The 102,853-nt window shown below is 39.8% G+C and carries 77 protein-coding genes and 1 pseudogene; 47 read left to right on the top strand and 31 right to left on the bottom strand.

What is annotated here, in order from left to right:
• Positions 1 to 531: two-component system response regulator (locus H6G69_RS22170; protein WP_190691288.1), on the bottom strand; the 531-nt coding region annotated here is incomplete at its 3' end.
• 1,277 nt (positions 532 to 1,808) lie between these two features.
• On the opposite strand from H6G69_RS22170, the gene H6G69_RS22175 reads away from it, so the two are divergent.
• The 4 genes from H6G69_RS22175 (at position 1,809) to H6G69_RS22190 (ending at position 9,612) form a co-directional block, all read left to right on the top strand.
• Positions 1,809 to 2,258 (top strand): hypothetical protein, encoded by a 450-nt coding sequence (locus H6G69_RS22175; protein WP_190691289.1) that lies wholly within the window; start codon positions 1,809 to 1,811, stop codon positions 2,256 to 2,258.
• A gap of 76 nt (positions 2,259 to 2,334) precedes the next feature.
• Positions 2,335 to 7,539, top strand: a complete 5,205-nt coding sequence (locus H6G69_RS22180) for a PAS domain S-box protein (protein WP_190691290.1) — start codon at positions 2,335 to 2,337, stop codon at positions 7,537 to 7,539.
• Positions 7,540 to 7,683: 144 nt separating this feature from the next.
• Complete coding sequence (locus H6G69_RS22185) at positions 7,684 to 8,418, top strand: response regulator transcription factor (RefSeq protein ID WP_190691291.1); 735 nt, start codon at positions 7,684 to 7,686, stop codon at positions 8,416 to 8,418.
• A gap of 102 nt (positions 8,419 to 8,520) precedes the next feature.
• The gene (locus H6G69_RS22190) at positions 8,521 to 9,612 is read left to right on the top strand and encodes a hybrid sensor histidine kinase/response regulator (RefSeq protein ID WP_190691292.1); all 1,092 of its coding nucleotides are present in this window, start codon (positions 8,521 to 8,523) and stop codon (positions 9,610 to 9,612) included.
• Positions 9,613 to 11,010: 1,398 nt separating this feature from the next.
• Here H6G69_RS22190 and H6G69_RS22195 read toward each other — a convergent pair.
• From H6G69_RS22195 to H6G69_RS22205, 3 genes are read right to left on the bottom strand one after another with little or no spacing between them, the layout of a single operon-like run.
• The gene (locus tag H6G69_RS22195) at positions 11,011 to 12,621 is read right to left on the bottom strand and encodes an ATP-binding protein (protein ID WP_190691293.1); all 1,611 of its coding nucleotides are present in this window, start codon (positions 12,619 to 12,621) and stop codon (positions 11,011 to 11,013) included.
• A gap of 36 nt (positions 12,622 to 12,657) precedes the next feature.
• The gene (locus tag H6G69_RS22200; protein WP_190691294.1) at positions 12,658 to 13,278 is read right to left on the bottom strand and encodes a chemotaxis protein CheC; all 621 of its coding nucleotides are present in this window, start codon (positions 13,276 to 13,278) and stop codon (positions 12,658 to 12,660) included.
• A gap of 7 nt (positions 13,279 to 13,285) precedes the next feature.
• The gene (locus H6G69_RS22205; protein WP_190691295.1) at positions 13,286 to 13,651 is read right to left on the bottom strand and encodes a response regulator; all 366 of its coding nucleotides are present in this window, start codon (positions 13,649 to 13,651) and stop codon (positions 13,286 to 13,288) included.
• 597 nt (positions 13,652 to 14,248) lie between these two features.
• Here H6G69_RS22205 and H6G69_RS22210 point away from each other — a divergent pair.
• From H6G69_RS22210 to H6G69_RS22240, 7 genes are all read left to right on the top strand, one after another.
• Positions 14,249 to 16,513, top strand: a complete 2,265-nt coding sequence (locus H6G69_RS22210) for a chemotaxis protein CheA (protein ID WP_190691296.1) — start codon at positions 14,249 to 14,251, stop codon at positions 16,511 to 16,513.
• Complete coding sequence (locus tag H6G69_RS22215) at positions 16,506 to 16,955, top strand: chemotaxis protein CheW (RefSeq protein WP_190691297.1); 450 nt, start codon at positions 16,506 to 16,508, stop codon at positions 16,953 to 16,955. The genes H6G69_RS22210 and H6G69_RS22215 overlap by 8 nt, the downstream gene beginning before the upstream one ends.
• Before the next feature lie 12 nt (positions 16,956 to 16,967).
• Positions 16,968 to 18,272, top strand: coding sequence for a methyl-accepting chemotaxis protein (locus H6G69_RS22220; protein ID WP_190691298.1), 1,305 nt, complete (start codon positions 16,968 to 16,970; stop codon positions 18,270 to 18,272).
• Positions 18,273 to 18,363: 91 nt separating this feature from the next.
• Positions 18,364 to 19,428 carry a chemotaxis response regulator protein-glutamate methylesterase gene (locus H6G69_RS22225; RefSeq protein ID WP_190691299.1) on the top strand — a complete coding sequence of 355 codons (1,065 nt, stop codon included), beginning with the start codon at positions 18,364 to 18,366 and terminating at the stop codon, positions 19,426 to 19,428.
• Complete coding sequence (locus H6G69_RS22230; RefSeq protein WP_190691300.1) at positions 19,428 to 20,279, top strand: protein-glutamate O-methyltransferase CheR; 852 nt, start codon at positions 19,428 to 19,430, stop codon at positions 20,277 to 20,279. Before H6G69_RS22225 ends, H6G69_RS22230 begins: the two co-directional genes overlap by 1 nt.
• 182 nt (positions 20,280 to 20,461) lie before the next feature.
• Positions 20,462 to 22,219, top strand: a complete 1,758-nt coding sequence (locus H6G69_RS22235; RefSeq protein WP_190691301.1) for a serine/threonine-protein kinase — start codon at positions 20,462 to 20,464, stop codon at positions 22,217 to 22,219.
• A 955-nt stretch (positions 22,220 to 23,174) separates the two neighbouring features.
• The gene (locus tag H6G69_RS22240) at positions 23,175 to 24,620 is read left to right on the top strand and encodes a sensor histidine kinase (RefSeq protein ID WP_190691302.1); all 1,446 of its coding nucleotides are present in this window, start codon (positions 23,175 to 23,177) and stop codon (positions 24,618 to 24,620) included.
• A 54-nt stretch (positions 24,621 to 24,674) separates the two neighbouring features.
• Here the strand turns inward: H6G69_RS22240 and H6G69_RS22245 are convergent, their stop codons facing one another.
• On the bottom strand, positions 24,675 to 26,795 hold the full coding sequence (locus H6G69_RS22245) for a serine/threonine-protein kinase (protein ID WP_190691303.1): 2,121 nt from the start codon (positions 26,793 to 26,795) through the stop codon (positions 24,675 to 24,677).
• Positions 26,796 to 27,285: 490 nt separating this feature from the next.
• On the opposite strand from H6G69_RS22245, the gene H6G69_RS22250 reads away from it, so the two are divergent.
• Together H6G69_RS22250 and H6G69_RS22255 are read left to right on the top strand one after the other, a co-directional pair.
• Positions 27,286 to 28,356, top strand: a complete 1,071-nt coding sequence (locus H6G69_RS22250; RefSeq protein ID WP_190691304.1) for a DMT family transporter — start codon at positions 27,286 to 27,288, stop codon at positions 28,354 to 28,356.
• A gap of 173 nt (positions 28,357 to 28,529) precedes the next feature.
• Positions 28,530 to 29,705: a HEAT repeat domain-containing protein gene (locus H6G69_RS22255; protein WP_190691305.1), complete on the top strand. Its 1,176-nt coding sequence runs from the start codon at positions 28,530 to 28,532 to the stop codon at positions 29,703 to 29,705.
• Here H6G69_RS22255 and H6G69_RS22260 read toward each other — a convergent pair.
• Entirely contained in the window at positions 29,700 to 30,155 is a 456-nt protein-coding gene (locus H6G69_RS22260; RefSeq protein WP_190691306.1) for a DUF2141 domain-containing protein, read from the bottom strand. The two genes, H6G69_RS22255 and H6G69_RS22260, sit on opposite strands and share 6 nt — an antisense overlap.
• A 275-nt stretch (positions 30,156 to 30,430) precedes the next feature.
• Complete coding sequence (locus H6G69_RS22265) at positions 30,431 to 31,813, bottom strand: sensor histidine kinase (RefSeq protein ID WP_242072147.1); 1,383 nt, start codon at positions 31,811 to 31,813, stop codon at positions 30,431 to 30,433.
• A gap of 384 nt (positions 31,814 to 32,197) precedes the next feature.
• Between H6G69_RS22265 and H6G69_RS22270 the strand changes: the two genes are divergently transcribed.
• Positions 32,198 to 33,106, top strand: a complete 909-nt coding sequence (locus H6G69_RS22270) for an LD-carboxypeptidase (protein ID WP_190691308.1) — start codon at positions 32,198 to 32,200, stop codon at positions 33,104 to 33,106.
• 32 nt (positions 33,107 to 33,138) lie between these two features.
• Here H6G69_RS22270 and H6G69_RS22275 read toward each other — a convergent pair whose 3' ends face one another.
• Complete coding sequence (locus tag H6G69_RS22275; protein ID WP_190691309.1) at positions 33,139 to 33,753, bottom strand: Uma2 family endonuclease; 615 nt, start codon at positions 33,751 to 33,753, stop codon at positions 33,139 to 33,141.
• Between the two features lie 162 nt (positions 33,754 to 33,915).
• Positions 33,916 to 34,890, bottom strand: coding sequence for a DUF1517 domain-containing protein (locus H6G69_RS22280; protein ID WP_190691310.1), 975 nt, complete (start codon positions 34,888 to 34,890; stop codon positions 33,916 to 33,918).
• A 1,495-nt stretch (positions 34,891 to 36,385) separates the two neighbouring features.
• On the opposite strand from H6G69_RS22280, the gene H6G69_RS22285 reads away from it, so the two are divergent.
• Positions 36,386 to 37,597, top strand: a complete 1,212-nt coding sequence (locus H6G69_RS22285; RefSeq protein WP_190691311.1) for a glycosyltransferase family 4 protein — start codon at positions 36,386 to 36,388, stop codon at positions 37,595 to 37,597.
• Here H6G69_RS22285 and thiS read toward each other — a convergent pair.
• Positions 37,594 to 37,806: a sulfur carrier protein ThiS gene (thiS, locus tag H6G69_RS22290; RefSeq protein WP_190691312.1), complete on the bottom strand. Its 213-nt coding sequence runs from the start codon at positions 37,804 to 37,806 to the stop codon at positions 37,594 to 37,596. The two genes, H6G69_RS22285 and thiS, sit on opposite strands and share 4 nt — an antisense overlap.
• 101 nt (positions 37,807 to 37,907) lie before the next feature.
• A complete protein-coding gene (locus H6G69_RS22295) occupies positions 37,908 to 39,026 on the bottom strand; it encodes a thiamine phosphate synthase (protein ID WP_190691313.1) in 1,119 nt (372 codons plus the stop codon).
• Positions 39,027 to 39,305: 279 nt separating this feature from the next.
• Here H6G69_RS22295 and H6G69_RS22300 point away from each other — a divergent pair, with 279 nt between their 5' ends.
• On the top strand, positions 39,306 to 41,165 hold the full coding sequence (locus H6G69_RS22300) for a DUF1565 domain-containing protein (RefSeq protein WP_190691314.1): 1,860 nt from the start codon (positions 39,306 to 39,308) through the stop codon (positions 41,163 to 41,165).
• Between the two features lie 240 nt (positions 41,166 to 41,405).
• Here H6G69_RS22300 and H6G69_RS22305 read toward each other — a convergent pair whose 3' ends face one another.
• Positions 41,406 to 41,615: a hypothetical protein gene (locus H6G69_RS22305; protein ID WP_190691315.1), complete on the bottom strand. Its 210-nt coding sequence runs from the start codon at positions 41,613 to 41,615 to the stop codon at positions 41,406 to 41,408.
• Positions 41,616 to 41,873: 258 nt separating this feature from the next.
• Between H6G69_RS22305 and H6G69_RS22310 the strand changes: the two genes are divergently transcribed.
• The 8 genes from H6G69_RS22310 (at position 41,874) to H6G69_RS22345 (ending at position 53,232) form a co-directional block, all read left to right on the top strand.
• The gene (locus H6G69_RS22310; RefSeq protein WP_190691316.1) at positions 41,874 to 42,056 is read left to right on the top strand and encodes a hypothetical protein; all 183 of its coding nucleotides are present in this window, start codon (positions 41,874 to 41,876) and stop codon (positions 42,054 to 42,056) included.
• Positions 42,057 to 42,453: 397 nt separating this feature from the next.
• Positions 42,454 to 43,107: a MotA/TolQ/ExbB proton channel family protein gene (locus H6G69_RS22315; RefSeq protein ID WP_190691317.1), complete on the top strand. Its 654-nt coding sequence runs from the start codon at positions 42,454 to 42,456 to the stop codon at positions 43,105 to 43,107.
• Positions 43,091 to 43,489 (top strand): biopolymer transporter ExbD, encoded by a 399-nt coding sequence (locus H6G69_RS22320; protein ID WP_190691318.1) that lies wholly within the window; start codon positions 43,091 to 43,093, stop codon positions 43,487 to 43,489. The genes H6G69_RS22315 and H6G69_RS22320 overlap by 17 nt, the downstream gene beginning before the upstream one ends.
• Before the next feature lie 296 nt (positions 43,490 to 43,785).
• Positions 43,786 to 44,247, top strand: coding sequence for an urease accessory protein UreE (gene ureE / locus H6G69_RS22325; protein ID WP_190691319.1), 462 nt, complete (start codon positions 43,786 to 43,788; stop codon positions 44,245 to 44,247).
• Positions 44,225 to 44,911, top strand: coding sequence for an urease accessory protein UreF (locus tag H6G69_RS22330; RefSeq protein WP_190691320.1), 687 nt, complete (start codon positions 44,225 to 44,227; stop codon positions 44,909 to 44,911). The genes ureE and H6G69_RS22330 overlap by 23 nt, the downstream gene beginning before the upstream one ends.
• Before the next feature lie 81 nt (positions 44,912 to 44,992).
• Complete coding sequence (locus H6G69_RS22335) at positions 44,993 to 45,187, top strand: DUF6887 family protein (RefSeq protein ID WP_190691321.1); 195 nt, start codon at positions 44,993 to 44,995, stop codon at positions 45,185 to 45,187.
• Positions 45,188 to 45,433: 246 nt separating this feature from the next.
• Complete coding sequence (gene ureG / locus H6G69_RS22340) at positions 45,434 to 46,030, top strand: urease accessory protein UreG (protein WP_190691361.1); 597 nt, start codon at positions 45,434 to 45,436, stop codon at positions 46,028 to 46,030.
• 500 nt (positions 46,031 to 46,530) lie between these two features.
• Positions 46,531 to 53,232: a HAMP domain-containing protein gene (locus H6G69_RS22345; protein WP_190691322.1), complete on the top strand. Its 6,702-nt coding sequence runs from the start codon at positions 46,531 to 46,533 to the stop codon at positions 53,230 to 53,232.
• Between the two features lie 91 nt (positions 53,233 to 53,323).
• Here the strand turns inward: H6G69_RS22345 and H6G69_RS22350 are convergent, their stop codons facing one another.
• Positions 53,324 to 53,731: a DUF5684 domain-containing protein gene (locus tag H6G69_RS22350; protein ID WP_190691323.1), complete on the bottom strand. Its 408-nt coding sequence runs from the start codon at positions 53,729 to 53,731 to the stop codon at positions 53,324 to 53,326.
• 104 nt (positions 53,732 to 53,835) lie between these two features.
• Between H6G69_RS22350 and H6G69_RS22355 the strand changes: the two genes are divergently transcribed.
• Positions 53,836 to 54,798 (top strand): acetamidase/formamidase family protein, encoded by a 963-nt coding sequence (locus H6G69_RS22355; protein ID WP_190691324.1) that lies wholly within the window; start codon positions 53,836 to 53,838, stop codon positions 54,796 to 54,798.
• 28 nt (positions 54,799 to 54,826) lie between these two features.
• Positions 54,827 to 55,198, top strand: a complete 372-nt coding sequence (locus H6G69_RS22360) for a sulfite exporter TauE/SafE family protein (RefSeq protein WP_190691325.1) — start codon at positions 54,827 to 54,829, stop codon at positions 55,196 to 55,198.
• Positions 55,199 to 55,403: 205 nt separating this feature from the next.
• Here the strand turns inward: H6G69_RS22360 and H6G69_RS22365 are convergent, their stop codons facing one another.
• Both H6G69_RS22365 and H6G69_RS22370 read right to left on the bottom strand, forming a co-directional pair.
• Positions 55,404 to 56,288: an alpha/beta fold hydrolase gene (locus H6G69_RS22365; RefSeq protein WP_190691326.1), complete on the bottom strand. Its 885-nt coding sequence runs from the start codon at positions 56,286 to 56,288 to the stop codon at positions 55,404 to 55,406.
• A gap of 114 nt (positions 56,289 to 56,402) precedes the next feature.
• Complete coding sequence (locus H6G69_RS22370) at positions 56,403 to 56,903, bottom strand: HugZ family protein (RefSeq protein ID WP_190691327.1); 501 nt, start codon at positions 56,901 to 56,903, stop codon at positions 56,403 to 56,405.
• A 146-nt stretch (positions 56,904 to 57,049) separates the two neighbouring features.
• Between H6G69_RS22370 and H6G69_RS22375 the strand changes: the two genes are divergently transcribed.
• The 4 genes from H6G69_RS22375 to H6G69_RS22390 all read left to right on the top strand — a co-directional run bounded on the left by H6G69_RS22375 (position 57,050) and on the right by H6G69_RS22390 (position 60,446).
• Positions 57,050 to 58,534: a CIA30 family protein gene (locus tag H6G69_RS22375; RefSeq protein WP_190691328.1), complete on the top strand. Its 1,485-nt coding sequence runs from the start codon at positions 57,050 to 57,052 to the stop codon at positions 58,532 to 58,534.
• Positions 58,531 to 58,884 carry a carbohydrate porin gene (locus tag H6G69_RS22380; RefSeq protein ID WP_190691329.1) on the top strand — a complete coding sequence of 118 codons (354 nt, stop codon included), beginning with the start codon at positions 58,531 to 58,533 and terminating at the stop codon, positions 58,882 to 58,884. Before H6G69_RS22375 ends, H6G69_RS22380 begins: the two co-directional genes overlap by 4 nt.
• A gap of 19 nt (positions 58,885 to 58,903) precedes the next feature.
• A complete protein-coding gene (locus tag H6G69_RS22385; RefSeq protein WP_190691330.1) occupies positions 58,904 to 59,296 on the top strand; it encodes a GFA family protein in 393 nt (130 codons plus the stop codon).
• A 775-nt stretch (positions 59,297 to 60,071) separates the two neighbouring features.
• Positions 60,072 to 60,446 carry a hypothetical protein gene (locus tag H6G69_RS22390; RefSeq protein WP_190691331.1) on the top strand — a complete coding sequence of 125 codons (375 nt, stop codon included), beginning with the start codon at positions 60,072 to 60,074 and terminating at the stop codon, positions 60,444 to 60,446.
• Positions 60,447 to 60,538: 92 nt separating this feature from the next.
• Here H6G69_RS22390 and asnS read toward each other — a convergent pair whose 3' ends face one another.
• Both asnS and H6G69_RS22400 read right to left on the bottom strand, forming a co-directional pair.
• A complete protein-coding gene (gene asnS, locus H6G69_RS22395) occupies positions 60,539 to 61,930 on the bottom strand; it encodes an asparagine--tRNA ligase (protein ID WP_190691332.1) in 1,392 nt (463 codons plus the stop codon).
• 89 nt (positions 61,931 to 62,019) lie between these two features.
• The gene (locus H6G69_RS22400; RefSeq protein WP_190691333.1) at positions 62,020 to 62,388 is read right to left on the bottom strand and encodes a hypothetical protein; all 369 of its coding nucleotides are present in this window, start codon (positions 62,386 to 62,388) and stop codon (positions 62,020 to 62,022) included.
• 73 nt (positions 62,389 to 62,461) lie between these two features.
• Here H6G69_RS22400 and H6G69_RS22405 point away from each other — a divergent pair, with 73 nt between their 5' ends.
• The 4 genes from H6G69_RS22405 to H6G69_RS22420 all read left to right on the top strand — a co-directional run bounded on the left by H6G69_RS22405 (position 62,462) and on the right by H6G69_RS22420 (position 66,250).
• Positions 62,462 to 62,779: a DUF6439 family protein gene (locus tag H6G69_RS22405; protein WP_242072144.1), complete on the top strand. Its 318-nt coding sequence runs from the start codon at positions 62,462 to 62,464 to the stop codon at positions 62,777 to 62,779.
• A 475-nt stretch (positions 62,780 to 63,254) separates the two neighbouring features.
• Complete coding sequence (locus H6G69_RS22410) at positions 63,255 to 64,391, top strand: DUF262 domain-containing protein (protein ID WP_190691334.1); 1,137 nt, start codon at positions 63,255 to 63,257, stop codon at positions 64,389 to 64,391.
• Entirely contained in the window at positions 64,388 to 65,482 is a 1,095-nt protein-coding gene (locus H6G69_RS22415; RefSeq protein ID WP_190691335.1) for a DUF3696 domain-containing protein, read from the top strand. Before H6G69_RS22410 ends, H6G69_RS22415 begins: the two co-directional genes overlap by 4 nt.
• On the top strand, positions 65,483 to 66,250 hold the full coding sequence (locus H6G69_RS22420) for a hypothetical protein (RefSeq protein WP_190691336.1): 768 nt from the start codon (positions 65,483 to 65,485) through the stop codon (positions 66,248 to 66,250).
• Positions 66,251 to 66,542: 292 nt separating this feature from the next.
• Here the strand turns inward: H6G69_RS22420 and H6G69_RS22425 are convergent, their stop codons facing one another.
• The 3 genes from H6G69_RS22425 to H6G69_RS22435 form a co-directional block, all read right to left on the bottom strand.
• Positions 66,543 to 66,842, bottom strand: a complete 300-nt coding sequence (locus tag H6G69_RS22425; RefSeq protein ID WP_397326971.1) for a hypothetical protein — start codon at positions 66,840 to 66,842, stop codon at positions 66,543 to 66,545.
• A gap of 627 nt (positions 66,843 to 67,469) precedes the next feature.
• Positions 67,470 to 68,927: a serine/threonine-protein kinase gene (locus H6G69_RS22430; protein WP_190691338.1), complete on the bottom strand. Its 1,458-nt coding sequence runs from the start codon at positions 68,925 to 68,927 to the stop codon at positions 67,470 to 67,472.
• A gap of 62 nt (positions 68,928 to 68,989) precedes the next feature.
• On the bottom strand, positions 68,990 to 69,994 hold the full coding sequence (locus H6G69_RS22435) for a serine/threonine-protein kinase (RefSeq protein ID WP_190691339.1): 1,005 nt from the start codon (positions 69,992 to 69,994) through the stop codon (positions 68,990 to 68,992).
• Between the two features lie 145 nt (positions 69,995 to 70,139).
• On the opposite strand from H6G69_RS22435, the gene H6G69_RS22440 reads away from it, so the two are divergent.
• The gene (locus H6G69_RS22440) at positions 70,140 to 70,889 is read left to right on the top strand and encodes a Uma2 family endonuclease (RefSeq protein ID WP_190691340.1); all 750 of its coding nucleotides are present in this window, start codon (positions 70,140 to 70,142) and stop codon (positions 70,887 to 70,889) included.
• A 4-nt stretch (positions 70,890 to 70,893) separates the two neighbouring features.
• Here the strand turns inward: H6G69_RS22440 and H6G69_RS22445 are convergent.
• A pseudogene (locus tag H6G69_RS22445) lies at positions 70,894 to 70,983 on the bottom strand (Uma2 family endonuclease); the annotation flags it as partial.
• Between the two features lie 401 nt (positions 70,984 to 71,384).
• Between H6G69_RS22445 and H6G69_RS22450 the strand changes: the two are divergent.
• The gene (locus H6G69_RS22450) at positions 71,385 to 72,083 is read left to right on the top strand and encodes a hypothetical protein (RefSeq protein WP_190691341.1); all 699 of its coding nucleotides are present in this window, start codon (positions 71,385 to 71,387) and stop codon (positions 72,081 to 72,083) included.
• Positions 72,084 to 72,213: 130 nt separating this feature from the next.
• On the opposite strand, the gene cobO is transcribed toward H6G69_RS22450, so the two are convergent.
• A complete protein-coding gene (gene cobO / locus H6G69_RS22455; protein WP_190691342.1) occupies positions 72,214 to 72,909 on the bottom strand; it encodes a cob(I)yrinic acid a,c-diamide adenosyltransferase in 696 nt (231 codons plus the stop codon).
• 508 nt (positions 72,910 to 73,417) lie between these two features.
• On the opposite strand from cobO, the gene H6G69_RS34445 reads away from it, so the two are divergent.
• From H6G69_RS34445 to H6G69_RS22470, 4 genes are all read left to right on the top strand, one after another.
• On the top strand, positions 73,418 to 73,546 hold the full coding sequence (locus H6G69_RS34445) for a hypothetical protein (protein WP_277883436.1): 129 nt from the start codon (positions 73,418 to 73,420) through the stop codon (positions 73,544 to 73,546).
• Positions 73,547 to 73,900: 354 nt separating this feature from the next.
• Positions 73,901 to 74,452 (top strand): HNH endonuclease, encoded by a 552-nt coding sequence (locus tag H6G69_RS22460; RefSeq protein ID WP_190691343.1) that lies wholly within the window; start codon positions 73,901 to 73,903, stop codon positions 74,450 to 74,452.
• A 226-nt stretch (positions 74,453 to 74,678) separates the two neighbouring features.
• Complete coding sequence (locus tag H6G69_RS22465; RefSeq protein ID WP_190691344.1) at positions 74,679 to 75,218, top strand: hypothetical protein; 540 nt, start codon at positions 74,679 to 74,681, stop codon at positions 75,216 to 75,218.
• Between the two features lie 28 nt (positions 75,219 to 75,246).
• The gene (locus H6G69_RS22470) at positions 75,247 to 75,429 is read left to right on the top strand and encodes a hypothetical protein (protein WP_190691345.1); all 183 of its coding nucleotides are present in this window, start codon (positions 75,247 to 75,249) and stop codon (positions 75,427 to 75,429) included.
• Positions 75,430 to 75,513: 84 nt separating this feature from the next.
• Here the strand turns inward: H6G69_RS22470 and H6G69_RS22475 are convergent, their stop codons facing one another.
• The gene (locus tag H6G69_RS22475; protein WP_190691346.1) at positions 75,514 to 76,674 is read right to left on the bottom strand and encodes an extracellular solute-binding protein; all 1,161 of its coding nucleotides are present in this window, start codon (positions 76,672 to 76,674) and stop codon (positions 75,514 to 75,516) included.
• Between the two features lie 828 nt (positions 76,675 to 77,502).
• Here H6G69_RS22475 and H6G69_RS22480 point away from each other — a divergent pair.
• The gene (locus tag H6G69_RS22480; RefSeq protein ID WP_190691347.1) at positions 77,503 to 77,877 is read left to right on the top strand and encodes a hypothetical protein; all 375 of its coding nucleotides are present in this window, start codon (positions 77,503 to 77,505) and stop codon (positions 77,875 to 77,877) included.
• Between the two features lie 61 nt (positions 77,878 to 77,938).
• On the opposite strand, the gene cobT is transcribed toward H6G69_RS22480, so the two are convergent.
• The 3 genes from cobT to H6G69_RS22495 are packed head-to-tail and all read right to left on the bottom strand — an operon-like array spanning position 77,939 to position 80,563.
• The gene (gene cobT / locus H6G69_RS22485; RefSeq protein ID WP_242072145.1) at positions 77,939 to 79,072 is read right to left on the bottom strand and encodes a nicotinate mononucleotide-dependent phosphoribosyltransferase CobT; all 1,134 of its coding nucleotides are present in this window, start codon (positions 79,070 to 79,072) and stop codon (positions 77,939 to 77,941) included.
• Positions 79,069 to 79,848 (bottom strand): DUF2232 domain-containing protein, encoded by a 780-nt coding sequence (locus tag H6G69_RS22490; RefSeq protein ID WP_190691348.1) that lies wholly within the window; start codon positions 79,846 to 79,848, stop codon positions 79,069 to 79,071. The genes cobT and H6G69_RS22490 overlap by 4 nt, the downstream gene beginning before the upstream one ends.
• Positions 79,849 to 79,861: 13 nt before the next feature.
• Complete coding sequence (locus H6G69_RS22495; protein WP_190691349.1) at positions 79,862 to 80,563, bottom strand: Crp/Fnr family transcriptional regulator; 702 nt, start codon at positions 80,561 to 80,563, stop codon at positions 79,862 to 79,864.
• A 937-nt stretch (positions 80,564 to 81,500) separates the two neighbouring features.
• Here H6G69_RS22495 and H6G69_RS22500 point away from each other — a divergent pair.
• Positions 81,501 to 85,658, top strand: coding sequence for a hypothetical protein (locus tag H6G69_RS22500; protein ID WP_190691350.1), 4,158 nt, complete (start codon positions 81,501 to 81,503; stop codon positions 85,656 to 85,658).
• A gap of 112 nt (positions 85,659 to 85,770) precedes the next feature.
• On the opposite strand, the gene H6G69_RS22505 is transcribed toward H6G69_RS22500, so the two are convergent.
• Positions 85,771 to 88,215 carry an ATP-dependent Clp protease ATP-binding subunit gene (locus H6G69_RS22505; protein WP_190691351.1) on the bottom strand — a complete coding sequence of 815 codons (2,445 nt, stop codon included), beginning with the start codon at positions 88,213 to 88,215 and terminating at the stop codon, positions 85,771 to 85,773.
• 232 nt (positions 88,216 to 88,447) lie between these two features.
• Here H6G69_RS22505 and H6G69_RS22510 point away from each other — a divergent pair, with 232 nt between their 5' ends.
• A complete protein-coding gene (locus tag H6G69_RS22510; protein WP_190691352.1) occupies positions 88,448 to 88,744 on the top strand; it encodes a DUF3288 family protein in 297 nt (98 codons plus the stop codon).
• A gap of 326 nt (positions 88,745 to 89,070) precedes the next feature.
• Here the strand turns inward: H6G69_RS22510 and hpnI are convergent, their stop codons facing one another.
• Positions 89,071 to 90,315 carry a bacteriohopanetetrol glucosamine biosynthesis glycosyltransferase HpnI gene (gene hpnI, locus H6G69_RS22515; RefSeq protein ID WP_242072146.1) on the bottom strand — a complete coding sequence of 415 codons (1,245 nt, stop codon included), beginning with the start codon at positions 90,313 to 90,315 and terminating at the stop codon, positions 89,071 to 89,073.
• Positions 90,316 to 90,614: 299 nt separating this feature from the next.
• On the opposite strand from hpnI, the gene H6G69_RS22520 reads away from it, so the two are divergent.
• Both H6G69_RS22520 and H6G69_RS22525 read left to right on the top strand, forming a co-directional pair.
• Positions 90,615 to 92,243, top strand: coding sequence for a cyclic peptide export ABC transporter (locus H6G69_RS22520; protein WP_190691354.1), 1,629 nt, complete (start codon positions 90,615 to 90,617; stop codon positions 92,241 to 92,243).
• On the top strand, positions 92,230 to 92,601 hold the full coding sequence (locus H6G69_RS22525) for a DUF2237 family protein (protein ID WP_190691355.1): 372 nt from the start codon (positions 92,230 to 92,232) through the stop codon (positions 92,599 to 92,601). The genes H6G69_RS22520 and H6G69_RS22525 overlap by 14 nt, the downstream gene beginning before the upstream one ends.
• On the opposite strand, the gene hpnK is transcribed toward H6G69_RS22525, so the two are convergent.
• From hpnK to H6G69_RS22540, 3 genes are all read right to left on the bottom strand, one after another.
• The gene (gene hpnK / locus H6G69_RS22530) at positions 92,572 to 93,483 is read right to left on the bottom strand and encodes a hopanoid biosynthesis-associated protein HpnK (RefSeq protein WP_190691356.1); all 912 of its coding nucleotides are present in this window, start codon (positions 93,481 to 93,483) and stop codon (positions 92,572 to 92,574) included. The genes H6G69_RS22525 and hpnK overlap by 30 nt on opposite strands.
• Positions 93,484 to 93,561: 78 nt before the next feature.
• Positions 93,562 to 95,007 (bottom strand): hopanoid biosynthesis associated radical SAM protein HpnJ, encoded by a 1,446-nt coding sequence (hpnJ, locus tag H6G69_RS22535; RefSeq protein ID WP_190691357.1) that lies wholly within the window; start codon positions 95,005 to 95,007, stop codon positions 93,562 to 93,564.
• A 322-nt stretch (positions 95,008 to 95,329) separates the two neighbouring features.
• Positions 95,330 to 96,160, bottom strand: a complete 831-nt coding sequence (locus H6G69_RS22540) for a squalene/phytoene synthase family protein (protein WP_190691358.1) — start codon at positions 96,158 to 96,160, stop codon at positions 95,330 to 95,332.
• Between the two features lie 1,329 nt (positions 96,161 to 97,489).
• On the opposite strand from H6G69_RS22540, the gene H6G69_RS22545 reads away from it, so the two are divergent.
• Both H6G69_RS22545 and H6G69_RS22550 read left to right on the top strand, forming a co-directional pair.
• Positions 97,490 to 99,844, top strand: coding sequence for a glycoside hydrolase family 31 protein (locus H6G69_RS22545; protein ID WP_190691359.1), 2,355 nt, complete (start codon positions 97,490 to 97,492; stop codon positions 99,842 to 99,844).
• Positions 99,845 to 100,191: 347 nt separating this feature from the next.
• Positions 100,192 to 102,768, top strand: coding sequence for a PAS domain S-box protein (locus tag H6G69_RS22550; RefSeq protein WP_190691360.1), 2,577 nt, complete (start codon positions 100,192 to 100,194; stop codon positions 102,766 to 102,768).
• Positions 102,769 to 102,853 lie beyond the last annotated feature (85 nt).

The following is a 102,853-nucleotide window of genomic DNA, read 5'->3' on the forward strand; positions in this document are numbered from 1 at the left end:
GACTAATACTCTATCGGCTTGGAGAAATTGGCGTACTTGTTGCGCTGTCTGGTGCAGTATTTCTTCTAGTTTGAGAGATTGACGAATTCTTAATGCGATTTGTGCTACTAGTTGTTGTTTTTCTTGGCTTTTTTCTAACTGTCGAGTTAAGTACATCCTTTCAATCGCATGATGAATTGCGCTTTGAAGAATTGCTGGGGTGAGTTTATCTTTTACTAGATAATCTTGCACACCGCTTTTCATCACCTGGACAGATGTAATTTCATCTTCTGGTTTTGTCAGCATAATCACAGCCGTTTGACTGTGAGGGTGAATTTCCCGAAATTGGTGAATAAACGTCAGTCCATCGCTGTCTAGCAAAATGACATCTGGAATCTGGTACTGACACCAAGCCATAGCCTGAATACTGGTATTAAATTCTAAAATGCGATAGGTATACAAACTGTCTTGGCGCAAAAAGCGACAATATGTTTCCCGCTCTTCAGCACAATCATCAATCAATAGAATTGTCAGATAAGAGGAATGTTTCATAAGTAGAAAACAAATATAATCGCGCTTAAAAATAAATTAATCTTTTATAATTCCTAAGTTAAAAGTCGCTTATGGGATAAGCGCACTCAAAGCAAGTTTGCAGATTCTTGTTTATGTTGCCCATCTTCAACACCTAAATTAATTTACCAATATATCTCGGAAATTGCTTGTTGGATTAATCTTAATTACCTACTCAAATCAGGACTTAACTAGGCTTAAAAAATCAGTAAATTTGAGCCAATTCATTAGTTAATCTACTTAATAACTAATGCTAATTTTCCGTAATTCTGCTATTAGTAAAGAGCAATTAAATAGCATTGCCGCAGCATAAATCCGTCATCAGCCATGAGTAAGGTAAAGGAAGACCGCCAGCAATGAAAATGACTAAATACTAGATTTAGTCAGGGGTTTCAGCATTTATTCATTCACCAGTCGTCAATAATTCCCAAGCTGAACTCTGTTTTGAAAAAAATCTATCATTTGCTGTCGAGGCTTGGTATGCAACCTTTCTAGATAACTTAGTGATTAAGTCCGCTCGGAGAATTGACCTTACCTAAAATGCAATGGCCTGTAACTAGTTAATTTTACGGAATTTTTCTGCGACTCTCTACGTATTTATTCTCAAGTATCCAATTATGATGCCGGGTAATTTACGCACAATAATTAGTCAAAAAAATCCTATTTTTCCTCGATTTTTTTTTGGGAAAAAACTTTAATAATAAACTTATGCCAATCAATGAGTTTTTGAACTAGATGGAGCGATCGCCAGAACAAATTGAGCTTTAGCTATCATCAACCAGTCTCAATCTGAAAATAACTCTGACATCCATCCTTTAAGACTAAAGAAACTTTTATTACCAGCGGTGACAACTACCAACAAAACTGGTGTTGGGAAAATATTTGTCAGAATTTTTCCACAATATCAGTTCAATTCAACTAAACAAGGAGTTTTCACCTATGTCATTAGCAGGTATAGAAAATCGGTCTAAAAAATTACAATCTCCAAAAGTTGTCAATTCTTTTTGGACTCCTACCAATAGGATATTTGTCTTAGGGGCTTTCATTATTCTTTCTAGTTCCAGCTTTGTAATCTTGTCTTCTTTAATTTCAGCAATTATTTCCTTTAGCGCAAATTATAGCGAAAATCCCACCTCTATCCCCTGGATTAGCAATCAATCACAATGTAGGCACAGTGGAAGACATTGGGACGGAAATAGATGCTGGGATGATGAACATAGCCCTATGTTCTAAAGTGTAATTACATCTTGTAGATAGATATGACTCGAAACCGTTTAACAAAAACTGCTTACCATCATGACCCTTTTATACATCAATTTTTTGCGAGTATTCCCCCACAAACAGCAGCCACATTCACTGAAATACAACTATGGAAAATCAAACAAGCATTTAAACATAAATTTGCTAATTCTCATAGTGTAGATATTAGATTTTTTATTCCGTTACCTAAAAAGCGTTTTTCCCTAGTTTTAGTTTTTGCTCAAGCAAAAAGATATAAAAAACGTTTGCAATATCCAATTTACAGACATATCAATCGAGTAGTTGTAACTAAGTCTGGTTTATTAGTCATTACATCTTTAATGGGTACACTTTGCATGGTAGAAATAGTGCCATCTATTAAAGACTGTTTAGGTATGGACAAAAGGTACGCACTTATGCAAGCCCTAAACGGCGAAGAAGAGATTACTTTTCATCATAGAAAACACTGAGGTTTTTTAATCATTGATGGGCAAAAATGTTGTTTATCCCTTTTCCTAAAATCACCTTGTTTCAGCCATCTCCAAAATGCTCCTGAACTCTCTCAGCCCTGATAATTTACACCTGACGATTATCCGTCATTTTCTCACGGTTAACTCCAAGACTTTGCTAGTTGATGTAATTTCATTAATCAATGAAGCACAAGTTAATTTTCATCGGTTTGCCGTTAAAGATGCTATTTGTGCAAATAAAGACATAGATAACATTACAGACAAAGTTGCTAGTTGTGTTTTAGTCATCGACAACTCACAATTGGTGGGTATAATTACACAACTAGATTTAATTAAGCTGACAGCAAAAGGGAAAAATTGGGATGGGATTAGTGTTGCGGAGGTAATGACGAGAGAGTTAGTAACACTAAACATAGAAGATTTTAAAGATGTTTTCACTGCCTTAAATTTGCTGCGTCAATATCGAATTTGTCATCTGCCAATTGTTGGGGAACAAGGTGAAATAATTGGATTAGTCACACCTACAAGCCTTTTGGCAGTGACAATTCAACAAGCAGGACTCTACAATTATGCACGAGTTAAACTTGCCGAACGCCAGCGTATTGAAGCCGAATTGCGCTTAGAGCGGAATTTTATTTCGGCAATTTTAAATTTAACAGATGCCTTAGTTGTCGTATTGGATAGTCAAGGCAAGATAGTTCGCTTTAATCAAACTTGCGAACAAGCTACAGGTCATGCTTTTGACGAAGCTAAAGGCAAATTTGTTTGGGATGTGTTGTGTTTACCTGACATCACAGAATGTCTCAAAGATATTTTTCAAAATTTAGGACAAAGAGAATTCCCTTCACGTTACGAAGCTGATTTAATTAATAAAGATAGCGATCGCCGTTTGATTGCTTGGTCAAGTAAAGTCTTACTCAATCGTGATGACCAAGTTCAATATATAGTCTGTACTGGTATTGACATCACAGAAAGCCGCAAAACCCAGCAAGAACTCCAGCAGACGCGCAACTTTCTTCAATCAATGATTAATAATTTGCCAGTCGCTGTCTTTGTCAAAGATGCCAAGCCAGAAAATTTAGGTAAATTCAAACTCTGGAATCATACTTGCGAGCGCCTGTTTGGTATCACAGCCGAGCAAGCAATTGGCAAAACTGATTATGAATTATTTCCCCAAGCACAAGCAGACTTTTTTCAGCAATCAGACAAAGCCGCTTTTACCACTGGTGTCACTCAAGATATTGCCGAAGAAGCTATCGAAACTCCAAAATTTGGCAGAAGAATTTTACACACCACCAAAATTCCGCTCTATGACAAAGACAAACAAGCAGAATATCTCTTGTGTATTTCTGAAGACATCACAGAATATAAACTAGCTGAAAAAAATCTCCAACAAGCTAAAGAACAATTACAAACTGTTTTGGATGCTGTACCTGGGTTTGTTTCTTGGGTGAGCGCTGATGGATATTATTTAGGCGTAAATCGGCATTTAGCTGAAAGTTTTAACTTAACTGCTGATGCTTTTATTGGTAAAGAACTGGGCTTTTTGCAAATTAGTCCACAATTTACAACTTTTATGCGTAATTTTCTAGATAGGCAAGATGTAGCCGATTCTGGATTAGTAGATACTCAAATCAACGGTATCACCCGCAAATACTTACTCATCGCCCAGAAATATCAACAAAATACAGCTGCTGTTGCCGTTGGCATAGATATCACAGAACGCAAACAAGCAGAAATGGCTTTAGCAGAATCAGAAGCGATGTTGCGCTCTGTTTTGGAAAGTACCCCTAGCAAGGTGACGGTGGTTAATGCACAAGGAACAATTGCTTTTATCAATCAACCAACACCGCACCTAGCGTTTCAAGATGTTGTTGGCACTAATATTGATGACTATGTATTGCCGGAGGACTGTCAAATTCAACGTTCGGCTTTAGAACGCGTTTTTACTCACGGAGAGGTTGTTAGTTACGAAATCCGAGCTTTATGTACTAATGCAACTATTAGACATTATCACTCTCAAATTGGCCCCATTTGGCACGACAATCAAGTGACAGAGGCGGTGATTATTTCCAACGATATCAGCGAACAGCAAGCCGCACTCCGAGAACGCAAAAAAGCGGAAACTGCTTTAAGAGAAAGCGAGCAGAAATTCCGATTATTAACAGAAAATATTAAAAGTACCTTTTGGATTTTAGAGACTAAAAACGATACTTATCAAATTGTTTACGTTAGTCCTGCTTTTGAAGAAATTTGGGGCAGGCGTACCGAAGAAGTTTATGCTTCATTTGATATATTTATCAATTCTATACATCCTAGCGATCGCCAACAGCTAATCGCCAATCAGCCTCACAGATTCCAAGGCCCCTATGATGAAGAATACCGGATTATCCGCCCAGATGGTTCCATCCGTTGGATTCGTAGCAGTGCCTTTCCTATTAAAAATGAGCAAGGAGAAGTCTACCGCTTTACTGGCATTGCAGAAGATATTACAGAGCGCAAACAAACTGAAAACGCTTTACAAAGTTTAATCGAAAGCACCGCATCCACAACCGGACAAGACTTTTTCCCAGCCTTAGTAGAGCATATTTCTTCTACATTAGATGTTCGTCATGCTTTAGTCACAGAGTTAGTTGATGGACAAGTCCAAACTTTAGGATTTTGGTCTGACGGCCAGTTACAACCGAATATTTGTTATGACCCTACATCAACTCCTTGTGAAATTTTGTACAAGCAAGGATATTACTACTGTGCATCTGGCATTCAGCAACTATTCCCCACCGCCGAAAGATGGGTGCAAATGCAAGCCGAAAGTTCAATGGGAGTGATTTTAAGTGATGATTTTGGCAACCCAATTGGCTCACTTTGCATCATAGATGAAAAGTTAATTCCTGATAGTCATAAATTTGAAGGAATTCTCAGAGTATTTGCAGCTAGAGCATCTGCTGAACTCCAAAGACAGCGCGCGCAAGAAGCCCTACAAAAACTTAACCGCGATTTAGAAGCGCGGGTAGAACAACGCACTTTAGAATTACAAGAAAGTGAAGCAGAACTGCGAGCAATTTTTAATCAAGCTGCTGTTGGGATTAAACTCGAAACTTTAGACGGGCGATTTATCAAAGTCAATCAAAAACTCTGTGATATTTTGGGTTACAGCCAAGCAGAATTGATGAATAAAACTTTTTGGGATGTGACACACCCAGAAGATGTTGACGATCATCAAAGTATTTTACAAAAACTGATCAATGGTGACATCAACACCTTTTCAATTGAAAAACGGTGTTTACATAAAAATGGTGATTTTATTTGGGTGAATCTCACTGTTTCGCTGATTCGAGATTTAACGGGTACACCAATTTATTCTGTAGGCATAGTTAAAGATATCCGTCATCAAAAACAAGCAGAAGAAGAGCTAAAACGGCAATTTGCTGCTGTAGAAGCTGCCATTGATGGAATCGCCATTTTACGTCAAGATACCTATACATATGTCAATCAAGCCCATGTAGAAATGTTTGGCTATCAGCATCCTGAAGAACTAATTGGTCAAAGTTGGCAAGAAATTTATAACCCGTTAGAAATTAATCGGTTCCAAACAGAGGTTTTTACTGCTTTAAACCATCAAAAACATTGGCGTGGTGAAACCATCGCTAGAAGGAAAGATGGCAGTCACTTTGAAGAAGAAGTGAGTTTAACTATTTCCGATCAAGGTGATTTAATTTGTGTCTGTCGTGATATTAGTCAACGCAAGGAAGCAGAACGGCTATTAGAAGAACAAAGGTCATTTTTACGTAGCATTATTGATAATAATCCTAATTATATTTTTGTTAAAGATACAACAGGGAAGTTTTTGTTAGTCAACCAAGCAATGGCTGACTTACACAACACGACAATTGAAGCTTTTGTCGGCAAAACAGATGCAGAATTTTACACAAATGCGGAAATTAGACAATTTCAAGATTGCGAACAATCTGTACTGGCGACACTCAAACCACTGCAAGTTTTAGAATCGACTACTAACAAAGCGACTGGAGAGCAATGTTATTTTCAATCTATCAAAGTTCCCTTAATTGCACCTAATGGTGTAGTTAGAGGTATTTTGGGAGTGGCGACAGATATTACCGAACGCAAACAAGCCGAAACAGAACTGCATCAAGTTAAAGAAAGACTGCAATTTTTGATTTCTTCTAGTCCAGCAGTTATTTTTAGTGCCAAGGTGACAAATAATTATTTTTGTCCGACTTACATTAGTGAAAATGTCACCAATTTAGTGGGTTATCCAGCAGAAAAGTTTTTAACTGACTATAGTTTTTGGCTAGAACGTATCCATCCTGAAGATGCGGCACAAAGTGTGAAAAACTTAGCCCAAATTATCGCAGCCGGAACGCAAAGCTACGAATATCGTTGGAAGCACCAAAATGGCGAATATTGCTGGATGTTTGAAGAGTTAAAGTTGATCCGCGATGAACAGGGTTATCCTTTAGAGATTATTGGATTATGGATGGATATTAGCGATCGCAAAAAAGCCGAAGAAGATATCTGTAAAGCTTTAGAAAAAGAAAAAGAACTCAGTGAGTTAAAATCGCGGTTTATTTCCATGACTTCTCATGAGTTTCGCACTCCTTTGGCGGTGATTGCTTCTTCTGCTGGCATTTTAAAAAGTTTTAGCCATAAACTCGATGAACAACAAAAGCAAAAACATCTCCAGTGCATTCAGACTTACGTGCAGCATACAACGCAGCTTTTGGATGATATTTTACTCATCAATAAAGCCGAAGCTGGCAAGTTAGCTTTTGACCCTCAGTCGCTAGATTTAGTTAGTTTTTGTCACACCTTAGTAGAAGAAATTCAACTGAGTTCTCCTCAACATAATTTAGTTTTTTGTCCGCAATCTACAGCTAATATTTCAGCCGACGAGTGCTGCATTGCCTGTATGGATAAAAAACTGTTACGACAAATTCTCAGTAACTTACTTTCTAACGCTGTTAAATACTCAGCAGATAAAAGTAATATTCAAATTGAGCTATTAATTCAAAATAAAAGTGCAGTGTTTCTGATTCACGATGAAGGGATTGGAATTTCGCCACAAGAACAACTGCATCTATTTGAACCATTTTACCGAGCTAGCAATGTTGGCAATATACCAGGCACAGGATTAGGCTTAGTCATCGTCAACAAATGTGTAGATTTACATAAAGGCAGAATTACTATTGCCAGCGAGGTTGGGGTTGGTACAGTCGTCAGGGTAGAACTACCACTTGTTGTCACAAATATCTGTGAATAAGAATATTCTCAATGTTACTCACAAATAATTTTTGGGAAAAATAAACATAGGGATATTACGTGGAAATATGTCTAGGTGGCTAACGGCTTTAACCTAGCTATTTTGCTAATGACTGTTAGCTGAAGTTTCTTTTTTAGTACAACAATGAGTCAAAAAATATTGGTAATTGAAGATGAAGTGCAAATCTGCTCAAATATCCAAGAGATTTTAAGTTTTTCTGATTTTAAAACTCTGACAGCGAATAATGGTGTAGATGGATTGCGGATTGCTAAGACAGAAAAACCAGATTTAATCTGTTGTGACATTATGATGCCTGATTTAGATGGTTATGGTGTCTTGAAGGCATTACGAGAAGACCCTGCAACTGAATTCATTCCCGTCATTTTGCTGACGGCTAGAGTAGAACGCGGTGACTTACGTCAAGGGATGGAATTAGGCGCAGATGATTACATCACTAAGCCTTTTTCCCCAGAAGAACTGCTCAAAGCAATTGAGATGAGATTAGCTCGCATTGCCAAGCCAATTTTGATTAAACAAAAGTACGAACAAGAACGGCAAAACAATGCCAAGCTCAAGCAAGAGATCCAGGTAAATTTACAAAAACTGCAAGAAAGTCAACAATTAGCAGATATGCGTAATGAAGTTTTAGAAAAACTCTTACAAGATTTAGGTAATCCTCTTTCTAATATTAATATGGCAGTACATATGCTCAAGCAGGCGCAATCAGATATTGAGCGCGATCGCTACTTAAATATTTTACAACACGAGTATGAACGAGAAATTACATTGTTGAATGAAATTAAAAATCTCCAAGCATTACTCACTCCGGAAAATGCCAAAATATTGCAAAAGTTTAATTTGCTTTACAACAATAAATAAAGCAAATTTATAGCTATTACTTTGCCAAATTATGAGTTATTCATGTTATCAGGTTTGTCATTCTATCCACCAAAATAATAACTTTATCTTTATAAACTGTAGATGAACACGATTTTGATTATAGAAGACGAACCCCAAGTTCGAGAAAACATTCAGGAAATTCTAGAACTTTCTGATTTTGAAACTTTGACAGCATCAAACGGTAAAATTGGTTTGGAAATTGCTCAAGCTAAATTACCAGATTTAATCATTTGTGACATTATGATGCCAGAGTTAGATGGCTATAGTGTGTTATCTGCTCTGCGTCAAAATGAAACAACTGTCAATATTCCGTTAATATTTGTCACCGCCAAAGCAGAACGTACAGATTTCCGTCAGGGTATGGATTTTGGTGCTGATGATTATTTAACCAAGCCATTTACACCAGAAGAATTGTTAAATGCGATCGCGGGTCGGCTGAAAAAACAAGCTGTGATTCAACGTCAATCTCAAGCTAAATTAGATGAGTTGCGGATGAATATCATTCACTCCTTGCCTCATGAAATTAATACGCCTTTAAATGGCATTTTAGGAATGTCTCAATTATTAATTGAAAATTCCGAGTTAATTAATGAGCCAGAAGAGATTGAAATTGTCGAAACGATTTACACATCTGCTAGTAGACTGCATAAATTAGCACAAAGATTTTTGCTATATAGCAATCTAGAACTAATTTCTCGAGATGCTCAAAAAATTCGGCAAATTCAAGAGGAATTTGAGAATTGTTTGAGTAAGACGGTGATTCATGATGTCTGTATCAATAAAGCTAGAGCAGTGAACCGAGAAAAGGATTTAAAGTTAGACTTAACTGAATCGCTTGTCCGAATGCCCCAGGAGAAATTAAGTATCTTAATTGAAGAATTGATAGATAATGCTCTGAAATTTTCTTTGCCCAACAGTGAAATTAAAGTCATCAGCAAAGTAAATGGGTACAAATATCAATTAGATGTGATTGATTTTGGCAAAGGAATGACTAGTGCAGAAATTGATAAAATTGGCGCATTTGTGCAATTTAATCGCAAGTTATACGAACAACAAGGTTCTGGTTTAGGACTAGCAATTGTTCAGCATCTAGTTAATTTATACCAAGGTGAATTTCAAGTTAGTAGTACTCCTGGTCAAGGTACAACTATTAGCATTTGTTTTCCCGGCTAATCAATCTTCCTGGTGTGGTTGAGCTATTTTAAGTTGAAATCAGGTGAAATCAGGGTGAATCTATCGGTTTTTTTCTAGGCGATCGCAAATTTTTATGTAATCACTACCTCGGTGTAAATGCTCCTAGTTGTTTGATTTTCCATACCCAAATGTATTGGATAAAAATTTACATCTACCTACATGGATTCCCACCAAAAAAAGAAAAAATCCTCTCACACCATTATTTGGGGTGCAGAGGATAGTTGATTTTGGCGGATCAAACTTTCAAGATTATCTGCCGCTAATGCCTAATTTGAAGTGATTGGTAGCAGATAACAAGATGATACTACTAGCACCCAAGAAAATTTATGCTTTTACTAGATTTGGCAATTTTAGAAAAAGAAAGCTGTAAAATCTCGTGTTACATTCATTTCTAAAATTTTGAATATATGCACGAGCGCGAATATGTTGATAGATGATAGTCTTGTTTCACAAGATAAACATGAACATTGGTAGATTAACTAAATGAGTTTTAGAGATAAAGGCCCCTAACAAATATGCTAGGAGCGTAAGCCCCTAAGGAATCTATAATAAGCTGCATTTAAACATAGTAATGAGAAGTGGTAGGGAAGAGATTTTACTATATCTAACTGCAACTTATAGCAATTCGCAATGACGCTCGCAGGCTCGCTAACGCTGCGCTAACGCAATTCGCAGTATGCTCGGATGTTAGGTTTCATTCCTCAACCCAAGCTTATTGCACCATAATTTACATCTTGCGGTAGCTAATTAAAGATAAAAAATCATATCTTGCTCCTCATAGTTAAATACTTATTATGTTTGTTTAGGCTAGAATCAAATTGAGGATTGAAAATATAGTGGCTATTATTTAACACTTGTTACCTCAATTATCATCTTGCTAAACTTAAGTTCAAGGCAATTAATCATTAAAGGTTTTTTGCTTGCAGTGAACTTTTTGCATATTGCTAATATAGCCATTTAAAAAAATCTAAAAAATAGCAAAAACACTAAATTTTTATGATTTAGTATTCCGGTAAAACTACTCTCAGAGTTTTAAGTAGTTAAATAAGTATTCACCCTCATACAGTTTCACTTTAAGGTTGATATATTCAGGCAAGCAAAGGAAACAGAGTTTGATGTATCCCATATTTAATAGCAAGTTGCAGTCAAAGATAGTAAGAAGAGAGTGGGAGTAGGTAGTAGGGTTGAGAAAGTAGTAATATTACTATTTCTGAAAGCAACTTAATATAAGTTGTGAAGCTTGCGTAAATTTCCCTGAGTGATATGGACAAGTCTCCGTGGTTATATCATGTTCGTTTGGTAGCTGACAATCAAGGCGCATCTGTGCAGCAAGAGCAAAGCTATCTCCTCTGTTGATGCCATATCTTCCAGCAAATTTTAATTCTGCAAGAGTCTGGTAATTGCTGCAATTAATTTTGCCGGATCGGCGGGTTTGGCAATATGCATTTGAAATCCCGCAGCAAAAACCTGCTGTTGTGTAGTTTCAGCCGCGTAAGCGGTAAGCGCGATCGCGGGGATTTGTCCTCCTTCGGTGGCTGATCGCGATCGCACTTCGCGGATTAATGCGTAGCCATCTACATCTGGCATTCCTAAGTCACTCAGCAACAAGTCTGGCGGGGATTGCGATATGGATAGAAGGGCTTCATAGGCTGATGAAGCTGTTGTGACGATTGCACCTTGCTGTTCTAAGAAAAATGCCAAAAATTCTCGTGTATCAACATCATCATCGACTATCAATAATTTTCTTCCTTCTAGGGGAGACTCAACGCTGGACAGCAGGGAACTAGCATAAGCTGTTGAATTGTTGTTAGCTGCATCTTGACTAGGCTGCGCTGGTAAACAAACTGTAAATGTTGCGCCTTGATTTTCGCCTAAGCTTTCTGCCCAAACTCTACCACCATGTAACTCGACTAGCTGACGCACAATTGCTAAACCTAGTCCTAGTCCTCCAGACCGCCTAGTAATACTGCTATCTGCTTGACGGAAAGACTCAAATACATAAGGTAAAAAGTCTGGACTAATACCTTTACCTGTATCTTGAACTTGAATTTGAACTTGAGAATCAATTTGTTTTAAGTAGACTGCAACTTGACCGCCAGAGGGGGTAAATTTGACGGCGTTAGTCAGCAAATTCCAGACGACTTGTTGCAAACGGCCGCTATCGCCTTTGACTTGTCCGATGTGGCTATCTAGATGCAGATTTATCTGAATTGACTTTGCTTCTGCGGCTAATCGCACTGTCTCTAATGCAGATTCAATAGTAGAAGCTAAATTTACGTTTTCTAAGTTTAGTGCTAATTTACCCCGCAAAATGCGAGAAATATCTAACAAATCATCTATTAATTGCACCTGGAGTTCGGCATTGCGTTCAATAGTTTCTAAGGCGCGCAGACTGGCGGCTTCGCCCAAGGTGCGTTTTTTTAAGAGTTTGGCCCAACCTAAAATAGGATTAAGTGGCGATCGCAGTTCGTGAGAAACTACAGCCAAGAATTCATCTTTAATGCGGTTGGCTGTTTCGGCTGCTTCTTGGGCTTTTTGCCGTTCTTCTGCTACGGCTAAGGCTCGATCGCGCAAATTTTTATATTCTTGTACTCTAAATGTTAAATCAGTCACATCTTGAATAGAAAACAGTGCATAAAATCCTTCACCATCTAATGCGGGTAAAGCTGTAACTGTGGTGTGTTGAATTCGGTATTTACCTTGCGGTAATGCGACAGGAATCACATATTTGTGCAACTGCGAAGAAAATATTGTTGGTGGCCCACCTTCAAATATTTGATCTAAGCGGCTGGCGTAGCGCGGTTGATTTAAATGGGGAAAATATGCGTAAATTGAGGTTCCTAAAATTTTTTGTTTAGGAATTTTTGTCCATTCTTCTAAACAGCAATTCCAAAATAGTACAGTGCGATCGGAATGTAAAACAAAAGCTCCCAAAGGAATTTGGTCTAAAAGGCAGAATTTTTCCTGGGCTTGTTCTATTTTGTTCATCTTCTCACACTATGTTTTGTCGTTCCGCCTATACAATTAACTGCTAATTTCCCCGTACACTGCTATTTCTTCGTCAATAGCATTGATTAACGCATCAAAAGCTCTGACTTCAAAAATTAAAATAATATCACCCATCAACTCTAATTGTTCAATCGTGAACTGGGCTTGAGCCAATAAAATTTTAGATTCACTCCCATGAGTAGATAACAATAAATTATTAATCGTATCTTCTAAATATACAGGTAATGTGTATTGTATATGCTGCTTTAACACATTACCAATCGACCCCATCACACCATTAATAACAATATTTCCAATTTCACTTAAAGTCCCGATTTTCACTGCATCTAAATCATCTGAACCTGGTTCTTCACCAGTCAAAATTGCCACTAAAGTTGATGCACTTTCTGTGGGAAAAACTAAGCCAGCCGTACCATAAAAAGCCCCAGTAAAATTTAATTTTACCGAAGCTAAACTATCATCTTGAAAGCGCGAACCTAATTCATGATAAGCTTCAGCAGCAGATAATACTTTGACTAAGGGAATTTCTAACCGAATGTGAGAATCTACCATTTCATTGAGTAGACTGGCCGCTCTACCAACCCCAATATTGATTAATTCTTGCAAAGCATCCAGTTCATCTGCTGTCACATCCATGTAAAATTCATTCCTTTACATCAATAACTTGCTTCACCACTTCTCGCAATTCTTTTTCTTTTGGTGGTTTATTAATAAAGTTAACTGCTCCCAAATTATAGCTTTGATTGCGTGCGCCTTCTTGAATATCCGCTGATATAATAATTGTCGGTATTTTTAAGCCTTCATTTTGTAAAGCTTGTAAAAATTCAAAACCATTGAGTTCGGGCATGAGTAAATCGGCTAACACACAGTTAGGCTGATGTTGATGTACCATTTCTAATCCCTCACGCCCATTAGTGGCTTCGATAATTTCATAACCATCTAATTGTAGAAACTTGCGGATCATTCTCCGGGAAAAGGCTGCGTCATCAATAATTAAAATTAAGGTCATCAGCTTTACCAATTGAATTCATACGCTTATCTCTATTTATTTTATGATGGTGATTTTTTTGATTAAAGCTATTCAAAAAAAACGTAAAACTCATCAACAAATTTTATTTTTATCAAAGTTTTTAGACTAACTTAAACATTAAGCAGTGCTGAAATTATAATGTTATTCGGATTCCTCATTTATTAAAAATTATTAAAATTATGAGACGGGATTCATTTTGACTGGGGTTGGTTTAACCAATGCAAAATGGTTGTATGGTGGATTTCTGTCACGCGTTCAATTTCGCGTAGACTCATACCATTGAGATACATTTTTAAACAAAGCCGCTTGACATCCTCTGAATAACGCCAAGGGTAATAAGACTCAAGGAATTGTCTTCCACACTGTTTACACTTGTAACATTGTCGGTTTTTGCGACGACCGTTCTTAAAAATCTCGGTAGAATGGCAACGAGGACATTTCATGTCTCTTTGTCATTAAGGTTAATCATTATCTTTTCAGCAAACAGAAGTGATAACATCTTTCTCAAGAGATATATTTGTTGGGTGAAGAAAAGATTAAGATGAAAACCAAAGGTATACGCAATCTATCAATGCAATGGGGATAGTAGATATTGACGATGATGATCTAGAAGCATTTTTAGTGGAAAGCTTTGAGAGTGTCGCTCAAATTGAAAGCAGCATTATTGCCCTAGAAAGCAACTTAGATAATCCAGTAGAATTAGAGCGAATATATCGTTCACTGCATACATTAAAAGGTAACTGCGGTTTTTTACCTTTTTCTAAGTTAGAATCTATAGCTCATGCCGGAGAAAGCTTACTGTCATATCTGCGCGATGGGTTTCGCTCAGACGAAGACATCCACAACTGGCAACTAACAGCGCAAATTATCAGCCTGTTGTTACAAACAGTAGATACAATTCGTCAGTTGTTATCTCAAATTCAAACTACTAAGCATGAGGGAAATGAGGATTATACACAACTGATTCAAGCGTTGACTCAACTTCCCCAAACCCAAAAATTATGGGTAGCATCATCATTACCCCAAGTACAACCAATGACTCTGGCTGCATCAGAATCAGCTTATGTCAGAGTGAATGTCAGCTTGCTAGATCAATTAATGAACTTGGTGGGTGAACTTGTGTTAGCGCGTAACCAAGTTATGGGGTTATCACACAAAATTCAGGATACAAGCTTGAGTGCCACTTGCCAACGCCTAAACTTGATTACAACCGAGTTGCAAGATGGAATCATGAAAACTCGGCTGCAACCTATCAGTACAATTTGGCAAAAATTCCCGCGTGTAATTCGAGATTTAGCGATCGCCAATGGTAAACAAGTACAAGTGCAAATGCAAGGAGAAGATACAGAACTAGATAAAAGTATCATTGAAGCGATTAAAGACCCACTGACTCATTTAGTTCGTAACTGTATTGATCATGGCATAGAATCACCCAGCGATCGCACTGCTCATGGTAAACCAAGCACAGGTAAGATATTTCTCAAAGCCTTGCATGAAAATGGTAAAGTGACGATTGAAATTGGCGATGATGGCCAAGGTTTATCTCCGATTAAAATCAAACACAAAGCCCAACAATTAGGTTTAATTAGCCCTGCACAAGCACAGACAATTAACGATACAGAAGCCATAAACTTAATTTTTTTACCTGGGTTTTCCACCACAGAACAAGTCACCAACCTTTCCGGGCGTGGCGTGGGGATGGCGATAGTCAAAAGTAATATTGAAAAAATTAATGGCAGTATTGAAATTTACAACCAACTGGGTAAAGGCACAACATTTAAACTCAAAATTCCCCTCACAGTCACAATTATTCCAGCATTAATTATTAGTAGTGATGGCGATCGCTATACAATTCCTCAATCTAACTTGCAAGAATTAGTCCGCTTAGAACCAGAGCAAGCATTAACTCAGATTGAAATATTTTATGACGTACCCGTGTACCGTTTACGCGAGCAACTCATCCCCCTAGTTTACCTCAATCAAATATTGCAACCTGCCACACCCCACACCCCACACCCCACACCCCACTCAGCACTCAGCACTCAGCACACCCCACTCAGCACACCCCACTCAGCACTCAGCACTCAGCACTCAGCACTCAGCACTCAGCACTCAGCACTCAGCACTCAGCACTCAGCACTCAATATAGTCATTATCCAAACCGAAAACTATCAATTTGGACTAGTTGTTGACACCATTGAAGACATTCAAGAAATTGTTGTCAAACCATTAGGAAACCAATTAAAATCGCTATCTTTATTTGCCGGAGCCACGATTATGGGAGATGGCAAAGTAGGATTAATTATTGATGTGGTGAATTTAGCCAAACAAGCACAACTTAACGACAAACAAAAACAATTGCCCAGTAGTACAAGTGCCAACATCAAGGCAGAAATTAGCGATCGCCAAATGATTTTACTATTTGAAGGGCCACAAAAGGCACTGATGGGAATTCCTGTGGCGAGAGCCTTGCGCTTAGAACGCGTTCCCCAAACGGCGGTAGAGCAAGTTGGGAATCAAGCCGTGGTGCGAATTCTCGACAAAATTCTGCCCATTATCGACTTGCAGAGCATCTTCCCCAGCCAGCAACCCAACTTAGAAGCCCAAACCGAGACACTGCAATTAGTCATTGTCTCTCTTAGCTCTGACTTGAGCGTGGCGTTAGTAGTTGAGCGCATTCTTGATATTGTAGAGGAATCACTGACAATTCAAGGTATTCCCAGTAGACCAGGAGTATTATTTTGCGCTGTTATCAAAGGCCAAATCACAGAAATTCTCGATATTGAAACCATTATTAAAATTGCTAACCCCTATTTATTGCAAGTGAGCGAGCGTGGCTGAACAACTTTGCACTTTTTGGCTAAATGAAATTTACTTTGGCATTGACGTGCAGCATGTTCAAGAAGTGATTCGTCCTCAAGTCATGACTCGCATACCGTTAGCACCGCCCGATATATGTGGATTAATTAACTTACGAGGAGAAATTATTACTGTAATTGATTTGCAACAACGATTAGGTATAGGTGAATTTAGCAAGCGATCGCAAAATTTGCAACTAGAATCTCAGGGGTTTAATATCGTTGTCAGTTATCACAATGAAGTCGTCAGCTTACTTGTTGATGATGTTGCCGATGTCTTAGAATTTGCCGAAAATACCTTGCAAACCCCACCCGCAACGTTACAAGGTAAAATGCGTCACATACTAGCAGGAGCCTACCCACTAGCAGCAGGGTTTTTGTTAGCGATCGATATTGAAAAACTTCTCAACGTTCAAGTAATTTAGGAGTAATGGGCAATGGCGACAAACCGGGCTGGGAAAACAGGGAACTCTAAATCTCCCGCAGAAAATGTTGCAGAGCCGATACAAACTACTCAAAGTCAAACAGACATCCAATTACAACCTTTATTAGCCGCCCTCAAAGCTGCCAGAGATGGTGATTTTACAGTCCGGTTAGTCGTGGATAACGATAACTTAAGCGAAATTGCCACAGTTTTCAATGAATTGGTCAGTTTAAACCAAAATGTCAACAAAGAAGTAGCCCGGGTAGCATCGGAAATTGGCCAAGAAGGAAAATTTGGTTCTCTAGCGGTTGTCAAACAAGCTAAAGGTTCTTGGCAAGAGTTACTAAATAACTTGAACCAAATGTCTGCAAATATCGCCGAACAGATAAAGAGTATTAAAGAAGTCACCTTAAAGGTGGCTCAAGGAAATTTAGCCCAACACATTCAAGCCGACAACGCCGGAGAATTTCAACAGCTGACCGATAATGCTAATCAGATGATTGACAGCTTGCGCTCTTCTATTAGACAAATGGCCGACGTAGCCACAGCCGTTGCATCTTCTTCAGAAGAACTCACCGCCGTTAGTAAAGAAATGACCGAAAATGCTAGACAAACCTCAGAACAAGCAACTTCCGCTTCAGCCTCAGCAGAACAAGTCAATCAAAATACCCTGACAGTTGTCACCGCCGTAGAAGAAATGGATGCTAGCATCCGCGAAATTGCCAAAACTGTTGTTGAAGGAGCCAAAGTCGCCAATGAAGCAGTCAAAACAGCCGATCGCACCAATGCGACAATAGATAAACTCGGCCAAAGCAGTATAGAAATTGGCAAAGTCATCAAAGTCATTACCTCCATTGCCCAACAAACAAACTTACTAGCTCTAAATGCCACAATTGAAGCAGCCAGAGCCGGAGATGCAGGTAGAGGATTTGCCGTTGTCGCCAACGAAGTTAAAGAACTTGCCAAACAAACAGCCACCGCCACCGAAGACATTAGCCAACGCATCGAAGCAATTCAAACCGATACCAAAAGTGCAATGGCAGCCATCACCCAGATAACTGATATTATTAGCCAAATTAACGACCTGCAAAGCAGCATTGCCAGTGCCGTAGAAGAACAAACCGCCACCACCAATGAAATCGCCCGCAATATAGCCGAAGCCGCCCAAGGCACATCAGATATTGCCAAAAGCATCGGCATTGTTGCCATTAACGCTCAAACAACTACCATTGGCGCGAGTAATACCTCAGACGCAGCCAAAGAATTAGCTCGTATGGCTGTAGATTTGCAAAAAGTAGTTATGCAGTTTAAGTATTGAAGAGGCTAGGGGCTAGTATTTTTACTCAGCACTCCCCACTCAGCACTCAGCACTCCCCACTCCCCACTCAGCACTCAACACTTCCCATACCATGCCAAAAATTCGGGTACTAGTTGTGGATGACGCGGTAATCGTTCGCAGCCGCGTCAGTAAAATTTTATCGAGTGATCCGCAGCTAGAGGTTGTAGGAGTTGCTGCCAATGGGCGCATTGCCTTGGCGAAGATTCCGCAAGTCAATCCTGATGTTGTGATTCTGGATGTGGAAATGCCAGAAATGAATGGCTTAGAAACTTTAGCCAGCCTCCGCCAAATTTACCCACACTTGCCAGTCATCATGTTTAGTACCTCTACGCAAGATGGTGCAAGTGCTACTCTTGAAGCTCTCTCTTTAGGTGCTTCAGATTATGCTACTAAACCCAGTAACCTAGGAAGTGTGGAGGCAGCCAACCAACATATCCGCGAGGAGTTGATTCCTAAAATCAAGCTATTCGGTCAAGAAATTCCGGTATTTTCAGCCGCTTTAGCAACTAATCCCATCGTTGTACCAATTTCTGCAAAAACGCCACGAGTGGATGTTGTTGCTATTGGAGTTTCTACTGGTGGCCCCAATGCCTTAACTACGCTGCTTAGTGCTTTACCAGCAGATTTTCCGGTTCCTATCTTGATTGTCCAACATATGCCGCCGATGTTTACCCAGCTTTTGGCTGAAAGATTATCTTCTAAGTGTCAAATTCCCGTAGCCGAGGCGGTTCCTGGAGTGGTGTTAAAACCCGGTCAAGCTTGGATTGCACCAGGAGATTTTCATCTGATTGTTGAGCGTGATGCAGATGCAGTGCGGTTGGCTATTCATCAAGCACCCCCAGAGAATTCTTGTCGCCCTTCAGTAGATGTATTGTTGCGTTCGGTGGCTCAGGTGTATGGTGCAGCTGCGATCGCTGTTATTCTCACAGGTATGGGACAAGATGGTTTGCATGGCTGTCAATTTATCCGTGAGGCAGGCGGACAAGTATTGGCACAAGACCAAGCCAGTAGCGTTGTCTGGGGAATGCCGGGTTTTGTTGTCAATGCAGGCCTAGCAAATCAGATTGTTCCCCTGGAGCAAATGGCAAGTGTAATTATGCAGCGCATCTGTTTTGACAAAAGGTCAGGTCTGTAATGAAGCAGACGAAAATTATCACTCAGCTGGATTTTGAATATCTGCGGCAATTAGTTCAACAACATTCGGCAGTAGTGTTAGATGCTGATAAAACTTATCTAGCCGAGTTATATTTACAACCAATTGCTGAATCTGCTGGGTTCGCTTCCATTACCGAGTTAGTGACTTATCTGCGCCATCAACCATTGAGTAATCTGCATATTCAAGCAATTGAAGCGTTGGTGACTAATGAAACATCATTTTTCCGCGATACTTACCCTTTTGAAGCTTTAAAACAGTTTGTGCTGCCTGATTTGCTAAAAAAAAGGAGAATTGAGCGATCGCTTAACATTTGGTGTGCTGCTTGCTCTAGTGGTCAAGAACCTTACAGCATCGCTATGTTAATTCGAGAATATTATCCCATACTCAGTAACTGGTCTCTACAAATCATAGCCAGCGACTTTTCTAATAAAGTATTAGCTCGCGCTAGTCAAGGTTGCTATAACCAACTCGAAATCAAGCGCGGGCTAACTAAAAATCTCCGAGAAAAATACTTTCAAAAACAAGAAAATGAATGGCAAATTAATCACGAAGTCCGTCAAATGATTGACTTTCGTCAAATCAATTTGCTTCATACTTGGTCATCTCTACCTCAGTTTGACATTATTCTTTTACGCAATGTTTTAATTTACTTTGACATTCCGACGAAAAAAGCCTTACTCAAAAAAGCGCAACAACAACTTAATTCAGATGGCTACTTATTTCTTGGTAGTGGTGAAACAACTCTCAACTTAGATGAATCCTTTGAGCGAATCCAGTTTAACAAAAGTATTTGCTATCGCTTGCATAACAGGTATAATAAATACCCCTAAGCAAAAATGGCTATCAGGGTTTATCAGTAATCAAATTAATTCATTTTTTTTAGTAAAAATACGTAAAAATTAACAAGCCTGGATAAAGTAAATAAAAGCTATGGTGATTTATTTTCAAGACTTCCGGAAACAACTTAGTCACGTCCGAAATCTAATATAAGGACTTACTAAGTAACCAGCTTATGAGCCACTACATGATCGGTAAAGTACTACAATCGCGGTACCAAATCGTTGACAGTCTGGGTGCAGGGGTATTTGGACAGACGTATACTGCCATAGACATAAACTACCCAGAAAATCCTAGATGTGTTATTAAACAGCTAAAAGTTAGCAGTTCGCCAGCTAGTCATATAAGCACATTAAGGTTACATTTTCTTACAGAAACCGAAACTCTCAAACGTCTGGGTAGCCATCACCAAATTCCCAAACTCATCGCCTGTTTTGAAGAACATGAGCGGCTCTATCTGGTGCAAGAGTTTGTCGAAGGGCATGATTTGACAGCAGAACTGCCAATTAATCAACAATGGGGCTGTCTGTGGACAGAAAGCGAAGTTGTAGATTTTTTAGAGGATGTTTTAGAGATTTTAAACTTTGTGCATTCTCATGGTGTAATTCATTGTGATATTAAACCAGAAAATTTAATTAGACGCAGAACTGATGGCAAATTAGTGTTAATTGATTTTGGTTCTATCCAGTCAGTTAATTTTGGCATTGATGCAGAATTTCCGATAGATTGGATTCCGGTAACGTCTTTAGGTTACATTCCACCAGAGCAATTTATTGGTCAAACAAGACCAAATAGTGATATTTATGCTTTGGGGATGATTGCAATTCAAGCACTAACAGGTTTAGAACCATTACAATTCAAAGTCGATACTTTCACAAATGAAATTATTTGGCGGACTCCAGACACTCCAGTTAATGATTATTTAGCTGCGATTCTGAGCCGGATGATCCGTTATGATTTTCAAGAACGCTTTCAATCTGCGCTGGAAGTGTTGCGTGTCATCAAACACATGAAAGGCGAAACTCTACCAGAAATTTCGTCCACACAAGATAATGCTCCATTGGTAGCAGAAAGTCCCAGTGATGATGTAGTGCCAGAGTCTAATTGTGAAAAATTATCGCCGCTACTGACAACTATGAAAGTAGGGCTAGCGGCTAATTCTTTATTGATGGGATTTGGTGTTTATTCTTTAGTGAGTAATTCACCAGCTTACTCCGAAAACGAAACATTATATAGAGCGACAAAAAATTATCAAGCTGGAGATTTACAAGGTGCGATCGCCCTTGCTAAAACTATACCATCCTACAGCAATGTTTACCCAGAAGTGCAAGCCACCATTGAAGAATGGCAACAACAATGGTTAGAAGCTGCGGAAAAATATTTATTAGCAGAAGAAGCTTTAAATGAGAGTAGATGGTCAGATGTGATGAAGACAGCTGCCCAAGTACCAGATATTTTATATTGGCAATCGAAAACCAATCAATTAGTTGAGCAAGCACGAGTTCATATCGAAACTCAAACCCAAAGTTTATTGGCCAAAGCCTACGAAAGAGCCGAAGCCAGAGATTTTTCAACTGCATTAAATTACCTGCGCCAAATTCCTGAAGAAAGCTCGGCTGGTACTTTAGTGCAAAAGAAATTAGCTGAATATAGTCAAAAACGGCAAATTAGAGCAGCTTACTTTTTACAAAACGCTTATAAAAAAGCAGCCTTTGGTGATTTTGATGGTGCTGTTAAGTTTCTGCGCCAAATCCCCAAAGATACCACAGTTTATGCTCAAGCCCAAACCAAACTGCAAGAATACACTCAAAAGCAACGCTGGCAAACTCAAAGTCAGAATTTGGCTTTAAGTGTGGTATCTCCTAAACAAAACTCCAGTAGATTGATCAATTCTAATTTTGAAACTCAACTACAAGAAGTGAATATTCGCTAGTACATTCAGAAAAATTCCAGCCTAGTTACTACTAAGTAGGTCGGATGAAATAAATATTGTTGTGATACTGTAGTAGAAATCTCAACTTTTAGCTCAAAGCTTGCCTTTTTTATCAGGCATTATTATTAATCTTAAGCTATGAGAATGAATTATATTCCAATACAGTTCAGATAAGATAATTAGCCTAAACATAACCTTTGTAGAGACGTTGCATCGCAACGTCTCTACAGATTTGGATACATCACGACTAACCTTAACCCAAGCGTATTGAATTATAGCCTGAAACTATTGTCCCGTTGAGTTCAGGACTTACGTATGAAAACGGAAAAATCAAGGGTTTGGAGAAGGGTATAAGGGTGTAGGCAATACAGTTCAGTTAAGCAGAAAAGCAGAATAGTAGTAGAAAAGTAGGTTGGGTGGAGCGATAGCGTAACCCAACAAAGTTTTGAGGATGTTGGGTTTCGTTCCTCAAACGCCAGTTGCTTCATATCGGGGAACCCGCCCAACGCACTGGCTCCCCAACCTACACCAGAATTGGTTTTTAGTCTTAACCCAACCGTATTGAGGGTGTAGGGGTTATCCACAAACCTTACACCCGACACCCATTAACCCAGCCTCCACAGCCAATCTTTGTGCGTAAGTCCTAGAGTTGTTTTACGACTTGAAGGAACAAGTCAGAAGGTTAATAAAGCAAATGTAACTAGTCGTTAATATTTGATAGTAATTTGGGCAAAATGATCTCAGGCTCTTTCCATGACAGTAGATTTGGCTAAAGTATCTAACAATAACTTCTTCGCCAGCAAATTCATAGATATGAGCAAATTTACTCACACAAAATCGCTGCATAAATATCACATTTTCAAGTTACTTTACTCTGCTCATAGACAACTCAATTCACTGTATTGAGCCATATACTGCTTTCTCAACATCTAAAACTAAAAAATAGTGAATCAGTATGTCTATTGAAGAGTTAAATCAAGAGTTAACTAGCCTACGCCAATGCCTTCAGCAACTAAAAACAGATAATGCTGAACTACGTCAGACAGTTCTAGAATATACTAATCAATTACAGCAACACAACCGCGAACGGCAAGCTGCACTGTATGAGCGCCAACTAATAGAAGAACAACTGCAAACTGCTCAACAGTTTCTGCATTCTGTGATTCAAACAATGCCGATAGCAGTTTTTGTAAAAGATGCGACTGATTTGCGAATTGTTTTATGTAATCGAGCCGCAGAAAAGTTAGCTGGTGTAAGTGCTGATGAAATTTTAGGCAAGAATGACTACGACCTATTTCCTAAAGAAGAAGCCGATTTTTTTACCCAGCGAGATCACCAAGCACTTAATAGCAAAACATTGTTAGAAATTCCTGAAGAAGTAATTCGGACAAAAAGCGGCGAAACCCGTATTTTACAGATTAAAAAAGTTCCGATTCTTGATTCTCAAGGTCAGCCTAAATATTTACTAGTGGTTCGAGAAGACATTACAGAAAATAAACAAGCCGAAGCTCAACTTAAACAGCAAGCCATAGAACTAGAACAAACACTCAAAGAATTACAAAGTACTCAAGCTCAACTTATCCAAAGCGAGAAAATGTCTTCTCTGGGTCAATTAGTTGCTGGAGTCGCCCATGAAATTAATAATCCAGTTAATTTTATTTACGGCAATTTAACTTACGCTAACAAATATATCCAAGAACTACTAACTCTACTTCATCTTTACCGCAGAAACTATCCTCATCCTACACCGGAAATTCAAACGACAATTCAAGAGATGGATTTGGATTTTTTAGTCGAAGATTTGCCACAATTATTCTGTTCCATGAAAATCGGTGCTGAACGTATCCAGCAAATTGTACTTTCTCTTCGTACCTTTTCGCGGCTGGATGAAGCCGAGTTAAAAACAGCAGATATCCATCAAGGTATTGATAGTGCTTTGATGATTTTAGAACACCGATTGAAAGCAAAGGAAAATATTCCGCCAATTCAAGTAATTAAAGATTATGGCAAATTACCTTTAGTTGAATGCTATGCTGGACAGCTAAATCAAGTATTTATGAACATTTTGACTAATGCGGTTGATGCTTTAGAGGATTCATTAATTCTAGGTAAACTTTCACATCACCAACCACAAATTTGCATTTATACTCAACAATTGAATGCTCAACAAATTGTTATTCGGATCATTGATAATGGCCCTGGTATTCCCAAACCAATTAGACAGAAGTTATTTGATCCTTTTTTTACTACCAAAGATGTGGGGAAAGGTACTGGTTTAGGTTTATCGATTAGCTATCAAATTATTACCGAGCAGCATGGTGGTTCTTTAGAGTGTGTTTCTTCTGCTGAAGGGGGCGCAGAATTTATGATTACAATTCCTGTTACACAGCCCAAACTGTAATCAGGAATTTAGTCTTAATGACTTTGAGTACTGCCATAAATCTAGTTTCAGTTTTCAACGTTGACCTTGATTATTTTTGGGATTTGGGATGATTGGTACAATTATCGGCTTTGGTTTTTCTGCTTGTAATTGCCTTTCGGCTTGGTTACGCCCATCGATGGCTTGTTGATAATCTGATTTATATTTTAGAGCTTGATTATAAGATGCGATCGCCTCTTGATATCGCTTTAAATTTAACAAAGCATTGCCTCTGCTATACCAGCTTTCGTAATGGTCTGGTTGATAACGTACTGCCCGATTATAAGATGCGATCGCGTCTGCGTATTGCTGCAAATTGTATTGAGAATTGCCTAAGCTATACCACAGTTGATAATCGTTGCGTTTAATAGTTGCGGCTTTATTATAAGCTGTGATGGCGTTATCGTAGCGTTGTATTTGATGATATGCCCAACCCATATTATACCATGCTTGATAGTTACTATTATCATTTTTAATAACTTGATTAAATGATTCTATGGCTTCAGGATAACGGCGTAAAGTAATCAAGATATTACCTCTAGATAACCAAGCTAGAGAATAATTTGGTTGATATTGTACCGCTTTATCATAAGCTGTAAAAGCATCATCATAGCGGTTCAAATTTACTAGAGAGTTGCCGCGATTGTACCAAGCTTGATAGTAGTCAGATTTAATTTCTAGAGCTTTATCGTAAGCTGCGATCGCCTCATCGTAATTTTTTAAATTTTGCCAAGCCAAGCCCTTACTATACCAAGCTTCCACATAATCTGATTTAAGTTCTATGGCTTGATTATAGGCTTTGATAGCATTATCATATTGCTTTAACTGGCTGAAAACTTCGCCTTTGGCATTCCAAACTTCTGGGTAATCATCGTGTAGTTGTAACGCTTTATCAAAAGCTGCGATCGCTTCAGGATATCGCTGTAATTTTTGTAAAACAAAACCTCTACCACTCCAAGCTTCTACATAGTCTGGCTGAAGTTGAATCGCTTTTTCATAAGCTGCTAATGCTGCTGTATATTGCTGTAATTTAAATAGAGTTTTACCTTGTCCGTTCCAGCCTTGAGCATAATCTGGTCTAATTTCGACTGCTTGTTTATAGGCAGATAACGCATCTTGATAACGTTGCAATTCAAATAGCGTATTTCCCTGCTTTGATAATTCTGTGGCATTATTGGCATTGATATTATTGATCACAAGTAAAGATGCTACTCCAGCTAATCCTGAAAAAAATAATATCAATAACAATTTAATCAATAAACCTTTTTTAGGTTTTCTAACTTGGTGCTTTGGAGTAAATAATCCAGGGGAGATAGCTATAGTTTGAGATGGTGGTTGATTTAAACTTTTAATTGCTTGTAATGCTGCGGTGGCTGAAGCATAACGTTGGCGAAAATCATAACACACCATTTTATTTAAAAGTCTGGCAAATTCTGGCGTAATTTGGGCTTGATTTTCCCAAATAATTTCATTAGTTTCGCTATCTTTGGCTAATTGCTCCGGTGATATCCCGGTTAAAGCTTGAATGCCAATTATCCCGACTGCATAGATATCGCTGCTAAATTTTGGTGTACCATGAGCTTGTTCGCTGGGGATATATCCAGGTGTACCAATAGCAACGGTAGATTTAGTTTGTCCTTCGGGAGTAATCACTTGGGTAGTGATTTGTTTGACTGCACCAAAATCTATTAAGATTAACTTGTTATCTGCGTCCCGTCTGAGTAAATTACGCGGGTTAACATCGCGGTGAATGACGTTTTGTTGGTGAACAAACTCTAGAATCTCTAAAATTTCTTGTAACAGAGATATTACTTGTTGTTCACTCAATGTTTTTCCTAACACTAACTCTTTACTCAAGTCATGGCCAGGAATAAATTCTTGCACGAGATAAAATTCAGCCTTCTCTTCAAAATAAGCTAACAGTTGCGGAATGCGATCGTGAGTACCTAATTTATAAAGTACTTGCGCTTCTGTTTCAAATAAACGCCTGGCTATTTCTAAAGTTGCTGTATCGCTTGCTTGGGGTTTGAGTTGCTTGACGACACATTGCGGCGTTCCTGGCAATTGAGTGTCATAAGCAACAAAAGTCTCGCCAAATCCTCCTCCTCCCAAGTTGCTGATAATTTTGTATCTTCCAACAAGCGTGTTTCCCAGCATCTCGTTTGCCTAGTTAAATGCAATCTGTTTCCAATCTTGCCACAGAGATTAGGGAGGCAGGGGTGTAGGGGTGTAAGGGTGTAGGTTTTTTAAGTCTCCAAAAACATTGATTTCGGGTGTAAGGTCACTAAGAAAAATTGAAACCTATAGGACTTACGCAAAATATCTCTCAAACTCTCATTTCTCCGTGAACTCTGCGCCTCTGTGGTAGCCTGCGGCAAGCCGCTATCGCGTCTACGATTTTCCGTAGCTTGTGCGTAAGTCCTGACCTAGTCTGGGCAGGGTGTAGGGGGTAGTGTTGAAGACTATTAAACTTTAGTTGCTCAAGGAGTTCCACATCTTCTTGATTCCCCACCCCCTTACACCCCTATACCCACTTTTCTCAACTATCCCTTGAACGTAATTCCAATTTGAGTATTCTTTTCTTCACAAAAAGTCACAATTGGGTAGAATTGGTAAAAGTAATCTCTGCCCTTGTGTCAGTAAATCCATGCAGCTGAAACTCAGTGCATTTCGTCTACCCTTCGCACCTTTATTGTTAATTGCTCCCTTTTTCCTGTGGGGAACAGCAATGGTAGCTATGAAAGGTGTCATATCTCATACCACACCATTGTTTATGGCTGGTGTGCGCTTGCTACCGGCTGGAGTGTTAATTTTAGTCGCTGCTGCGCTGATGGGTAGACCCCAGCCGCAGGGTTGGAAAGCCTGGTTATGGATTAGTTTGTTTGGCTTGGTTGATGGGACACTATTTCAAGGCTTTTTAGCAGAAGGATTAGTCAGAACTAGTGCTGGCTTGGGGTCTGTGATGATTGACTCCCAACCTTTAGCGGTGGCTTTGCTATCGCTGTGGTTATTCCAAGAACATATCGGTTTTTGGGGATGGTTAGGATTAGGTTTAGGAGTCACAGGCATTAGTTTAATTGGTTTACCGGATGAGTGGATTTTCCATTTACTGGGTACACAGGCAAGTATTACCCTTGGTGGTTGGCAAGATTTGTTTGCTAGTGGTGAGTGGTTAATGCTGTTAGCGGCGTTGTCGATGGCAGTAGGAACAGTATTAATTAGGTTTGTGACACGTCATGCTGACCCTGTGAGCGCTACCGGATGGCACATGATTATAGGTGGGTTGCCACTATGGGGTGCTTCCGCATTTGCCGAATCTCAACAATGGCAAAACCTGATGCCATCGGATTTAGTAGCAATGGGATATGCCACAGTATTTGGTAGTGCGATCGCTTATGGTTTATTCTTCTATTTTGCGTCTAGTGGTAGTTTGACCAGCCTCAGTTCCCTCACCTTCCTCACGCCTGTATTTGCCTTACTCTTTGGTAATCTCTTCCTGTCAGAAATCCTCAGTCCCTTACAGTGGATAGGAGTTGGGCTAACATTAATCAGCATCTATCTCATCAACCAGCGTGATACCTTAGCTGCAAAAAACCAAAAAGTAAATATTCTCGAAACAACTGCCACACAGCACTCACCAGTTTTAGAAGCATCTGCGAAAAAGCTTAATTCTATACCTGTACAACTTAGAGAATCGGAAACTGAGACTTTATCCTAATTAATTCCTATTTCAGCTGAAGAAATGCCATGATAACTTACTATTGACCATTGACGATTGACCGTTGACAAACCACATAATTTTGTGTCACTCAGCAAGTTAACATTTAGACATATTAAAAGTTATTGTGGTATGAATAATTTCAAAAGCACATTCAGGCTGAAACTTGCAATATGAGGCTATGTCCTTCCTCCATCCTGATATTTCTCTGTTTTAGTTGTCTGGGTTTGTATCCATATAATCCAAGCACAGCCACACCTAGCCCTGCGTCTAGAAAAATTGCCCAAGTCAATTCTCAGCAAAGTGCAAAATCAGCTGTTCTGAAGCTCAATAGTCAAGGGCCAGATGTGCAGAGATTACAGTCTAATTTAAAAGATTTAGGGTTTTATCAAGGCACAATAGATGGACAATATAGTGCAACTACGCAGATTGCTGTAGCTAAATTTCAACAAGCCAAACGCTTAAGAAGAACAGATGGAGTTGCTGACAAAACAACCCAGGCAAGTTTACAAGCAGCCTTGTTATTAAAAAATCAGTTCACTGCCTCTCCTGTTGTTGCGGCTACGCCTAGTCTCACACTTCAATCAACTACTACACCTAAAACGACCCAACCCAAACAAAAAAGCTTTATTTGGTGGTCACTAATAGGTCTGGGGCTTCTAGGAGGAGTAGGCGCAGTTTTATTTTTATACAGAAGATTTCGTCCAGTCAATCAAATACAATACTCATCTACTTTAAACTTGCTCGCTGCGAGTGAAGCTGATGAAAACCCAGTTGAACTAACATCATCAGAATCAGAAAATACAGCATCGGAAACTAGTCCAGAAACAGCCAAATCATCATTGCCTGCAACTGTATTACCTGTAGAAAATACAGCTCGCTTGGCGAAACTAAATATTGTCGATGAGTTGATGAAAGACTTACATAGTACAGATCCCACAAAACGGCGCAAGGCTATTTGGGATTTAGGACAACAAGGTGATTCACGGGCAATTCAACCTTTAGTAGACTTACTGATTGATGCTGATTCGCAACAACGTAGCTTGATTTTAGCAGCTTTGTCAGAAATCAGTACTCGCGCCCTCAAGCCAATCAACCGAGCTTTGGCAATATCTCTGCAAGACGAAAGCCCCCAAGTCAGGCAAAATGCTATCCGTGACTTGACTCGTGTGTATGATACGATGGCGCAGATGAGCCAAATTTTAAGCCACGCATTAGAAGACCCAGATACAGAAGTGCAAGCAACAGCAAAGTACGCTTTAACACAAATGAGGAAAATGCGTGGCTTACCAATGCCACCAAATTTACCAGAAGATAATCATCAAGATTCAGGAAAATCCGCTTTATAAATATTTCAGATGAATTTTGATGGTAGTATTTGCACCGACCACTAAAAATGCGGCTTCGCCAAATTTAGGCGCTCTGGTGGTAATTTCTGGGTTTTGAGAAAATCCAAAGCCTTCTAAAGGCATACCCAAGTCATTAAGATTAACTGTGAAGTCTTTATTTTCATCGTGCATGACAGCGACAGCATAGTTACCTGCTTTGAGGTTATTAAAGGTAAGTTTTACAGGTTCGTCAGTAATTTCGGTACATTCTCTTTGTAAGATGCGATCGCTGTTGCTAGGAAATCCTTGACTGCTATTGTAGATACTGGCGCAAATTTGTCCCTGCTTATTTTTTAAGCCATCAACTTCTACCGTAAGATTACCATCGAAATTTGCCATCGCACTCAATGGCATGGTCAAACTTCCTAAACCTGCAAGTAGCAATATACTAACTGTAAATTTGTGACTCATAAAATTTTTACTGACAAATAAATATTCCTAAAACTCACTAGCAGAAAACATCAGATAGAGAACAGGGAACCAAGATAAATAATTTTATCTTGAGCTTTTACAGCATTGTTTATCTGGATGAGGTACATTTTGCTAGTCTCTAGCCTCTAGCCTCTCGCTTCTTGAAAGGTGTACTGCACCAAACTGAGGAACGCTGTCTCTGTAACTATCCAGCAAATGCTCTAACTAGGTAGTGCAGAGTTATACTGACATAATTTGGTAAAAATTTGCAAGTCTTACTTAAAAATTGGCAGTTGGATAGGAATTTTAATCATAAACTCCGTACCTTGACCAACGGTAGATAGACAGTTTAATTCCCCACCATGTTTTTCTACTACAATTTGATGACTGATAGATAATCCTAAACCAGTACCTTTGCCGACAGGTTTAGTAGTAAAAAATGGGTCAAACAAACGTTGTCTGACATCTTCAGCAATACCAATTCCATTGTCTATAATGCTAATACTTATGTATTTTTTAAATATATATTCTGTACGGATAATAATAGTTGGATTATTGACACAATTAGGTAATTCACTACTTAAATCTGAAGATTGGAACTTTTCACATAAAGCATCAATCGCATTAGCTAAAATATTCATAAAAACCTGGTTGAGTAAACCCGGAAAACATTCTATTTCGGGAATATTGCCATACTCTTTGACTAGCGAAATTCTTTTACCATTGATTTCTTCTTTTAGACGACTGTGTAAAATTAGCAAAGTACTATTAATCCCTGCGTGTATATCAACTATTTTTTTATCGGCTTCGTCTAGGCGCGAGAAATTACGTAAGGATTTAACAATTTGCTCAATGCGATCGCAGCCATATTTCATTGAGGTTAGTAAATTATGAAAATCTGTTACTACATAATCTAAATCAATATCTGCAATTTTATTTTTAATCTCGGGAACTGGATGAGGATAATGTTGTTGATATAAACTAATTACTTCTAGTAAACTCTGACTATAACCAATAGTGTGGACAAGATTACCTGAGATAAAATTAATCGGATTATTAATTTCGTGGGCAATACCAGCAACTAATTTCCCCAAAGCAGCCATTTTTTCATTCTGGAGTAAGCGAGTATAGTTGTTTTGCAAATCTTGAAAACCAGCTTTAGCAATTTGTGATTGCTCTTCAACCAATTGTAATTGACTTAAAGTCAAGGCATAAATTTGAGAATAAGCTAACAATAATTGATGAAAATCCACTAGCCCATAAGTACCTGAAGCCGTTAGTACCAAGATTGGCTCATACACTAAATTTAATGGTCGCTGCAAAGCTTTTTTTGTCGCCTCGACAACTGAAAATTCTCCAGGAAGCATTAATAAAGCAGGTTGCAAAAAATTATATAGATTCTCAATTGGCCGTCGAGAAAATAAGCCAAAGCTATAAGGGCGACTCATGTGTTCAAAAAACTTTTGCCGTGAAATCATCCCTAAAAAACACTGCTTTTTCGTAACGATAATGCCTGGTAGTAAAGGCTCTTGGGCAAATGCTGTCATTAAATCTTCACCTGGGCAATTTAGCTCAATCTGAACCTCCCACCTAGGTAACTCTTCTAAGGTTGATTCTAATTGTAGGTTCAGATCATTAGCATTGTTCATGCTATGCATCGCAAGCATAATATCAATCCTTTGCCCTATAGATAATTGTCTAGTTATGGCTTGGAATTATCAGTTCAAAGCCGAGAATGAAAAAAGCATAATTGCTATGTTTAGTTTTCCCAAAGTTTCATCATAAATCTTGAGTATGTTTGCGTAAAAATATAGATTTTTTCTGATGTTGTCAGCAAAACAAGTGTGTATAATAAAAAACCTATCTCAGTATATTTAATCTATGGTTAACTTATGCTTAACCTAACTATGGGTAAGAAAATTTTTCGCTTAACAGTAAATAAAAGCACATAAATACGCTCAACATGACAATCGTCTTTATTTATGCTTGGATAGTTGGAGTTCCAGAAATTTTTGAATTTTGACTAGAGAAAAACTTGATTGATGAAATCGAAAATTTTACCTGCACACTTAAAACCTGGAGATTTATTGCGAGTGATAGCACCTAGTGGTGCTTTGCGAGAATTTGATGCTTTTGAACGCAGTCTAGAAATTTGGCGATCGCGTGGTTATCGCGTCGAAATTAGTTCTAATATTGACCAAAGTTGGGGCTACTTAGCTGATAAAGATGAAATGCGCCGCTATCAGCTAGCTGCTGCTTGGCAAGACCCCGATTGTCGCGCTATTCTCTGCGCTAGAGGTGGTTTTGGGAGTACACGCATTTTAGAAAGTTGGAATTGGCAAAGCAACTCCACACCACCCAAATGGTTGATTGGCTTTTCTGATATCACAGGTTTATTATGGAGCCTTTATAATCTAGGTATTTCTAGCGTTCACGGGCCTGTACTGACAACATTTGCCAATGAACCAGACTGGTCAATTACCCGATTATTCAATTGGGTAGAAGGAAGACCGATAGAGCCTCTCAAAGGTTCTGGCTGGGGGGGAGGTGTTGCTAGAGGAATTTTGCTTCCTGGGAATTTGACTGTCGCTACTCACCTATTAAGCACACCGCTACAACCTGATTTTGAAGATGTGATTTTGGCTTTTGAAGATGTGACAGAAGCACCTTACCGCATCGACCGAATGTTAACGCAATGGCGGTTAAGTGGACTGTTATCAAAAGTGCGGGGAATTGCTTTAGGTGGTTTTACTCGTTGCGAACCACCGCCAAATGTACCTAGCTTTAGTGTAGAGGAAGTTTTGCGCGATCGCTTGGGTGACTTAGGTATTCCCGTTATCTCTGATTTACCCTTTGGTCACGGCGAACAAAATGCTGTATTACCCGTAGGTGTACCAGTAATTTTAGATGGCGATCGAGGAATATTGGATATAGTAGTTAATCATAGTTAATTTGTTGCTATCTGAATTGTCATAAAGATAAGTCAATTAGCCGCATCAAAAATCTGTTGTGCAGTTAAATTTAATTGAGGAAAAGTAGGCGATACTATTGGGTTATTACCTTGAAAAGGTGTCATTTGATATTCACCCTCAATTAATGCACATACAAAAACAGTAGATTGTTTAGGATTACCGATAAACTTTCTTGCACCTAAAGCAGCATAATCAGCAATCCAATATTCAGGAATACCCATTTCCTCATAATCTCTAAGCTTATTGTAGTAATCATCTCTCCAGTTAGTTGAAACAACTTCAACTACTAGAGGAACTGATGCTGCTTGAGTAACTGTTGACTGTTTTTGAAAAAGTGGTTCATGATCGAGATTATCAAGATTCAACAGCAACACATCAGGCGAATAAGCAGATTCAGCAGAAGGAGTTTTAACGAATGCAGTTTTGGGTATAGTGTAGCGAAGGTTCAATCGGTCGAATTCAACAGTGAGCTTACGGGCTATAAATCCTACAACTTTTTCATGTTCTCCCGTTGGAGGCGCCATTTCAAAAATTACTCCTCTGTGCAATTCATAGCGTTTATTATCATTAGGATACCATTCGCTAAATTCATCAAATGTTATGGGTTTGGTTAAGGCTTGGCTCATAGTTGTTTGTTTGTGAGCAAGGCTGATGGTAATTTTTTATATTATAAAACCCGCTGACAGGAACAGTTTAATCTCCTGAGCGGGTTAGAAAAATCTAATTCTGAGAGTGAGCAATAACTAAGCTTTCTTTTGAATTTAGAAGTTATTACCCAAGCAACAGAGTTATACCACTTTCAAATCGGGATACTCTGCTAATAAATCATCAGAAGTTAAAGTATCGCCTTCAGCTTGAGGAGTCCACAGCACTTCAATTGCTAACAATTGTTCACTAGGAATACTACCAATTTGCCGCAAAGCTTGGCGTAAATCATCAGTGGTGTTGATAGCTGGAATTGCAAATTTGCCTAGGGTTGCTGCTAACAAAGTGACGATAATATATTCCCCAGGGCCTTCACTAATCAAACGAGTTGGGTTGTCAAGTTCACCACTAGCCGGCAATACGTCATTACGAGTTGCTTTGAGTTGGTTATTGACGTTAGAAAGAGTTTCTGAGCTAAATTTGCTGCGTTCTGCCAATGCTAAACGGTTGAATTGACCTTCAGCAGAGCTTAATTTTGCTTGTTGTGTGCCACCACCTGCGTATACCCAGTATTCTGGATGGCGGAGTAAAGCGAGGCTAGTTTCTTGGATAACTTCTGCTCTACCTTCGGGAGAGTTGGTATCAGCAAATTCGGCAATTTTGTTGAGTTCTGGTTGCAAATCACGGGCTTGAGCTAACAAACCAACTTGCAAGCGAGTTACCGAAACATTGGGGTTGCTACCATAACCAACTTCTTCAACTTCACCACTGTTGGCACGGCGGAAACTTTGAACTAAGAAGTTAGCGATCGCAATAAAAATTAAAATTGTAAACAGACCGCCAAAGCCGCCGCCTATACCCCAAAACGGCAATATGAAAGGAAAGCCAAAACCACCCCCAGGATAAGGTGCATAATATCCGCCACCACCAGGAGGCGCGTAAGTACGGGGTGTATAGGTGCGGCTAGAAGGCATTCTAAAAGAACCGCCGCCAATGCGACCACCACTGCGGGCCGCCAATGCACCATCAGCATGGCCTAGCGCTAAAGCTAAAACTAAGCTGAGGACAAAGAAAGTTTTTAACAGTGGTTTGATGGTTTGTTGTATTTTTTTACGCATAACACAGTCGCTTGAAAAAATTTATTTCTGATGATTGCATCCTAATGCTGGTAGGATTTTGCGGTATTTAGCTGATGCCAGCCCGCGACTAGTAAGCGAGTATTTTGTTGGCAGTAGCTTTTTGTGTAACATCATTAAATTGCTGCTACACCTTCAATTTACCGCGTCTTATCCTATCTATGCAGCAGACGCAGGAGGGATTTCTGTAGTAGATAACCGTACCTTAAAACCTATGCTTGACCATAGGAACTTTGGAATCAATTAATGATTGGCGTAAAATCAAGCCCAAGATGGAAGCAGTAATCCAAATCTCAGCAATAGACAAAAGATATTTGGAGAGTTTGCCAGAATTTTCTTTAGTAAGTTATTCCAAATTGAAGAATGATTGCGAGATTGGCTGATTAGAGCCAAATTTTCTATGCAGCTTGCCGACTTTAGATGGAAAAATTTTTCTCTTCGCAAATCTAAAATTAAAATTCAAAAATTGATTTAAGCAATACTCCAAAAATCTATACAATCTATTTGACAGTAAGCTTCTAATACCAATTTTATGAATAAATTCTGTAGAGATGTTGTATGCAACGTCTCTACTTTTTTAGTGTTCCCTGCTTCCCTGATAAATCAAACAGTATTGCTATATTTTTGCCATTTTGGCAGCATAGATTACATTATTTAAGTTAGGCTATGTTAAGTAAATAATTGGATTATTTTATATAACTGTTATTAATTTTATTAACGATATTCTCCAAGATATACTGATGAATTACTGTTATTGATTATGAGAATTGATGTAACAGTTACCAAAATATATAATTAACCAATACTTCATATAAATTATGAGCCAATCTATATATTTCATGTTCTAGAATATTTGTAAAGCTTGGCAATATATCCACTCAAACAAGGATGGAGAATTATGTTTCTCACAGCCCAATGCCACCGAGTGTTAATCATCGATGCAAAGATATTATCGCTGGCTCAACCAGTTAAATTTTGTAAAAAAAATTGACAAATAATATTTTTGCTTGTAATCAAAATAAAATTTACTCATCCAGCAAGCTAAAAATTTTTAGCTTAGAAAAAATTAAATTTACAAATTAGTCAGTATGAGATCCAGTCTGTTTTTTTACAAATTGTGTTGATCTTCATGCTCGAATAGAGGAAATTCGTTAAATGGGTAATAAATTTCCCCTGTGATTATAGCAATAACTTTTTGAGCAACATATAGTAGAAATAGATCAATATTAATTAGGATTTGAAGAGTTATTAACTAACTACAACTAGTCAAACTCAAAGTTATTTTATTTGTCAGACTAACTCCTGAACGACAATAAAGACGATTATCTTACTTTGTTGTTAATAAAAAAAATCACTAATTTGGGCTGGTAGCCGTGGTAAGAGCGATCGCTCAAAGCTAACCTCTTCATATCCACTTTTTCAACTGAGTTTGAGGATTGATAATTACATTTTTTTAGTGAAAGTTACCAAAATTAACATGGAACATATTTCTCAACTAGCAACAAATGTCAGAGAAAATAGTGCCTATCCAGATATTTTAGTAATATCGGGTTTGTTCTTACCCAAAGAAGCGGTGATTGGAGAATATCTGTATAATCGTTGTCTTCAAGACCCAGAGAGAATCATTGTTCTTGCTGCTAGTTGTGCCGGTGATGAAAAGTTTGATCGAGATCAGCAATTTCCTATCTATCGTTGGCCTAATTTTCAAGACTGGCTAGGTGATTTTTTGGCAAATTTATGCAAGCCACTGATTAATTTAGTATCTTCATTTGTGCTAGCAATCAAACTTTATTTTCGCTATCACTATCGTTATATTGAATGGGGACACGGCTATGACTTTCCTTCTTTGTTATTACTAAGCTATCTTTTACCTATCCAGTTTTTTATTTATTTACATGGGAATGATATCCGCAATGGATTAGGCAATCCAGTGTGGCGATCGCTATTCAAATTAACATTAAAACGCGCCACTGGCATTGTTTGTAATAGTTCCTTTACAAGAGATTATTTAAGAAGTACTTTCCGCCTACAAACTCCCACCCATGTGATTCATCCAGCCATGAGACCAGAGAAATTTGGTATTGCTACCAACTACAACAATCTGGAAGATTTGCGAATGCAGGTGCGGCAAACTTACAACATCCCCGAAACAGCAGTTGTCATCTTGTCTGTGGGACGATTGGTAAAACAAAAAAGTTTTGAGCGGGTAATTGAGAACTTACCACTATTACTAACTATTGGGGTAGATGTTCACTATATACTTTGTGGTGAAGGCCCTTGTCAATCAGAACTGCAAACTCTAGCACAACGCTTGCGTGTAGACCAACGCGTACACTTTGCTGGCTATGTAACAGAAGGTGAATTAGCAAGTTATTATGCTGCTTGTGACATCTTTGCGATGCTGACGGTGAATGATGCCAAAGCAAGGTTTATTGAAGGTTTTGGTTTGGCATATTTAGAAGCAAGCTACTTTGGTAAACCAGTCATTGCTTCGCGTGCTGGTTCTGTTATCGAAGTGATTCATCATGAAGAAAACGGCATCCTGGTGAATCCTAAATCTGGATACGAAGTTTTTCAAGCCTTTAAACGCTTGTGCCAAGACCAGCAGTTGCGAGAACAATTAGGTCATAAAGGTAAAGAATTAGCCAGGCGCAAAACTCTTCACCGGATGCTTTATCAAGAAAATTAACCACCGCCAACAATGGTAACTACTTCTAAGCGATCGCCTGGCTTGACGGTAGTTTCTGTCCAAAATTGGCGATGTAAAATTTCCCCGTTATACTCCACCGCCACTAAACGAGGGTTAAAACCCAATTCGTGGAGTAAATCAGGCAAAAGAGTTTGAGATGAACAGTTCCGGGTTTCCCCATTCACCTGAAGGCTAATTTGCTCGGACATAAAATAAAGTGTGAAGTGTGAAGTGTGAAGTATGAAGTATGAAGTATGAAGTGTGAAGTATGGTTATCCTACTTTTCAAAAAATGACAAATGACCAATGACTCAATTTTGAATGATCACAGGTTGTGGTTTGACCCGATTTAGCTGAGACATTAAATATTGAGTGACGAGAGTTGGTTGTTCTGCTTGCATGAGCGATCGCACCACTGCCACCCTTTCAGCGCCAGCATCAATCACATCATTGATATTATTGGCATCAATGCCGCCAATGGCAAACCAGGGAATTGGGCTATTTTGGGCGGCGTAGCGGACATATTCTAAGCCAGCCGCAGCTTTACCTAGTTTTGTCGGAGTTTCGTAAACTGGGCCGACTCCTATATAATCTGCACCTTCGGAGATGGCTTTTTGCATCTCTTCGGCATTAGTAGTGGAACGACCGATAATCCTCTGTGGCCCTAATAATTGCCGCGCTAGCGCGATGGGCATATCCTGTTGTCCTAGGTGTACACCATCGGCATCGACAGCTAAAGCTAAGTCTACGCGATCGTTCATAATAAACAACGCCCCGTAAGCATGACATAGCTGCCGCAATTTTGTGGCTTGTTCCAGACGCACAGTATCATCAGTATTTTTATCGCGGTACTGTACCAAGGTCAACCCACCTTTGAGTGCAGATTCTACTGTACCTAACAAAGTGTCTGATGGGGATGTTACTAGATATAAGTGCGATCGCCATAACAATTGATGACGCTGATAACCCATCAAATTACTTTCTAAGGTGTACACGCGATAGCGCATCTGTTTGAATGCTTTGCCCATATTAGAGCTATACAACTTTCCGTATTCTTCTAATACTCGCAATGCTTCTTGAACGCGACAAAAATTTGCTTGCAACAACGATGTAATTCCCGAGCGTTGTTCTTCCTGTGGGTGAGACAAATCCGTACCACTATCACCCACAGTATCTCGTGCTGCTCTGATTTCTGCTGTATGCCATTTAGCTAATTCTTGGCGTAGGTATTTGCATTCTCCTGCTAACTGGGCATTATTCAACCCAAAGCGACACCACTCCTCAATGATGCGTAAGCCTTCACGAGTGCGGTCTAAATTAGCATCTAATATGCGGTAAACAACTTGCTGTATTTGCTCTTTTTGGCTATACGGCTCGACCATTACCACAACTCCATTAGTGCTTTCATCGTAACAGCCAGCCTCTTTCATATGTGCAATGTTTTTAACTTCATTATATTTATTCAGTAAAACGTATTAGGGAAAGTATGAAGTATGAAGTATAAAGTATGAAGTATGTAGATACCCTTTGGGTAGCTTCCCGCAGGGTAATTTCATCCTTCAGTCTTCATCCTTAAAAGTTCTTACTCCCTATCTTTAATTACTTTGTCTTTAAAATAGCCAATCGGTCAATATTGTGGGTAACATTATCGACATATTAGTGTCTAAGGGTATAAGACTTTATTGTTATTTCTTAGGAGTCTTGTAAAAATGTTTTCCCCCATTATGTTGAGTCAACATCGGAGACTGGTACGCAAGCTCATTGCCTTTGATAAACCATATCCACCTCTAGACTTAGCTATACTTATAGCTGTTGGTTACTCAGTCTTTTTTTATACGGTTGGTATGGGAGTGGCAGGCTTAACGTTGCTGGCGATAAACGGCAGCGCCGTTGCTCAGATGCCATCTATACCAGATCGAATGCCCCTGGGTGAAAGAACACTTTCGCAGGTTAATGCGGTGTTTGTCAACCCAAGTATTGGAGATGACACAACAGGTAACGGTAGCGATCGCACCCCCTACAAAACAATTACCCAAGCTCTGCGGGTAGCTACAGGTAATACAACAATTATGCTAGCCCCCGGTAATTACAGTACCCAAACCGGAGAAGAGTTTCCATTGATGCTCAAAGCTGGTGTTTCTATTCAAGGAGATATCAGTAACAAAGGTAATGGAGTGACAATTCAAGGTGGTGGTACATACCTAAGTCGCAGCTATGGCGGACAGAATGTCACGATTGTTGGTGCAAATCAAGCTACGTTAACAGGGGTGACAGTCATTAATTCTCATCCCCGTGGTTATGGTTTGTGGATTGAATCTAGTAATCCCACAATTGCCGAAAATACATTTACAGGCAACACACAAGATGGTGTTGCAGTTAGTGGTAATGGTACACCGACAATTAGTAAAAATTATTTTTATCGCAATGGAGCTAACGGCATCACCCTTAGCGGTCATTCGCAAGCCAAAATCCAAGAAAATATATTTCAAGAAACAGGTTACGCAGTAAATATTACTCAAAATGCGGCTCCTATAGTCATAGGTAATCAAATTCAAAACAACCGTGCTGGAGTTTTAGTCCAAGGAAAGGCGCAGCCGATTTTAAGGAATAATTTAATTGCCGATAGTCAAGAAGACGGTTTGGTAGCGATCGCTCAAGCTATGCCAAACTTAGGTACAGTTACAGAACCAGGCGGTAACGAATTTCGTAACAATGCTCGCTATGATATTAACGCTAATGCTGCTAAACAAGCGATCGCTGCGGCGGGAAATACCCTAGCTAGTCAAAAAATTGTCGGCAACGTAGATTTTAACGCTCAAGTTGCTACTGTTGCGGATAATTCTCAACCTCATCCAGCAAGTAACATTCTTCCTGTCACTACAACCGCCACCGTTGCAGAGCAGCCCCAACCTGCTACCACAAATAACATCGTCCCTGTCACAAATTCGACAACAGAAATTACCTTCTCCGCCCCGCAAGTACCGAAAACGACTAACCAAGTTAGACCATTAGCCAAACCAATTGCGCGTAGACCTAACCCACAACCGCTTACGCCTCCCAAAGGTGGATTTCCTGTACCTAGCAGTGTAGCCGCACAACAACCAGCACCGAGAACTGAAGTTACGGCTTTACCAGTTCGACAATCAGCATCACCACAGCTGAATTACGTGCAGATTAATACTAACGCCATCGAATTTAGCGCGCCTGATGCTAACACCCAAACAACATCTAATCCTAGTGCCGCGCCTTTACCCGTTCCTGATGGTAATGTTCCTCTGGGTAACACTGCCAATATGCGAAAAGTATCAGTTCCCCAAACTAATACAACAGCTTATAATCCCAGCTATTTTCAGCCTGCTAGAGGGACACGTTACCGCATCATCGTAGAAGTAACCAACGACAAAGAACAACAATTAGTTAGATTTGTTGCCCCTGGTGCATTTTCGACAATTTGGCAAGGACGTAAAGTCATGCAAGCGGGAGTATTTAGCGATCGCGCCAATGCTGATGAAATGTTAAAAACACTCACAAGCAATGGGTTAAAAACCATTATGGAACCATTGAATTAAATTAACAATCCATCCTCATAACTCTGTAGAAAAATAGCTTCTGTTCAGCCTGTTTACACAGGCTGTTTTTTTCACCCTATTGAGTGCTGAGTGCTGAGTGCTGAGTGCTGAGTAAGAAAAAGAGTACTCAGTATTTTCTCACTCTTGGTTATGCCCCGCCCCTTGTGGGCAGTCTTTTAACTCAGCACTCTTCACCCTTCACGTTAATCAGCAATGCCAACTTTATCAGCACCAACTTAGTTAATCGTCTAATAAACTCATTAATGCGTCTAATTCAGGGTCTTGAGACTGAGATAACTTAAATCTTAATTCTAAAATTTGGCTTTCTAAGGCCGCAGAAGTATAGATCAAGTTGGATTCTTGAGCAATTTTTAACTGACTTTCTTTAATTCTGATTTTCCGCACTAAGTCGTTGACAATATCTACTGATTCACAATCTTGAGAAATCATAGTCTGACACCTATTAAATTTCTGAGAGTAAAGTGAAATTTATTGTTTGTTTTGTCTATAGCAATCCTATTTGATTTATAAATTACTCAAGGAGCCTAAGAATAGGGTTAAGGAAGTGAATTTATTTACGTTTCATTTAGGACTGTTATAGATAAGGTTGGATTTTAATTTTGAGTAGAAATTTTACATTGTTCTGGCTAAGAGCGATCGCTAATTTATGCTTATTTAAGAAAATTAGTAAACCTTAAATGTTAGAGGATGTTTGACAAGTATTGGGCGAATAGAATTCGCTACTACACAAGCAAAGTCCACCTGCGTGGACTAAGACAAAATCAAGGTTTTCAAACCCAAGTAGCTGGATTTCGTCTATGTAGCCAAGCCACTGCGTTGGGCGGGTTCCCCGACTCCCTCAGTGGCGCGCGATTTCCAATCGCTTTTTAAACAACCTCTGAGACTTTGTTAATTATTGTTACAATTAATTATATTTACTAGTGCTTATAGCTACTTTTATCTTTTCCGGGTTGGTAACAACAACTACTCACTGCTACTAATTTAGAGTTATTGCCAGTATTTTTCATTAAAATCTAGTTATTTTTTAGAACTAAACGCAAAAAACAATCAGTAAGTCAAGATAGGTTGATATATGGATTGCTAATCAGTTGCTGGAAAATATCGTTTATATCTGCTTTGCATCAATCATCAAAACAGTTTGTTATCTCATCCCAGTTAAAGTGATTGACATTAATTCTCATTTGCTTTAAGTTATTTTGAGAATATTTTGTCGGCTATGCTGGCGAGAATAATAGGTAAATTCCTCTAGAGGCTTGAGAAATCGTACATGGATATTAAAAATGTGTTTGTAGCTGGTGGCGTAGTGATGTGGCCACTGCTATTTTTTTCGGTATTGGCGGTAGCGTTAATTATTGAACGGTTAAAGTTTTGGGTTAAAATCAGCAGAAGTCAGCAACGCGTAGTCCGAGATGTTTTAAATACTTACCGTCTAGATAATGTTGTAACTGCTATTGAGATACTGCAAAAGAATGCAGATTTACCCATTGCCCGAATTTTTTTAGCGGCTTTGGAATTAGAAGAACCGACTCCAGAAGAATTTCGCTTGGCTTTAGAAAGTGAAGCCCAAGCAGAGATACCTTTGCTGAAAAGATTTACGACAATCTTTGATACTATTATTTCTCTTGCACCTTTATTAGGTCTTCTGGGTACTGTATTAGGCTTGATTGCGTCTTTCGCTTCTCTCAATTTAGGGGATGTAGGCGGAACCAAAACGGCTGGGGTAACTAGCGGTATTAGTGAAGCATTGGTATCAACAGCATCAGGGTTAGTTGTAGCTATTTTTACATTATTTTTTGCTAATACTTTTCGCGGACTTTATCAAAGACAAATAGCATTGATTCAAGAATACGGTGGAGAATTAGAATTACTTTACCGTCGTCGCTACGAACGAGGAGATAAAGTGTATGCGTCTTCAAGATGAGCCTGATATTCCAGCACAAATTAATATTGTGCCAATGATTGATGTCATATTTGCAATTTTGACATTTTTTATCATGTCAACCTTGTATTTGACTCGTTCTGAGGGTTTACCAGTTAATTTACCTCAAGCCAGTACGGCAAAAACAGAACGCCCAGCACAGGTAACAGTAACAATTAATAGTGCTGGCGAATTATTTTTAAACAAGGAAGCGGTAAGTTTAGAACAATTAGAAGCCAGAGTAAGACAAAAAGTCGAACCACAACAGCAATTAATGGTGGTACTAAATGCTGATGAAGCAGTGAACCACGGTAAAGTTGTAGCTGTGATGGATAAAATTCGCCGCATTGAAGGTGCAAAGTTAGGCATTGCTACTCGCAAATAGTTGCAGTAGCGATAATAACTATGATGATGCTGGCACAGAGAAAAAAGTAGGTTTTCTTTGTGCCTAAAAAATAGGGAGTAGATTTGGATAGCAGGTGACAGCTTGTAAGCTGATATCATGTCTAGTACAAAGACTTATCATCAAGACCGCAGGGGGCAGGGAGCAGGGAGAGTTTTATCTTTCTGCACAGATGAGTTGAATCATAACTGATTTGCCGGACATGAGATGACAAACCTTTTTCTCTTTGAGTTTTATCGTTGATCAATGTCTTCACTATCTTGGCTATGTATTGATTTATGGAATCAATTCAAAATTGCTTGACTTTGACGCAACGTCAACCACCGAATCCTGATGTTGTGGTAAGTTTGACTCTGGCATTGACAGCCCAAGAACGCACCCGCAGCCGTCATCGCTTTGAAACGGAGGATGGACAGGTTGTGTTTTTGCGTTTACCTAGGGGGACTGTACTGCGGGATGGTGATATTTTGCAAGCTGAAACTGATGGTAGTTTAATTAGAGTTGTTGCGAAAGCAGAACCAGTGCTGAGTGTGTTCGCTTCAACGCCACTTTTATTAATGCGGGCAGTATATCATTTAGGAAATCGTCATGTGGCTGTAGAAATTACCCCAAGTTATTTACGCTTATCGCCTGACTCGGTGTTACGGACGATGTTGGAACAGTTGGGGTTAGAAGTTATCGAGGAAGTTACACCATTTCAGCCAGAATTAGGCGCTTATGGACATCACTCTCACGAATAGCCAGTTTTTGTGGATTTTGCAGTTAGCCAGCCCAGCTTTACCTGTTGGTGCTTATAGTTATTCTGAAGGGTTGGAAACTTTAGTAGAAGCAGGAATAGTTTCTCAGCCAGAAGCATTAAAGCAGTGGTTAACCTCAGAACTGCGTTATGGGGCAATTAGGTTAGAGGCGGCGGTGATGTTACGCGCTGTGGAATCTGTAAAAATGGGAGATTTAGAAAGATTGTGTTATTGGAATTGCTGGTTATCAGCAGCGCGAGAAACGCAAGAGTTACGTAATTCTAGCTGGCAGATGGGCCGATCGCTTGCCCAATTACTTGGTAAACTACAACCACAACTGCTGCATACTATTAATAGTGTGGGAAATCCTTGTAATTATGCGATCGCTTTTGGCATCGCTGCCACCCATTATCAAATTAATCCTAACGTTGCTATGCTGGCATATCTGCATAGTTGGGCAACTAATCTCATCACCGCCGGAGTCAAACTCATTCCCCTCGGACAAACCACAGGACAAGAATTATTACTTTATCTACAACCATTAATTAGTGCTGCTGTGCAAGAAATTTTAGTTTTAGCAGATGATGAACTGAGTTGTTGTAGCTGGGGTTTATCCTTAGCAAGTATGCAGCATGAAACCCAATATACAAGGTTGTTTAGAAGTTGAGGATGAAGTGTGAAGTATGAAGTATGAAGTATGAAGTATGAAGTGTGAAATTTCATCATCGAAGTTGGGAGTTTTACGAAGATGACTAAGCCTGATTTTACTCAAATGACTCGTCAAGAATTAAAAGCTTATATCCGACAACACCCTACTGATGATGAAGCTATCAGAGAGTTATTCATCAAACGTCGTAGTCCTGATGCTAAAATTTATCCCTTCCCATATAACATGACTAAAGAAGAGTTAACAGATATTTTCCGTCCCAAGAATACTAACTAAGAAGTTGTTTACAGAGTAAAAATTAAGGGCATTGCTGATTAGTGGGATGTTTTTTGTTTCGCGCAAAGGCGCAAAGGCGCGAAGAATCAATATTTTATTTTTGTTAAACATCTCAATTCATCCCGTATTTATGCAACGCCAAATTAAGTTACTGTCTTTTATATTGCAGTGCATTACAGCTTCAACCTAAAGCACCCACTTAAGATTTACTAATGACTATTGACCATTGACCATTGACAAATGACTATGACCGCATTTCGAGTAGGTGTTGCTGGCCCTGTTGGTTCGGGGAAGACGGCGTTAGTAGATGCGTTGTGTAAAGCGTTACGCGACGAGTATCATATTGCAGTGGTGACGAATGATATTTATACTCAGGAAGATGCACAGTATTTAGTGCGTTCTCAGGCTTTACCAAGCGATCGCATTTTGGGTGTGGAAACTGGCGGCTGTCCGCACACAGCAATTCGTGAAGATGCTTCGATGAATCTGGCGGCAATTGAACAATTAGAACAGCGTTTCCTGAATTTAGATTTAGTCTTTTTAGAAAGCGGTGGCGATAATTTAGCCGCTACCTTTAGTCCTGAATTAGTAGATTTAACAATCTATGTGATTGATGTGGCTGCTGGTGATAAAATTCCCCGCAAAGGTGGGCCAGGAATTACAAAATCTGATTTATTGGTGATTAATAAAATTGACCTTGCACCATTCGTCGGTGCAGATTTAGGCGTGATGGAAAGAGATGCTAAAAAAATGCGCGGTGAGAAACCTTTTATTTTTACAAATTTAAAAACTCAATCGGGTCTAGTAGATGTCATTAACTTTGTGATTAAACATCTAGCATAAAGAATACTGAAAAGATACCCGACTTATTGAATAAGCCGGGTATCTGAAGTTTGCTTGTGTCAGGAAAATAAAGTCTAATATAATAGCAAATTTCTTTTCGTTTGCCTTCTACCTAGTGCTTTATTGTCGGATGATTTTCCTCCAGCTAAAGTTAACAAATGGTAGAGTTAAAATAAGTGAGAGCCTAAATAATTTATTTGGAATTGTAGAAATATTTGCCAACTAACTTCAGCACAGTTTAGTTGGATTTATCCAGTAAAGGTTATTCTTAACAACGCTTAAACTAACGTCTTGCCTCCTTAATAGACTGATGTCTATGAATGGGGCAGTCCTTAATTTATAGCTAAATCCATAATTCTTCAACTAAATATTATCGAACTGCTAAACAGCAGCAATATGCAGTTCTTTTGTTTTTCATCATTAATCTAAATTTTTATGCTCACCTACCCTCGTCGATTGGCAGGGTAACTACTCCTTTCAACTTCCCCAAGGATATAGCAATGGCAACTGAACAGTTAACCAGAGAAAGCGATAATCTTGATTTAAAACAACTTCTAAAAACATTAACTGCTGTTAAAAAAGGTGACTTTTCTGTTCGGATGTCCGTAGACCATACTGGGCTAGCGGGTAAAATATCAGACACGCTCAATGAGATTATTGACCAAAATGAGCGTATGGCATTAGAGTTACAGCGCATTGGGAATGTGGTTGGCAAAGATGGGAAAATTACAGAAAGGGCATCTTTAGGCAATGTCCGTGGCTCTTGGGCAGATTGTGTTAATTCTGTCAACACCCTAATTACAGATTTAGTTCAACCGACTGCTGAGACTACCCGTGTAATTCGGTCGGTGGCGAATGGGGATTTATCTCAAACGATCGCTACAGAAATTGATGGTAAACCCCTCAAGGGTGAGTTTCTGCAAACGGCAAATATTGTTAACACAATGGTCGAACGTCTGGGTTCTTTTGCCTCAGAAGTAACCAGGGTGGCACGGGAAGTGGGAACGGAAGGGAAGTTGGGTGTACAAGCAGAAGTCAAAGGTGTGGCGGGGACGTGGAAAGACCTCACCGACAATGTGAATTTGATGGCGGGGAACCTGACAGGACAGGTACGAAATATTGCTGAGGTTGCAACGGCGATCGCAAATGGTGACTTATCGAAGAAGATTACTGTAGACGTAAAAGGCGAAATTCTAGAGTTGAAAAACACCGTCAATACAATGGTGGATCAACTTAACTCTTTTGCATCAGAAGTAACCAGGGTAGCGCGGGAAGTGGGTACAGAAGGAAAATTAGGTGTACAAGCAGAAGTGCGAGGGGTGGCGGGGACTTGGAAAGACCTCACCGACAATGTGAATTTGATGGCGGGGAACCTGACAGGACAGGTAAGAAATATTGCGGAAGTGGCAACAGCGATCGCTAATGGTGACTTATCCAAAAAGATTACAGTAGATGTAAAAGGCGAAATTCTAGAGTTGAAAAACACCATCAATATCATGGTGGATCAACTGAGTTCCTTTGCATCAGAAGTAACTAGGGTGGCGCGGGAAGTAGGAAGTGAAGGGAAACTGGGCGTACAAGCGGATGTGCGGGGCGTTGCGGGTACGTGGAAGGATTTGACAGACTCGGTAAACTTCATGGCGGGAAGTTTGACAGCCCAAGTAAGAAACATTGCGGAAGTGACAACGGCGGTGGCGAATGGCGACTTGTCGAAGAAAATTACTGTGGATGTGAAGGGTGAGATTTTGGAGTTGAAAAACACTATTAATACAATGGTGGATCAACTTAACTCTTTTGCATCAGAGGTAACTAGGGTAGCGCGGGAAGTGGGAACGGAAGGAAAACTGGGCGTACAAGCAGAAGTGCGAGGGGTGGCGGGGACGTGGAAAGACCTCACCGACAATGTGAATTTGATGGCGGGGAACCTGACAGGACAGGTAAGAAATATTGCGGAAGTGGCAACAGCGATCGCTAATGGTGACTTGTCGAAGAAAATTACTGTAGATGTGAAGGGCGAAATTTTTGAACTGAAAAACACCATCAATATTATGGTGGATCAACTGAGTTCCTTTGCATCAGAAGTAACGCGGGTAGCGAGGGAAGTAGGAAGTGAAGGGAAATTGGGCGTACAAGCAGATGTGCGGGGCGTGGCGGGTACGTGGAAGGATTTGACAGACTCGGTAAACTTCATGGCGGGAAGTTTGACAGCCCAAGTAAGAAACATTGCGGAAGTGACAACGGCGGTGGCGAATGGCGACTTGTCGAAGAAAATTACTGTGGATGTGAAGGGTGAGATTTTGGAGTTGAAAAACACTATTAATACAATGGTGGATCAACTCAACTCCTTCGCATCGGAAGTAACGCGGGTGGCGCGAGAAGTGGGAAGTGAAGGGAAACTGGGCGTACAAGCAGAAGTGCGAGGCGTTGCGGGTACGTGGAAGGATTTGACAGACTCGGTAAACTTCATGGCGGGAAGTTTGACAGCCCAGGTAAGAAATATTGCTGATGTGACGACGGCGGTAGCGAATGGCGACTTGTCCAAGAAAATCACTGTGGATGTGAAGGGCGAAATTTTAGAGTTGAAAAACACCATCAATACAATGGTGGATCAACTGAGTTCCTTTGCATCAGAAGTAACCAGGGTAGCCCGTGAGGTAGGAACAGAAGGAAAACTGGGCGTACAAGCAGAAGTGCGGGGTGTGGCGGGTACTTGGAAAGATTTGACAGGTGCGGTGAATATGATGGCGGGGAACCTCACCGACCAAGTACGTAGTATTGCGGAAGTTGCAACTGCGATCGCAAATGGTGACTTATCCAAGAAAATCACAGTCCAAGTCAAAGGTGAAATTCTCGAACTGAAAAACACCATCAATATCATGGTGGATCAGCTAAACTCCTTCGCCTCGGAAGTAACCAGGGTGGCGAGAGAAGTAGGAAGTGAGGGGAAACTGGGTGTACAAGCGGATGTGAAAGGTGTAGCCGGAACCTGGAAAGACCTCACCGACTCTGTGAACTTCATGGCGGGAAGTTTGACAGCCCAAGTAAGAAACATCGCGGCGGTAACAACGGCGGTAGCGAATGGCGACTTATCCAAGAAAATCTCCGTTGATGTGAAAGGGGAAATTCTCGAACTGAAAAACACCGTCAACACGATGGTAGATCAACTCAACTCCTTCGCCTCGGAAGTAACGCGGGTGGCGCGAGAGGTGGGAACGGAAGGAAAATTAGGCGTACAAGCAGAAGTAAAAGGTGTTGCGGGTACGTGGAAAGACCTCACCGACTCGGTAAACTTCATGGCGGGAAGCTTGACAGCCCAGGTGCGAAACATCGCGGATGTGACGACGGCGGTGGCGAATGGCGACTTGTCCAAAAAAATCACCGTTGATGTGAAGGGTGAAATTCTCGAACTGAAAAACACCATCAATACAATGGTGGATCAGTTGAACTCCTTCGCCTCGGAAGTAACGCGGGTAGCGCGGGAGGTGGGAACAGAAGGTAAATTGGGCGTACAAGCGTACGTCCGAGGGGTTGGCGGTACGTGGAAAGACCTCACCGACAACGTGAATTTAATGGCGGGGAATTTGACAGCCCAGGTGCGGAATATTGCGGAAGTAACGAAGGCGGTGGCGAATGGTGACTTGTCGAAGAAAATCACGGTGGATGTAAAGGGTGAAATTCTCGACTTGAAAAACACCATTAACACAATGGTGGATCAACTTAGTTCCTTCGCCTCAGAAGTAACGCGGGTAGCGCGGGAAGTAGGAACGGAAGGTAAATTAGGCGGTCAAGCCTTGGTGCAAGGTGTGGCGGGTACATGGAAAGACCTCACCGACAATGTAAATTCAATGGCGGGGAACTTAACCGCCCAAGTGCGAGGGATTGCGCGAGTTGTCACCGCCGTGGCGAATGGCGACTTGAAGCGAAAATTGATGCTAGATGCGAAGGGTGAAATTGAAACCTTAGCAGAAACTATCAATGAAATGATTGATACCCTAGCGACCTTCGCCAATCAGGTAACAACCGTAGCGCGGGAAGTGGGAATTGAAGGGAAGTTAGGCGGTCAAGCGAGGGTTCCAGGGGCAGCCGGAACGTGGAAAGACTTGACAGACAACGTAAACGAACTAGCAGCGACCCTGACAACTCAGTTACGCGCGATCGCTGAAGTAGCGACAGCAGTAACAAAAGGTGACTTAACTCGCTCAATCTCCGTAGAAGCCCTAGGTGAAGTGGCAATCCTGAAAGACAACATCAACCAGATGATTGCCAACCTGCGCGAGACAACCCAAAAAAACACCGAACAGGACTGGTTAAAGACCAACCTGGCCAAATTTACCCGAATGCTGCAAGGTCAGCGCGACTTAGAAACTGTATCCAAGCTAATTCTCTCGGAACTTGCACCACTGGTAGGGGCGCAACATGGCGTATTTTACTTAATGGATGCCGGGGAACAACAATCTTATTACCTCAAACTCCTCAGCAGCTATGCCTACCGCGAACGCAAGCATTTAGCCAATCGCTTCCACTTAGGCGAAGGTTTGGTAGGACAATGTGCATTAGAAAAAGAGCGAATTTTATTAACAGAAGTCCCGACAGATTACGTCAAAATTAGCTCTGGTTTAGGCGAATCGGCTCCTCTCAATGTTGTAGTTTTACCAGTCTTATTTGAAGGACAAGTAACCGCAGTCATTGAGTTAGCGTCCTTCCGCCGCTTTAGCGAAATTCACTTAACATTCTTCGACCAACTCACCGAAAGTATTGCAATTGTGCTGAATACGATCGCAGCTTCCATGCGTACCGAAGAATTGCTCAAACAATCCCAATCTTTGGCAGAAGAACTGCAAACCCAGCAAAACGAACTCAAAGAAACCAACAAGCGCCTCGAACAACAAGCCCAATCTCTCAAAACTTCCGAAGATTTACTCAAGAAACAGCAAGAAGAACTCCAGCAAACCAACGCCGAACTCGAAGAAAAAGCCGAGTTGTTGGCACAGCAGAAAAAAGAAGTTGAGCGCAAAAACCGCGAAATCGAACAAGCTAGACGCTCTTTAGAAGAAAAAGCCGAACAATTGGCACTCTCATCCAAATATAAATCAGAGTTTTTGGCGAATATGTCCCACGAACTGCGGACACCGCTAAATAGCTTGTTAATCTTGGCTAAGTTATTGACAGATAACATCGATGGCAACCTCAGCACTAAACAAGTTGAATATAGCCGCACCATTTACTCTGCTGGTAATGACTTATTAGCACTCATCAATGACATCCTCGACCTCGCCAAAATCGAATCGGGAACCATGTCAATTGATATGTCGCAAATGCTAGTCACAGATTTGCGCGACCAGACAGAGCGCACCTTCCGCCAAATTGCCCAAGACAAAGGACTCAACTTCAACATTGAATTAGCTCCTGAATTACCCAAAGCGATTTACACCGACCCAAAACGCTTGCAACAAGTCCTAAAAAACCTACTTTCCAACGCTTTTAAATTTACAGAACGGGGCGAAGTGCGTTTACGAGTCGAAGTCGCCAAGCAGGGCTGGAGTATTAATCAAGAAACCTTAAACCGGGCTTCCCTGGTAGTTGCCTTTTCTGTAATTGACACTGGGATTGGTATTGCACCTGAAAAACAAAAGGTCATTTTTGAAGCCTTCCAACAAGCCGATGGTACTACTAGCCGCAAATACGGCGGGACTGGCTTAGGCTTATCTATCAGTCGGGAAATTGCCCGTCTATTTGGCGGCGAAATTACTTTAGAAAGCAATGTAGCGCAAGGTAGCACCTTCACCTTCTACTTGCCTCAATTTAATGCTGAGACAAGATTAGTTAATCCTGAGCCAACAGCACAGTTATTACTCAATCCGCCATCATCTCTACTGTTTCCCACTACAGCTACAACTCCCACAACAGAATTGGCAGTAATACCAACAACAGTAGCTGCAACTGAGGTAGTTTCGTCTGTAACACCGATAATTCTGCCCAATCCGCACACCCCCTTACTAGAAGACGATCGCACCGAAATCGAAAGCGGCGATCGCGTATTGTTAATTATTGAGGATGACATTAACTTTGCGCGCATCTTATTAGAAATGGCGCATGAGCAAGGATTTAAGGTCGTTACTGCTCAAAATGGCAGCAATGGACTCGCCCTCGCCCAGCAATTTCTACCTGTGGGGATTTTGCTAGACATCCACTTACCAGATATGGACGGTTGGACGGTACTAGATCGTTTAAAACATGACCCCAATACCCGCCATATTCCTGTACATATCATGACCGTCGAAGAAGGACGGCGGCGGAGTTTGCAACTAGGAGCCTTGGCATATTTGCAAAAACCTGCCAGCAGCGAGAGCATATCTGAAGCGTTAAACAAAATCAAAGGTTTCGTTGACCGTCGGGTGAAGAACTTGCTAGTCGTAGAAGATGACGACACTCAACGCCATAGCATTGTTGAATTAATTGGCAATAGCGATGTTGCTACTACTGCTGTCGCCACCGGACACGAAGCCCTAGCCGCTATTACTTCCCAGCAATTTGATTGTCTCGTCCTTGATTTAGGCTTGCCAGATATGAATGGGTTTGAACTGCTTCAGCAAATCAAGCAATTACCTCATGGCGAAGCTTTACCCATCATTATTTACACTGGTATCGAATTGACCAAAGCCCAAGAAACAGAATTACGCAGGATTACAGAAACCATTATAGTCAAAGATGTGCGATCGCCCGAACGCCTGCTAGACGAAACCACATTGTTCCTGCACCGTGTCCAGTCAGCCTTACCAGAACCCAAGCGGCAAATACTTGAACAACTACATTCGCGGGACTATATACTGACGAACAAAAAAGTATTAATTATCGATGATGATGTCCGTAATATTTTTGCCCTAACCAGTATGCTAGAGCGTTATCAAATGCAGGTTATCTATGCAGAAAATGGCAGAGACGGCATCATAATGTTAGAAACTACACCCGAGATTGATGTGGTGTTAATGGATGTGATGATGCCAGAAATGGATGGTTACGAAACAACCAGGCAAATCCGCCAAAACGAGCAATTTAAAACTTTACCAATTATTGCCCTCACCGCGAAAGCTATGCAAGGCGATCGTGAAAAATGTATCGAATCAGGTGCATCAGACTACATCACCAAACCTGTAGATATTGAGCAATTACTTTCTTTACTCAGAGTTTGGTTATACAGATAAATTCTCAAAACAAAAACCCCACCCTATTATTAATGCCAAAAAAGGATATAGTGTGGGGCTTGATTGTTTGTGACAGAATAAGACTGGCAATTTAACCAAAAGCAAAATTGTATAAAACTACAAAATTTACCAACGGCACAATCATCAATAAAATTAACCAAGGATTCTTGCCCAACTTTTTGACAATGTTGACAAAAGCAATAATTAAGAAAATTAATGCCACAAAATTAACTAAAGGAATGAAAAGACCAATAATCCACCAAGGTGATTGATCCCCGGCTTTGTACATAATCCAGGTATTTAAAATTGGAACCCAAGCAAACCAAGCGTCAGATTGTCCTAACTTTTGATAAATGTTGTAAAAGCAATAGGAACCAAAGATATAGCCTGCTACACCAAATATAAAACCCAATAAACTGCCAGCAGTGCTACCACCAGAACCTTGGTCAGACTGAGCCAAAAGATAAACCAAACTCAAAGTATGATTTAGTAAAAACATCGTATTCTTAAAATCAACAAGTAGTTACAGCTACCTTAGTAACATAAGAAAAAATTTCTTATGTAATATTTTTAACAAAACTTTGGTTTTCCAAAACAAGGGTAATGACTAATCACATATTAAAAGCCACCAAAGATACGGTTCATCTTGGTGGGTTTTCTCATCTTTTACAACCAGCGTTGAGCGTTGACTCTGGCGATACCATCGATGTAGAAACTTATACTGGCTATTATATTTACGACCAAGCACCGCCAGATTTTCTGACACCAGAGTTTGTTGATATTTGCCAAAACTTACCATCACAACGCAAAGTAGCAGGCGGGCCGCATTTACTCACAGGGCCGATTTATGTGCGAGATGCCGAACCAGGTGATGTTTTAGAAGTAAGATTAGAGGCGATCGCACCTAGTTTACCAGTTGGCTTTAATGCTATTCGTACAGGTTGGGGAGCCTTACCAGCACAATTTACTCAACCTGCATTAAGATTTATTCCCTTAGATTTAGCCAATAATCTTGCCGAATTTCCATCTCTTAGCGGGATTCAAATTCCCATAAAACCATTTTTTGGTATTTTAGGTGTCGCCACAGCCGAAAGCGATCGCAATTCCATTCCCCCTGGTTGTTATGGTGGTAACATTGATAACCGTGAACTCCAAGCAGGTTCTCGGTTATTTTTGCCAATTTACGTCCCTGGCGCATTATTCTCTATAGGTGATGGTCATTCAGCCCAGGGCGATGGCGAAGTTAACGTAACTGCAATTGAAACTTCGATGAATGGTAGAATATCCTTGATATTACGCAAAGATTTGTCATTTGCCACACCTATTGCTGAGACACCTACTGATATTATCACAATGGGCTTTGCTGATACTTTAGATGCTGCCCTAGAACAAGCTTTAAAAAATATGATTAACTTTCTCGAAATTTTTGCTAACTTATCGCCAGAAGATGCTTATGTATTGTGTAGTTTAGCTGTAAACTTTCGCATCACCCAAGTTGTAAATACTCCTCAAAAAGGTGTTCACGGTATGCTACCTAAATCAATATTCTCACCTAAAATTAGTTGATAATTCAACAACAAACAAAGATTTTTGTATGTCTATTATCCTCTTACAAGTGCTGCTGATTGGTCTAGCTGCTGGTGTCGCTGGCGGAATGTTTGGCATAGGTGGTGGTGCAATTATGGTTCCTGCAATGGTACTGTTGATGGGAATGGATCAAAAATTTGCTACTGGCACTTCCCTTGCAGCCCAAATTTTACCGATTGGAATTTTAGGCGCAGCAGTTTATTACCGCAGTGGTAACATCAATATTAAATATGCAGTAGTGATTGCAGTTGGTTTATTAGTAGGTAATCTTTTTGGCGCGTTATTTGCCAATCAGCCATTTATTAGCAGTGAAACAATGAAAAAGCTGTATGGCATCTTTTTATTAATTATCGGTGCTAGATATTTGTTTTTCCGTTAATTATTAATTGCGGTAAGGAAGAGATAGGTTTAAAAGTGTAAGGTGTGAGTCGGAAAAACCCTTACACCCCTAAAACCTTACCCGAATTAGAAAGTCTGAGTTAATCATAATAACTAACTTATAGCCGTCGAAGCATAGATTAGGAATATGTTGATAGCTAAAACTCCGGAAAATATTGAGTTTATACTCAGCACTCAGCACTTTACTATAAATGGTGTTGTAATAAACCAATCATTACTTCTGGTAATTCTAAATGAGGTAAGACTCCAGCATCAGCGATCGCATAAAATTCTTTAATAGCATCAGTATTTAAATTCGCTAGCCTGCGCCCTAATTTGATAGAAGTAAATTGTGCCTTTTCGCCCCAAAAAACGACACTAGGAATAGTTAATTGTTGAATATATAAACTCAAATCAAAATACAAATCACCACGCAAAAATGCTAACGCAGCAAACTTCGCATTTGACTGTTGTGCTGAAGTTAAATAAGCCGCAACCATTTCTTGAGTAACGCGTTCTGGTTTAGCAAATAAAAAACTTTGTAAAAAATTTCTGACAGCCCATTCATTTTCTGCACCCAACGCATATATTAAACTATCTACTAAAGGCGTATTAATCACAGACAATGGTAGTCTACGCCCTGCACCTTGACCAAAGTCATCAAATCCAGAAGGACAGACTAAATATAATGATTGGAATAATTGCGGTTGACTAATAGCTAAACGAATAGTTAACGCCGCCGTCAAAGATGAAGCTACAACTTTGACAGGCTGACGACAAGTTTGAGTAATCAATTCAGCAATTGCTGTCAGATAATCTTTAATTTGATAATCACGTACAGGGTGTGCAGAGTCACCCCAACCAATTAAATCAGGGGCTAAAATGCGATAGTTTGGTGCAAAAGCTGGATACACCTTCGACCATTCATAAGCAGAAGCCCCACCCCCAAAGTTATGCAAAAATATTAGCGGGGGTAAATCTTCATGATCAGCATTCAACCAAGGTGCAGATGTTTGAGTGTAATAAACCATCGCACCTAAGGAAGTATGAATCACTTTATGCCCAAAGCCAGGAGGTTGAAACTGAAGCATAAAAAGTATGAAGTATGAAGTATGAAGTATGAAGTATGAAATGAATTATTTAAGTAAAAATTAAAAAGTTTTCTTTTTTACTCCCTATTGCTTATTCCCTATTGCCCACTCCCTTTATTTAGCATTATCCCTAGTAATATGAATTAGCTGATTTAAATTGTCGCCAGCTATTTTATAAGCAGTTCCAAAACCGATAACAAAACGTCCCGCACTTGGAGTAAGCTGAAAAATCCGAAAGTCACCTAAGCTTTTAAAGATTTCAATCATTTCTCCAAAACGGTCTTGAAATTGGTCAACAATTTTAAGCCAAGTGTCCGTATCGCGTTCTATTAAAGTGGCAGTACAATCAAAACTTAAGCGCCGACGGGCAAAAATATTATTACTTTTCGCTTCATCATCAATAAATAAAACACTCACACGCGGATTTGCATAAAGATTTTGCGTGTGTGTTGCCAAGTCGCTGATGTAAATGTAAATGTTTTTTGCCTCATCTATGACAAAAGGCGCGTAACTACTGTTAGGTATCCCGGCTTGGCTGATAGTGCTAATGATGACACTTTGAAACTCCTGAGGGAAACCTTCATATTCAGCTTGAGCTTTTTCTAGCTGGCTCATAAGTAATTTTTTGTATGATTAGCAACTTTCGATTAAGTATTTTAGCTTTTTTGGGCGATCGCTCAAAAAATCAACGAATTACCCTAATTGTAGCCACAGCAAAAACCGATATCATGTAACAAGCAGCAAGTAATGAGGACGCAATTGTGAATGATCAAAATCGTTCTCGATGGGACTTAGGCAGATTTATCAAAACCCTGTCTTACTTTGAGGTTATCCCTTTTCTCAACTGCATCCAAAAACTCATTCAAGGTCGTCCCCAAAATCAGCAAGATAGACCTAATGGAGGAAAAAAAGTGGGTGTAATCTTAGTAGCGGGCGCAACAGGCGGGCTAGGTCAAAAAGTCGTCCAAAAACTCAGACAACGCGGTTATCAAGTACGTGGCTTAGTCCGCGATATTGCCAAAGCACGGTCAATTCTTGGGAATGATGTTGACTTAGTAGTAGCAGATATCACCAAACCCGAAACTTTAAATGGCTTAGTCATGGCGAATGTGCAAGCCGTTATTTGTTGTACAGCAGTGCGTGTCCAACCAGTTGAAGGAGACACAGCCGATAGAGCAAAATACTATCAAGGCATTAAATTTTACCAGCCTGAAATCGTAGGTGACACTCCGGAAAACGTCGAATACCAAGGTGTCAAAAACTTAGTAGCAGCAGCAGCAAAATATCTCCCCGCCGCTAATGAAAAACTTATATTTGATTTTACCCACCCTTCGACAGAATTAAAAAATATCTGGGGTGCATTAGATGATGTGGTGATGGGTGGTGTCAGTTCTAGTAATATTCAATTAACACAAAATACTGCTGTGTTTGCTGGTAATGTTTCCACAGCCAACTCAGGCGGATTTGCATCTGTAAGAACTAAAAATTTTGACCCACCTTTTAATTTATCTGGCTATACAGGTGTCGAATTACGCGTTAAAGGTGACGGTCAACGTTATAAAATGTTCTTGCGTCCCGATGCAACTTGGGACGGTTTAGGATACAGCTATTCTTTTGATACTGTAGCAGATACTTGGATCAATATTCGCGTTCCTTTTACAGAATTAACTCCTGTATTTCGCGCCAAAACTGTTAAAGATGCACCATCATTAAATACTCAGAAAATTAGCTCATTTCAACTCATGTTGAGCAAATTTGAATATGATGGGGCTTTAAATCCCAAATTTACAGCCGGTAATTTTAGTTTGCAAGTGGAATATATTAAAGCCTATGGTGGTGAGGCTTTACCACAATTTATTCTGGTCAGTTCCGCAGGGGTGACGCGTCCCGGAAGACCAGGGATTAATCTAGAAGAAGAACCACCCGCAGTCAGACTTAATGACCAATTAGGTGGAATATTAACCTGGAAATTAAAAGGCGAAGATAGTTTAAGAGTCAGTGGTATTCCTTACACAATTATTCGACCTTGCGCGTTAACACAAGAGGCCGGAGGACAAGAATTAATCTTTGACCAAGGTGATAATATTCGCGGCAAAATCAGCCGAGAGGATGTGGCAGAACTTTGTGTACAAACGTTAGAACAAAGTCAAGCCTATAATGTCACCTTTGAAGTTAAACAAGGGGAAAATCAGGCTAATGTCATTACTTGGCAACAACTATTTTCTCAATTGCAACCTGATAAATGAAAAATATCAAAGTACTAACTCTCGTTGTGGCGTTAGTATTAATTCTTTGGGGTGGTCTGTTTTCTAATACGGCATCGTCACAGCAAATTGAATCTCGCCTCAACAACTTAGAAGCAGATGTTAATCGGCTGGAATCACGTTTTAGCCAACTCGAATCTCAACTTGGCCAAAATCGTCAGCCTTCATCTACAAGAACAACACTAACACCACGACAGTCAAGTGGTAGAGGTAATCTCTCACAATCAGAACGCGATAAAATGTTTGACCGATTAGCAACTTTAGTGGTTGAATTAAAGCAACAAGTCAATACCTTAGAGCAGCGCATTGCTAAATTAGAAACACGACGCTGATTGCTCAATATTAATTATTATGACAGAAAACATTCAAACAACAGCCACTTACGAAGGTGGCTGTCATTGTGGTGCAGTACGCTTTCGAGTCATAGTTGACAAACACAAAGTTGATGATTGTAACTGCTCAATATGTAGCAAGAAAGGTTTTTTACATTTAATTGTGCCGCAAGATAGATTTACTTTGCTCAGAGGAGAAGATAAATTAACAACTTACAAATTTAATACCGGAGTAGCTCAACACAAATTTTGTAGCGTGTGTGGTATACATTCTTTTTACATTCCTCGCAGTCATCCTGATTGTGTAGATGTCAATGTCCGCTGTTTAGATAGTAATGTAATAGGTAATTTTGAAATTGTGCCTTTCGATGGTGCAAATTGGGAAGCCAATATTCACAAGTTGATTAATTAATACTCATCATCTCCCCGAATTTTTGAAGAAGTCAGGTAGCTGAATTTTCATTTTTTTATTTAACACGAATTTGAAAAATGATTGCCATTTCCCATCCAAAATCAAAAATCCTAACATTGTGTGAATTTGATGATTTGGACGAAACAGTAACGATTTCAGCTATCTCCAACTTAGGTTACTGAGGCACAACTACCGTGATGATACTTTTGTTATCAATCAGGCAAAAATATTTAGAATAGCAGAATTTGATAATTTAGCTCCCTATTTATATACATAGTAAAAATAACTTTTTTATTTACACAATAATTTTATTAAAGTCGAAAATTCGTAGAACATTGAGAGAATATAGAAAAATTTGAGGAGATTGTCAACAATCTTTCTCAGTATCTAATTTTTGCTGTTATGTTGGAAAAATTTGACCTCATATCCGGGTAATCAAGGATGATGCTGACAATTTGTGCAAAATCTCTGCTTCCTGGAATGGTCTTAATGATAAGTCTTTCGCCAGATGCGATAGTACTGATAAAGCATTTTTTTAAGAAGAAATGCAAAATATTTATTTTTGTAGAGAAAATACTAAGGAAATCTGAGGAAAATAGAAAAACAACAAAAATAGATTGTATAACAGGATGTATAGGAGTGAATTGATATCTATTAGCCTTTTTGATGTTCTGACATAATTCATTAACTGAATAGGATGCTTAAGTCTGCATCTAAAAATTATTCAGATTATGCCAGTTGATTGGCTTATCGTTTTGAATAAGGGCAAATTTCTATGAATCAACCATATCTTTCTCCTGATGATTTCCCCACTCATAGAACAACAATAATTAGTGAAGTATTACTTAGCCAACTAGAAGAAACAATTAAACATCGCTTTTTTTTAGTTTGCGATCGCACAGTCCGTGTTTTATTATCAAGTTGTCACTGGTATTTCAAAATCAATAGCGGTATTCTCATATTAATCATGGTTTGTCATGATATAGAAAGCTATCAAAATATTATGATGACTGTTCCCTATTTAGCTGATAAGTTAAAACGTTTTGCCAATCAAGCTAAAATTAGTATTAGTTCTCCAGTCAACCAAGGTATTCCTTGGGTTATTGGTATCAATGATATTTTTCCTGGGGAAGATTCATCTCATATGTAAATCACACATAGCAGTGATAATTTAATTGTCACAATCAAGCTCCCCGAATTCTTTACGAAGTCGGGGAGCTAAACTTTTGTTGTGATAAAGTTTTAAAACTCAGCATTTTGGGGTGTACGCGGAAACGGAATTACATCCCGAATATTGCCCATACCCGTCATAAATTGTACAAGTCTTTCAAAACCTAAACCAAAACCCGCGTGAGGTACAGTTCCAAAACGGCGTAAGTCTAAATACCACCACAAATCTTCGGGTTTCATTCCTTGCGCTATAACTCGACGTTCTAAAACATCTAAACGTTCTTCTCTTTGCGAACCGCCGATAATTTCACCAATTTTTGGCGCAAGAATATCCATTGCCCGCACGGTTTTTTCATCATCATTCAACCGCATATAAAATGCTTTAATTTGTGCAGGATAATCTGTGACAATTACAGGCTTTTTAAATAGCTGTTCTGCCAGATAGCGCTCGTGTTCTGATTGTAAATCTAAACCCCAACTTACAGGATATTCAAATTTAACATCTGCTTTTTCTAACAACTTAACAGCATCTGTATAAGTCAGACGTTCAAATTGATTATTAACAATATTTTCGGCTGTGGCTATAACAGTATTATCAATGCGCTCATTGAAAAACTGCATATCTTCTGGGCATTTTTCTAACACATAATTAAAAATATGCTTGAGAAATGCCTCGGCTAAATCCATATCACCTTCTAAATCACAAAATGCCATTTCTGGCTCAACCATCCAAAATTCTGCGAGGTGGCGAGAGGTGTTAGAATTTTCGGCACGGAAGGTGGGGCCAAAGGTGTAGACGTTAGAAAAAGCCATTGCCATGACTTCTGCTTCTAACTGTCCACTAACTGTTAAATATGTGGGTTTAGCGAAAAAGTCTTGCGTATAATCTATAGCTTGGTTGTCAGTGCGGGGAACGTTTTTGAGATCGAAACTAGTGACACTAAATAATTCACCTGCACCTTCGCAATCACTGGCGGTAATAATGGGAGTGTGTACCCACAAAAAGCCGCGTTCTTGAAAAAATTGGTGAATGGCTGTAGAACACGCATTTCTGACGCGGAAAACTGCACCAAAGGAATTTGTACGCGATCGCAAATGTCCAATCGTGCGTAAAAATTCAAAAGAGTGGCGTTTCTTTTGCAAAGGATAAGTTTCGGGATCAGCTTCACCGTAGACTTTCACCGCCTCGGCTTTTAATTCAATACGCTGTCCTTTCCCTTGCGAAGCTACCAGTACGCCGTTAACTTCCACCGACGCGCCTGTATTAAGTTTTTTTAAAATTGCCTCGTAGTCTGGCAAATCTTGATTGATGACAACTTGCAAATTCGCTAGTGATGAACCGTCGTTGACTTCAATAAAAGCAAAACCTTTTAAGTCACGCTTTGTTCTTACCCAGCCTTGAACCACAAGAGACTCATCCGGTTGACCACTTCGCAATATTTCTGCAACTCGTCTACTTACCATATTATGCAATCGATATGACTTCGATATAAGGAATACAACTATTTTATGAATGCTAACAGCTAATTCATTTCAACATCCAATCATTGAGCTTACCCAGCCCAGGATTTTAGTATCCAGCCTATGATAACGCCCATTCCACCGAAGCGGACGATTTGCCAGAAAGGTTTTTTTAGGCTATGCCAAGAAAATAACCGACTTTCTAAATTGATTTCTAGCAAATCTAATTGTTTTTGAATTTGCTGTAACTCAGCTTTGATTTCTCGTGTTTGAGGTTTATTGTCTCTTAGCTCTTGCTTTTTTTGTTGCCATTCTGCCTTTTGCTGTTGATCCTGCTTAACTTGAGTGTATCGTTCTTTAATTAAGATGAGCGATCGCTCTACTTGGTCTAATTCCTGTTCAAAATCCGGCTCTTGATTTTCTTCTTTAGAAGAATTATGTGATTTTTTAGGCGGCTTCATTGACTGGTAGTAAATTAAGATTAATCTAATGCCAATAGTTAAAAGTTACTAATCAATCCCCAAATTTATCAATATGGAATCTCTTAATACTCAGAACTCAGCACTCAGCACTCAGCACTCAGCACTTAGAACTCAGCACTTAGAACTCAGCACTCAAGAACTAGCACAAGTCCTCATGGAAAGACTCACCATCTCTCCTAACGATTGGCATCGCCTCAAGTCTAACCGCAATTCTCGTGCTAGTGAACAAGTAGCGGCGGCACTGGTATATCTCCTCAAAAATCAACCAGAAGAAGCCCTTCCCCGTTTAGAACAAGCTGTAGGCTGGTTAGATAAATCAATATCTGCACCCCCATGTCCGACACATGGACACAACAGACAAGAAAGTTAACTAGTTTTTATTGAGTAAAATAGCAGTCCTATTTGGGATATGAACAAACGATACTAGCGAGACAAGGTAGACACGGGAGAGATGTTTGTCAATCATTGAGGATTTCTATAGCATCACAAATTGACAGCGTTGTTCATCCCAATGAGGTACATTCATATAGCCTCTAGCCTCTAACCCCTAATAACTTGTACTACACCAACCGGAAAACGCTGTATGTCTTAACGACAGAACTCTGTGTAGTTACGACAGTAACTTGTGTCCTAACGACAGAACTTTGTGTTTTAAGGACACCAGTTGTTGTCCTAATGACAGAACTTTGTGTTCTAACTACAGAATTGTTTATTTAGATAGTACTGTTGATGAGCGAGCGCACTGATTTTTAGTGTTTGCCACCCAATGATAACAATCTTCTCTTTCTCTTTGAGTTACTATCGCAAAGGATTAAGTTAAAGGCAGATAATCGTGAGAAAGCATTATGACAGATTCCAATCATATCAAGTTAGACATACTAGAGGAAGAAAATGAAATAGAACAAAATGATATTGAGCCAGAAGAAGAGTTTATTAATGAACCTTTTGACCCTAATCTTATTCGTGTTGATACTCGACCAATGACTATTGACCTGGTGTTGAAAAGAATTAAATTCAATGAAATTGATCTTGCTCCTGAATTTCAACGTCAAGATGGTATTTGGACACCTACTGCTGAAAGTAGACTGATTGAATCAATTTTGATTCGTATACCACTTCCAGCATTTTATATGGATGCTACTAATGATAACAAATGGCTAGTTATCGATGGTCTCCAAAGGTTGAGTACACTAAGAAAATTTGCTATTGAAAAAACACTTATTCTACAAAATTTAGAATTTTTAATACATCTTAATGGCAAGAAATATGATGACTTACCTCGCAACTATCAACGTCGTATAGAAGAAACATATATTACAGTTTACTTAATTGATAAAGGAACTCCTCCTGAAGTTAAATATAATATTTTCAGAAGAATTAACACAGGAGGAGTTCCTCTTTCGCCTCAAGAACTCCGTCATGCTTTAAATCCAGGTCAAGCTACAAAATTTTTAGATAAACTTGCTAAATCTCAAGAATTTAAAACAGTTACTAACATCACAAAAGCTCGGCAAAAACGTATGGATGATCATGAATTTGTTTTAGGTTTTATAGCTTTTTATTTAATGCCTTATGAAACTTATCCAATTAAACATGGTAGAGACTATTTTTTAAATGAGGCTATGATAAAAATTAACAAAATGACTCAGGATAAACTTTATGAAATAGAAGAAAAATTTAAATTTGCTGTTATGACAGCTTATTCTGTATTTGGTAAATATGCTTTTAGAAAAATTTTTAATAATAATCAAAAAATGCAACCTTTAAATAAATCTTTGTTTGAGGGTTGGTCTGTTACCTTTAGTAAATTAAATAACCAAGAAGCTGAATTAATAAAACAACGCAAAGATAAGGTTATCAATGAGTTTATCAAATATATTGAACATGATGAGGAATTTGTAAAGTCGATATCTCAAGCAGCAGATAAAGTTAATTATAGGTTTCAGATCATCGAGAAAATTGTGAAAGAAGTACTATCATGATTAGTTTATTAAAATTAAAAAATTTTAAAACTTTTGAGGAACAATCAATTGAGTTAAAAACACTAACCTTGCTTTCTGGGCTTAACAGTACAGGTAAATCTTCAGTTATTCAGTCATTTTTGCTGCTGCGTCAATCTTATCAACAAGATTTATTACCTACCGTCGGTTTAGCTCTAAATGGTGATTTAGTTTGCATAGGTACGGCTCAAGATGCCTTATTTGAGGCAGCAAAAGAAGACTCAATTGGTTTTGAAGTATTTTGGAGAAATGGAGCAAAAGGTACATGGCTGTTTGACTATAACAGGGAAGCAGATGTTCTAACTCTTGCATCACAACCAACATCCTCGGATATATATCAATTAAGTCTTTTCAACGATAAATTTCACTACTTGCAAGCAGAGCGTGTTGGCCCAAGAACCTACTTTGAGATATCTGATTTTCAAGTAAGACAGCATCAACAACTGGGCAATCAAGGACAATACACTGCATATTATCTCTCTGTTTATAGAGATAAAAATATTCCCAACACTCAACTTAATCATCCCAACGCTACATCTTTAAATCTCAAAGATCAAGTGGAAGCATGGATGGGAGAAGTTAGCCCAGGAACAAGACTGGAAATAAAGTCTAATCCAGATATGGATTTAGTGAGTTTTCAATACTCCTACGGTCTGAGCAATCCTTACCGCGCTACTAATGTCGGTTTTGGTCTTACTTACACTTTGCCAATTATTGTTGCAGTACTCGCATCAGAGCCTGATACACTAATTCTAGTTGAAAACCCGGAAGCTCATCTTCATCCTAGAGGACAAGCTAAAATGGGTGAATTGTTAGCACTTGCGGCTAGTTGCGGTGTTCAAGTAGTCATAGAAACTCACAGTGACCACGTTTTAAACGGAATTCGTCTTGCTGTTCATCGTCGTAATCTTGACTATCAAGAGGTGCAATTACACTATTTTCAGCGTCAAGAAAAAGAAGGTCAAGTTTTTACAGAAGTTTTGTCTCCACGTATTAATCGTCATGGAAGAATTGACAAATGGCCTGATGGTTTCTTTGATCAAATGGAAAAAGATTTGATGGAGTTGATGTAAATGCACTTTTTGATTAACGAACTATCTTTCATTAAACAAGCAAAACATAATGATGATGCTGATAGGCTAATGATAGTATTGTTCGAGATAATCAAAGAATTAGAACCTCTATTTTCAAAGCCAATATTGACTCATAGTACTTTTTTTAGTTGCTACATAACAGAGGAAGTAAAAGTAGGTCATTGGTTGTATCAAAAATCAAAATCTGCTAATGGAAAAGAACAAGAAACCAGCCGGATATTATTAATTAAGTTAATGAATAATGGGCCTTTCATAGATGAAATCTTAGATGAAGAGTTAGAATTTCATGAATGCTATTTTAATCATCAGGATGTTTGTGGAAGCTCATTAGCAGGGGCAGTCTATCTTCAAGGAAATTTAATTAGTTTACAGGACGCACCTGATTTTGTATCTCAATCTATTCAACTAAGATACAGTCACAATGGCGTAGAGTATCAAGAGATAGAAATCACCAACTTAACTCATGTAATTCATACGAAAAAATTACGCCGATTTTACGTACCTAGCCCTAAACACGCTCCAGGTGGTTGGGGTACTTTAATGGATTTGAATGATGAAGTTGCTCAAGTAGTTCTAGATAAAGGTATTGTAAATGGTAGACAAATTTATGGGTACTATGGTGGAAAATTTTACGAATTTCAGTCAGATAATTTTGCTGGATTTCATGGCTATCCTGTAGATGAAAACGAAGTTCCTTATAAAGTAATTGAGTATTTAACACAGTTGCAAACTGAGGAGGACAGTTAATATGCAGCAAAATTTAATAATCAAGTATCATAAATAAGAAGTCACACAGGCTTAATTTATAGGTTTTTCACTTCACTGAGTTACAAACTACTAGCTGGTGGGACTTGCAAGGTAATTTATTGTTGACTGGTGACGAACAACCCGCAAAAGAAGGATAACACAAGGAACAAGAACGCCAAAGAAATGAATACCTGATTGCTCAATTGCGATCGATCGCTTATTGTTGAACCAGAAATTTGATCAGTTGCAAAATTACCCCGACTGTGAAAAAAGCCGGGGTAGTGGTGGTTAGTTATGCAACTAAAATTTGACGGATTAAAATACTCATCACATGATTAGGGTTGTCGGTTGAAATTAGTGGACTCCAATCTCCTACCTCGGCATAACCGATCGCCTGTAAATAATGTATTGTACTGGTGACAGCTTTGGGTGAACCAATCAACAAATGTTTAATCGGTTCTCTGTTGGGTAATGGCTGTTGATTAGATGCTTTGGGAGTGGCTGCATCAAAATTTTCCCTGCGCAAAAATTGTTCTGGTGGTGTTTGAGCAGAATCTTGATCATCTCCGAATTTATATTCTTGTGCCATGATAATAATCGACTCCTATTTAGGTGTTAGAAGAAAGGCGATTGCAGACTTTGACAGGACGGCGATCGCCTTTCTCATGCTATTTATAATAAAGTATAAAATTATACTTGTCAATTACTTGCTTAAATGTTTTTGCAACGGATTAAATCTATATAAATTAAGCTTTCAAAAGGTATTTGAATAATGATGAGAAAATTTTGGGAATTTATTAAGTGTATTAAAATGAAAAGCATATTCAGCAATTTCATGTAGATGGTGATGTTGATGAACATATCACCTACGCAGAAAGTGCATAAAATCAAAGTTTTTGAACCCGCGCAGGCGGGTTTTGTCTGTGTAACTGCGACTTTAGTCGCTAGGTGCAAGATGTGACTAAACTTAATTGAGTCATAGCATCACAACTTTATGTCCTTACAACAGACCTTTGTGTTCTAAGGACAAAAACTTGTGTCGTAATGACAGAACCTTTTGTTCTAACGACAGAACCTTTTGTCCTAACGACAGAACCTTTTGTTCTAACGACAGAATGTTTATTAGATAATGCTATTGATGAGCGATATCGCACTGATTTGTAGAGAGGACTTCTTTTTCCCTCTTAAACTTTAATATTAAGGAACCTATTATGCTCAGTTAAAAAACTCGGTATGCTAACAGTCCTAAAAACAACCCAAGCCAGGGAATAGCGACCAACATTAAAAAAGTATAAAACTCGTTAAAGAATTCTCGTAATTTCTCTCCAGCCAAAGCTATAGCCACAGCCCCAGCCACAACTCCAGCCCAAGCCCAAGCCTCAGTCCAAGCCCCAGTCCAAGCCCCAGTCCAAGCCCCAATCACAACAACCCCAGCCCAAGCCCCAATCACAGGCACAGCCACAGTTACAACACCTACAGTTGTTCCAACCACAGCCACAGCCCTAAGCGTAGCCACAGCCACAGCCACAATCCAAGCCACACTTCTAACCTGTGGATAGTCAGATGCACCTGAGAGGTAGCCTATCAATTGGTAAATAAATAAAACACCAATCAACCAGCCCCAGAGAATAATTCTAGGTAATTTAATAACTGGTTTCTGGACTTTCAAATCAAATAATATTCCATTGTTTTTATGGGAGGGGAAGAGGGGGAAAGAAAATCGTTGTGCTCCAATGAAATTCAACAATTTATTTTTTAGAGTTTCCTTAACTGGAGTAGCTTTTGACTTTAGCTTAGGTTTAGGATAAACAACTTCTTTGCGATAAACCGATTCAACAGGATATGAGGGTGATGTTTTTTTTGCTTCTAACATTGCCAACCATACCTGCATCGACTGAGGACGGTCTTGCGCCTCCAGTGCCATACCCTTGAGTATTGCTTTATTTAAGCGTTTACTAATACTGGGAATAATTTCTTTAGGTGGCTGGAGGGGAGTATCGTCCAACTTACGAGTCAGAGAATTTGTCGGAGCTTGACCTGTCAATGCATAATAGAGTGTCGCAGCTAGACAGTAAACATCAACTGTTGGCTCTCGACTACCTCTAGTTATCTGTTCATAGGGTGCAAATCCTTTGTTACCTACATTACCCATTGAACTCAAAGTTTGAGGCAAAAGTTGCTTCGCAATGCCAAAATCAATCAGAACTGCTTTACCATTACTCCGCAACATAACGTTTCCTGGGTGTGCATCTCGGTGTACTAGTCCTTTTTCATGCACTAATGTCAGGGCTTCGGCAATTTGACAGATACAAAGCAAAATCTCGGTTTCTGGTAACGCCCCTCTACGTTTCACAGCCTGAAATAAATTTTCACCTTCGACAAATTCCATGACTAGACAGTGGGTATTATCTTCTCGAAACAAGTCAATTACACCCACAATATGAGGATGAGGCTCTTTAGTTAAGTGTGCTAGTATTTTCCCTTCTGTAATAAATTGCTCTACATATTTTTCATATTTTGAATCATGGCTGAGAAATTCATTCGGTGTCTTGATCACAACTGAACGATTTAACTCAACTTGCAATGCTTTATAAGTAATTCCAAATCCCCCTTGTCCCAGGACTTGCTCAATTACGTATTTACCACCTTGTAATTGTTCTCCTGTTATCCAGGGCATGAATACCTCTCAGTAAAAATAATTAATTCAATGCCAACATAATGATGAGAGTTTAGCTGATTCTACGGAGTTTGACTAGATGGCGGACTGGTCACTGTCGGGGGAGGCGGTGGATAGGGTTTGAAAATTGTATACCAAGCAGCCATAGCTCCAATACCTGCAAGTAAAGTTCCAATGGCAGTAATGGCAACCCAATCTATTGTTACTTGAGATTTAGGTGGTTTTGTTGTTTCTATCTTGCTCCCAGTCAATCCCAATGAATCAAGCCATTCCTGCATAGACTGTGGCCGCTGCTTGGGGTCTAGCTGCATTCCTGCTAAGATTGCGTCGTTGGTGTTCTGGGTAATCTGAGGATTGTATTCTTTTGGAGAGACTAAATGTTCACCATCTACTTTACGCTTTACTGCACCTACAGGTGTTCTCCCTGTTAGAAGTTTATACAGAGTAGCTGCCAGTGAATAAATATCACTATAAGCGTGTGTTGTATTACCTCTAGCGTAAAGTTCTGGTGGTGTAAATCCTTCAGATGTTTCTTGAGTTCGGCTTGTAGTTAAGATGTGGTCAAAATTTAAAGCTAGACCAAAATCAATCAATACTGCTTCTAAATTTCCATCTCGCTTCCGCAGTAAGATATTTCCCGGATGTACATCCCGATGAATCAAACCTTTGTTGTGTACCTCTATCAGTGCTTCGCCAATTTGCTGAATGTAGCGCAGTGCATCTGATTCTGAAAGTATTGATGGACGGAGATTAGCCAAACTATCTTCACCGATATATTCCATTACCAAACACGGATACTCTCGTTCCTTAAAGAGTTCTGTAATCTGCACAATATGGTTATGTTTACATCCTCGAAGTTTTAAAGCTTCACCGTAAAACATATTCTCTAGTCGTGCGCGTTCGTCTTGACTCAGGGATTGAAGCAAGTCATCATTTAAGGTTTTAATAACTAAGCGATCGCTATTTCTGTTGTTTACTAAATAGGTAATACCAAAACGTCCTCTTCCCAACTCCCTTTCAATCGTGTATTTTCCACCTTGCAACTGATCACCTGCAACCCAAGCCATCTTTGCAACTCCCCAAATACATGGATTAATTTTGACATAAGAGAGTCTTGACAAGCTGTGTTAGCTTCGATGAATAATGCGATCGCCTCTTTTTCTGTTCTATTGCTAAACTAAAAAACAAACCTTATCCCTGCAAAGGTGTTTTATGACCTCTGCAATCAATCGAGCTACTGAAGAACTTACTCCTTTCCCAGACCATACGCAGCTACCAGAGTCTGATGGTACATTTGTAAGCCAGTCGCTTGCGGGGGTTCCCCCCGTTGTGCGAACTGGCGCGAAAAATTGGCAAGAACATCCCCAAAGCATTTTACTGACAGACTCGATTACACCTGTACTCAAAAAATTACATCCTGACGGTCAATATTGTATTGGTCAGGATTTAGGTATTTACTGGCGCATAGCTGATCCTCCAGAGAAAGGTGCAGAAGCACCGGATTGGTTTTATGTCCCAAATGTACCACCCTTACTCGATGGGCAAACACGAAGGTCTTATGTGTTGTGGCGCGAGTATATTTCCCCATTAATTGCATTAGAATTTGTCTCTGGTGATGGTAATGAGGAGCGAGACAAAACTCCTTTGAAAGGCAAATTTTGGATTTATGAGCAAGTCATCCATCCAGCTTTTTATGGCATTTATGAAGTAAATAAAGCTAGCGTAGAAGTTTTTCACCTGATTGAAGGAAAGTATCAGAATTTACCTGCAAACGAACGGGGGCATTATCCCATACACCCTTTAGGTGTTGAATTAGGTATATGGCAGGGAGAATATCAAAATATCGAGTTACCTTGGCTGCGCTGGTGGGATTTACAAGGCAATTTGTTGCTGACTGGTGAAGAAAGAGCTGCTCGTCTAGCCGCCCAGTTGCGATCGCTCGGTGTTGAACCAGAAGTATAATCCATTAAATCGAATCTGGGTCAATACCTAATTCTTGCAGTTTTGCTGCCAAGCGATCGCAAAGTTGTTTTTCCTGTTCTGCACCTTGTGTCTGTGGCTTTAGAGACGGTTGTCGCCCCGTCACTCTACACCAGACAGATTAAATATTCATCTTTTGCGGAATGCAGAGCTTGGCTGTTGTAGCTGATTATAGTTAAATCAATCGCCAATTAAAACATCAAGATTTGTAAAGAATGGGCTATTAAAAGTGATTGCAATATTGTATTTCAGAAATACATCACCCAATCGGGTGATTCTGTTGGGTGAAGAGTAAATTATCAAAGTGATGATAGTGTGAGATTATCGTCAAATATTCCAAAAAGCTTCTTTTTTTGACGAATTTTTATTTTGAGAAATCTAAATCAAACCATCGACGGAACCTTGAACAATACACAGTTGGTTATGGTTTAAGTGAGTCGCAGAGGAGACAGTTAATTTCGTAACAGGAGTGGTCGGGTGCTTAACAATATTTCTAAATTCTTATCCCCTAGCAAGCTGGCATTTTCTGTTGTTGGCTTAGTTTTAGCCGTTGGTGTAGTAAGCGAGCAGACTCATCCTGTACTGAGTAAACAATTAAAAACAGTCCATACTTCCGCATATCTAGATGGTAATTTTTCTAGACTGACAAATCATCAATATACTGAGGATAATTCTTTGTTGTCTCGTCTGAGAAATATTCGAGAACAGCGCAGTCAACAGCGAGAAGTTATAAAAGCTGAGTCTACAGATTTATTACCTCCAACCTATCAAAAAGCAGATAAAGAAGCGGGAGTGTTACCTACAAGAAAAATTCCCACCAAAGATGGAGTTTATCTGTACGGACAATCACCAAAACCTAACCAAATTGGTCAAGGTTATATCATATTTCAGAAGCAGCAAGGCAGAGTGAGTGGTGCGTTGTATATGCCTAGCTCTGAGTTTAGCTGTTTTCAAGGCACAATTGATAAATCTGGTGAGTTAGCTATGACTGTCAATGGATCATCAGATGAAGTTACGGCATCGGATGTGGCTACAAGAAGTACAATTCCATCGGTTTCTGATGAGGAATTTAGTAACTATGCTTACTCTGTAGCATTGCAAGATTATCATCCTATTCAATATATCAGTGCTAGCGATCGCCGCATTTTAAAAACATGTCAATCAAATGAAGTATGAAGTGTGAAGTATGAAGTGTGAAGTGTGAAGTGTGAAGTGTGAAGTATGAAGTGTGAAGTATGAAGTGTGAAATGTGAAGTATGAAGTATGAAATGTTTAGTACAGCAAAAATTTCCTACTTCATACTTGATTAGTATTCAATTCCTGGTTGAGCTTTCACGCCTTGGTCGCGGAATGGATGTTTAATTAAAGTCATTTCTGTTACTAAGTCAGCACGCTCAATTAATGCGGCTGGTGCGCCTCTACCTGTGAGAATTACGTGTTTTGATGGTGGTTTCTCTGCTAAACCTGCTAAAACTTCTTCTATTTGTAAATAACCCATTTTCAAAGCAATATTAATTTCATCCAACAGCACCAACTGAAAATCTGGGTTACGGATATATTCTAAAGATTTTTCCCAAGCGGCTTGTGCTTTTTCGAGGTCACGGTCTCGGTCTTGGGTTTCCCAGGTGAAGCCTTCACCCATCGCGTGAAATTCGATTTGGTCTTCCCAATAGCTAAACACGCTTTTTTCTGAGGGTTCCCACGCGCCTTTGATAAATTGGACGATCGCCACTTTGTAACCATGACCAAGCGATCTTAACACCATTCCTAGTGCTGCTGTAGTTTTACCTTTACCGTTACCAGTATTAACAATAATTAACCCTTTTTCTGGCACAGCTTGTGCTATGCGCCGATCCTGGATTTCTTTGCGGCGCTGCATTTTTTGGCGATACTGTTCATCACTCAGTTGTGAACTATTATTTAGGGATGAGGACATTACTTCATCAATCAAGCGTTCGATTTCTTTATCTGATTCTAATTCTTCTGGTGTCTCGTTGTTCATCAACATTTTGTGAAAATAATTAGTACAGGGCTTAATTGTGTGGCTGCTTGATGAAAATTGATGATAAATTTCTAATTTACTTACTAATAGCGAATAGGAATCTGAGCAATAAAATTATTTTTGGAGATTTATTGCTTTGAAATCTCAATTTTTGCATAAATAATTTTAATAAATATTTTAGATACTCAAATTGAGTTATTTATTATAATTATGTTTTTATAAATCTTTATTGTCAGCATAAGCCAGTCTTGACGCAGTTGATTGAACGGGCATTGTCTGAAAGAGCTAGCACTATGCTTACTCAGCCCTTTCAAGCCAGAAGACAAGAAAGTGGTTGCACAACTTATCTTTTTTCAAGTTGATAACTTTATTAAAGCATTGTTGGCAAAAATTTTTGTATTTACTTTAACGATAAAAAATCATCGACTTCTTAAATAAGCTGGGGATTTTTTACGTGCAGATTATTACAGATAAGGATTCATATTTGATTTTTGAGAAAAAGCAATCTGTGAAACTGAAAGAAGACTTCAGTCTTACTCCAGCGATCGCACTTTTTCAGCAAGCCCTAATTTTTTTGGTGAGTGCTGAGAAATTTGGTATATCACTTTACCAAAAATGGGGGTTAATCGACGATTGATAGTAGACAAAGGTATATTACAGGTGTAATATATAATTATTACTTAAGATATCCAAATAATATAAAAACCGATGAACCGCAGATTAACATTTTCCTTAAATAGTTCAGTGCATTGCAAACTTGCCAGAGGCTCAGGCAGAGGTATTGTGCTATCGATAATTAAGGCAGCATATCAATTGATGAACTGGAAATTACTAAGTTCTAGCCCAGAGGGAGCCAAACTAGATCGATATATCAATAGCGGGGGGTGCAGGTCAATTCTGACACCAAATATGAGGCAAACAGTATCAACTACCTGACCCCCGCAGCTGACGAAAAGATGCGGGGGTTATTTTTTGACAAGCGAATCAACTTATGCAAGCTCAACCACCAAGTAAACAATCACATATACTACAAAACTCCGTTGTAGTGTTCTCGAAAAATTACTTACCACTAGCACGCATCAATATTAAACGGGCGATCGTGCTATTAGTGACAGGTCAAGCTGAATCTTTAAATTTTGGTGCTACTAAGCAGTGGGAAATTCGCTCTCCCAGTGTTGTACTACAAGTACCCGAACATATCCGCTTGACAGTTGGAAATCCTGAAAGACATTGGAAAGTTCCGCCTGTAAACCGTCGTGAAGTTTTGAAGCGAGACAATCACACTTGCCAATATTGCGGTAGTACCAAGCATTTAACACTTGATCATGTCATCCCTCGTTCTAAAGGCGGACAACATACTTGGGATAACGTTGTGACAGCTTGCGCTAAGTGTAACTCAACTAAGAGCGATCGCTTACCTCATGAAGCGGGAATGGTACTAAAAAACAAACCTAAAGCACCAATTCACCCTGCTGTTGCATTTGCTGAACAATTCTGGAGCGCACAAAACCTGAGTGAAACTGAATTGGCACACAAAGGTTAGTGATGGTATTCCATTTGCTAACCCTAACAGGACTTACGCCTGGGGTTAGGGGTTAACGGGTTTGGATACATACATCGTCATACCCTTACACCCTTTCCTAAAACCTTGATTTTTCTTTCTCTTGCGTAAGTCCTATCTAAAAATGTTTTTAGCCACTCATAATTATGTCACCATAAAGTTCAATCGCTAGGCAACTATCTCTATAATTGAACAGATGATATTAGTTATGCTGAGAGCAAAATTGCTAGTTTTTCCAAAATCGCTGCAACTATTACTTGGCTTTAGCCTAAGCGCAATTCCCCTGTTACCTATTTCACAGTCTTTTGCACAAACATCATCTGTTCCACTGCCATCAGATGCACCTTTGGAATTGAGCTTATTGACTAAACCAAACGATACAGTAATTACCGCTAATACTATTAACCCACAAGGATTAACAAAACCGAGTTTGTGGTTAGCTCAAGCTAATTCTGAAAACAAGTTGTTAGATAATTGGATTGCTTATCCGGCTTCTGCAACATCACCTGGGCGTGTAGATTTAATTGTCAACCAGCAAATTTGGAGCATTTTAGACTATTTAGAACGCTACAGCTTTGTCAATCGTCTAGGTAGCGTTGCGAGAAAGGATATTTATAATTTAAGGGTTTTTAATTATCAGCAGGAAATGTTGGCAAGCTACACCTGTAATTTTCAGACTAGCCCGACACAATGCAGTATTCAGATAAATTCTCTCAATCGATTAGGCTTACAGCAATCTTCTGAGTGATGAACATTTTTACTAGTTTATTCACATCTTGCACCTAGCCCCAGCGAATGGAATTCGCGGCTATACAAACGAAGTCCGCCTACGCGGACTAACGCAATATCAAGGGTTTGGAACCCGCGCAGGCGGTGAGGGGGTCGCAGTCTTGGCGGTTCCCGTCGATTGCGTTAGCGCAGCGTTAGCGACGAAGGAGCGTCACCCCCGAACCCGTTAGCGCAGCGTTAGCGACGCAGGAGCGTCAGGGGTTTTGTCTGTGTAGCTGCGACTTCAGTCGCAGGCGTGCAAGATATGTGTTTACCTAAAAAGTCTTAATTTTGGTGAATAAAGATTCGTATTGTTTTGTGGTTGATGTTGGTAATGCTAACAAAAATTCACTTTTATTAAACACTTGACGATTGGTTTCTAAGAAGCTGCGTATTGGGTCTTGAATATCGTTAGGGGCTAGATTTGCAAACATGGGTGAATTAGTTTTTGTCTTGATGATAATTTGTTTAGCTATCTCTGGTTGCCAACAAAAATCAATCCATTTGGATGAGAGGTCATTGTTTTTCGCACTAGTAGGGCGCACCCATAAGTCAGCCCACATAGCTGTTCCTGAGGGCGGAATCACTACACTCAATTGTGGATAACTTGCCAGTATTGGTAAAACATCACTTGACCAACCGACTGCTAACCATGTGTCGCCAATAATTAGAGGTTCTAAATAATTATTGTTAGTATATATTTTGACTTGTTGATTGAGTGACTTTAATTCTGTTTCTAGATTTGCTACTGTATCGAGATTCTCTGTGTTGTAAGATTTACCAAGCTTTTTTAACACTATCCCAATGACTTCTCTGGGATTATCTATGATCGATATGCGCGATCGCAACCCATCGCGCCATAAATCACCCCAATCTTGTGGTTGCCATCCTAATTGTTGGAATTTATGGCGATCGTACACTATTACAGTACTACCCCAACGATAAGGGGCTGCCCAAACTTTACCTTGCGAATCTAGATAACCTTGGTCATTACGCGTAACTAGTTGTCGCCATCTGTCATCCAATCCCGACCATGATTTGAATTGTTTAATTTCTGCTTCTTCTAGAGGTTGAATCAGTTTTTGCTCAATTGCTGCTTTCAGCCAATAATCGCCTAAACTCACTAAATCTACCACAGATGTGGTTTGCGCTGACATAAATGGAATCCAGCGAGTCCAAGGTTGTTGATTGTTACTTTTTGGTTTTTCTTGCCAATTCTGTAGTTGTTTATATAAATTCTGGATTTGGTCAACCGGAGCAAATTTTAACTGCGCTTTTTGTTGTAACCTTTGATGAAATATATCGACTATTTGACCAGGAATAGAACCTTTCAATAACTGAATACTGAGTTTTGTTTGGTTGTTGTCACCACATCCAACCAGCAGTTGCGAAAATGCTAATCCACCTAGACTGAGTAAAAAAGACCGTCGATCCATTGATTCTTGGATATGTAAAGTAAGATTCTCAACTATTCTCTTACAAGCATAAGGGATAGTGAGTAGGAATGAGGTTTGTTGAAAACTGCTTGACTATCGTCACATAACATTGACATTGAATGAAATGCCACAGCAAGATTAGCACAATCACAAATAGTGTATCTGCCTTCATCTGCGGTGATCAGCGATTAATTTTACCCAAATTTATTGCTTCTTTATTGTTAGTCTCAGATTTATTCAAAAAATCTTGGATTTTTACACCCAACCGAGTTTTGTTAGTCTTTACAGTTTCCTTAACCCTGTTTCTTGCTTTGACAAGTAATTCAGGCATTAACTTCGATGATGATATAAATTTTTCTGATATAAAAATAAAGTAGAAAAATGATTGCCACAAACCTATCATTGACAAGCCTATTCTGTCATTAATTCGTTTTTTTCCTCTTTAACGCGGATTTTGCTATCACCCTAAGGTTCTGAAAAAACTTGCTAGTCAAGCTCAACAGCTATTTGGTGTATAGGAACAGAAAAAAATCTATTTAATCTCGAAAAATCAGCAAAAATTTGCAATAATCAGCATTTTTGTTGAATGTTGAACTCTTTATCTTTATGACAATTACAGAGTTTTTCTAAAAAGAAATTACACTAAATTAACATTTCGCAATATATGAATAGATTATTGCTTCAATCTAAGATTGAGGAAGATTGAAAATTAATGACTTAGATATAACAATTAGACATATTATTTGAATAATTAAATAATTCATAAGTATGGTTAACGTTGCCAATAAATTGAATAACATGGAGAAAATATACTGACGAGGGTAGTAGATGGAGCCATTACAAAACCAGATCCTGACTTTGAGCCATAAACTGGATGCCCTCTACCAGGTAATTGAGCAGCTTGACCATAGAGTAGCTCAAGCTTTCTCAGAGTGTTCTTTGTCAAAAACACAAGGAAAAAATAACTATCAAGAAAATGGTGAAACTTTTCCCTATCAGTTAAAAGGACAAATCAGTTTTAATCAAGAATTAGAACACAAAGATGTTTTAACAGACGGCGTTTATTTAGATATGAATCGTCAAGGTGGGGATAAGGTTTTATCGCCAGAAATTCAGATACAACGTCTGACAGCGCAGTTAACCGCAGCTTATAACCGCATTGCGGCATTAGAAGAACAATTACTCCGGGAAAGAATTCATTAATGGTTCAATAGTCAGCCTTAAGAGAATTTACCGGAGCTTTTTTAGTCCGGTATTTTTATGTTTAATTTTGGCTAATTTGCTGTAATTGGTTTTCAATTGCAGTTAAAAGTTTGTCTTGTTGCCAATTTTGGTAGAGATGGGCTGCAATACTAGCGGCTCCTGCGCCCACACCTTCTTTCACAAAACCTTTTTCATAGGCTTGAAGTTGGGGGTAACGAGAATTAGTAAAATTTAGCTGTGTGGCAAGTAGGGAAGGAATGATTCCGTGATTTGTAGTTCCTTTATTTAAGCTGATTGCTAAATCAACAGTTCCGCCAGTGGGATCTTCTGCAACCCAGCGAGTTGTGCCAACAATTACTTGTGTGGGTTGCCAAAATAAATTGTAGGTTTGAGAAATTACTGTAGTTAAGGCGTAAACTGCGAGCATTTGTGTACCACCTGCTAGCATAACACCACAACGACGGCTAGCAGCGATCGCCATTCCTGCTACAACTATTTGCATAGGATCGCCAACTGCCGCAACAATTTCTAATGGTTCGGCATCGCGCGGAATTTTCTCCAATCCTGCTTGTACTATTTCCCATTTTTGTTGATGGTTACAAATTGGATGGCTGCTGTTGACTTTACCAACTGCATCTATTCCCAAAGCTGTGAGAATAGCTAAAGCCGTGGTTGTGCCACCAACGACACACTCACTTAAGATTATATAACTGTGAGGGACTTCTGCCGCCAAGCGATCGCCCCATATTAACCCTTGTTCTAGCAAATGTTTAACTGTTGCTAGATCCATTGCCTTACTTGTACTTAAACACCGCGCCGACGCACCGCCTAAATCAATAGCAGGTACAGCCGGAAGTTGCGGCAATCCAGCATTAAATAAATAAAGTGGGATATTTAGCCCTTCCACCACAGCACGAGAAATCAGTACAGGTGATGCCCCTGCCGTTAGTGGTGGTAAAGGATATTGCGGTTGATGTTTTGCGCCGTAGTATAAAAACTCAGCATCTGCACAAGCTGTGTACTTACGGTCTTCCGGTGTGCTACCAGCCGCCGAAATTCCGGGAATCAAAGCTGTTTGCGTAAAGCCTAAAACACAGGCAAAACTTGGCAAACAACCTCGGTATTTAGCTAACCAAGCTTTGCCCTGTTCTATTTGAGAATAAATCCGAATTAAGTCATTGATAAATAACATCATTCATAATCCAGCAGCACTTGTACCCACTGTGGGGGACGAGGAATCGGATTACCCAACCTATCTAATAAAAGCCATGCAGCGACGTGTACTACAAACAAATAGATAAAGTTATTCAGTACAACCAAGGCTATAGCCCCTAATTGAATCACAAAGACACTGGGACTAGTTAATAATCCTAATTTGAGAAATATCCACTCGGCAATTTCAGTAACTTGGTTAATCAGATAAATCCATAAATCTTCATTGGATAATATCGACAGCAACCACATCCGAAAAAAGAAGCCCAAACTACCTAATAAACTAGCCAGAGTAATCGAAACAACCCAAGGCACACGACGATGCCAAGTTGCTCCCAATAGTACACCCATAAAGGCATAAGGCATCACAAACAAAAGACTACGAACTGGCCCCATCAACACAGATAACAATAAACCAGAAGTGATAGCAGCCATCCATGCAGCACGATGACCCCATCGCAGGTAAACTAGAGCGATTGGCACAGGAAAAAATATCCGTAAAACCGGGCCTAAAGGAAAGTAGAAATTAATAAACCAAATCAAACTAGCAGTGCTGGCTAAAAATGCCGTTTCTACTAGCCGCAAAGGTGCAGCTGCTTTTAGTTGGGGAGGTTGCAATTGGCTCAAGTTTTCAGCTTCGGGGAAAATGTCTGGTTGTGGTAATTGTTCTTGGGCATCACCTCCTTGATTTTGAGCAGATTTTGATTCAGGATTCAGGCTTTCCTCTGGCTCTTCCGGCAGAGAATTTACAATACTCATTTGAGAAAATTCTTTAAACTATCATTTTTTCCAGAGCTAACACATCAGGAATGCAAATACTTTCTTGATCCCGTTTAATTAACCCTTTCTTTTCTAACCTAGTCAAGACCCTGGTTACTGTTTCTCGCGCTAGTCCACTGAGGCTACTTAATTCTCGGTGAGGTAAATTAGGAATTTCAGTTTCTCCGGTGCGCGCTTTTTTTCCTTGCCCTTCGGCTAAGAACAGCAATGTATCAGCTACCCGTGATTGACTATCTGATTCTCGTAACCGCAGGCGGCGATTTACTTGTCGCAAACGCCTAGCCATGAGTTGGGATAATCTTACTCCTGCTAAAGGTTCTGTGTGCAGTAATTTCACAAAATCTTGAGCAGGCATACTGCCAATTACTGTAGCTGTGAGAGTAATGACATCAGTCGAACGGGGTACTTCATCTAAAGCTGCCATTTCTCCAAATAGTTCGCCTTTGCCAAGAATATTCAGGGTGACTTCTTTGCCTTCTAAGTTATAAGTGCGAATTTTTACCCAACCCTCGAATATAAAATAAACAGAACCACCCCAATCATTTTCCAACAAAATTACTTGATTGGCTGGGTGGGTGCGAGTAACAAGGTGGGTAAGAGCTAGTTCCACAATAGCGTCAGGCAACCCTTGAAAAAAGGGAGTCGATTTGATCCAAGGATTATGAGGTTCTTGCAATGTATATCGGTCTCCCATTACGAAATTTTATTAAAACTGCGATTAAAATAAATAAGACTGCTATATTCTCCTTAAGTGAGTTATATGGGTAACTCGATTAAATAGAAATTTCAGCTAAAGTAGATAGAAAAATAATCAAGGCATTTTGCTCAACAGTCTTGACTGACGAAATTTAAATACAGCAAAACTAGTGCAATGAGTAATTAAGTTTCTCTGCAATCATTTTGCAGAGCCTAGCAGTATTGCCAAAATATTTACTTAGTAAAATACAGGTAAACAACATTAATGATACTCAAAGTAGTTAATTTTTGCTAACGCAAAATTTCTGACAGTCAAGATGGTAATCAAAAACTGTCTCCATCACGGTGGGTGTCAGATATAAGTGTATGATGCGATCGCCAACCACGATCAAGCAGAACTCGTTATTTGGGTTGCTGACTTGCCATTCATCAGCTCGTTAGTTAGATTAATGAGCGCGTGTGGATATCCAGTGGAGGGAATTTGCCTTGTAGATGTGGTGTTTTTGACAATATGTTGAGTCAGACTAAGCTTTATTAGGACTAATGTACCAAAATTGTCTGTTCAGGCTTGGGTAAGGGCGACGAGGTTGGGCAAGTTGTAAACAATTATATACTTGTACCTACGTATGCTTGTAACCTGACCGGAAAATTGTGCATATTTGTTGCATTTTTTGATGTTTTTGCTCGAGAAGTCCCAGAGGCTGTAACATCGCCAGTATGGTGAGGGGCAAAGTACCTAGTCAACCGCCTTGGCTGACAACTACGGAATATTTCTTGTATCCTTGTACTTCAATTAGCGATCGCGCTAATTACCAAGATGCCTAGTCATCATAAAATTGCCATCAGGCATCTGAACGGCAGTTGATTCGGTTAATTTTGATAAGCGTAAATTTCTCACACAAGTTAAAATCCAGTTCTAGCTAAGGTAACTCAAAGTGACTTCCCGCGCTGATGAAATTCAAAAACTGATCGCAGACATTGATAACTTACTAACTAATGGTAAGCGACTGCCCAAGCTGCTGTCTGGCCCAGTGCCAGAAGCTAGAGAAGTTTTAGAAAGAGTTCGCAATTTACTCCTGAAGTTAAGAGAAACTGAGGAGTCACAGAGTCCTATTCCTCAGCCGACTGGACAAATCCCAACATCTCCTTTATTGGCGAAATACGCAGAACAGGTTAATAATCAGTCTGCTGCGCCCCAAAACCCAGCCAAACAGATAGACAATGAGGGTATTGGCAACCAACTCAAAAGTGAACTAGCGATCCTCATCCAGCCACTACAGGCAGAATTAACCGCATTATTGCAAGAACGCTCAACCCTGATGCAGGAAATTAGGCAGTTGGAGCAGAAGCGACTGCAAAATTACTCCATAAGTCAGCAGTTGGCCAATCAAGAACAGATTATTGGTGAATTTCTGCAAGTTTTAATGAGTCGTCTTGTCCCCACTGTCACCCCACATATTCAAGAAATTACGCCTGGTGTTGCTGCTAGCAGTACAGTTCATTACAGTAGCCCAGAAATCACATCTGCTGCCACACCACCTTTATTAGAATCATCACAGGTAGAACGTTTAAATCAGTTTACGAGAGAATTAGATCAGCGTTTGCTGTCTCTTGATGGCACGGTGAATTTTGTCTTTGAGGCACTACAACGCAATATTAATACTTATCACGAATCCTTGTCTCAAGCACTGGCAAAAATGCACAGTACGGGATTGCAAGGTGAACAGTTGATGGTGAGCTTGCTGAACAATTTGACCCAGCATTTACAACAACAAACGGCTAGTATTCAGTCTGATGTTGCTGGAGTCAAAGAAACAGGACGGCGATCGCCATTCCCAACCAAAGATGATCCTGCTACTCTAGAATCGACCAAACCAGTAAATAAAACTGCTGAGGTAGTTAAACCATCAATAGAAACGCCACAGTCAGAAGTAGAATTTGCACCTGTAGTTAATTCAGCAGAGGAATTAGCGACAACTGACCTTGATGCAGTACTATTCGAGCTAACTGGTAATCTCCCCCAACAAAGTAATATTGCTGCTACCCCAATTGAATTAGAATTTGCAGATTTGGGTTTAGGTGTTGGCGACTGGGAAAATGTAGAGCATTCACCATCTCCATCATTGTTACAAAACAGTGAATCGTTAGTTGCTAGTAACTTAAATGAGTCTCTACCCCCACCTTTAGAATTCCTGCAAAATTCAGAATTAACTGATGAGGTAGATCAACTTTACGCCAGTTTATTCAGCATCACTCCTGTGGCAGAACCGAATGCTGATGTTACCCCCAAAGAACCAACACAAGATTTTCCCTCTTTCAATTTCAGTGATAGTTCTTCTGCTCTCCATTTTGTAGAAGAACAACCAGAAACTTCACCCCCAATTGATAGCACTGATGACCTCCACTCCACTCCGCAAGATAGTCAGCTATTAACACCAGCCAACCCAGAAGAATTATCAACTAACGAACCCATACCTCAAGTAGATACTGGAGGATTACCAGATTCTATTTTCACTCAATCTGATGCAGGTTTATTAGAAATCGGCAACCTTCAGCCACAGCAAACATCTAGTAATTCTGCCCAGTTTTCAGATTTATCGTCAGATTTTCAACAAGAATTGTTTTTTGAGGAAGAGTCTGTAGAACCAGCCACTACCTTGAGTTATTCTCGTTATCAGACAAACGATATCTCAGTACAACCATCTCATGATGATACAATTGCTTCCCTCAGTGAGCTTTTTGCACAGGTAAGTAGTGAAGAGCAATTATGGCCTGGTTTGTCTCCCTCAGAAGTATTAACTACGACTGATGACTCAAGCAAAATTGTGACTGAAGTACCAGAGTCTGCCAAGGATACTTATATCCCCGCTTTGCCTCAAGAAAATTTGCTCTCGTCGGAAATAATTCAGTCAGCCGATGTGCCAAATATTTCTTTAAATGAAGAACAGTTGCAGCAATTAAATCAAGATTTAGCCAATTTTGATGAGTTGCTCAACTATCAGCCACCACTTGACCCTGATTTATACAATTTAGAAGATAGCCAAGAACCGCAAAATTTAACTGTTCCGCATCCTCAAACAATTGACCACGCGCCCAATGTAGCTTTTTCTCGTCCAGCAATACCACCAGTTGCACCAATATCATCACCACAAACTGATGTTGATTTAAACTTTAGCCCCACTAACGAAAAAAAAAAGGAAGTTACAAACACTGGCTCTGGTTCAGAAAATTTAGTAGAAGTTCCAGTCGATGTGCATAATTCCGTTTGGTATTTGGGAATTGATTTAGGCACAACTGGGATTTCTGCGGCTTTATTAAATCGTTCCAATTTAGTTGTCTATCCCATATATTGGTCAGCCGAAAATATTCCGGGAGTGACTTCTTTTCAACAGTCATTTCGCTTACCTGCGGAAGTTTATTTACCCACGACTTCTGCAAATTCGCCGCAAAAAAGTAGTCAATGTTCGGCACAGTTAAAACCCTATTTACAGGTAGCCATTCCCTACAAAAGTGAACAAAAAAAATGGGAACCTGTGCTGCAATTTAATGAACTGTCAGCAGGGCCATTAATTTGGGTAGTGCGATCGCTCTCTAAGCTACTTTTAACGATAAAATCAGATCGGCATAGCACAACTCAAGGTTTAGTTGCTACCGCAGTGGGAATTGAGCGAGCAACTTTCCACACAATTATTAATAAAATTGCTGGTGTAATTTGTACTTCCCCCTCTAGCTGGTCAGAACAATATCGCTTTAACGTCCGGGAAGCTTTATTAACAAGCAAAATTATCCAACATCCCCAGCAAGTATTTTTTATCGAAGAAGCGATCGCCAGTTTAATTAGTTTATTCGATAAAACTCACGGCAACATCATTCAAGTGAGCGATCGCGACGGTTTGCAACCAGTTAAAACCACCGAACCTCTATTAGGCAACACTTTGGTCATGAATATTGGCGCAACTGCCACAGAGATGTCCTTAGTGGATATCCCCGAAAATCTGTTGCACTTGGCACATCATGACTTTATGCTGCATAGTTTTGCCTACGCCAGTAAAGGTATTGAACAAGATATTATTTGCCAATTATTAATTCCGCCTAAATACCGACAAACACGTACAAAAAACCCAGAAGATAGTTCAAATAATCCTAGTAACCCTTGGCATTGGCAACCTGCTTTTCCGGAAGTTAACAAAATGCAGTGGCAAAGTTTAGGCTTAGAAAATTTGGACTTACCCAGAGCCGGAGAACCAGATTTAGGTGTGCGAATTCGTTTGCAGCAGCACCTGGAAAGTTCTCTCTTAGGACAAGCTCTTTTAGAAGCAGCCCTAGCCTTGAAGTTAATTTTGCAACATCAAGATACTTTTACTCTAGCTTTGGCAGACCAACAATGGATACTGCAACGGCGAGACTTAGAAAGCCAAGTATTCATTCCCTTTGTGCGCCGACTCAACCGCGAACTCAACAAATTACTAGTGGCGCGGGGTATTCCCACAGAAGCAATTAATCAAGCAGTCCTTACTGGTGGAGTTGCATCATTAGGAGTTGTCCACCATTGGCTACGACAAAAACTCCCCAACGCCAAAATTATTCAAGACGCATATCTCGGTGACAATGGCGCACCCAATTGCAGCCGAGTAGCATTCGGCTTGGCAATGTTACCCCTGCATTCCCAAATTTTAGAAGAACCAAGGCAGCAGTACACTGATTATTTCTTGTTTACCGAATTACTGCGACTTTTACCAGAGCGTACCTTATCATTTCACGAAGTGCTACAGTTATTCGAGGAACGAGGAATTAATACCAGTATTTGCCAGCAAAGGTTATTAGCCTTCTTAGAAGGTGAATTACCACCTGGCTTAATACCTTCACCACCTGAGTCTACATGGTTAACACAACATTCCCATGACAATATAGATTACCAGGCGATCGCATCTACACCCCTCTTTGAAAAGCAAGGCAATCTTACCTACCGCCCCAACTCCCAACAATTATTGGTGTTACGCCATTATTTAGAAGCCATCAAAGCCAGTACCCAACAATCATTAGAAGAACCATACATAGTTAACTTCGCTCAAGTCCAAACCTCCACGATGTAATTCTTTGCGCCTCTGGTTACTGAGCGAAGCCGAAGTCTGCGCCTTTGCGTGAGGACAAAAAAATCCCCTGGCTAAAACAGCCAAGGGATTAATTCACATTTAAAACTAAAGATTAACGCGCATTAGCTAAAAGCAACTCTCGTGTATCTGACTTGCGAATTCTCACTTGACCATCATCATCTACATCAACAATAGCCGTATCACCATTGCCAATTTCACCAGATAACAACGCTTCAGCCAGAGAATCTTCTAACAAGCGCATAATTGCTCGGCGTAAAGGTCTTGCACCATAGCTGGGGTTATAACCTTCCCGTACCACCAAATCTTTAAATGCTTCAGTGACTTGCAAAATGATACCTTTTTCCGTCAAGCGATTAGCTACCTCACGCAGCATAATCTCAGAAATTTCCTTGACTTCATCTCTGGTAAGTTGAGTGAAGACGATAATTTCATCAACCCGGTTGAGGAATTCAGGACGGAAGTAAGCTTTTAGTTCTTCGTTAACTAAATTGCGGATGCGGTGATAACTAGCTTCAGCTTGATTATCAAATTCAAAACCTAAACTACCACCACCTTTTTCAATTACCTTAGAACCAATGTTAGAAGTCAAAATAATCAAGGTATTCTTGAAATCAACTCTGCGACCTTTAGCATCAGTCAGCTGACCATCATCTAAGATTTGCAGCAGCATATTGAACACATCTGGGTGCGCTTTTTCAATTTCGTCAAATAGCAACACAGTGTATGGTTTGCGGCGCACTGCTTCTGTGAGTTGTCCGCCTTCGTCGTAGCCGACATAACCAGGAGGCGAACCAATCAACTTAGATACAGTATGGCTTTCCATGAATTCAGACATATCTAACCGAATCATGGATTCTTCTGAACCAAAGAAGTAAGCTGCTAATGCTTTAGCTAATTCTGTTTTACCAACTCCTGTGGGGCCAGAGAAGATAAAGCTAGCAATTGGACGGTTGGGATTTTTTAACCCAACTCTGGCGCGACGAATAGCGCGGGATACAGAAGTAACCGCTTGTTCTTGACCAATTAAACGTTGATGCAGCGTATCTTCTAAGTGCAACAGCAACTCTGACTCAGATTCCGTCAGTTTGTTAACTGGTACACCAGTCCAAGAAGCGACGATTTGAGCAATGTCTTCTTCGTCAACCACTGGAGTAGCAATACTTTGCTCTTGGTTAATTTGCGCTTCCAGTTCTAGTTCTTTGTCGCGCAGTTCACCTGCTTTGTCAAAGTCTTGAAGTCTGACGGCTTCATGTTTAGCTTTAGTCACGCTAACTAATTCACGCTTGAGTTCTTTATTCGCAGAACTTTGAGAATTCCGCAGACGGACGCGAGAACCAGCTTCGTCAATTAAGTCTATGGCTTTATCTGGTAAAAAGCGATCGCTAATATAACGATCTGATAATTGAGCCGCCGCTAACACAGCCGCATCCGAAATTTCTACTTTGTGATGCTGTTCATAAGCACCACGCAAGCCATAGAGAATTTGAATAGTTTCTTCAACTGACGGTTCACCCACCAAAATTGGTTGGAAACGTCTTTCTAAAGCCGCATCACGTTCGATGTGCTTGCGGTACTCATCCAGAGTTGTTGCACCAATGCACTGAAGTTCACCCCGTGCTAAGGCTGGTTTGAGGATATTGGCTGCATCTAAGCCGCCTTCTGTACCGCCAGCACCCACAAGAGTATGAATTTCATCAATTACCAGGACGATATTACCGACTGAGCGGATTTCGTCCATGATTTTTTTCAGGCGTTCTTCAAAATCACCCCGGAAGCGTGTTCCAGCAACTAACAAGCCCATATCTAAGCTGATGACTTGTTTATTTAACAACAGTTCTGGAACATCTTGGTTAACAATACGTTGTGCTAGACCTTCTGCGATCGCAGTTTTCCCAACTCCTGGTTCGCCAATCAACACAGGATTATTTTTTGTCCGGCGACCCAGAATTTGAATAGCACGCTCAATTTCTTTTTCCCGACCAACTACAGGGTCTAACTTACCTTCTTGCGCTAACTTGCTGAGATTTCTGCCGAATTCTTCTAAAGTAAGTGCTTGTTGGTTGCGCCGTGGACTATTACCAGCTACCGCACCTACATTAGCATCTTCACCTAAACGACGTAAAACAGCAGTCCGAATCAGTCTGAGGTCAACACCTAAATTTTGCAACACTTTCGCGGCGACACCTTCGCCAGCTTCAGTCAATCCCAAAAGTAAGTGTTCAGTGTTGATGTAGTTATGTCCTAAACTATGAGCTTCTTTAAACGATTGCTCGAAGAGGTTTTTTACTTTAGGAGTAAAAGGAATTTCTGGTGGTACAAAACCAGAACCTCTACCAATAATTTTTTCGACTTCCCGACGTGCTTCTTTGAGGGTAACGCCCAACTCACTCAGCACTTTGGCAGCAACTCCCGTTCCTTCTCCGATTAAACCCAGGAGAATTTGTTCAGTTCCTACGAAGTTGTGTCCCAGGCGACGTGCTTCCTCCTGAGCTAGCATAATTACCTTAATGGCTTCGGAAGTGAAGTGTTCAAACATAGCGGGTTCTTGCTCCCTTGCTGCTTGGACTTGGGGGTGAGTAAATGTTCACCCTCAATAAAACTTTTTTGTATTTTCTTAAAGACAATGTATCTATATTTAATAGTGACTGACAGTGGTGAGAGCCGTAAGAGTTAAGGTGGGTTTGCCCTCATCTTTTATTATCAGGCCGTGAGAAGATTCCCAACTCTAGACTCAGAATGAATTAATAATCCGACTAAAGGTATAAACTATGGCAGAACAGCACGGAAGTAAAGAACAACAACATCCGCTTTACAACCGCGATTTTCCCCTTATTAATATTTTACTCGCTCAAGAGCCAACAGACCATAACTTGGCAGAACTCGCTCGTTTGCGTATTCGCTATCAAGGCTTCCCAGGAGCGCGAGACATCAAACAAGCCTTAGATCAGGTTATGCAAAAATGGGGTTTAACAGAAGCCGAACTGTTTGCCAAAACCCAGCAAATTCATGACGTAGGTGGAATTTACAAAAGTCGTGGCAAAAAAGAAGAGCAGGACTGGAACTAGTTTTATAGGACTAATAAGCTGTTAAGCATCTAAGAAAGCCAATTAAGATCGCAGGGGGCAGGGGGCAGGGGAGAGGGTTTGCAGCTTTGATTACCATAAACAGTGCAATTTAAATGAAGATTAGCTTATTTGATTTCTGAAATGTACGTAGGATGTGTTAGCGACAGCGTAACGTATCTACCGCAAAGTTTTCGGTACGTTACGGCTTACGCCTAACACACCCTACACATACTGAGATTTTTTCAGAAATCAAATCGGATTCTTATAGATAGTCTGTTTATTTACGCCGACCTGTAGTATTTTTTCATAAATGATTAATCATTGCTTTAATTTTGTATTTCTTCTACTGGCGTAAAAAATACTGTCGGCGCATCTGGTTTTAAAGCTACTAATTTACCTTCTTTAGTTAATTTTAGTTTGTGTCCGTGCCACTCAATTGTTCCCCCAACAAAGCCACAACACCACATCATAAAGTGCAATAAATCCCACAACGGCATCAGCCAAAAATATTTTTTGGTCACTATGTCCTGAAGTAAAATTGCCCCAACTACCCAACCCATAGCTAACCGCATTGTCCAAACTATGGCTAGGTTAATCCAAGCTAGTGTTGAACCTTGTGTAACTATTAAAAATAATAAGCTAGTAACTGTACCGTAGGTAAAAATTAGCCCTAGATAACCCCAAGGGCGAGAAACTCTAATACCCCGCGCCCAGCGAATCTGGCGTTGTAAAGAATTGACAATAGTGCTGTCGCCTAATACATGTTCAACTACATAATTAGATAAGATAACTTTGTAGCCTGCTTTAACTGGGAAATTACCTAGTTGAAAATCATCTGCTAAATAATCGGCGATCGCTTCAAATCCACCAATTTTTTCTAATACTAATTTACGAATGACAATTGTGGAACCAAAGGCAAATTTAATCCCTTCTATTTGATTACTAACTAGCACGCCTGGATGAAAATCTGTGGCTGTCCAAATTGCTTCTAAGGTTGTTACCCATCCTTGAACTAAGGAACGATATAAACAAGTGACAACTCCCACAGTCTCATCTTGCAATGGTTGAATAACTGTTGATAAATAATCTGATTTAACACGAATGTCACTATCAGCAATGACTAAAATTTCGTGTTTAGCTTGAGTGAAGGCGTTGGCTAAATTGCTGACTTTAAGATTTGCTCCAATGAGGCGATCGCTCACTACTAGATTAATATCTAAGTTGGGAAATTCTTGAATAATTGTTTCCACAATTTTGATAATGGGATCTTGGCGATCGCGTACAGCAAAAATGATCTGAAAATGGGGGTAATCTTGCTGGCAAAATGAAACAAGATTTTCGTAAGCATCGCTATCTAGCCCACACAATGGCTTTAAAATAGTTACAGGTGGATGAAACTCAAGATTATGTATTTGGGGCTGGCGTAAAAAAGCGATCGCGGCATAAATTCCATAACAGTAGAATACAACAGCTGACAAGCACAAGCACCACAGCAGCACGAGCATATTTATCCTCAGTTGAAGCAAGCATGGTTCTCCATCCCAAAAACAATCTGCCTCTGCCAATTTCATTCAGCCTGGCTAGTAGCTGTACTGTTTTTAGGAGACTAATTAAGTATTTTTGTCAAGTTAATTTGCTAAACCAGAGCCGTAAAAAATATAACTTTTTATACTAATAATATATAAGGCTTTTTTGTTTTATCTCTATAAGAATTTAGATTTTTTTTATGAAAAAACTATGACTTTGAGATGTCGAAGTTATGACTTTGGTAAGATAAGTGTCTGACTTGAGGGAGTGGGGAATAAATTTATTATTAAATATTTCAGCTATCTCTAGGAAAGAAAACTTAATTAGTTGTTAAAAAATTGTTATGAATCTGATTTACTTTCTGCTACGTTCTTCCTGGAAGATGGTGGCAATTGCAATTGTCACGGGATTTTTAAGTGGCGGTAGTAGTGCGGGACTAATCGCGTTAATTAGTAGTGCGGGTACTGACATCACTCACCCAGCTTTAGCAAACATAGCTTGGGGTTTTTTAGGCTTAGTAATTGTTGCTTTAATTACTAGCATTATTTCGCAAATAATGTTGATTCGCCTGTCTCAAGATGCAGTTTTGCAATTACGAATGCGCTTGAGTCGGCAAATTCTTACTTCTGAACTCAGCCATTTAGAACAGCTAGGTAATCCCAAACTACTAGCAATTTTAACAGAAGATGTACAAGCAGTGGCGAATGCTGTGTATGTCATTCCTTTTCTTTGTATTGATTTGGCGATTGTTTTGGGGTGTTTGGGATATATTACCTGGTTATCTTGGCAGGTATTACTAATTCTTTGTGGTTTAATTGTAGTTGGAGTCGGTAGTTGTCAATGGCTGATTGAGCGAGGTGGAAAATTACTCGCCCTAGCCCGTGATGACCAAGATTTATTATTTAGAGATTTTCAAACCCTGACTCAGGGCGTTAAAGAACTCAAACTTAATTATCAACGCCGTCAGGACTTCTTAGAAACCAATTTGCAATCAACGGCAATCAAATTTCGGCGGCACAATGTGAGTGGTTTAAATTTTTTTGCTGCTACAACTAGTTGGGGAAGACTGCTATTTTTCTTTGCCATTGGCTTTTTACTATTTGCCCTGCCCAAATTAATCACTATTAATCCTCAAACTCTCTCTGGCTATGTTCTTACCTTTACTTATTTGATGTTGCCTATGGATAACATCATTAATAATTTACCACAAATGAGTAAAGCCAATGTTGCCTTACAAAAAATCGAATCTTTGGGTTTATCTTTGGCTAGTCGTGCGGAAGTTGCGACTATACCACAGCCATTAAAAATGGTCTGGCATACCTTAGAGTTTCACGGGATAACTCATAGTTATTACAGAGAACAAGAAGAACAAGGCTTCATTCTTGGCCCCATCCATTTGACACTTTATCCGCAAGAATTAGTATTCATTGTGGGCGGCAATGGTAGCGGCAAATCTACCTTAGCAAAATTAATGACCGGGCTATATATTCCTGAAAATGGAGAAATTGTTTTTGATGGCGAATTAATTACCGACCAAAATCGAGAATGGTATCGCCAACATTTTGCGGTAGTCTTTTCGGATTTTTACTTATTTGATGAACTTTTAGGATTAAGTAGTAGCAATTTAGATAATTTAGCCCAAAAATATTTAAAGCAACTCCAGTTAGACCGCAAAGTTAAAATTCACAATGGTAAACTTTCCACTACTGCCCTTTCTCAAGGGCAACGTAAGCGACTAGCTTTATTAACAGCCTATTTAGAAGACCGACCAATTTATTTATTTGATGAGTGGGCGGCTGATCAAGACCCCTATTTTAAGGAGTTATTTTATACCCAATTATTACCACAATTGCGCTATCAAGGTAAAACAGTGTTAGTAATTAGCCATGACGATCGCTATTTTCATCTAGCAGACCGCATCATTAAACTAGACTACGGCAAAATTGAGGGTATTAAAGATGGCAGAAGCTAAAAATGTTCTAGGCACAGATTTGCAACTTTGCTGTACTTCACCAATGACTGGATTTTACCGTGATGGTTTTTGTAGTACAGGTGGTCAAGATGTGGGAATGCATGTTGTCTGCGCCCAAGTCACAGCCGAATTTTTGGAGTTTACTAAATCTCAAGGTAACGACCTAAGTACAGCAATACCACAATATAATTTTCCTGGGTTACGGCCTGGCGATCGCTGGTGTTTGTGTGCGGCGCGTTGGCAAGAAGCTCTAGAAGCAGGTGTAGCACCGCCTGTAGTGTTAGAATCTACTCATGCCAGAGCTTTAGAAGTCTGTTCGTTGACAGATTTAAAAAAATATGCTCTCACTGTGTCCTAAAGCTGCCAATTTTTGATAGTTAGTCAACTCAAAATTATTGGCAATCAATAGTTTACGTACTTTGTGGCTCAACAGGGCGGCGAGTTCTGTTGTACCTGATGCAGGCGGGCCATTAAGTGCTTCTCCCGCCTGCACTTGGGCGGGATGGCAATAAATTTCTATCAAGTTTGAGCCAATTTGTGGTATGAGTCCCAGCAAGTATTTTTCTGTGACATTGCCAGTTTGCAACAACCCGTAGACTTTATCACTAAAATTAATACCGTGAGATGTAAGCAAAGTTTCCCCATAACGGCGTAGTTGGGCAAACACACCTGACCAAATTAATTTAGTTAGTAAGGCTTGACGGTTGAGTTTGAGAGTTTTCCCCAGTTCTTCTGAGGGTAGCCGGATGAAACGGATACCAAACTCTGGTGCTAATTCCACTAAAATTTGCAACACCACCGGATGAACATGCAGGTGTAAATGTCCATCTACATGAGAAAGGGGCAACCCAGAAGCTTGAAACTTGCTTAACTGGGCGCGAATTTCTTGCCGCAGTTCTGCCCGGGCGGCACTTTGAAATTGATAACGCAACCCAGCTAAAACTGAACTGTTGGGGAAGTTACCTTGTGCGTCAACTAAATGAGGAATTTGTTCTGGCGGTAAGACAGAATGACCACAAACCAAAACTAAATGTAAGCCAACGGCTAAGTCGGGGTGTTGTTGGGCGAGTGCGATCGCTTCTTCGGCAGCCTCACCAGTTACCATTAAGCTGGTGCTGGTGAGTATGCCTTGTTTATGCGCCTTAATAATTGCTTGATTTACACCGCGAGAAAAGCCAAAGTCATCACCGTTAATAATGGCGAAACGACGAGGTGAGTGGAGGTTTTCTGGAGGGTTCATGAAGGGTGGAGTTGAAACGCAAAGTATCGCTGAGGTAAACGCAGAGGTACGCGGAGTTTTTCTAGCCCCTCTAGTCTGTTAACTAGACTGGGCATGGGCAATTGCTTGCGTCCGGCGTTCTTTGAGGTAGGCGAAGAACTCCCCACCCTCACGCAAGCGACGTACTAGCATTTGACGGTCAGTCAGCATTTCCCGGACAATGGGGATGATAGCTTTGGGGCGGAAGTAGAATTTGCGATACATTTGTTCAACTGCATCTTCAATTTCGGCACTGGAAAGGGTGGGATATTGTAGTGTGGAGGTTTGAATACCAGAGTTTGCGACTAAAGATTGGTTGGTAAACCAGTTGTTGGCTTTGGCTTGTTCATAAAGTTCTGTGCCTGGGTAAGGTGCGGCGATAGAAACTTGAATTGTGTGGGGGCTAAGTTCGCAAGCAAAGCGGATAGTTTCTTCTACGGTTGCTTGGGTTTCAATTGGTAGCCCAATAATAAATGTACCGTGGACGGTAATTCCCAATTTGTGGCAGTTTTTCATGAATTCCCGCGCCACTTCTAATTTGATGCCTTTTTTAATGCGGTTGAGAATTTCTTGATTACCTGATTCAAAACCAACTAAGAGTAAGCGTAAACCATTGTCGCGCAGTTGTTTGAGGGTATCGTAATCTAGGTTAGCGCGGGCGTTGCAACTCCAAGTTAACTTGAGGCGTTTCATGTGTTCGCTAATGGCGATCGCCCGATGTTTATCGATGGTAAATGTGTCATCATCAAACATATACTCGCGCACTTTGTCGCCAAAAATTGCTTTAGCTTCGGCCATTTCTCGTCCCACAACTTCCGGGCTTTTGTGGCGATAAAGATGACCACCAATAGTTTGTGGCCACAGACAAAAAGTACATTTAGCCGGACAGCCGCGCCCTGTGTAAAAAGAAATATATGGATGTTGTAAATAACCGATGAAATATTTCGTAATATCTAAGTCACGGGCATAAACTGGTAGAACGCTGGGCATTGCATCCCAGTCATGAATTAACTCACGCTCTGCATTATGATGAATTTTACCGAAGCGATCGCGGTAACTCAATCCTTTAATATCTGACCAAGGTTTACCTTCGGCTAATTCTTTACAGGTATAGTCAAATTCATTGCGACATACAAAGTCAATAATTGGATGATCCCGTAAAGTCTCCTCTGGTAAAACTGCCACATGAGCGCCGACAAAACCAATTTCCACACCTGGATTTTTGGCTTTAATTGCTTCCGCACACTTGACATCGTTAGCTAATGATGGCGTGCTTGTGTGCATCACAATTAACTCGTAATCTTGAGCTATGTCCAGCACATCATCCACAGTTTGCCCGTGTGGTGGCGCATCTACCAACTTGCTACCAGGAACCAGTGCTGCTGGTTGCGCCAACCATGTTGGATACCAAAATGATGTAATTTCCCGCTTGGCTTGGTAGCGAGAACCTGCACCGCCATCAAACCCATCAAAAGAAGGAGGACTAAGAAATAAGGTTTTCTTCACCGATATCTCTCCTTAATATCTAAGTCAGATAGTTACCTAATCTCAGTGTTTAATTTACAGCAGTATATTTTTGATGATGATTTATTAACTATAAATTTAGACTCATCGGCAATGCTGCTGTAATTGATTTGGTCTACTTAATTTTGGGTTTTGCTGAAGTACAGACGTGATAACTTCACATCTGTACTTTTAGTTAATTGCTTTTTTAGATTTACGATGTAGTTAAAAATTTGGAATAACAACCAAAATACACCACTATCTAAAATCAGCCCTATTAAACTTGAACTTATTTAATCAATAGTACCTATCAAAGTAAAGTTATTTAACTGGCTTTGACATTCACTGCATTCAATTGCTCAAGTAGGGCAATAACATCGCTACGGCTGAGTTTTTCTTTACCATTAGCTAGAGCATCAATCGTACCATGTGCTAATGCTAAGGGGATTTGGCAAAAGTTTAAAGCAGGTCCATCTGGTAAAGCTTGAGTATAAGCATCTGCCAAAGCTAAATTACGCAGCGCATACTCTTGCATTTTTTTCGTTGTCCAACCTTCCGGGAAGAAGTCTACACCACGTCCTCTGTCTTCAACATGGTTACGCAAGATGTTGACAGCCTGCAAGCCACGGCCAAAACCAATTGCTAAAGTTCGGTTGGTTTGTGTGCCATCGTACCAAGTCCATAAATCAGATAGTAACAAACCAACTGCACCTGCAACGCCAAAAGTATAGCGATCTAAATCGGCTTCATTATTAATCTTCCAATTTTTTTCTGCCCAATACGCCATCCTATCAGCCATTGCGGCAGTTGCATCCCAAATCCGTGGTGCAATAGTCTCCGGGGCTAACAAAGACCATTCTCTCACTCTCAAAGTTACTTCTGCTAAGATGTGTTCATGGTCGCTAAACCCTGCGGAAAAAGCATCCACCGCAAAGCCATCTACGCCACTCTGCAATGTGAGGCTAATCGTATTTAACAGTTTTGCCTTTGTAGAGTTATCCAGTTCTGGATGATCTTCAATCTCATCAATGGCACGCATACACAGGTATGCTGATGCGACGGCTTCTTGCAATCCTGACGGTAAAATACTGATTGGTATATAAAAAGTTCGACTAGTTTCTTTGAGGATTTGCAAGGCATCACCACGTAAATCCATGTTTTCCACTCCCCTCTGTTGTTTTTACACCACTTGAAGTTGATTTTCTGATGATCCGGGATGTATTTTTTACACAATCTCACTAAAAAGCTTTAGATGCACTAGTATTTCATTTAAAGATTAATAGTCTTTGTATCATAGCTAACGAAAAATTTAAACTTATCAAAGTCATGTCTAGTATATAGGACTTTGGTTGCTGAAATTTGTTCTGTGTGATTTTATGCAGCCTCTTAGCATAATTTTTTGCAACAAACATAAATAATTATGCTAAAATTCTGCGCTTTTTTTGTCCGAGTTGTTCAGTAGGTAGCGACAACTTTATCCGAGTGTAGGTTCCCTTCGCCACCCCCCACTATCAAATACAAAACAAAATTTCTACATTATAAAAATATTCTGAATAAATCAACAAAAGATGCCTAACAATGCATCAGTCAGCAGCTAACTAAGTCACAGCCACGCTATGACGCACTACGTCAGGCTAATATATAGGAATCCGGTTTGATTTCTGAATATAGTGGTGTAGTTAGAGAGTAGGGAATAGGAAAGAAGATTAATCCGGGTGGAGTGATTTTTTTCATAGATCAAATATAAGTCCTATATATGAGACTCCATTATCTCAAGTAAGAGGAAAAAACATTTTACCTATCTTAAACTTAAATAAAATATAGGACTCGTATTTGATTGCTGAACAAAACTCAATATAGTTTCTATTTCCTGTTCCCTACCTTCATAAGTAAGTTCAGAAATTAAATCGGATTGCTATAGTTAAGTTGATTTTTATTTCCTACTTGTAGACAAAAGCTTGCTTGTTGCCAAATAATATCTCAACAAATCTTTATCTGCTTCAATACAAAAGGAAGAAAGAAAAAGAAATGATCTATTCTTGGTTTTCCTTTTCTTTCTTATCCTTAGTTTGTCTTCAAACCTATGCAGAATGTAAAGTTATTTTACACTCTACTAACTCTCACCTTTATATCATCATAAACCTCGGCTCTGAAAACTTGTATCTGTAACATGATAGAGATACAAAATCTACTCTAATGGGGATGCGATCGCCACTAGGGCAGCAGCAGGATCTATTTTGGGTTTTCAGTTAATTGGCGAAATTATTTTCGGCACAAATTGTGTCATCTTTTTAATATAACAGTAACTTTGAAGTAATTGAAAGATGTAGCAGTAGAAGAAACACCAGCCTCAGCCGATGAAAAATGGTTAGGAGATCGCATGATTACAAACATTCTAGTGGCAAAATATTTAATAATTCTTAGACATCCTCTCACTAGTTATCTTTAATTGCATCGACCTAATTCATAAATTAAAACACTCATCATGCCGCAATACTTTGGAAAATTACCCACCACCAACCAACCTTGGACAACAATTGGTGCAGTGCAATCTATCAATCAAAATGAAAGCACTATTGATTTGTCTTCAGAAAATTCGCATTTAATTATTAGTATTCTGGCAGCAAATTTAATTCGTGTACGTTTTTCACCTACCACAGAATTTTTACCCCGTCGCCCTTGGGCGGTAACTGTGGATGATGCAGAGTGGGAAAAAGTACCTTTTGCAGTCCAAGAAACTGACACAACTGTAGAAATTAAAACCGAGCAAATCCGTCTGTGCGTCCAAAAGCACAATTTTCATCTTACTTGCTTTGACAAAGCGGAGCGACCTTTTGCCCAAGATGCAGATATCGGTATTGGTTGGCGTTTAGGTGCAGTTGCAGGTTGGAAACAAATTGCAGCGAACGAACATTTTTATGGCTTTGGTGAACGCACAGGTTTTTTGGATAAACTCAGCCAAGTCAAAACTAACTGGACAATTGATGCCCTAGATTATGATGCTCTCAGTGATGAGATGTACCAAGCAATTCCATTTTTTATGGCCTTGCGTCCAGAGGTAGGCTACGGCATATTTTTTAACACCACATTTTGGAGTCAATTCGATATCGGTGCAGAACACCCTGGTGTGTGGAAAATGGAAACTCGCGGCGGTGAGTTGGATTATTACATGATTTATGGCCCCCAACCTGCTCAAATTCTGCGTACCTACACTCAATTAACCGGAAGAATGCCTCTACCACCAAAATGGGCATTAGGCTATCACCAATGTCGCTGGAGTTATGAGTCAGAAATTGTGGTGCGTGAATTAGCCCAAGAATTTCGTCAACGGCGCATTCCCTGTGATGTAATTCACCTGGATATTGATTATATGCGCGGTTATCGCGTGTTTACTTGGAGTCCCCAACGTTTTTCTGACCCCAAAAAGTTAATTGGTGATTTGGCACAAGCTGGCTTTAAAACGGTGACAATTATCGATCCTGGCGTGAAGTACGAACCGGAGGCAAATTATCATGTTTTTGACCAAGGTCTAGAAAACGATTATTTTGTGCGACAAGCTGACGGGACGCTGTTTCACGGTTATGTGTGGCCGGAAAAAGCCGTGTTTCCCGATTTTTTGCGCCCTGATGTGCAAAATTGGTGGGGAGATTTACAAAAAAGCTTGACTGATATTGGCGTGGCTGGTATTTGGAACGATATGAACGAACCCGCCATTGATAATCGTCCTTTTGGGGATGCTGGGGAGAAGATTTGGTTTCCTTTGGATGCGCCGCAAGGAGATGCAGGGGGGGAGACGGCATCATCTACGACTCATCGGGAGGTGCATAATTTATATGGGTTGATGATGGCGCAGGCTTGTTATCAGGGGTTGGAACGACATCGAAAAGAGCGCTCATTTGTATTAACGCGTTCTGGTTACGCTGGTGTGCAACGATGGTCTTCAGTGTGGATGGGTGATAATCAGTCATTGTGGGAACATTTGGAAATATCTTTACCGATGCTGTGTAATATGGGGCTTTCGGGTGTGGGGTTTGTCGGTTGTGATATCGGCGGCTTTGCCGGGAATGCCACAGCAGAATTATTTGCTCGGTGGATGCAGGTAGGAATGCTGTATCCATTGATGCGCGGACATTCGGCTATGTCTACAGCCCGTCATGAACCTTGGGTATTTGGCGATCGCACTGAAAATATCTGTAGAGAATATATTAATCTGCGTTACCAGCTTTTACCATACATTTACACTTTATTTTGGGAAGCGGCAACCACAGGCGCACCGATTTTAAGACCGTTACTCTATCATTTCCCCAACGATAGCCAAACTTATACACTTTATGATCAGGTATTATTAGGGCCGTCACTCATGGCTGCACCAGTTTATCGTCCTGGTGTAGAATATCGAGCCGTCTACTTACCCGCAGGTACTTGGTTTGACTGGTGGAGTGGCGAATCGTATCAAGGGCCAACTCAGATTCTCGCTCATGCACCATTAGAAAAAATGCCACTTTATGTGCGTAGTGGTGCGGTAATTCCCATGCAGCCAGTGATGCAATATCTAGACGAATTCCCATTAACAGAAATGCGATTTCGGGTCTGGCCTGGTAACGGTGAATACATTTTTTATGAAGATGATGGGCATACATTTACATACATCCAGCAAAATTATTCTTTAAGAAAAATTAGTGTATTCACAAACACTGACCAGACAATCATAGAAATTGGTGAGCGTGAAGGTAAATGGACACCCCCTCAACGGGAAATTACTGTCGAACTTGTGGGCGTTGGCGAACAACATTTCTCTGATGTTGGTCAAAAAGTCAGCCTGAGATTTACCCATACTTAATTATAGGACTGACGCATCAAGACGAAAAATCAAGGGTTTTGGCGAGGGTTCAGGGGTATAGGGGTGTACTGATGCAAAATCCTTACACCCCATACCCTTTCACCCATTAACCCAATCTGCACAGATAATCTTTGTGCGTAAGTCCTAAAAATATGAGTCCTAGATAAATTTTGGTCATCGGAATTTTTTTGACTAAAATTTTATTAGTCATAAATCTACATATTGATAGAGGTAAAACTCAACCATAGATAGTAGTATTCCAAAAAACTAATAAAAAATCTAAACCTGTAATAAACACTAAAACGTAACAACGTTAGTCTAGTTATTGATGCGGTTAGAAAAACTCAATGAGCAACAGCAACCGCTTGCAAATGCAAGATAACCAGAATTCAATAGTGACAAAAATTGCAGGTGCGATCGCTATGATAGTTGGTGGTTGTGTACTGCTTGGGTGGTTGCTCGACATTGAATTCCTCAAGCGTGGTAGCTACGCCAATTTAGTATCCATGAAAGCCAATGCAGCCGTGTGTTTTGTGCTAGCGGGAATTTCATTGTGGCTATCACAAACGTGCAGCAACAACCAGCCAGATACTGAATTAGCCACAGCCGAAGACAATTTGATTGCTTCTCGAGTGGCGCGAGTAAGTATTGCCGGACTAATACTCATTAGTTCGCTGACGCTGATGCAATACTTGTGTGGTTGGAACTTGGGCATTGACGAGCTACTATTTCGAGATGCGCCAAATGCTGTATTAACACCTTATACAGGCAGAATGGGGTTAAATACAGCATTTAACTTTGTGCTGTTGGGTAGTGCTTTAGCAATTCTCAACTATCCCCAAAGCGATCGCAGCTATTGGTATAGTCAAATAACCACTTTAATAGTCGCTGTCATTTCCTTACAAGCATTAATTGGCTATGCCTACAATGTCCAAATTCTCTACAGTATTTGGCCGACAACCACATCGATGGCACTGCACACAGCCATATTATTTATAGTGCTGTGCGTGGGAATTTTGTGGGCGCGTACCGACAAAGGATTAATGCAGGTAGTCACGAGTGAAACCTATGGAGGTTTACTAGCACGTCGGTTATTGATCGCAGCGATCGCAGTACCCTTATTGTTAGGATGGTTAATTATTCAAGGTCAGCAAGCCGGCAACTACGACACAGCCTTTGCTATATCGATTTTTGCCATTACTCTGATAGTCGTTTTTGCTTTTTTGGTCTGGCGATGTGCAGTCATTGTTGAGCGTCTTTGTTACAACAATGAACGCACTCAAAAAACTCTGCGCGCTTACGAAGAAAAACTCAAAAGTTTTGTAGATTCTAACGTGATTGGCATTTTGTTTGCTGATATTTACGGCAACATTTACCAAGCAAATGATGAATATCTGGAAATGGTTGGTTACACCAGAGAAGAGTTGCTAGCGGGAAAGTTAAAGTGGAACCAAATCACACCCCCAGAGTATCTACATTTAGATGAGCAAGGAATTGTCGAAGCGACAGCTAATCCTAAAGGTGCTTGTACGCCTTATAGAAAAGAATATGTCCGCAAAGATGGCAGTCGTATTCCTGTGTTAGTCGGTTTTGTGGTGCTAGGAGAAAAACGTCAAGAAACCGTAGCCTTTATTCTTAATTTAAGCGATCGTGAACAAGCTCAATTAGAACAGCAAAAAGCCCAAGAAAAAATCTTACAACTGAATCGAGACTTACAAAGGCGGGTTGTGGAATTGCAAACTCTCTTGGATGTGATTCCTATAGGAATTGGCATAGCAGAAGATCCTGAATGTCGCACGATTAAAATTAACCCTTGTTTTGCCAACCAACTAGGTATTTCGCCAGGTATGAATGCTTCTTTGAGCGCACCTGCTGATGAAATACCCACAACATTTAAAATCTACCGTGATGGTCGAGAATTATCCCTAGAAGAATTGCCGATGCAGTACGCCACAGCGCACGGTGTAGAAATTATCGATTCCGAACTTGATATTGTGCGTGACAATGGCCAAGTCATCAACTTATTACAATACGTTGCACCGTTATTTGATGAAGAAGGCAAAACTAGAGGTTGCATTGGTGCATTCTTAGATATTACTAGCCGCAAGCAAGCCGAAGAATTACAACAAAATCAACAAAAATGGCTAGAAGATGTATTAAATTTAATGCCCAGACCGTTATTATTTATTGAACCTGGTACAGCAAGGGTAACATTTGCTAATCGTGCAGCCAACGAATTAGCTGGCGGTGAATTTCCTCAAGGTATCTCAGCCGAAGCATATCACACAGTTTACAACTACACAGATGCCACAGGTCAGCAAATTCCTAACGAGCAAATGCCAGGGGTGAGAGTTGCCCGTGGCGAACGTTTAAATGGTGTAGAAATAGACTGGCATACTAGTCAAGGCATTTATTCTTTATTAATATTTGCTGATACCTTGCCAGCAATGCATGAGTATCCCGCTACCTGTGTGATGGTATTTCAAGATGTTACTAAACTCAAGCAAGTAGAAACAGCCTTGTCGATAGGTAATAACAGGCTACAGTTACTATTTAATACAGCTAGTGCTTTACTATCTAGCCAGCAACCTGTGGCCCTAGTAGAAACTTTATTTTGTAAACTAGCCGAGCAAATAGGTTTAGATATTTATTTTAACTATCTAGTAGAAGATAACTCTCAGGTGATGCGTTTAGCTTCCTATAGTGGCTTTAGCGCAGACATCGCCAAAGAATTTGAGTTGTTAAATTTTGGTCAAGCCGTGTGCGGTACAGCAGTACAATCTCGCCAACCAATTTATTTAGAAAACGTCCAACAATCAACTGATCCTAAAACAGCATTAATTCGGTCTTTGGGGGTGAATGCTTATTATAGTTATCCACTGATTGCTCAGGGACAAATCTTAGAGGATGTTTGGAAAGTCTAAAAAAGCTCCAGTAACGCTATTGTGTCAGTAGATAAAAATGCGACAGGGTTACTAGAGCAATGTCTACATCATACCCAACAGACCT

This window comes from Nostoc sp. FACHB-110 (assembly GCF_014697425.1).
In the GTDB taxonomy this organism is placed as follows: Bacteria; Cyanobacteriota; Cyanobacteriia; order Cyanobacteriales; family Nostocaceae; genus Nostoc_B.

What these genes read in the sequence shown, in the direction of transcription:
- H6G69_RS22465 (WP_190691344.1), top strand. Translation starts at nt 74,679, where the DNA reads ATGCTGAGAGCAAAATTGCTAGTTTTTCCAAAATCGCTGCAACTATTA.
- H6G69_RS22490 (WP_190691348.1), bottom strand. Translation starts at nt 79,848, where the DNA reads ATGAGTATTGTAAATTCTCTGCCGGAAGAGCCAGAGGAAAGCCTGAAT.
- H6G69_RS22380 (WP_190691329.1), top strand. Translation starts at nt 58,531, where the DNA reads ATGAAAAATATCAAAGTACTAACTCTCGTTGTGGCGTTAGTATTAATT.
- H6G69_RS22510 (WP_190691352.1), top strand. Translation starts at nt 88,448, where the DNA reads ATGGCAGAACAGCACGGAAGTAAAGAACAACAACATCCGCTTTACAAC.
- H6G69_RS22205 (WP_190691295.1), bottom strand. Translation starts at nt 13,651, where the DNA reads ATGACCTTAATTTTAATTATTGATGACGCAGCCTTTTCCCGGAGAATG.
- H6G69_RS22365 (WP_190691326.1), bottom strand. Translation starts at nt 56,288, where the DNA reads ATGCTTCAGTTTCAACCTCCTGGCTTTGGGCATAAAGTGATTCATACT.
- asnS (WP_190691332.1), bottom strand. Translation starts at nt 61,930, where the DNA reads ATGGTAAGTAGACGAGTTGCAGAAATATTGCGAAGTGGTCAACCGGAT.
- ureE (WP_190691319.1), top strand. Translation starts at nt 43,786, where the DNA reads ATGGAATCAATTCAAAATTGCTTGACTTTGACGCAACGTCAACCACCG.
- H6G69_RS22265 (WP_242072147.1), bottom strand. Translation starts at nt 31,813, where the DNA reads ATGCATAGCATGAACAATGCTAATGATCTGAACCTACAATTAGAATCA.
- H6G69_RS22200 (WP_190691294.1), bottom strand. Translation starts at nt 13,278, where the DNA reads ATGGATGTGACAGCAGATGAACTGGATGCTTTGCAAGAATTAATCAAT.
- H6G69_RS22225 (WP_190691299.1), top strand. Translation starts at nt 18,364, where the DNA reads ATGCCAAAAATTCGGGTACTAGTTGTGGATGACGCGGTAATCGTTCGC.
- H6G69_RS22360 (WP_190691325.1), top strand. Translation starts at nt 54,827, where the DNA reads ATGTCTATTATCCTCTTACAAGTGCTGCTGATTGGTCTAGCTGCTGGT.
- H6G69_RS22350 (WP_190691323.1), bottom strand. Translation starts at nt 53,731, where the DNA reads ATGTTTTTACTAAATCATACTTTGAGTTTGGTTTATCTTTTGGCTCAG.
- hpnK (WP_190691356.1), bottom strand. Translation starts at nt 93,483, where the DNA reads ATGAACCCTCCAGAAAACCTCCACTCACCTCGTCGTTTCGCCATTATT.
- H6G69_RS22300 (WP_190691314.1), top strand. Translation starts at nt 39,306, where the DNA reads ATGTTTTCCCCCATTATGTTGAGTCAACATCGGAGACTGGTACGCAAG.
- H6G69_RS22410 (WP_190691334.1), top strand. Translation starts at nt 63,255, where the DNA reads ATGACAGATTCCAATCATATCAAGTTAGACATACTAGAGGAAGAAAAT.
- H6G69_RS22370 (WP_190691327.1), bottom strand. Translation starts at nt 56,903, where the DNA reads ATGAGCCAGCTAGAAAAAGCTCAAGCTGAATATGAAGGTTTCCCTCAG.
- H6G69_RS22420 (WP_190691336.1), top strand. Translation starts at nt 65,483, where the DNA reads ATGCACTTTTTGATTAACGAACTATCTTTCATTAAACAAGCAAAACAT.
- H6G69_RS22260 (WP_190691306.1), bottom strand. Translation starts at nt 30,155, where the DNA reads ATGAGTCACAAATTTACAGTTAGTATATTGCTACTTGCAGGTTTAGGA.
- H6G69_RS22385 (WP_190691330.1), top strand. Translation starts at nt 58,904, where the DNA reads ATGACAGAAAACATTCAAACAACAGCCACTTACGAAGGTGGCTGTCAT.
- H6G69_RS22430 (WP_190691338.1), bottom strand. Translation starts at nt 68,927, where the DNA reads ATGCCCTGGATAACAGGAGAACAATTACAAGGTGGTAAATACGTAATT.
- H6G69_RS22175 (WP_190691289.1), top strand. Translation starts at nt 1,809, where the DNA reads ATGACTCGAAACCGTTTAACAAAAACTGCTTACCATCATGACCCTTTT.
- ureG (WP_190691361.1), top strand. Translation starts at nt 45,434, where the DNA reads ATGACCGCATTTCGAGTAGGTGTTGCTGGCCCTGTTGGTTCGGGGAAG.
- H6G69_RS22460 (WP_190691343.1), top strand. Translation starts at nt 73,901, where the DNA reads ATGCAAGCTCAACCACCAAGTAAACAATCACATATACTACAAAACTCC.
- H6G69_RS22185 (WP_190691291.1), top strand. Translation starts at nt 7,684, where the DNA reads ATGAGTCAAAAAATATTGGTAATTGAAGATGAAGTGCAAATCTGCTCA.
- hpnI (WP_242072146.1), bottom strand. Translation starts at nt 90,315, where the DNA reads ATGAAATTGGCAGAGGCAGATTGTTTTTGGGATGGAGAACCATGCTTG.
- H6G69_RS22180 (WP_190691290.1), top strand. Translation starts at nt 2,335, where the DNA reads ATGCTCCTGAACTCTCTCAGCCCTGATAATTTACACCTGACGATTATC.
- H6G69_RS22275 (WP_190691309.1), bottom strand. Translation starts at nt 33,753, where the DNA reads ATGAGCCAAGCCTTAACCAAACCCATAACATTTGATGAATTTAGCGAA.
- H6G69_RS22345 (WP_190691322.1), top strand. Translation starts at nt 46,531, where the DNA reads ATGGCAACTGAACAGTTAACCAGAGAAAGCGATAATCTTGATTTAAAA.
- H6G69_RS22230 (WP_190691300.1), top strand. Translation starts at nt 19,428, where the DNA reads ATGAAGCAGACGAAAATTATCACTCAGCTGGATTTTGAATATCTGCGG.
- H6G69_RS22280 (WP_190691310.1), bottom strand. Translation starts at nt 34,890, where the DNA reads ATGCGTAAAAAAATACAACAAACCATCAAACCACTGTTAAAAACTTTC.
- H6G69_RS22495 (WP_190691349.1), bottom strand. Translation starts at nt 80,563, where the DNA reads ATGGGAGACCGATATACATTGCAAGAACCTCATAATCCTTGGATCAAA.
- H6G69_RS22440 (WP_190691340.1), top strand. Translation starts at nt 70,140, where the DNA reads ATGACCTCTGCAATCAATCGAGCTACTGAAGAACTTACTCCTTTCCCA.
- cobT (WP_242072145.1), bottom strand. Translation starts at nt 79,072, where the DNA reads ATGATGTTATTTATCAATGACTTAATTCGGATTTATTCTCAAATAGAA.
- H6G69_RS22335 (WP_190691321.1), top strand. Translation starts at nt 44,993, where the DNA reads ATGACTAAGCCTGATTTTACTCAAATGACTCGTCAAGAATTAAAAGCT.
- H6G69_RS22320 (WP_190691318.1), top strand. Translation starts at nt 43,091, where the DNA reads ATGCGTCTTCAAGATGAGCCTGATATTCCAGCACAAATTAATATTGTG.
- H6G69_RS22475 (WP_190691346.1), bottom strand. Translation starts at nt 76,674, where the DNA reads ATGGATCGACGGTCTTTTTTACTCAGTCTAGGTGGATTAGCATTTTCG.
- H6G69_RS22405 (WP_242072144.1), top strand. Translation starts at nt 62,462, where the DNA reads ATGGAATCTCTTAATACTCAGAACTCAGCACTCAGCACTCAGCACTCA.
- H6G69_RS22330 (WP_190691320.1), top strand. Translation starts at nt 44,225, where the DNA reads ATGGACATCACTCTCACGAATAGCCAGTTTTTGTGGATTTTGCAGTTA.
- H6G69_RS22255 (WP_190691305.1), top strand. Translation starts at nt 28,530, where the DNA reads ATGAGGCTATGTCCTTCCTCCATCCTGATATTTCTCTGTTTTAGTTGT.
- H6G69_RS22240 (WP_190691302.1), top strand. Translation starts at nt 23,175, where the DNA reads ATGTCTATTGAAGAGTTAAATCAAGAGTTAACTAGCCTACGCCAATGC.
- H6G69_RS22195 (WP_190691293.1), bottom strand. Translation starts at nt 12,621, where the DNA reads ATGAACAAAATAGAACAAGCCCAGGAAAAATTCTGCCTTTTAGACCAA.
- H6G69_RS22270 (WP_190691308.1), top strand. Translation starts at nt 32,198, where the DNA reads ATGAAATCGAAAATTTTACCTGCACACTTAAAACCTGGAGATTTATTG.
- H6G69_RS22235 (WP_190691301.1), top strand. Translation starts at nt 20,462, where the DNA reads ATGAGCCACTACATGATCGGTAAAGTACTACAATCGCGGTACCAAATC.
- H6G69_RS22305 (WP_190691315.1), bottom strand. Translation starts at nt 41,615, where the DNA reads ATGATTTCTCAAGATTGTGAATCAGTAGATATTGTCAACGACTTAGTG.
- H6G69_RS22210 (WP_190691296.1), top strand. Translation starts at nt 14,249, where the DNA reads ATGGGGATAGTAGATATTGACGATGATGATCTAGAAGCATTTTTAGTG.
- H6G69_RS22415 (WP_190691335.1), top strand. Translation starts at nt 64,388, where the DNA reads ATGATTAGTTTATTAAAATTAAAAAATTTTAAAACTTTTGAGGAACAA.
- H6G69_RS22285 (WP_190691311.1), top strand. Translation starts at nt 36,386, where the DNA reads ATGGAACATATTTCTCAACTAGCAACAAATGTCAGAGAAAATAGTGCC.
- H6G69_RS22520 (WP_190691354.1), top strand. Translation starts at nt 90,615, where the DNA reads ATGAATCTGATTTACTTTCTGCTACGTTCTTCCTGGAAGATGGTGGCA.
- H6G69_RS22190 (WP_190691292.1), top strand. Translation starts at nt 8,521, where the DNA reads ATGAACACGATTTTGATTATAGAAGACGAACCCCAAGTTCGAGAAAAC.
- H6G69_RS22400 (WP_190691333.1), bottom strand. Translation starts at nt 62,388, where the DNA reads ATGAAGCCGCCTAAAAAATCACATAATTCTTCTAAAGAAGAAAATCAA.
- H6G69_RS22435 (WP_190691339.1), bottom strand. Translation starts at nt 69,994, where the DNA reads ATGGCTTGGGTTGCAGGTGATCAGTTGCAAGGTGGAAAATACACGATT.
- H6G69_RS22505 (WP_190691351.1), bottom strand. Translation starts at nt 88,215, where the DNA reads ATGTTTGAACACTTCACTTCCGAAGCCATTAAGGTAATTATGCTAGCT.
- H6G69_RS22525 (WP_190691355.1), top strand. Translation starts at nt 92,230, where the DNA reads ATGGCAGAAGCTAAAAATGTTCTAGGCACAGATTTGCAACTTTGCTGT.
- H6G69_RS22550 (WP_190691360.1), top strand. Translation starts at nt 100,192, where the DNA reads ATGAGCAACAGCAACCGCTTGCAAATGCAAGATAACCAGAATTCAATA.
- H6G69_RS22245 (WP_190691303.1), bottom strand. Translation starts at nt 26,795, where the DNA reads ATGCTGGGAAACACGCTTGTTGGAAGATACAAAATTATCAGCAACTTG.
- H6G69_RS22355 (WP_190691324.1), top strand. Translation starts at nt 53,836, where the DNA reads ATGACTAATCACATATTAAAAGCCACCAAAGATACGGTTCATCTTGGT.
- H6G69_RS22310 (WP_190691316.1), top strand. Translation starts at nt 41,874, where the DNA reads ATGTTTGACAAGTATTGGGCGAATAGAATTCGCTACTACACAAGCAAA.
- H6G69_RS22540 (WP_190691358.1), bottom strand. Translation starts at nt 96,160, where the DNA reads ATGGATTTACGTGGTGATGCCTTGCAAATCCTCAAAGAAACTAGTCGA.
- H6G69_RS22315 (WP_190691317.1), top strand. Translation starts at nt 42,454, where the DNA reads ATGGATATTAAAAATGTGTTTGTAGCTGGTGGCGTAGTGATGTGGCCA.
- H6G69_RS22545 (WP_190691359.1), top strand. Translation starts at nt 97,490, where the DNA reads ATGCCGCAATACTTTGGAAAATTACCCACCACCAACCAACCTTGGACA.
- cobO (WP_190691342.1), bottom strand. Translation starts at nt 72,909, where the DNA reads ATGAACAACGAGACACCAGAAGAATTAGAATCAGATAAAGAAATCGAA.
- H6G69_RS22250 (WP_190691304.1), top strand. Translation starts at nt 27,286, where the DNA reads ATGCAGCTGAAACTCAGTGCATTTCGTCTACCCTTCGCACCTTTATTG.
- thiS (WP_190691312.1), bottom strand. Translation starts at nt 37,806, where the DNA reads ATGTCCGAGCAAATTAGCCTTCAGGTGAATGGGGAAACCCGGAACTGT.
- H6G69_RS22480 (WP_190691347.1), top strand. Translation starts at nt 77,503, where the DNA reads ATGGAGCCATTACAAAACCAGATCCTGACTTTGAGCCATAAACTGGAT.
- H6G69_RS22295 (WP_190691313.1), bottom strand. Translation starts at nt 39,026, where the DNA reads ATGAAAGAGGCTGGCTGTTACGATGAAAGCACTAATGGAGTTGTGGTA.
- H6G69_RS22390 (WP_190691331.1), top strand. Translation starts at nt 60,072, where the DNA reads ATGAATCAACCATATCTTTCTCCTGATGATTTCCCCACTCATAGAACA.
- H6G69_RS22220 (WP_190691298.1), top strand. Translation starts at nt 16,968, where the DNA reads ATGGCGACAAACCGGGCTGGGAAAACAGGGAACTCTAAATCTCCCGCA.